This window comes from Pseudarthrobacter sp. CC4, from assembly GCF_048957775.1.
Taxonomy (GTDB): domain Bacteria; phylum Actinomycetota; class Actinomycetes; order Actinomycetales; family Micrococcaceae; genus Arthrobacter.
This window is the reverse complement of sequence record NZ_JARCCZ010000018.1, coordinates 1-115,343: the sequence shown is the minus strand read 5'-3', so window position 1 is coordinate 115,343 and position 115,343 is coordinate 1. Positions and strand designations below refer to the sequence as shown.

General features: G+C 66.0%; 97 protein-coding genes and 1 pseudogene (1 of these 98 running past the window's edge). 26 read left to right on the top strand and 72 right to left on the bottom strand.

Annotation, left to right across the window (positions count from 1 at the left end; all coding sequences use genetic code 11):
- Positions 1 to 1,360, bottom strand: partial view of a dipeptidase gene (locus tag PV768_RS13775; protein WP_421093282.1) — the 5' portion only. Its footprint begins 83 nt before the window's first position; only the first 1,360 of its 1,443 coding nucleotides appear in the window; it begins with the start codon at positions 1,358 to 1,360; its stop codon lies off the left edge, out of view.
- A gap of 92 nt (positions 1,361 to 1,452) precedes the next feature.
- Here PV768_RS13775 and PV768_RS13770 point away from each other — a divergent pair, with 92 nt between their 5' ends.
- Positions 1,453 to 2,052 (top strand): DUF3043 domain-containing protein, encoded by a 600-nt coding sequence (locus tag PV768_RS13770; protein WP_321213583.1) that lies wholly within the window; start codon positions 1,453 to 1,455, stop codon positions 2,050 to 2,052.
- Between the two features lie 77 nt (positions 2,053 to 2,129).
- Here PV768_RS13770 and PV768_RS13765 read toward each other — a convergent pair whose 3' ends face one another.
- Positions 2,130 to 3,200, bottom strand: a complete 1,071-nt coding sequence (locus PV768_RS13765; protein WP_421093281.1) for a quinone-dependent dihydroorotate dehydrogenase — start codon at positions 3,198 to 3,200, stop codon at positions 2,130 to 2,132.
- A gap of 75 nt (positions 3,201 to 3,275) precedes the next feature.
- Here PV768_RS13765 and PV768_RS13760 point away from each other — a divergent pair, with 75 nt between their 5' ends.
- Positions 3,276 to 4,271, top strand: a complete 996-nt coding sequence (locus tag PV768_RS13760; RefSeq protein ID WP_421093280.1) for an alpha/beta hydrolase — start codon at positions 3,276 to 3,278, stop codon at positions 4,269 to 4,271.
- Complete coding sequence (locus PV768_RS13755) at positions 4,268 to 5,296, top strand: alpha/beta hydrolase (RefSeq protein WP_157242286.1); 1,029 nt, start codon at positions 4,268 to 4,270, stop codon at positions 5,294 to 5,296. The genes PV768_RS13760 and PV768_RS13755 overlap by 4 nt, the downstream gene beginning before the upstream one ends.
- Before the next feature lie 48 nt (positions 5,297 to 5,344).
- Here the strand turns inward: PV768_RS13755 and PV768_RS13750 are convergent, their stop codons facing one another.
- The 3 genes from PV768_RS13750 to leuA all read right to left on the bottom strand — a co-directional run bounded on the left by PV768_RS13750 (position 5,345) and on the right by leuA (position 8,767).
- Positions 5,345 to 6,172, bottom strand: a complete 828-nt coding sequence (locus tag PV768_RS13750; RefSeq protein ID WP_321213586.1) for an isoprenyl transferase — start codon at positions 6,170 to 6,172, stop codon at positions 5,345 to 5,347.
- 2 nt (positions 6,173 to 6,174) lie between these two features.
- Positions 6,175 to 6,927 carry a DNA repair protein RecO gene (recO, locus tag PV768_RS13745; protein ID WP_321213587.1) on the bottom strand — a complete coding sequence of 251 codons (753 nt, stop codon included), beginning with the start codon at positions 6,925 to 6,927 and terminating at the stop codon, positions 6,175 to 6,177.
- 100 nt (positions 6,928 to 7,027) lie between these two features.
- Positions 7,028 to 8,767: a 2-isopropylmalate synthase gene (leuA, locus tag PV768_RS13740; RefSeq protein ID WP_321213588.1), complete on the bottom strand. Its 1,740-nt coding sequence runs from the start codon at positions 8,765 to 8,767 to the stop codon at positions 7,028 to 7,030.
- A 253-nt stretch (positions 8,768 to 9,020) separates the two neighbouring features.
- On the opposite strand from leuA, the gene PV768_RS13735 reads away from it, so the two are divergent.
- Complete coding sequence (locus tag PV768_RS13735; protein WP_421093279.1) at positions 9,021 to 10,973, top strand: M13 family metallopeptidase; 1,953 nt, start codon at positions 9,021 to 9,023, stop codon at positions 10,971 to 10,973.
- Between the two features lie 87 nt (positions 10,974 to 11,060).
- On the opposite strand, the gene PV768_RS13730 is transcribed toward PV768_RS13735, so the two are convergent.
- The 5 genes from PV768_RS13730 to PV768_RS13710 all read right to left on the bottom strand — a co-directional run bounded on the left by PV768_RS13730 (position 11,061) and on the right by PV768_RS13710 (position 16,548).
- A complete protein-coding gene (locus PV768_RS13730) occupies positions 11,061 to 12,500 on the bottom strand; it encodes an LCP family protein (protein ID WP_157243182.1) in 1,440 nt (479 codons plus the stop codon).
- Positions 12,501 to 12,718: 218 nt separating this feature from the next.
- On the bottom strand, positions 12,719 to 13,678 hold the full coding sequence (gene era / locus PV768_RS13725; protein WP_321213591.1) for a GTPase Era: 960 nt from the start codon (positions 13,676 to 13,678) through the stop codon (positions 12,719 to 12,721).
- Positions 13,662 to 14,993, bottom strand: coding sequence for a hemolysin family protein (locus PV768_RS13720; protein ID WP_321213592.1), 1,332 nt, complete (start codon positions 14,991 to 14,993; stop codon positions 13,662 to 13,664). The genes era and PV768_RS13720 overlap by 17 nt, the downstream gene beginning before the upstream one ends.
- On the bottom strand, positions 14,990 to 15,463 hold the full coding sequence (gene ybeY, locus PV768_RS13715) for an rRNA maturation RNase YbeY (RefSeq protein WP_157242282.1): 474 nt from the start codon (positions 15,461 to 15,463) through the stop codon (positions 14,990 to 14,992). The genes PV768_RS13720 and ybeY overlap by 4 nt, the downstream gene beginning before the upstream one ends.
- On the bottom strand, positions 15,460 to 16,548 hold the full coding sequence (locus tag PV768_RS13710) for a PhoH family protein (protein WP_157242281.1): 1,089 nt from the start codon (positions 16,546 to 16,548) through the stop codon (positions 15,460 to 15,462). The genes ybeY and PV768_RS13710 overlap by 4 nt, the downstream gene beginning before the upstream one ends.
- Positions 16,549 to 16,905: 357 nt before the next feature.
- Here PV768_RS13710 and PV768_RS13705 point away from each other — a divergent pair, with 357 nt between their 5' ends.
- A complete protein-coding gene (locus PV768_RS13705; protein WP_421093278.1) occupies positions 16,906 to 17,853 on the top strand; it encodes a GerMN domain-containing protein in 948 nt (315 codons plus the stop codon).
- Between the two features lie 28 nt (positions 17,854 to 17,881).
- Here the strand turns inward: PV768_RS13705 and PV768_RS13700 are convergent, their stop codons facing one another.
- The 3 genes from PV768_RS13700 to hrcA form a co-directional block, all read right to left on the bottom strand.
- Positions 17,882 to 18,676 (bottom strand): 16S rRNA (uracil(1498)-N(3))-methyltransferase, encoded by a 795-nt coding sequence (locus tag PV768_RS13700; protein ID WP_421093277.1) that lies wholly within the window; start codon positions 18,674 to 18,676, stop codon positions 17,882 to 17,884.
- Between the two features lie 2 nt (positions 18,677 to 18,678).
- Positions 18,679 to 19,806, bottom strand: a complete 1,128-nt coding sequence (dnaJ, locus tag PV768_RS13695) for a molecular chaperone DnaJ (protein ID WP_157242280.1) — start codon at positions 19,804 to 19,806, stop codon at positions 18,679 to 18,681.
- A gap of 78 nt (positions 19,807 to 19,884) precedes the next feature.
- Positions 19,885 to 20,898, bottom strand: a complete 1,014-nt coding sequence (hrcA, locus tag PV768_RS13690) for a heat-inducible transcriptional repressor HrcA (protein ID WP_321213595.1) — start codon at positions 20,896 to 20,898, stop codon at positions 19,885 to 19,887.
- A 176-nt stretch (positions 20,899 to 21,074) separates the two neighbouring features.
- Between hrcA and PV768_RS13685 the strand changes: the two genes are divergently transcribed.
- Both PV768_RS13685 and PV768_RS13680 read left to right on the top strand, forming a co-directional pair.
- A complete protein-coding gene (locus tag PV768_RS13685) occupies positions 21,075 to 21,923 on the top strand; it encodes a DUF3097 domain-containing protein (RefSeq protein WP_157242278.1) in 849 nt (282 codons plus the stop codon).
- A 149-nt stretch (positions 21,924 to 22,072) separates the two neighbouring features.
- Positions 22,073 to 22,495, top strand: a complete 423-nt coding sequence (locus PV768_RS13680) for a DUF4870 domain-containing protein (RefSeq protein WP_321213596.1) — start codon at positions 22,073 to 22,075, stop codon at positions 22,493 to 22,495.
- 65 nt (positions 22,496 to 22,560) lie between these two features.
- Here PV768_RS13680 and hemW read toward each other — a convergent pair whose 3' ends face one another.
- The gene (hemW, locus tag PV768_RS13675) at positions 22,561 to 23,790 is read right to left on the bottom strand and encodes a radical SAM family heme chaperone HemW (protein WP_421093276.1); all 1,230 of its coding nucleotides are present in this window, start codon (positions 23,788 to 23,790) and stop codon (positions 22,561 to 22,563) included.
- A 36-nt stretch (positions 23,791 to 23,826) separates the two neighbouring features.
- On the bottom strand, positions 23,827 to 25,680 hold the full coding sequence (lepA, locus tag PV768_RS13670; RefSeq protein ID WP_321213598.1) for a translation elongation factor 4: 1,854 nt from the start codon (positions 25,678 to 25,680) through the stop codon (positions 23,827 to 23,829).
- Positions 25,681 to 25,867: 187 nt separating this feature from the next.
- Between lepA and PV768_RS13665 the strand changes: the two genes are divergently transcribed.
- Together PV768_RS13665 and rpsT are read left to right on the top strand one after the other, a co-directional pair.
- Positions 25,868 to 26,443: a type II toxin-antitoxin system PemK/MazF family toxin gene (locus tag PV768_RS13665; protein ID WP_421093275.1), complete on the top strand. Its 576-nt coding sequence runs from the start codon at positions 25,868 to 25,870 to the stop codon at positions 26,441 to 26,443.
- A 169-nt stretch (positions 26,444 to 26,612) separates the two neighbouring features.
- Positions 26,613 to 26,873 (top strand): 30S ribosomal protein S20, encoded by a 261-nt coding sequence (rpsT, locus tag PV768_RS13660; RefSeq protein ID WP_011692086.1) that lies wholly within the window; start codon positions 26,613 to 26,615, stop codon positions 26,871 to 26,873.
- Positions 26,874 to 26,994: 121 nt separating this feature from the next.
- Here rpsT and holA read toward each other — a convergent pair whose 3' ends face one another.
- From holA to leuS, 5 genes are all read right to left on the bottom strand, one after another.
- On the bottom strand, positions 26,995 to 28,011 hold the full coding sequence (holA, locus tag PV768_RS13655) for a DNA polymerase III subunit delta (RefSeq protein WP_323057129.1): 1,017 nt from the start codon (positions 28,009 to 28,011) through the stop codon (positions 26,995 to 26,997).
- A complete protein-coding gene (locus PV768_RS13650) occupies positions 27,945 to 29,876 on the bottom strand; it encodes a ComEC/Rec2 family competence protein (RefSeq protein WP_421093274.1) in 1,932 nt (643 codons plus the stop codon). The genes holA and PV768_RS13650 overlap by 67 nt, the downstream gene beginning before the upstream one ends.
- Positions 29,877 to 30,191: 315 nt before the next feature.
- Positions 30,192 to 31,085: a ComEA family DNA-binding protein gene (locus tag PV768_RS13645; RefSeq protein WP_157242100.1), complete on the bottom strand. Its 894-nt coding sequence runs from the start codon at positions 31,083 to 31,085 to the stop codon at positions 30,192 to 30,194.
- Between the two features lie 49 nt (positions 31,086 to 31,134).
- Positions 31,135 to 32,148, bottom strand: a complete 1,014-nt coding sequence (locus tag PV768_RS13640) for a DegV family protein (protein WP_323057126.1) — start codon at positions 32,146 to 32,148, stop codon at positions 31,135 to 31,137.
- A gap of 56 nt (positions 32,149 to 32,204) precedes the next feature.
- Entirely contained in the window at positions 32,205 to 34,739 is a 2,535-nt protein-coding gene (gene leuS / locus PV768_RS13635; protein WP_321213602.1) for a leucine--tRNA ligase, read from the bottom strand.
- Positions 34,740 to 35,279: 540 nt separating this feature from the next.
- Here leuS and PV768_RS13630 point away from each other — a divergent pair.
- From PV768_RS13630 to PV768_RS13615, 4 genes are read left to right on the top strand one after another with little or no spacing between them, the layout of a single operon-like run.
- Entirely contained in the window at positions 35,280 to 38,453 is a 3,174-nt protein-coding gene (locus PV768_RS13630; RefSeq protein WP_421093273.1) for an efflux RND transporter permease subunit, read from the top strand.
- The gene (locus PV768_RS13625) at positions 38,450 to 38,899 is read left to right on the top strand and encodes a hypothetical protein (protein ID WP_321213604.1); all 450 of its coding nucleotides are present in this window, start codon (positions 38,450 to 38,452) and stop codon (positions 38,897 to 38,899) included. The genes PV768_RS13630 and PV768_RS13625 overlap by 4 nt, the downstream gene beginning before the upstream one ends.
- 1 nt (position 38,900) lies before the next feature.
- Complete coding sequence (locus tag PV768_RS13620) at positions 38,901 to 42,041, top strand: efflux RND transporter permease subunit (protein WP_321213605.1); 3,141 nt, start codon at positions 38,901 to 38,903, stop codon at positions 42,039 to 42,041.
- Positions 42,042 to 42,072: 31 nt separating this feature from the next.
- Positions 42,073 to 42,969: a hypothetical protein gene (locus PV768_RS13615; protein ID WP_421093272.1), complete on the top strand. Its 897-nt coding sequence runs from the start codon at positions 42,073 to 42,075 to the stop codon at positions 42,967 to 42,969.
- A gap of 99 nt (positions 42,970 to 43,068) precedes the next feature.
- On the opposite strand, the gene glpK is transcribed toward PV768_RS13615, so the two are convergent.
- The 3 genes from glpK to PV768_RS13600 all read right to left on the bottom strand — a co-directional run bounded on the left by glpK (position 43,069) and on the right by PV768_RS13600 (position 47,247).
- Positions 43,069 to 44,583 carry a glycerol kinase GlpK gene (gene glpK / locus PV768_RS13610; RefSeq protein ID WP_157242094.1) on the bottom strand — a complete coding sequence of 505 codons (1,515 nt, stop codon included), beginning with the start codon at positions 44,581 to 44,583 and terminating at the stop codon, positions 43,069 to 43,071.
- 49 nt (positions 44,584 to 44,632) lie between these two features.
- Positions 44,633 to 45,382, bottom strand: a complete 750-nt coding sequence (locus PV768_RS13605) for an MIP/aquaporin family protein (protein ID WP_157242093.1) — start codon at positions 45,380 to 45,382, stop codon at positions 44,633 to 44,635.
- Positions 45,383 to 45,474: 92 nt separating this feature from the next.
- Positions 45,475 to 47,247, bottom strand: a complete 1,773-nt coding sequence (locus PV768_RS13600; RefSeq protein ID WP_370460710.1) for a glycerol-3-phosphate dehydrogenase/oxidase — start codon at positions 47,245 to 47,247, stop codon at positions 45,475 to 45,477.
- A gap of 179 nt (positions 47,248 to 47,426) precedes the next feature.
- Between PV768_RS13600 and PV768_RS13595 the strand changes: the two genes are divergently transcribed.
- From PV768_RS13595 to PV768_RS13580, 4 genes are read left to right on the top strand one after another with little or no spacing between them, the layout of a single operon-like run.
- Complete coding sequence (locus tag PV768_RS13595; RefSeq protein WP_157242091.1) at positions 47,427 to 48,401, top strand: sugar-binding transcriptional regulator; 975 nt, start codon at positions 47,427 to 47,429, stop codon at positions 48,399 to 48,401.
- A 10-nt stretch (positions 48,402 to 48,411) separates the two neighbouring features.
- Positions 48,412 to 49,281: an aldo/keto reductase gene (locus tag PV768_RS13590; protein ID WP_421093271.1), complete on the top strand. Its 870-nt coding sequence runs from the start codon at positions 48,412 to 48,414 to the stop codon at positions 49,279 to 49,281.
- A 10-nt stretch (positions 49,282 to 49,291) separates the two neighbouring features.
- Positions 49,292 to 50,218, top strand: coding sequence for an alpha/beta fold hydrolase (locus PV768_RS13585; RefSeq protein WP_421093270.1), 927 nt, complete (start codon positions 49,292 to 49,294; stop codon positions 50,216 to 50,218).
- Complete coding sequence (locus PV768_RS13580; protein ID WP_321213608.1) at positions 50,215 to 51,303, top strand: glycosyltransferase family 1 protein; 1,089 nt, start codon at positions 50,215 to 50,217, stop codon at positions 51,301 to 51,303. The genes PV768_RS13585 and PV768_RS13580 overlap by 4 nt, the downstream gene beginning before the upstream one ends.
- Positions 51,304 to 51,312: 9 nt before the next feature.
- On the opposite strand, the gene PV768_RS13575 is transcribed toward PV768_RS13580, so the two are convergent.
- The 13 genes from PV768_RS13575 to pyrR form a co-directional block, all read right to left on the bottom strand.
- Positions 51,313 to 53,352, bottom strand: a complete 2,040-nt coding sequence (locus PV768_RS13575) for a primosomal protein N' (protein WP_421093291.1) — start codon at positions 53,350 to 53,352, stop codon at positions 51,313 to 51,315.
- Positions 53,353 to 53,581: 229 nt separating this feature from the next.
- Complete coding sequence (gene metK / locus PV768_RS13570) at positions 53,582 to 54,817, bottom strand: methionine adenosyltransferase (RefSeq protein WP_321213609.1); 1,236 nt, start codon at positions 54,815 to 54,817, stop codon at positions 53,582 to 53,584.
- Positions 54,818 to 54,903: 86 nt separating this feature from the next.
- Positions 54,904 to 56,145 (bottom strand): bifunctional phosphopantothenoylcysteine decarboxylase/phosphopantothenate--cysteine ligase CoaBC, encoded by a 1,242-nt coding sequence (gene coaBC / locus PV768_RS13565; RefSeq protein WP_421093269.1) that lies wholly within the window; start codon positions 56,143 to 56,145, stop codon positions 54,904 to 54,906.
- A gap of 34 nt (positions 56,146 to 56,179) precedes the next feature.
- A complete protein-coding gene (gene rpoZ, locus PV768_RS13560) occupies positions 56,180 to 56,440 on the bottom strand; it encodes a DNA-directed RNA polymerase subunit omega (protein WP_321213611.1) in 261 nt (86 codons plus the stop codon).
- A gap of 15 nt (positions 56,441 to 56,455) precedes the next feature.
- Positions 56,456 to 57,052 (bottom strand): guanylate kinase, encoded by a 597-nt coding sequence (gmk, locus tag PV768_RS13555; protein ID WP_321213612.1) that lies wholly within the window; start codon positions 57,050 to 57,052, stop codon positions 56,456 to 56,458.
- Between the two features lie 34 nt (positions 57,053 to 57,086).
- Entirely contained in the window at positions 57,087 to 57,416 is a 330-nt protein-coding gene (gene mihF / locus PV768_RS13550) for an integration host factor, actinobacterial type (RefSeq protein WP_157242087.1), read from the bottom strand.
- Positions 57,417 to 57,526: 110 nt separating this feature from the next.
- Positions 57,527 to 58,399 carry an orotidine-5'-phosphate decarboxylase gene (gene pyrF / locus PV768_RS13545; protein WP_323057117.1) on the bottom strand — a complete coding sequence of 291 codons (873 nt, stop codon included), beginning with the start codon at positions 58,397 to 58,399 and terminating at the stop codon, positions 57,527 to 57,529.
- On the bottom strand, positions 58,392 to 61,706 hold the full coding sequence (gene carB / locus PV768_RS13540) for a carbamoyl-phosphate synthase large subunit (protein ID WP_157242085.1): 3,315 nt from the start codon (positions 61,704 to 61,706) through the stop codon (positions 58,392 to 58,394). Before carB ends, pyrF begins: the two co-directional genes overlap by 8 nt.
- On the bottom strand, positions 61,706 to 63,025 hold the full coding sequence (gene carA, locus PV768_RS13535; protein ID WP_421093268.1) for a glutamine-hydrolyzing carbamoyl-phosphate synthase small subunit: 1,320 nt from the start codon (positions 63,023 to 63,025) through the stop codon (positions 61,706 to 61,708). Before carA ends, carB begins: the two co-directional genes overlap by 1 nt.
- Complete coding sequence (locus PV768_RS13530; protein WP_157242083.1) at positions 63,006 to 63,527, bottom strand: hypothetical protein; 522 nt, start codon at positions 63,525 to 63,527, stop codon at positions 63,006 to 63,008. Before PV768_RS13530 ends, carA begins: the two co-directional genes overlap by 20 nt.
- Positions 63,527 to 64,867: a dihydroorotase gene (locus PV768_RS13525; RefSeq protein ID WP_421093267.1), complete on the bottom strand. Its 1,341-nt coding sequence runs from the start codon at positions 64,865 to 64,867 to the stop codon at positions 63,527 to 63,529. Before PV768_RS13525 ends, PV768_RS13530 begins: the two co-directional genes overlap by 1 nt.
- A complete protein-coding gene (locus PV768_RS13520; protein WP_323057115.1) occupies positions 64,867 to 65,892 on the bottom strand; it encodes an aspartate carbamoyltransferase catalytic subunit in 1,026 nt (341 codons plus the stop codon). Before PV768_RS13520 ends, PV768_RS13525 begins: the two co-directional genes overlap by 1 nt.
- On the bottom strand, positions 65,889 to 66,476 hold the full coding sequence (gene pyrR / locus PV768_RS13515; protein ID WP_421093266.1) for a bifunctional pyr operon transcriptional regulator/uracil phosphoribosyltransferase PyrR: 588 nt from the start codon (positions 66,474 to 66,476) through the stop codon (positions 65,889 to 65,891). Before pyrR ends, PV768_RS13520 begins: the two co-directional genes overlap by 4 nt.
- Before the next feature lie 189 nt (positions 66,477 to 66,665).
- Here pyrR and PV768_RS13510 point away from each other — a divergent pair, with 189 nt between their 5' ends.
- The gene (locus tag PV768_RS13510; protein WP_421093265.1) at positions 66,666 to 67,943 is read left to right on the top strand and encodes a PrsW family intramembrane metalloprotease; all 1,278 of its coding nucleotides are present in this window, start codon (positions 66,666 to 66,668) and stop codon (positions 67,941 to 67,943) included.
- Positions 67,944 to 67,965: 22 nt separating this feature from the next.
- On the opposite strand, the gene PV768_RS13505 is transcribed toward PV768_RS13510, so the two are convergent.
- From PV768_RS13505 to PV768_RS13400, 22 genes are all read right to left on the bottom strand, one after another.
- Positions 67,966 to 68,781 carry a triose-phosphate isomerase family protein gene (locus tag PV768_RS13505; protein WP_421093264.1) on the bottom strand — a complete coding sequence of 272 codons (816 nt, stop codon included), beginning with the start codon at positions 68,779 to 68,781 and terminating at the stop codon, positions 67,966 to 67,968.
- Positions 68,782 to 68,789: 8 nt separating this feature from the next.
- A complete protein-coding gene (locus PV768_RS13500; protein ID WP_321213619.1) occupies positions 68,790 to 70,142 on the bottom strand; it encodes an MFS transporter in 1,353 nt (450 codons plus the stop codon).
- Between the two features lie 159 nt (positions 70,143 to 70,301).
- Entirely contained in the window at positions 70,302 to 71,069 is a 768-nt protein-coding gene (locus tag PV768_RS13495; protein ID WP_157242076.1) for an SDR family NAD(P)-dependent oxidoreductase, read from the bottom strand.
- Positions 71,070 to 71,097: 28 nt separating this feature from the next.
- Complete coding sequence (locus PV768_RS13490) at positions 71,098 to 72,090, bottom strand: 3-hydroxyacyl-CoA dehydrogenase family protein (RefSeq protein WP_421093263.1); 993 nt, start codon at positions 72,088 to 72,090, stop codon at positions 71,098 to 71,100.
- 2 nt (positions 72,091 to 72,092) lie between these two features.
- Complete coding sequence (locus tag PV768_RS13485; protein ID WP_157242074.1) at positions 72,093 to 72,611, bottom strand: ribose-5-phosphate isomerase; 519 nt, start codon at positions 72,609 to 72,611, stop codon at positions 72,093 to 72,095.
- A complete protein-coding gene (dhaL, locus tag PV768_RS13480; protein WP_421093262.1) occupies positions 72,608 to 74,386 on the bottom strand; it encodes a dihydroxyacetone kinase subunit DhaL in 1,779 nt (592 codons plus the stop codon). Before dhaL ends, PV768_RS13485 begins: the two co-directional genes overlap by 4 nt.
- 97 nt (positions 74,387 to 74,483) lie before the next feature.
- Entirely contained in the window at positions 74,484 to 75,485 is a 1,002-nt protein-coding gene (locus PV768_RS13475; RefSeq protein ID WP_321213623.1) for a sugar phosphate isomerase/epimerase family protein, read from the bottom strand.
- Positions 75,486 to 75,648: 163 nt separating this feature from the next.
- Positions 75,649 to 76,335, bottom strand: coding sequence for a GntR family transcriptional regulator (locus tag PV768_RS13470; RefSeq protein WP_157243165.1), 687 nt, complete (start codon positions 76,333 to 76,335; stop codon positions 75,649 to 75,651).
- A gap of 160 nt (positions 76,336 to 76,495) precedes the next feature.
- Positions 76,496 to 76,906 (bottom strand): transcription antitermination factor NusB, encoded by a 411-nt coding sequence (gene nusB, locus PV768_RS13465; protein WP_311217652.1) that lies wholly within the window; start codon positions 76,904 to 76,906, stop codon positions 76,496 to 76,498.
- The gene (gene efp / locus PV768_RS13460; protein ID WP_321213624.1) at positions 76,906 to 77,469 is read right to left on the bottom strand and encodes an elongation factor P; all 564 of its coding nucleotides are present in this window, start codon (positions 77,467 to 77,469) and stop codon (positions 76,906 to 76,908) included. The genes nusB and efp overlap by 1 nt, the downstream gene beginning before the upstream one ends.
- Positions 77,470 to 77,671: 202 nt before the next feature.
- Positions 77,672 to 78,190 carry a tetratricopeptide repeat protein gene (locus PV768_RS13455; protein ID WP_321213625.1) on the bottom strand — a complete coding sequence of 173 codons (519 nt, stop codon included), beginning with the start codon at positions 78,188 to 78,190 and terminating at the stop codon, positions 77,672 to 77,674.
- Positions 78,190 to 79,281 carry a 3-dehydroquinate synthase gene (gene aroB, locus PV768_RS13450; RefSeq protein WP_370460707.1) on the bottom strand — a complete coding sequence of 364 codons (1,092 nt, stop codon included), beginning with the start codon at positions 79,279 to 79,281 and terminating at the stop codon, positions 78,190 to 78,192. Before aroB ends, PV768_RS13455 begins: the two co-directional genes overlap by 1 nt.
- On the bottom strand, positions 79,278 to 79,844 hold the full coding sequence (locus PV768_RS13445; RefSeq protein ID WP_321213627.1) for a shikimate kinase: 567 nt from the start codon (positions 79,842 to 79,844) through the stop codon (positions 79,278 to 79,280). The genes aroB and PV768_RS13445 overlap by 4 nt, the downstream gene beginning before the upstream one ends.
- A complete protein-coding gene (gene aroC, locus PV768_RS13440) occupies positions 79,845 to 81,044 on the bottom strand; it encodes a chorismate synthase (RefSeq protein ID WP_157242070.1) in 1,200 nt (399 codons plus the stop codon).
- A gap of 26 nt (positions 81,045 to 81,070) precedes the next feature.
- A complete protein-coding gene (locus PV768_RS13435) occupies positions 81,071 to 81,931 on the bottom strand; it encodes a shikimate dehydrogenase (RefSeq protein WP_421093261.1) in 861 nt (286 codons plus the stop codon).
- On the bottom strand, positions 81,928 to 83,646 hold the full coding sequence (mltG, locus tag PV768_RS13430) for an endolytic transglycosylase MltG (RefSeq protein WP_421093260.1): 1,719 nt from the start codon (positions 83,644 to 83,646) through the stop codon (positions 81,928 to 81,930). The genes PV768_RS13435 and mltG overlap by 4 nt, the downstream gene beginning before the upstream one ends.
- A complete protein-coding gene (ruvX, locus tag PV768_RS13425; RefSeq protein ID WP_323057106.1) occupies positions 83,643 to 84,242 on the bottom strand; it encodes a Holliday junction resolvase RuvX in 600 nt (199 codons plus the stop codon). Before ruvX ends, mltG begins: the two co-directional genes overlap by 4 nt.
- A gap of 6 nt (positions 84,243 to 84,248) precedes the next feature.
- Positions 84,249 to 86,927, bottom strand: a complete 2,679-nt coding sequence (alaS, locus tag PV768_RS13420; RefSeq protein WP_157242067.1) for an alanine--tRNA ligase — start codon at positions 86,925 to 86,927, stop codon at positions 84,249 to 84,251.
- A 169-nt stretch (positions 86,928 to 87,096) separates the two neighbouring features.
- Positions 87,097 to 87,339, bottom strand: a complete 243-nt coding sequence (locus PV768_RS13415; RefSeq protein ID WP_231754896.1) for a hypothetical protein — start codon at positions 87,337 to 87,339, stop codon at positions 87,097 to 87,099.
- 17 nt (positions 87,340 to 87,356) lie between these two features.
- Entirely contained in the window at positions 87,357 to 87,731 is a 375-nt protein-coding gene (locus PV768_RS13410; RefSeq protein WP_157242066.1) for a DUF948 domain-containing protein, read from the bottom strand.
- Positions 87,732 to 87,878: 147 nt separating this feature from the next.
- Positions 87,879 to 88,505 carry a 30S ribosomal protein S4 gene (rpsD, locus tag PV768_RS13405; protein WP_066276228.1) on the bottom strand — a complete coding sequence of 209 codons (627 nt, stop codon included), beginning with the start codon at positions 88,503 to 88,505 and terminating at the stop codon, positions 87,879 to 87,881.
- A gap of 170 nt (positions 88,506 to 88,675) precedes the next feature.
- Positions 88,676 to 90,100, bottom strand: a complete 1,425-nt coding sequence (locus tag PV768_RS13400; protein WP_421093259.1) for a replication-associated recombination protein A — start codon at positions 90,098 to 90,100, stop codon at positions 88,676 to 88,678.
- Positions 90,101 to 90,170: 70 nt separating this feature from the next.
- Here PV768_RS13400 and PV768_RS13395 point away from each other — a divergent pair, with 70 nt between their 5' ends.
- Positions 90,171 to 90,839 carry an acVLRF1 family peptidyl-tRNA hydrolase gene (locus PV768_RS13395; RefSeq protein ID WP_421093258.1) on the top strand — a complete coding sequence of 223 codons (669 nt, stop codon included), beginning with the start codon at positions 90,171 to 90,173 and terminating at the stop codon, positions 90,837 to 90,839.
- On the opposite strand, the gene PV768_RS13390 is transcribed toward PV768_RS13395, so the two are convergent.
- Both PV768_RS13390 and aspS read right to left on the bottom strand, forming a co-directional pair.
- Positions 90,840 to 91,574 (bottom strand): GNAT family N-acetyltransferase, encoded by a 735-nt coding sequence (locus PV768_RS13390; RefSeq protein WP_421093290.1) that lies wholly within the window; start codon positions 91,572 to 91,574, stop codon positions 90,840 to 90,842.
- Positions 91,575 to 91,696: 122 nt separating this feature from the next.
- A complete protein-coding gene (gene aspS / locus PV768_RS13385) occupies positions 91,697 to 93,475 on the bottom strand; it encodes an aspartate--tRNA ligase (protein WP_321213631.1) in 1,779 nt (592 codons plus the stop codon).
- Positions 93,476 to 93,584: 109 nt separating this feature from the next.
- Here aspS and PV768_RS13380 point away from each other — a divergent pair, with 109 nt between their 5' ends.
- Positions 93,585 to 94,829, top strand: a complete 1,245-nt coding sequence (locus PV768_RS13380; RefSeq protein WP_421093257.1) for an APC family permease — start codon at positions 93,585 to 93,587, stop codon at positions 94,827 to 94,829.
- On the opposite strand, the gene hisS is transcribed toward PV768_RS13380, so the two are convergent.
- Positions 94,826 to 96,196: a histidine--tRNA ligase gene (gene hisS / locus PV768_RS13375; protein WP_157242063.1), complete on the bottom strand. Its 1,371-nt coding sequence runs from the start codon at positions 96,194 to 96,196 to the stop codon at positions 94,826 to 94,828. The two genes, PV768_RS13380 and hisS, sit on opposite strands and share 4 nt — an antisense overlap.
- A gap of 232 nt (positions 96,197 to 96,428) precedes the next feature.
- On the opposite strand from hisS, the gene PV768_RS13370 reads away from it, so the two are divergent.
- From PV768_RS13370 to PV768_RS13360, 3 genes are all read left to right on the top strand, one after another.
- On the top strand, positions 96,429 to 97,247 hold the full coding sequence (locus PV768_RS13370; RefSeq protein ID WP_157242062.1) for a peptidylprolyl isomerase: 819 nt from the start codon (positions 96,429 to 96,431) through the stop codon (positions 97,245 to 97,247).
- A gap of 67 nt (positions 97,248 to 97,314) precedes the next feature.
- Positions 97,315 to 98,883 (top strand): DUF349 domain-containing protein, encoded by a 1,569-nt coding sequence (locus PV768_RS13365; RefSeq protein WP_421093256.1) that lies wholly within the window; start codon positions 97,315 to 97,317, stop codon positions 98,881 to 98,883.
- A gap of 93 nt (positions 98,884 to 98,976) precedes the next feature.
- Positions 98,977 to 99,705, top strand: a complete 729-nt coding sequence (locus tag PV768_RS13360; protein ID WP_231754895.1) for a type IV toxin-antitoxin system AbiEi family antitoxin — start codon at positions 98,977 to 98,979, stop codon at positions 99,703 to 99,705.
- Here PV768_RS13360 and PV768_RS13355 read toward each other — a convergent pair.
- The 9 genes from PV768_RS13355 to pdxT form a co-directional block, all read right to left on the bottom strand.
- Positions 99,586 to 101,979, bottom strand: a complete 2,394-nt coding sequence (locus tag PV768_RS13355; RefSeq protein ID WP_157242061.1) for a RelA/SpoT family protein — start codon at positions 101,977 to 101,979, stop codon at positions 99,586 to 99,588. The genes PV768_RS13360 and PV768_RS13355 overlap by 120 nt on opposite strands.
- A gap of 133 nt (positions 101,980 to 102,112) precedes the next feature.
- Positions 102,113 to 103,126: a protein translocase subunit SecF gene (gene secF / locus PV768_RS13350; protein WP_421093255.1), complete on the bottom strand. Its 1,014-nt coding sequence runs from the start codon at positions 103,124 to 103,126 to the stop codon at positions 102,113 to 102,115.
- Positions 103,126 to 104,883: a protein translocase subunit SecD gene (gene secD / locus PV768_RS13345; protein WP_421093254.1), complete on the bottom strand. Its 1,758-nt coding sequence runs from the start codon at positions 104,881 to 104,883 to the stop codon at positions 103,126 to 103,128. Before secD ends, secF begins: the two co-directional genes overlap by 1 nt.
- Before the next feature lie 99 nt (positions 104,884 to 104,982).
- Entirely contained in the window at positions 104,983 to 105,384 is a 402-nt protein-coding gene (gene yajC, locus PV768_RS13340; protein WP_157242058.1) for a preprotein translocase subunit YajC, read from the bottom strand.
- A 211-nt stretch (positions 105,385 to 105,595) separates the two neighbouring features.
- Complete coding sequence (ruvB, locus tag PV768_RS13335) at positions 105,596 to 106,681, bottom strand: Holliday junction branch migration DNA helicase RuvB (RefSeq protein WP_421093253.1); 1,086 nt, start codon at positions 106,679 to 106,681, stop codon at positions 105,596 to 105,598.
- Positions 106,674 to 107,318: a Holliday junction branch migration protein RuvA gene (gene ruvA / locus PV768_RS13330; protein ID WP_323057101.1), complete on the bottom strand. Its 645-nt coding sequence runs from the start codon at positions 107,316 to 107,318 to the stop codon at positions 106,674 to 106,676. The genes ruvB and ruvA overlap by 8 nt, the downstream gene beginning before the upstream one ends.
- Before the next feature lie 90 nt (positions 107,319 to 107,408).
- On the bottom strand, positions 107,409 to 107,996 hold the full coding sequence (gene ruvC, locus PV768_RS13325) for a crossover junction endodeoxyribonuclease RuvC (protein WP_421093252.1): 588 nt from the start codon (positions 107,994 to 107,996) through the stop codon (positions 107,409 to 107,411).
- A gap of 31 nt (positions 107,997 to 108,027) precedes the next feature.
- Entirely contained in the window at positions 108,028 to 108,783 is a 756-nt protein-coding gene (locus PV768_RS13320; RefSeq protein ID WP_157242056.1) for a YebC/PmpR family DNA-binding transcriptional regulator, read from the bottom strand.
- A gap of 3 nt (positions 108,784 to 108,786) precedes the next feature.
- A complete protein-coding gene (gene pdxT, locus PV768_RS13315; protein ID WP_157242055.1) occupies positions 108,787 to 109,497 on the bottom strand; it encodes a pyridoxal 5'-phosphate synthase glutaminase subunit PdxT in 711 nt (236 codons plus the stop codon).
- A 90-nt stretch (positions 109,498 to 109,587) separates the two neighbouring features.
- Between pdxT and PV768_RS13310 the strand changes: the two genes are divergently transcribed.
- Positions 109,588 to 110,880 (top strand): MurT ligase domain-containing protein, encoded by a 1,293-nt coding sequence (locus tag PV768_RS13310; RefSeq protein ID WP_421093251.1) that lies wholly within the window; start codon positions 109,588 to 109,590, stop codon positions 110,878 to 110,880.
- Positions 110,877 to 111,638, top strand: a complete 762-nt coding sequence (locus PV768_RS13305) for a type 1 glutamine amidotransferase (RefSeq protein ID WP_421093250.1) — start codon at positions 110,877 to 110,879, stop codon at positions 111,636 to 111,638. The genes PV768_RS13310 and PV768_RS13305 overlap by 4 nt, the downstream gene beginning before the upstream one ends.
- A gap of 50 nt (positions 111,639 to 111,688) precedes the next feature.
- Here the strand turns inward: PV768_RS13305 and PV768_RS13300 are convergent, their stop codons facing one another.
- On the bottom strand, positions 111,689 to 112,999 hold the full coding sequence (locus PV768_RS13300; protein WP_421093249.1) for a CapA family protein: 1,311 nt from the start codon (positions 112,997 to 112,999) through the stop codon (positions 111,689 to 111,691).
- Between the two features lie 75 nt (positions 113,000 to 113,074).
- Between PV768_RS13300 and PV768_RS13295 the strand changes: the two genes are divergently transcribed.
- Entirely contained in the window at positions 113,075 to 115,087 is a 2,013-nt protein-coding gene (locus PV768_RS13295) for a M3 family metallopeptidase (protein ID WP_421093248.1), read from the top strand.
- Between the two features lie 139 nt (positions 115,088 to 115,226).
- Here the strand turns inward: PV768_RS13295 and PV768_RS13290 are convergent.
- Positions 115,227 to 115,343: pseudogene (locus PV768_RS13290) on the bottom strand (pyridoxal 5'-phosphate synthase lyase subunit PdxS); the annotation flags it as partial.

Here is a 115,343-nt window from a genome sequence, read left to right as displayed (position 1 = left end):
CATTCGCACTGTGCGCCCGGGAGTCCGGATCCTCCACACCGGTCACCAGGATCTGCACGTCCGGATACAGTTCCGTGAGGTCGGCAATAAAGGGAATGGATCCGCCGATCCCTGTTTCCACGGCTTTGACTCCCCAGGCCTCTCCCAGCGCCCACATGGCCAGTGACGCCGCAGGCGACGACGTGTCGGTCAGGAACGGGTTGCCGCTCTCCCCCGGCGTGAAGGTCACCTTCGCGCCGAAGGGTGCGTTTGCCGCAACATGCCGGCGCACAGCCTCCATGGCGTCCTCCGGGACCTGGCCAGGGGCGAGGCGCAGGCTGAACTTCGCCCGGGCGCGGGGCAACAGGGTGTTCGAAGCCGCCTCCACTGACGGAGCGTCGAACCCGATGATGGACAGGGCCGGCTTGGTCCACAACCGGGAGGCGATGCTGCCCGACCCGGCAAGCCGGACGCCGTCGAGTACTGAAGCGTCTGCCCGGTAGTCTTCCTCGGAAAGGTCAACCGTGGCTGTATCCCTTGCCACCAGCCCCTCGATGGCGACATTTCCTTCGTCGTCGTGCAGGGTGGCGATGAGGCGCGACAGGAGGGTGGGCGCATCCAGCACCGGTCCTCCGTACATACCGGAGTGCACGGCGTGGTCGAGGACCTGGACTTCGATGGTTCCGTCCACCAGGCCCCGCAGGCTGGTGGTCAGGGCCGGAACCCCCACCTTCCAGTTGCTGGAATCGGCGACGACGATGACGTCGGCGCGGAGCAGTTCCCGGTTTGCCTCCAGGAAAGAGCGGAAAGTAGGCGAGCCGGCTTCTTCCTCACCCTCAAAGAAGAACGTGACGCCGAGCCCCAGCGAGTTCCCGAGCACCTCCGTAACTGCTGCGTACGCCGCCAGGTGCGCCATGATGCCGGCTTTATCGTCCGCCGCGCCGCGGCCGTACAGGCGTCCGTCCTTCTCGACGGCGGTGAACGGTTCCGTCTCCCACAGACTCTGATCACCCGCGGGCTGGACGTCGTGGTGGGCATAGAGGAGGATCGTCGGCTTGCCGTCGGCGGCAGGCCGTTGGGCGACGACGGCGGGCCCTCCCGGGGTGCCGTCAGGCTTGTTGCAGCCAAGGATCTGGACGTTTCCGAGTCCGGTGCCGCGGAGCAGTTCCGCTACAGCTTCGGCGCTGCGTTCCAGCGGGGCCCGGTCAAAGCTTGGCCAGGCGATGCCGGGGATGGCGACCAGCTCTTTGAGCCGGGCCAAGGTCTGGTTGAAGGACCGGTCTATGGAGCTGCGAAGGTCTTCCGTCCGGTTGTTTCCGGCAAGGCCCGGTGATGGAAGGGCATTATGGTTTTGCGGCGTGCCCGTCGGCAATGAAGTCATGGCAAAACATTACCCGCGTCACATTGACTGCTTGGGACCAACGGTTGGCCTGGGCATGACTTCAGTTCCCCGCCGCAAGGTATTCTGTTCTGGTGTTCGGACGTAAAAAGGAAGCGCCCTCGGCGCAGCAAATAATAGACCAACAGGCTGCAGAGCCGGGGCGGACAGAGGGCTTGAGCGGCAAGGGTGCCCCAACTCCCACGCGTAAGGCACAGGAGGCGGCCCGCAGGCGGCCACTTGTCCCGGAAGACCGTAAAGCCTCGAAGGCTGCCGAGCGCCAGGCAATCCAGGACCAGCGGCTTAAGATGCGCCAGGCGCTGGACACCGGTGACGAACGGTTCCTGCCGCTGCGCGACAAGGGTCCGCAGAAACGGTTTGCCCGTGATTATGTTGACGCACGTTTCAGCCTCGGTGAGTACCTGATGTTCGGCGCCCTCGTATTCGTCCTGGTGTCGTTGGTGGTCCCGGCGTCCAGCGACTTGATGATCTACGTCCTCGGCGGGTTCTGGGTGATGTTCCTGGCCGTCTTCGTGGACGTGTTCATCCTGTCCCGCCAGCTTCGCAAGCGGCTGACCGCCAAATTCGGCGAGGTGGAGCGCGGAACCGTGTGGTACGGCTCCATGCGTTCCCTGCAGTTCCGCAAGCTCCGCCTCCCCAAGCCCCAGGTCAAGCGCGGCCAGTACCCGGCCTGAGCCCGCGGCGCCCTTCAACAGCCAACAAAACCCCGGCGGATATTCCGCCGGGGTTTTTGCTTTGGACCGTTCACGGCCTAGGGCCGGCGGCTCTTCGCCAGTTCGCGGTTGATCCGGGCAGCCCAGAACGGTCCTTCATAGAGGAAGGCGGTATAGCCCTGGACCAGGGTGGCCCCGGCGTCGAGCCTGTCCTGGACGTCCTGTGCCGTTTCAACGCCGCCCACGGCCACCAGCGTGAGGGCGTCACCGGTGACCTGCTTCAGGCGGCGCAGCACGTCGAGGGAGCGCTGCTTCAGCGGCGCACCCGAGAGCCCTCCGGCGCCGCACTTTTCCACCTCTTCCGCCGGCGTGGACAGGCCGCTCCTGGCGATGGTGGTGTTGGTGGCGATAATGCCGTCCAGCTTGAGGTCCAGCGCTAGGCGTGCGACGTCGTCGATATCCTCGTCGCTGAGGTCCGGGGCGATCTTTACAAGCAGGGGAACATGGCGGCCTGCCGACCTGTCCGCTTCCTGGCCCACAGCCGTCAGCAGCGGCCGGAGCGACTCCACATCCTGCAGCAGCCGCAGGCCGGGGGTATTGGGCGAACTTACGTTGACCACCAGGTAGTCCGCAGCAGGTGCAAGGCTGCGGGCACTGACGAGGTAGTCCTCCACCGCATCGGCAAGCTCCACTGTTTTGGTCTTGCCGATATTGACGCCGATGACGGGGCGCACGCCCCGGTGCTGGCGCTGGAGGGCAGCGCGCGCGGCCTTGAGCCGCGGGGCCACGGCGGTTGCGCCGTCGTTATTGAATCCCATGCGGTTGATGACCGCGCGGTCCTCCACCAGGCGGAAGAGCCGAGGTTTCTCGTTGCCCGGCTGGGCCTGCCCGGTGATGGTTCCCACCTCAACGTGGCCGAAGCCAAGCTCCGTCAGGGCCTCGATCCCATGGCCTTCCTTGTCGAAGCCGGCAGCAAGCCCGAACGGCGACGGAAAGGTGATTCCGAAGGCCGTGGTCTGGAGCGACGGTGCTGGAGCCGTCAGCGTCGCCAGCACCTTCCCCGCACCGGAGCGATGCGCCAGCCTGATGCCCTTGAATCCGATCTTGTGGGCGCGCTCGGCGTCCATCCATGAAAAGGCCAGCCTGAAGAATGTGGGATAAACGCGCATGCCTCTAGTTTTCCGCCTAGGAGGGCCCAGACCAAAATGAGGCGGGGCAAACCTGCAGCGGATTAGCATAAACGCATGGAATGGCAGCAGGACATCCTGGGCGCTGACTTCGAGTCGCACGCCTTCCGCGCCACGGGGCCGGACGGTGTGGAGCGCACCGCCACGCTGGTCCGGTTCCGCCCAGCACTGACGAAGTTGCCTCCATCCCCGGGCCGGCGCAGCGCCGTCCTGTTCCTGCATGGCTGGAGCGACTATTTCTTCAACGCGGACCTTGCCCGATTCTGGTCCATGGCGGGTTACGACTTCTACGCACTGGACATGCACAACCACGGCCGGAGCCTGCGTCCGGATTTCCCGGGCGGATACGTCGCCGACCTCATGGACTACGATGCCGAAATCGAAGCTGCATTCCAACTGATCGGCCAGGACGGCGCGGACCCCTCGCTGACCCTTATGGGCCATTCGACAGGAGGACTGGTGGCGGCGCTGTGGGCCAGCCGGCACCCCGGCCGGGTCTCCCGGCTGGTCCTGAACAGCCCGTGGCTGGAGATGCACGGCAGCTCACTGGTGCGGCGTGCGGCATCCAGGATGGTGGGACCGGTCGCGCGGTTCCGGCCCGAAGCCGTGCTTAGGCTTCCGGAACGGGGGTTCTACTGGCGGACCATCAGCAGCTCGGCCGACGGTGAGTGGACTCTGGATGACCGGTACCGTCCCCCGATGGCGTTTCCCGTGCGGGCAGGCTGGCTCAATGCCGTGCTGTCCGGGCACTCCAAGGTGGCGCGGGGCCTCAACATAGACGTTCCCATCCTTGTCCTGCTGTCCAGCGGCAGCGCCAACGGCCTCTTCTGGTCTGAAGAGATGCGGCGGACGGATGCCGTACTTGACGTCAACATCATCGCTACGCGTGCCCTCACCCTTGGCCGTACGGTGACGGTGGAACGCATAGACGGTGCACTTCATGACGTGTTCCTCTCCCGCGCCGCGGTGCGTGCCGATGCCTATGCCCGGTTGGCACGCTGGCTTAAGGCTTATGGCGACGACGAGCCATCCGAAAGTTGGAAGAGCGGATGAGCAAAGGGCACGCGGGCCGGGAAAGAGCCGCTGCCCAATGGTCTGCCGACATCCTGGGGCCGCGTTTCGAGCAGCGCGTGCTGCCCCTGGAACCCGATGATGAAGGCGAAGTATGCGCAACGCTTGTCCGTTGCACCGGCCAGGGACCCCGGCAGGGTACGGCGGAACAGCGGGCGGCTGTCAACGTGGTCCTCTACGTCCACGGCTGGGCGGACTACTTTCTCCAGGCGGAAGTCGCGGAGTACCTCACCGGGGCGGGGTTCCCTTTCTACGCCGTTGACCTGCGCAAGTTCGGCCGCAGCCTGCGCCCCTGGCAGACGCCTGGCTTCACTGACGACCTGGGAGTCTACGATGCTGACCTGGCAGCCGCCATCGCGGCGATCAGGGAGGACTTCGAGGAGGCCCTGGGACCGGGAGTCTTCCCCACGGTGCACGTCCTGGCGCACTCCCTGGGCGGGCTTATCACCGCCCTGTGGGCTGACCGGAACCCGAAGGCGGTGGGCACCCTGATCCTGAACGCACCGTGGCTGGAACTGCAGGGGAGCAGCATCATCCGCACCATTGCCATGCACCTGGTGGACCCGCTGTCCAGGGCCGATCCCCGCCGCCCATTGTGGCTTCCGGAGATGCCCGGCTACTGGCAGAGCGTCAGCAGCGAGGCCCACGGGGAGTGGCACCTCGACCCGCTGTGGCGCCCACGGACGTCCTTTCCCATTCGGGCAGGATGGGCCAAGGCAGTCCTTGCCGGCCACGCCGCGGTGGAACGCCGGCTGGACATCCGGGCCCCGGCCCTGGTCATGCTGTCGGACCGCACCCGCATCCAAATCGAGTGGTCGGCGGAATTGATGGAGGCGGACGCCGTCATCGATGTCGAGGAGACAGCCCACCGTGCGCTCCGCCTTGGACGGCGGGTGGCGGTGTTCCGCTATCCCGGTGCCATCCACGACGTTTTCCTGTCCCGCCGCGGGGTGCGGGAGGAAGCCTGCCGGGACCTCGCGGCGTGGCTCAGGGGCTACCCGGCCTGAAGGCCGCCTCCTGCCGGAACCGGGTGTACTGCCGGCGGGGCGTGGACCCTAGGATCCCGCGGGTGCGGCGGCATCCACCGCCCCGCCGTACCGGCGGTCCCGCCGGGCGTACTCCTCCACTGCCGCCCAGAGCGTCCGGCGGTCGACGTCGGGCCACAGCGTGTCCATGAAAACGAACTCGGCGTAGGCGGACTGCCAAAGCATGAAATTGGACAGCCGCTGCTCGCCCGAGCTGCGGAGGAACAGGTCCACGTCCGGCAGGTCCGGCTCGTCAAGGTACTTCTGGATGGTCCGCTCGGTGATGGCACCGGGCTTCAGCCTGCCCGCAGCAACCTCGGCGGCGATGGCCGAGACCGCGTCGGTAATTTCAGCCCGGCCGCCGTAATTAACACACATGGTCAACGTGCAAGTGCTGTTGCCCGCGGTGAACTCCTCGGCCTCTTCCAGCTCCCGGATGACTGAGCCCCACAGCCGCGGCCGGCGGCCGGACCAGCGGACGCGCACGCCCCATTCATCGAGCTGGTTTCTTTGCCGGCGCAGCACATCCTTGTTAAATCCCATCAGGAAGCGTACTTCCTCCGGAGACCGGCGCCAGTTTTCCGTGGAGAAGGCATAGACGCTGACATACTCGATGCCGAGTTCTATCGCCCCTGCCATGACGTCCAGCAGCGCCGGCTCGCCTGCCTTGTGCCCTTCAATCCGGGGCAGTCCGCGCTGGTTGGCCCAGCGCCCGTTGCCGTCCATCACGATCGCCACGTGGCGGGGAATGAACTCTGCGGGGATGGAGGGCGCCACGGCTCCGGAGGGATGAGGGTACGGTGCAACCACCGGGTGGGTGCGCTTTCGGGACGCGGGGTTCTTTTTGCCGAGGGCCACTGTCAGCTTCGCTCCACATGTTTGAGGGACTTCAGGACTCGTTCGAGATGCCATTGCAGGTACGCCGCCACCAGGCCCGCAGCTTCTTTCCGGTGTGGCGGAAGGGAGCCGTCCGCCGTGGTCCAGTCACCGGTGAGCAGTGCCGCCAGGAGGACCACGGTTTCCGGCGCAGGAGCCGGTGATCCTGGGGGCCTGCAGCCGCTGCAGACCATCCCTCCCAGCGGCGCTGAGAAAGCGGTATGCGGGCCGGGAACCCCGCAGCGGGCGCAGTCCGTAAAACTGGGGGCCCAGCCGCCGGTGGCCAAGGCGCGCAGCAGATAGGAGTCGAGGATCAGGCCGGCGGCGTGTTCATCCCTGCTCAAGGCGGCCAGGGCACCCACCAGCAGGTTGTACTGGGCAGTTCCTGCCTCCCCGTCGACGTCGGTGAGCTTCTCCGCCGTCTCGGTCATCGCGGCCGCCACCGTATACCGGCCGTAATCGGCGGCAATGCTGCCGCCGTAGGCGCCCTTGGCCACCGCCTGGGTGACGATGTCCAGCGTCTTGCCGGAAACAAGCTGCAGGTCCGCCACCATAAACGGCTCAAGGCGCGCTCCAAACCGGCTGCTGGTGCGCCGGACCCCCTTGGCCACAGCCCGCACCTGGCCGTGGTGCTTGGTCAGGAGGGTGATGATCCGGTCCGCCTCGCCCAGCTTATGGGTGCGCAGTACGACGGCGTCGTCCCGGTACGCGCGGGAGGCGAAAGAGTGTTGGGCCACGCCTTATCTTCCCATCCTTTGCAGGCACCATTCGGCCGGCCGCCACCGGGCGGGGCTCCGTTGTGCCGCCGGCGGGTCCCGGCGGCTCAACGGTGCGGCGTCAGGCCCGGGCGTCCCGGATGGCGCGGTTCACGGCGGAAATAACTGCCTTCAGCGAAGACATGCTGGTGTTGGCGTCAATGCCCACGCCCCACAGGACCCGCTCCCCCACGGCGCACTCGACGTAGGCGGCGGCCATGGCATTGCCGCCCTCGGAAAGGGCGTGTTCGCTGTAGTCGAGGACCCGGACATCCACGCCGTCTTCCCGCAGGATGCTCAGCAGGGCCGCAATGGGGCCGTTGCCGGTCCCGGTACGCTGGACCTGCACGCCGTCCACGGTGAGCGAGGCGTGAAGCGTCATGCCGCCGTCGTCATCCGTTTCTGTCTTGACAGCGCCCAGGGAGTAGCGTCCCCACTGCCCGTCTGCCTTCCCGGAGGGCAGGTACTCATCCTGGAAGACCTGCCACAGCTGGGCGCCGCTTACTTCGCCGCCAACGGTGTCCGTGCGCTTCTGGATCACGCCGGAGAATTCGATCTGGGCGCGGCGCGGCAGGTCCAGGCTGTGCTCGTTCTTCAGCAGGTAGGCCACGCCGCCCTTGCCGGACTGCGAGTTGACGCGGATAACGGCCTCGTAGCTGCGGCCCAGGTCCTTGGGGTCCACGGGCAGGTACGGCACCTGCCACGTGAAGTCTTCCACTGCCTTGCCGGCGGCCGCGGCGTCCCGCTCCAACGCCTCGAAACCCTTCTTGATGGCGTCCTGGTGGGAGCCGGAGAACGCCGTGAAGACGAGGTCGCCGCCGTAGGGTGAGCGCTCGGGGACGGGGAGCTGGTTGCAGTACTCCACGGTCCGGCGGACGTCGTCGATGTTGGAGAAGTCGATCATGGGGTCGATGCCCTGCACAAACAGGTTCAGGCCGAGGGTCACCAGGTCGACGTTGCCGGTCCGCTCACCGTTGCCGAACAGGCAGCCCTCGATGCGGTCGGCGCCCGCCATATAGCCCAGTTCCGCGGCCGCTACGCCAGTGCCGCGGTCATTGTGGGGGTGCAGGGAGAGGATGATGCCTTCGCGGGGATGCAGGTGGCGGCTCATCCACTCAATGGAGTCGGCGTAAACGTTGGGGGTGGCCATTTCCACGGTGGCAGGCAGGTTGATGATGACCTGGCGGTCCGCGGAGGCTTCAAAAACATCAGCGACGGCGTTGCAGACCCGCACAGCGTATTCCAGCTCCGTGCCGGTAAAGGACTCCGGGGAGTACTCGTAGGTCACGTGCGTGTCCGCGAGGGTCTCCTCGTACTTCCTGCACAGGCGGGCGCCCTGGAGTGCGATGTCCAGGATGCCGTCCTCGTCCTGGTTGAAGACAACCCGGCGCTGCAGGACGGAGGTGGAGTTGTACAGGTGGACGATGGCCTGCTTGGCGCCTACCAGGGATTCGTAGGTGCGCTCGATCAAGTGCTCGCGGGCCTGGGTGAGGACCTGGATGGTGACGTCGTCCGGGATGTGGTTGCCCTCAATGAGCTGGCGGACAAAGTCGAAATCCGTCTGGGAAGCAGAGGGAAAACCTACCTCAATCTCCTTGTAGCCCATCCGTACCAGCAGGTCGAACATCTTCATCTTGCGGGCAGGGCTCATGGGATCAATCAGGGCCTGGTTGCCGTCACGCAGGTCCACCGCACACCAGCGGGGGGCTTTGGTGATGATCTTGTCCGGCCACGTGCGGTCCGGCAGCTCTACCTTGATCTGGTCCTGGAACGGCGTGTAGCGGTGGGCGGGCATTCCTGAGGGCTTCTGTGCGTTTCGCATTACTATCGGGGCCTTTTCTGTGGTTCTTCGGTGAAAGGGTGGCCGGGCAACACAAACTCCGCAGCGAGGTTGGGCCTTGCGCTAGATCGCGTCTGAGGCCTCGCCGCGGCAGCTAAGAAGAAGGAGCTCTGCACGCACCTTTTGAGGGTAACACGCGTGCGTAAGATGAAAGGGCACTACCGTCCGTAAAGTCCACCATGCAGACGCCGCCGGGTATTCGACCGGGCCGCGGCCCTTCATCAAAGGAGTTTCAGTGCCCATATCGGGGATCGACCTGTCCACCATCGACCACACGGTCCGGCCGCAGGATGACCTGTACCAGCACGTCAACGGTGCCTGGCTGAAGGGCGCGGAAATCCCTGACGACCGTCCGCTTGAGGGAGCCTTCACGGCGCTCCGGGACGGTGCAGAGATCGCGGTCCGGGACATCATTGAGGAGGCGGCGGCCAAGGGTGAAGCCGCCAGCGGAATCGAGCGGAAGATCGGCGACCTCTACAACAGCTTCATGGACGAGGCCGCTGTTGAAGCCAAGGGCATGGAACCGATCCGGCAGAGGCTGGCGGCCGTGTTCGCCACAACCACCGTGGCTGAGCTCGTGTCCCTGGCAGGGCGGCTCTTCCGGGCCGATGTTGGGGGGCTCTTCTATATCTACCCGGCCCCCGATGCGGGCAACCCCGACCGGATCCTGCTGTACACCGGACAGGGCGGCCTTGGCCTGCCGGACGAGTCGTACTACCGGGAAGAAAAGTTCGCGCCGACGGTTACGGCGTACAACGCACACGTGAAGACCATGCTTGAGCTGGCCGGCGTTGCTGACGCCGGGGCCGCCGCCGGGCGGGTGGTGGAGCTGGAGACCAAGCTCGCATCCCACCACTGGGACAAAGTCACGCTCCGGGACCCGCAAAAGACCTACAACCTGAAGACGGCGGATGAAGCGTCCGCGCTGTTCCCCCTGCTCACCACATGGTTCGAAGCCGCCGGCATCGACGAGGCCAAACGCCGGGAAATCGTGGTGAGCACCCCGCCGTTCTTCGACGGGGCCGCAGCGCTCCTTGGGTCCGAGCCGCTGGCCCACTGGCAGGAATGGCTCGCCATGCGGGTGGTGAGCGCCGCGGCCCCCTACCTTTCGTCGTCGTTCGTGGATGCCAATTTCGCCTTCTACGGGACCACCCTCAGCGGCACCCCGAGGAACAAGGACCGCTGGAAGCGCGGTGTCGCCGTCGTCGAAGCGGCGCTTGGCGAAGCCGTGGGGCAGATCTACGTCGCCCGGCATTTCCCGGAGACCCACAAGGCACGCATGCAGGCGCTCGTTGCCAACCTGATAGAGGCCTACCGGCAGAGCATCACCGCCGTGGGCTGGATGGGAGACGCCACTAAGGCGGAAGCGCTCCGGAAACTTGAGGGGTTCCGGGCGAAAATCGGCTACCCGGAGGAATGGATCGATTACTCCGCCGTGGAGATCGATCCGGCTGACCTGCTGGGCAATGTGGAACGTGCACACAATGCCGACGTCGACAGGCACCTTGATGAGGTGGGCAAGCCGGTGGACCGCAACAAGTGGCTCATGACCCCGCAGACGGTCAACGCGTACTACCACCCGATGATGAACGAAATCGTGTTCCCGGCAGCGATCCTGCAGCCCCCGTTCTTCACGGCCGATGCTGACGACGCCGTGAACTATGGCGGCATCGGGGCTGTCATCGGGCACGAGATCGGCCATGGTTTTGATGATCAGGGGTCCCAGTTCGACGGCGGCGGGGCGCTGCGGAACTGGTGGACGGACGAGGACCGGGAGGCTTTCGAAGAGCTCACCGCCAAACTCGTAGCCCAATTCGATGCCCTGTCACCCTCCGCGGCGCCAGGACACAACGTCAACGGCCGGCTCACGCTTGGCGAGAACATTGGCGATCTGGCAGGCCTGGCGATCGCCTACAAGGCCTACCAGATCAGCCTTGATGGAAAGGAACCGGAGGTCCTGGACGGCCTGACCGGGGAGCAGCGCTTCTTTGCCTCGTGGGCCGCCGGCTGGCGGCAGGTCATTCGGCAGGAGGAGGCTATCCGCCGTCTCGCGACGGACCCGCACTCCCCTAACGAGTTCCGCACCAATGCCATTGCCAGGAACCTCGACGCCTTCCACGAGGCATTCGAGGTTTCCGAACAGGATGGCATGTGGATGCCTCCCGCGGAACGCGTCAGCATCTGGTAATGACAAGGCACAGCGGGACCCGCCTTCCGGCGGTCCCCGCTGTGCCTTGTCACAGACTGTTCCGTTGTGCCGCTGGGGCCCGGTCCGCTAACGCTCGATGAGCATCGGATTGGCCTGCTGGCAGGCCGCATCCTTGGCTGTCTGGTTAACGATGTCTTCGGGCAATACGGCCGCCCCGTAGGTGGTGCCGGCGGTGAAGTCGGTACCGAGGTATACCTGGACCCCTGCGATGTTCGGGGCAGGGAGCATTTGTTCAGCGGGAATACCCAGCATTGCGGCAACATCCGCTGCCACGTCCGCGAAGTCCGGGCCGTAGTAGACCACTGACTGCGCCACAGCCGTCGCCTCAAACCGGCCGGCCTGCGCGAATCCGCCGGCGACCAGGGCCTGGACTATTTCCTGGGCACGGCCCGGGACGCCGCTGCCGTTGGCCACCGTGACAGGCTGCAGGGCTTTGTCGTAGGGCGGGGGCGCAGGCGTGGTTTCCGTGGGGGTCGGGGGTGCCGACGTCTCCGTTGGCGCGGGCGACGGAGCGGTTGGATCGGTCAGGTCGACGTCCTGCCGCATTGCCGAGAAGAGCTGGGAACCTGCGGGCTCGGCAATCTGGAGCCTGTTCGGATCCAGCACCGCGGGGGTGGTGGGCACAGCCACGAACGCCACCTTGCTGACGTCGATGTCCTTGAGCCGGGACCCGATGGTGAGCAGGCTGGGCACCGAGGCCAGCCCTTCATCGACGGTCAGGTTCTGGGTTACCACGTCGGCGATCTTCAGCATCTTCCCGGGATCCGAGAGCGTACCGTCGTCCTTGATCTTGCGGGTCAGGGACGACAGGAACCCTTGCTGGGCCTTGATCCGGCCCAGGTCGCCGCCGTCGGCAAAGGCATGCCGGGTGCGCAGGAACGCGAGGGCCATCTCACCCTGGACAGCCGAGGTGCCGGCCGGCAGCCGGAGGCGTGAGTCAGGATCGTAGACGGCGTCACTGATGCACACCTCTACGCCCCCGACCGCGTTGGACAGTTCCTTCACGGCATTGAAGTCAGCCATCATGAAGTGGTCCACTTCCAGGCCGGTGAGTTTGTTGACGGTGTCCACGGCACAGCCAATGCCTGCTTCAGCCATGGCTTCATTGATCATCACACCGCTGCGGGCAGGATAGACCTGGTTGGTTTTCGGGTCCTTGCACTGCGGGATATCAACCAGCAGGTCCCGCGGGAAGCTGATGACGCTGACGCGCTTGTTGTCCTCGGAGATGTCCATCAGCATCATGACATCGGACTTGCCGTATCCGTTGGAGTCATCCGCGGTACCGTATTCAGAGTTTTTCCCGTCACGGGTATCGGAACCGAGGATGAGGATCTGCATCCGTCCGGTGGCGTCGCTCACGGATTCGTTGCTGCCGCCACCGGCGTTCAAGGGCGCCTTGGAAATGTTGCCCTGCAGGCGCAGGAACCAGAAGCCTGCGAAGGCGAGGCCGCCCACAATAGCCACTGACAGGATGGCCGTGACCACCTTCAGCCACACCGGCATTCCGCTTATGCGCCCAAGATGGCGGGCTGCACCGACGGTACCGCCGTCGGCGTGGCGGGATACGGGTCCCGCTCCGGCGGGACCATCGAGTCCGTTGTCGCGTCTGTCGCGGCCTAGCCCCACGTGGTGAACCTTCCTCTAAAAACCAAATCCGGCCCATTTTAGTGGCCCGGGCTGGGAAAATGCCGGGCGGCCTGCGCCGGCGGAGCCGAAACGGCTCAGAAACCCAGCTTGACCAGCTGTTTCGGGTCCCGCTGCCAGTCCTTCGCCACCTTCACGTGAAGGTCGAGATAGATCCGCGTGCCCAGGAGCGCCTCGATGCCCTTGCGTGCATTGGTGCCCACTTCACGCAGCCGGCTGCCGCCCTTGCCGATGATGATCGCCTTCTGCGAGGGACGCTCAACGTAGAGATTGACCCGCACGTCCAGCAGCGGGCTGTCTTCGGGCCGGTCTTCGCGGGGAACGATTTCCTCCACCACCACAGCGAGCGAGTGCGGAAGTTCATCGCGGACACCTTCCAGCGCCGCCTCGCGGATCAGTTCTGCGACCATGACGGCCTCAGGTTCGTCCGTCAGTTCACCGTCAGGGTACAGCGGGGGCGACGGCGGCATGTGGCTGATCAGGACGTCAGCAACGGTGCCCACCTGGAAGCCGTCGGTGGCAGAAACGGGAACGATGTCCTTCCAGCCGTCCTCCCCCATCACTTCCCTGCCGAGGGCTGCGACGGCCAGGAGCTGTTCCGTCAGTGCCTGGCGGTCCACGAGGTCGGCTTTGGTGACGATGGCGATCACGGGCTTGCGGCCAACCGCCGCGAGCTGGGCGGCAATGAATTTGTCTCCGGGGCCGATCTTTTCGTTGGCCGGCAGGCAGAACCCAATCGCATCAACTTCGGCCAGCGTATCCGCCACGAGGTCGTTAAGGCGCTTGCCAAGGAGCGTCCGCGGGCGATGGAGGCCCGGCGTATCCACGAGGATGAGTTGTGCGTCCTCGCGGTGAACGATGCCGCGGATGGTGTGGCGGGTGGTCTGCGGTTTGGCGGACGTAATGGCCACCTTCTTGCCCACCAGCGCGTTCGTCAAAGTGGACTTGCCCGCGTTGGGCCGTCCCACCAGGATCGCAAATCCTGCGTGGAAACCGCCGAAATCGTCCTGGCCTTCGGCCTTATTTTTCTTGCTCACGTGAAACTCCCTGCTGGGTTGCTTCCGCCTCGTCGAAGAGATCTTCAAGGTCAGTGTCTTCTTTTGCCAACGGTGCCGCAATAATGTGGCTGACGCGGTTTCGGCGGCCTTCAAGCCGGTCGGCCCGCAGGGACACACCGTGCACTTCCACGGAGCTCCCCACAATGGGAACGCGGCCCAGGGCCTTGGCGAGCAGGCCGCCGACGGTGTCCACTTCGTCGTCGTCAAGCTCAATGCCGAAGAGCTCGCCGAGGTCGTCAATGCCCATCCGCGCGCTGACCCGGTACGAACCGTCCCCGAGCTCCACGGCCTCCGCGCTTTCGGTGTCGTACTCGTCCACGATTTCGCCCACGATTTCCTCGATAAGGTCCTCGAGGGTGACCAGGCCGGCCGTTCCGCCGTATTCGTCGATCACGATGGCCACGTGCGTGGACTCTTTCTGCAGCTCCCGGAGCAGGTCGCTGACAGGTTTCGACTCCGGTACGTAGCGAACGTCGCGGGCGAGCGATTCCACCAGCGGCGGCTCCTCGTTGGGCGCCAGCTCATGGATGACGGCGGCAACATCCTTCAGGTAGATGATGCCCAGGATCTGGTCGGTACTGTCGCCGATCACCGGAATCCTGGAATAGCCGGAACGAAGGAAAAGCGACATGGCCTGGCGCAGGCTTGACCCCGCTTCGATGGTAAGGATGTCGGTCCGGGGCACCATGACGGCGCGGACAAGGGTGTCACCGAAGTCGAAGACGGACTGGATCATCTCAGCCTCGGTGTCCTCGATCATGTCCGACTCGCTGGCGCGCTCCACGAGTTCACGGAATTCCTGCTCGCTGAAGAACGCCTCGTCGCCGCCGGGGGCCCCGGGGGCCGCCGTGCTTCCAAGCCTCACCAGCCAGCCCGGGATGGGCCCCAGCACCCAGGTGAGGAAACGGATCGTCGGCGCGGTGAAGCGGACAACAGCGGCTGCGTGCAGCCGTCCGAGTTGCCGCGGGGAGACACCAACAATGACAAAGCCCAGCAGGGCCATAATCCCGGTTGCTGCAAGGCCCGCAAGCCAAACGTTGCTGAGCAGGCTGTAGAGCAGGACGGACACGGCAACGGCGGACGCCATTTCGAACCAGATGCGCCAGAACCTCAGGGCGCGGATGTGCGCCACAGGCTGGCCGAGGATGCGCCGCAGGGCGGTGCCGCGGCTCTTGACCAGGGCTTCCTCGGCATCATGGCGCGGGATGAAGTTGAACGCGGCCTCCGCCGCGGTCAGCACCGCCGCAACGGCCAGGAAAACCAGGGCCATTGCCACGAGGAGCAGGGGCGTCACTGGGTGGTCTCGGCAGGCGCTTCTTTGCCCGTGAAGCCGGACAGCAGCTCACGCTGGAGCCCGAACATCTCGGCCTTTTCCTCGGGTTCGGCGTGGTCGTATCCCAGCAGATGCAGGATGCCGTGGGTGGTCAGCAGCAACATCTCGTCCTGGAGGGGGTGGCCGGCGTTTTTGGCCTGCACCCGGGCCACCTGGGGGCAAATGGCAATGTCGCCCAGCATTCCCTGGGGCGTGGGCCGGTCAGGCGTACCCGGGGTCAGCTCGTCCATGGGCACGGACAAAACATCCGTGGAACCTGGCTCGTCCATCAGTTCGATGTGAAGCTTCTCCATTGCAGGCTCATCCACCAGGAGGATGGACAGTTCAGCCTGCGGATGGATGTAGAGCTGTTCGAAGATGTACCGGGACAAAGCAACGAGTTCAGCTTCGTCCACCTGGACACCGGACTCGTTGTTGACCTCGATGCTCATGCGTGTTCCCCCCGCTTGCCGGCGCCGGTCGAATGCTTTACCCGGCTGCGCTGTGCCTCATCCCAGATGCTGTAGGCGTTGACAATATCCCCCACCAGGCGGTGCCGGACAACGTCTGCGGCGTCCAGCACCGAGAAACTGACGCCTTCGATACCCTGCAGGATCTCCGCCACAATACGGAGCCCGGAGCGGGTGCCGAAGGGCAGGTCAACCTGGGTGACGTCGCCGGTGACCACCATCTTGGAGCCAAAGCCCAGCCGGGTCAGGAACATCTTCATCTGCTCGGGCGTGGTGTTCTGCGCCTCGTCAAGGATGATGAAGGCGTCATTGAGCGTGCGTCCGCGCATGTAGGCCAGCGGAGCCACTTCGATGGTGCCCGCCGCCATCAGCCTGGGAATGGACTCCGGGTCCATCATGTCGTGCAGCGCGTCGTAGAGGGGGCGCAGGTAGGGATCAATCTTGTCGCTCAGGGTTCCGGGCAGGAATCCCAGCCGTTCCCCGGCTTCAACTGCCGGGCGCGTCAGGATAATCCGGCTGACCTCTTTTTGCTGAAGCGCCTGCACAGCCTTTGCCATGGCCAGGTAGGTCTTCCCTGTTCCGGCCGGGCCAATGCCAAAGATCACCGTGTTGTTGTCGATGGCGTCGACGTAGGTCTTCTGGTTCAGCGTCTTGGGACGGATTGTCCTCCCGCGGCTGGAAAGGATGTCGTGGGTCAGAACATCCACGGGGTTCTGCAGCGACTGGGTACGCAGGAGGGCCACGAGCTGCTGAAGGACAGCGGGACTGATAACCGTGCCGCGGGCCACCAGGCCGCGGACCTCGTGGAGGAGCCGCATGATGCGGGGCACGTCGCTGGCAGGACCAGTGATGGAAAGTTCATTTCCGCGGACGTGGAAATTGACGTGCGGGAACTGTTCCTCAATGAAGCGCAAAGCCTCATCGTGGCTGCCCAAGGACTGGACCATCTGGTCGGAGTTGTCGAAAAGTACAACCTCGGTACGGCTGCCGGGCAGGGAATGGGGAAACTCCCCCGCAGCGCCTTCGCCTGTGTTGAGCCGGCGCTTTCCATTCGCTGATTCAGTCATGGTGACGGCCCGCAGGCCCGTGATCCCCTCAAAGTACGAAAATAATGTCCACCGCAGGGCCGGCCACCGCATCCGGCGCGCCTTGCCCAAGCGGTCCCTCCATCTTACGCCAGTACGGCGTCAACACCGGATGAGGCAACCAGCCACGGACCAGGGCAAGGCGGCCTTCAGGCGCGGAGGCTGCGTCATTAGGTATCAACTTCATATCGGCCTCATATCGTTCCCGTTGCAGTTGGCCCTGGGGACCATGGCAGGGCCGTACGGTCCAGCGCCCTGTGCCATGCTGGAAATCCAGCTTCATTGCTGGACTACCGCCGCCCGGAAGCGGCCCAGTTGCGAAAGGACAGGCAACCAAACGTGCCGGCATCAGCTGCGCCCCTGAGGGCAGGACGACGCTGGGGCCGTGCGCGCCCTGCGGTCCTCGCAGTGGTTCTGGCAGTGAGCCCGCTCCTGGCGGGGTGCCTGGCCGAGCCCAATCCTGCACCTACCGGCCTCCTGAACTCCGGGCCTGCCGCCACCGGCACCGCACCATCCACCAGCGCCCCCCTTGAAACCACGCAGTCCTCCAACAAGGCGCCGGTGTACTGGATTGGCCGCACCGGCAGCAGCGTGTTCCTTTACCGGGAGTTCCGGGACGTGCCGGAGCAGGAAAACCCCGTGACGCGTGCCCTGCGGGCGATGATGAAGGATAAGCCGCTTGATCCGGACTTCTTCACCCCGTGGCAGAATCCCAGCAAGCTCGCCACCTCGATTTCCGGCAAGGACGTTATTACGGTGGACGTGTCCGAGGACGCGTTCAACAGCAACCTCGACGCTGACATGGCGGCCCGTGCCGTCCAGCAGCTTGTTTATACGGCCACGGCCGCTGCGGCCAGCTCCGGGCTCATTGACTCCGGGCAGCAGATCCGGGTGCGGATCCTGGTGGACGGGCACACGGACTACGTTGCTTTCGACCACATCCAGCTGGGTGACCTCATGACGAGGGGCGCGGGCATGGTGGCGCCCGTCTGGATCATCGATCCGCAGGAAAATGTGGAAATTGCCGACGGAAGCGTGAAGATCACCGGCCGCAGCACCCTGGCCGGCAGCAAGCTGCGCTGGCAGATCCAGCGGGCGGAGCAGGACGGCAACAAGGTACCGTTCCTCACCGGAGAAACAACGGCCTCCGCCCAGCCCGGACAGGGAGGGATCTTCACGCTTGCCCTCACGCTGCCTTCCGGCGACTACGAGTTGCGCGTGGCCCAGGCCGGCGCCGACGGGCAGCCGGACCAGAACGAGGACTCGCGGGCTTTCAAAGTCCGCTAGCCCGCACGCTGCAGCTTCGGCGGCCTGCTCAACCGGCAGGCTCGGCAGCATGCGCCGCCCAGCGGCCCAGGACGTCGCTGGCAAGCACGACGGCGGCGGGGCCGGCGGTGGATGAGCGCAGCACATGGTGCCCCAGCAGGGCCGTGACAGCACCCTTGCCGCAGAGCCGGGTTACTTCCCGGGGACTGATGCCGCCTTCCGGCCCAACGATCAGGAAGACTTCGCGGGGTTCCGTTGGGGTTCCGCCGCGCTGCCATGCTTCCAGCACTGTCCGCAAGGGCCTAACCGCGTCCTCGTGCAGGATGACGGCAAGCCCTGCGGCCTCCACGAGGCCGGCCAGCGCGGCGGTGTCGACGGCGGGCCGCACCTCGGGAACCCAGGCGCGGCGCGCCTGCTTGGCGGCTGCCGTGACCACGGACTGCCATTTGGCGTGGGCCTTCGCGGCCCGGTCGCCTTTCCACCGGACGATGGACCGTTCGGACTGCCAGGGTATGACGGCGTCGATCCCGAGTTCGGTTGCCGTCTCAATGGCAAGTTCGTCGCGGTCGCCCTTTGCCAGCGCCTGTACCAGCACCAGCCTTGTCCCCGGCTGCGGCTCAACGGCCAGGGAGGAGCACTCAACATCCAGCCCGGAGGGGGACGCCGCAAGCACCTTTCCGCTCATGCGCGTCCCGGCGCCGTCCACGATGTCAACGGGCTCGCCCGGGGCAAGCCGCTTCACCGTGACGGCGTGCCGCGCCTCGGGCCCCTCCAGGACAAAGACTTCCCCCGCCACCAGCTGGTCAAGGGAACCGGGAGGAGTGAAAAAGACCGGGTTGCTCACCGCTACAGGTTACCGAGCCGGTCCCGGAGCTTGGCGAACATGCCCCCGCTGGCCGCAAGCTTGCCCTCGGTGATCTGTTCACCGCGCATCTTGGCAAGCTGACGCAGGAGGTCCTCCTGCGCGGCGTCCAGCTTGGCGGGAGTCTCGACCTGGAGGTGCACTTTCAGGTCGCCGCGCCCGTACCCGCGAAGGTGGGTCACGCCAAGTCCGCGAAGGGTGATGATCTCGCCGGACTGGGTGCCCGGCTTGACGTCGATCTCCTGCGGTCCGTCGAACGTTTCCAGGCTCACCTCGGTGCCCAGGGCTGCAGCGGTCATGGGAAGGTGCAGGGTTGCGTGGAGGTCGTCGTTGTCCCGGACATAGGTGGCGTCGTTGTTCACGCGGATCTCGACGTAGAGGTCGCCGGCGGGACCGCCGGCGGGACCTGCTTCGCCCTGGCCGGAAAGCTGGATGCGGGTTCCGGTGGCTACGCCGGCGGGAACCTTGATGGTCAGCGAACGGCGGCTGCGGATGCGTCCCTGGCCGCTGCACTCATTGCAGGGGTCCTTGATGACGGTGCCGAAGCCCTCGCACGTACCACACGGGGCGGCGGTCATGACCTGTCCCAGGATGGAGCGCACGGCACGCTGGACCTGGCCGCTGCCGCCGCAGATGTCGCAGCGTTCCGGATGGGTTCCCGGCCGGCAGCACGAACCTTCGCAGGTGGGGCACGTGACGGCCGTGTCCACTTCCAGCTTCTTGTTGACGCCGAAGACAGCGTCGCGGAGTTCGATGCGGACACTGATGAGTGCGTCCTGGCCGCGCCTGACGCGGGAAGCCGGGCCCGTTGTTCCGCCGGCCCCGAAGAAGGTGTCGAAGATGTCCTGGAACGCGAATCCCTGGCCGGCGTAGCTGCCTCCGCCGAAGCCGTTGTCCGTGCCGTTCTCGTTGCCGGTGGTGTCGTAGACGCGGCGCTTCTGCGGGTCCGAAAGAACCTCGTAGGCGTGGGTCACGGCCTTGAAGCGGTCCGACGCGTCCTCACCCGGGTTGACGTCCGGGTGGAGCGTGCGCGCCAGCTTGCGGTAGGCCTTCTTGATCTCTTCTCCCGTGGCCTCCGGTGAGACTCCAAGGACGTCGTAGTGGCTGCTCAAAGTTCGTATCTCTTCCTTGTTGTACTGCCTGCAGTTGGACTGCGGGAAATGATCTGCATGCCCGGGAACGGGAAAACGTCAGGGTCCCAGGATCCGCGAAAGGTAGCGGGCAACGGCCCTGACTGCGGCCATGGTGGTGGGATAGTCCATCCGGGTTGGTCCCAGGACACCAATTTTCGCAATGTGGTCCGGACCGTACCCCGTGGCAACGACGGACGCCTCGGCAAGGCCGTCGTAGGGATTCTCGCGGCCGATGCTGACAGCCACCCCGCGGTGGTCCTGCGCCATTTCGCTCAGCAGGCGGAGCATGACCACCTGTTCCTCGAGTGCTTCCAGGACCGGTCCGATGCTGAGCGGAAAGTCCACGTTGGAACGCGCAAGGTTGGCGGTGCCCGCCATGACCATGCGGTCTTCCCTGCTGCTCTGGGCCAGGCCTTCGAGGCCGACGGCGAGGGCATGGGCGGCCTGCCTTTGCCCCGGGCCGGCTGTGGCCACCACTGCCGGCAGGGACTGGGCGAGCTGGTTCAGCGGAGTGCCGGCAAGGGAGCCAAGGAACCGTGCCCGCAGGGTGGCAAGGGCGTCGTCCCCCAGGTCCTGGCCGACGTCGATAACGCGCTGTTCCACTTTGCCGCTGTTGGCGATCAGCACCACCAGCACCTTGCGCGGCGCGAGGAGGACGAACTCGATATGGCGGACCAGTGCCCGGCTCAGGTGCGGATACTGGACCACGGCAACCTGGTTGGTCAGCTGCGACAGCAGGCGGACCGTGCGGTCAAGGACGTCGTCGAGGTCGTCAGATCCTTCCAGCAGCGACTGGATGGCCCTGCGCTCGGCCTGGGACAGCGGTTTGACCGCCGAGATCTGGTCCACGAACAGCCGGTAACCCTTGTCAGTGGGGATACGTCCGGCGCTGGTGTGCGGAGCGGTGATCAGGCCCTCTTCCTCCAGGGCGGCCATATCGTTCCTGATCGTTGCGCTGGACACACCAAGATGGTGCCGCTCCACCAGGGCCTTGGACCCGACGGGTTCCCGGGAGTGGACGTAGTCCTCCACGATTGCACGCAGCACTTCAAGTTTGCGTGGCTCGCTCACACTCCACCTCCATCCAGGGTTCGGGGCGGCCGCGCCGCCCGCGCTGTGCCACCTCAAGGGTTAGCACTCGACATGCCTCAGTGCTAACAGTCTATTATGACTCCCGCCGTTGCTAGCATTGGTACCGCTCCGGGCGAAATCCGGACCTGTGACCGAACGCTAGGCGGAGTGAAACCATGCAGTACCAGAACTGGGGCCCACGCGACTTGTCCGCTCCCGCAAAGACTGAACTGCCCGAGGTTCCCGTTGAACGGGGAATGGTCCTTGAGGACGTCCAGTCCGGCTGGGTGGGCGCCGTGACCCGGGTGGAAAAATCCGGCGGCATGCACGTGGTTGCCCTGGAGGACCGGCGCGGTAAATCCCGGTCCTTCCGGCTTGGTTTCGGATTCCTCCTCGAAGGCCGGGCCATCAAGCTCCTGCCCCCGGCCCCGCGGCAGGCCGCCGGCGCCGTCGCCGGCCGGACCGCCTCCGGGTCCGTCCGCGTCGCCGGCCAGCGGGCACAGGTGGCCAAGGCCAGCCGGATCTGGGTGGAGGGAAAGCACGACGCCGAACTGGTGGAAAAGGTCTGGGGAGACGACCTGCGCGTGGAGGGCATCGTCGTCGAACCCCTGCACGGCATTGATGACCTGGCGGGGGCCGTCGCAGCGTTCAGGCCCGGACCGGGCAGGCGCCTCGGCGTACTGGTGGACCACCTGGTGCCGGATTCCAAGGAATCCCGCATTGCGGACGCCGTCATGGCCTCGCCGGGAGCTGCAGGGAACGTCCTGATTGTGGGTCACCCTTACGTGGACGTGTGGCAGGCCATCCGGCCCGCGGTCCTGGGCATTGAGCAGTGGCCGGTAGTGCCGCGCGGGCAGGATTGGAAGACCGGCATCCTCGCAGCGTTCGGCTGGCCCCATGCCACAAAGGAGGACATCGGGCTTGGCTGGCAGAAACTGCTCGGCGCCGTCCGAACGTACGCCGACCTGGAAGCCTCGCTGCTGGGGAGGGTCGAAGAAGTCATCGACTTCCTCACCGTGCCCTGAAGGACGGTTCTGCCCCGGCCCGCGCATCCCGGGGCAGGTATGGGGCCGGTACCAAGTATTCTTGGTACTGCGGATCCTGCAACATTGCAGGCCGCCGCACCCAATAAGCTTTCTTAGCCGGCACCATTGCACTTCAGAAGGAACAGACTGTGGCAGAAAACGCACGTGATCACAGGGACAGCCCGGGCGGCCAGGGCCGTTCGGAGTACCACGGCGTTCCCGCGAATGCGCTGCCCCTGACAGCCAGCGAAGACCGGCAATGGGCCACCATGGCGCACTTCGGGGGCATCCTGGGCTGCGTTCCGTCGCTGCTGATCTACCTGATCTTCCGGGACCGCGGGCCCTTCACGGCACAGGAATCCAAGGAAGCCCTGAATTTCAGCCTGCCGCCCACCATTGCTGCCCTGCTGGCGAACATCCTGGTGGTCTTCGTCCCCGTGATCGGCAACATCTTTGCCGTCATCGCCACCCTCATCTGGATTGCGCTCACCTGCTTCTCGGTGGCGGCCGGCATCCATGTCAACCGTGGCCAGCCGCACCGTTACCAGTACAACCTGCGCTGGATCAAGTAGCGGCTGCACGGGTCCACGCCCGCGGGGTTCCCTGGCGGGCGCGGGCCCACGTTGCCTTGTGCCGTTCAGTCCGGCAGGACCCGGCGGACCACCGCGTCTGCCAGCAGCCTGCCCTTGAGGGTCAGGACCAGCCTGCCCCTGAACGCGGCAGCAGGATCCACGAGGCCGTCCGCGATCAGCCCCGCAACCTCATGGCGTCCTTCTTGGCCCAGCGACGATACTTCGAGACCGGACTGGAGACGGGCCTCGAGCATCACACGTTCGACGTTCCGGGTCTCCTGGTCCAGGGTTTCCCTGCCGGCCGCCGGTGACACTCCCTGTGCGAGGCGTCCGGCGTAGGCCGTGGGGTGTTTGACGTTCCACCACCGCACGCCGCCCACATGCGAATGGGCGCCGGGGCCGATCCCCCACCAGTCGTCGCCCCGCCAGTAGGCGAGGTTGTGGCGGCAGGCCTGCTCCGGCGTGCGGGCCCAGTTGCTGACCTCGTACCAGCCCAGGCCGGCTTTGGTGATGAGGTCGTCGGCGAGTTCGTACTTGTCGGCGTGGTCGTCGTCGTCGATTCCTGGAACCTCGCCCCGGCGGATCTGGGCGGCGAGCTTGGTTCCCTCTTCGATGATCAGCGCATAGGCGCTGATGTGGTCCGGCTGGTAGGACAGTGCCGTCTCCAGGGAGTAGCGCCAGTCGTCCAGGGACTCCCCCGGCGTGCCGTAGATGAGGTCCAGGCTCACAGCCAGTCCCGCGTCCCGGGCCCATTGCACAACCTGCGGGACTCGGCTGGGCGTGTGGGTCCGGTCAAGCACTTTGAGGACATGGGGCACTGCAGACTGCATCCCGAAGGAGATGCGGGTGAAGCCGGCTTCCTTCAGGATGGCAAGGGATTCAGGCGTGACGGAGTCCGGGTTCGCCTCCGTGGTGACTTCGGCGCCGGCCTCGATTCCCCACTGTCCGATGGCGCGGCGCAGGATCAGGGCGAGGTCCTCGGCGGGAAGCAGGGTGGGTGTGCCGCCGCCGAAAAACACCGTGCTGAGCGGGCGCGCAGGAAGCCCTGATTCCGCCAGGACCCTGGCTGCCAGGGACACTTCGGAGGCGGCCGTGGCGGCATAGGCGTCCTGCGAGGCCCCGCCGCCGAGCTCCGTGGCGGTGTAGGTGTTGAAGTCGCAGTAGCCACAGCGGACGGCACAGAACGGAATGTGTACGTAAAGCCCGAACGCCCGGCCCGCCGCACCGTCAACCGCCTGGGGAGGCAGGAGACCGTCCGACGGCGCCGGGTCGCCGAGGGGAAGAGTGCTAGGCATTGCAGGGGCCTCCGGTGGCGCCGGCCGCTGTAACCACTACTTCTTGGCCTTGTCCTTGGACTCGTCCGTGGTGAGCGCAGCAATGAAGGCTTCCTGGGGGACCTCAACGCGGCCCACCATCTTCATGCGCTTCTTGCCTTCCTTCTGCTTCTCCAGCAGTTTGCGCTTACGGGAGATGTCGCCGCCGTAGCACTTGGCCAGGACGTCCTTGCGGATGGCGCGGATGCTTTCCCGGGCGATGATCCTGGAGCCGATGGCCGCCTGGATGGGCACCTCGAACTGCTGGCGGGGAATGAGTTCGCGCAGCTTGGTGGTCATCATGACGCCGTAGGCGTAGGCCTTGTCGCGGTGCGTGATGGCGGAGAAGGCATCCACCTGTTCGCCCTGGAGCATGATGTCGACCTTGACGAGGTCCGCCACCTGGTCGCCGTCGGCCTTCCAGTCGAGCGAGCCGTAGCCGCGGGTCTTGGACTTGAGGATGTCGAAGAAATCGAACACGATCTCGGCGAGCGGCAGGCGGTAGCGGATTTCCACCCGGTCCTCCGAGAGGTAATCCATTCCTCCCATGACGCCGCGGCGGCTCTGGCACAGCTCCATGATGGCGCCGACGAATTCGTTCGGCGCAAGGATGGTGGCCGACACCATGGGCTCGCGGACCTCGGAGATCTTGCCGGAGGGGTATTCGCTGGGGTTGGTCACGTGGACCACTTTCTTGTCCTCCAGCGTCACCTCGTATTCCACGTTGGGGGCCGTGGAAATCAGGTCCAGGTTGTATTCGCGTTCCAGCCGCTCGCGGGTGATTTCAAGGTGGAGCAGTCCCAGGAAGCCCACCCGGAACCCGAAGCCCAGCGCCGCGGAGGTCTCCGGCTCGTAGACCAGGGCGGCATCGTTAAGCATCAGCTTCTCCAGTGCATCGCGCAGCACCGGATAGTCCGTGCCGTCCAGCGGGTACAGGCCGGAAAAGACCATCGGCTTGGCATCGGCGTAGCCGGGCAGGGATTCAGCGGCCGGCTTGGCGAGGTTGGTGACGGTATCGCCGACCTTGGACAGGCGGACGTCCTTCACTCCGGTGATGAGGTACCCCACCTCGCCGACGCCCAGGCCCTTCGAGGGCGTCGGCTCCGGGGAGCTCACGCCAATCTCGAGGAGTTCGTGCGTGGCCCGCGTGGACATCATCTGGATGCGCTCGCGGGGGTGCAGCATGCCATCCACCACACGGACATAGGTGACCACGCCGCGGTAGGTGTCGTAGACGGAGTCGAAGATCATTGCGCGGGCCGGGGCATTGGCGTCACCCTGGGGAGCCGGGAGGTCGCGGACAATCTTGTCCAGCAGCGCTTCAACGCCCATGCCGGTTTTTCCCGATACCCGCAGCACGTCCTCCGGTTCGCCGCCGATCAGGCTGGCAAGTTCAGCCGCGTACTTCTCGGGCTGTGCCGCAGGAAGATCGATCTTGTTCAGGACCGGGATGATGGTCAGGTTGTTTTCCATTGCCAGGTACAGGTTGGCGAGGGTCTGGGCTTCGATGCCCTGTGCCGCGTCCACCAGGAGGATTGCTCCCTCGCAGGCCGCGAGGGAGCGGGAGACCTCGTAGGTGAAGTCAACGTGTCCGGGCGTGTCGATCATGTTCAGCGCGTAGCTGACGCCATCCAGCTCCCACGGCATGCGGACAGCCTGGGACTTGATGGTGATGCCGCGCTCGCGTTCGATGTCCATCCGGTCCAGGTACTGGGCCTTCATGTCGCGGGACTGGACCACTCCGGTGAACTGCAGCATCCGGTCGGCCAGGGTGGACTTACCGTGGTCAATGTGCGCGATGATGCAGAAATTCCGAATGATGGCCGGATCTGTCGCGGCGGGCACCGGGGCGGTGCGGGCCATGGGAGACACACAGGGTCCTTACTGTTGGCATTCACTGATGGCTTTGGGCAACCAGGCAGGACGCGCCGATGGCACGCTGCGGCCCGACCGCACATTTTCAACCTCCAGTGTCCCACGTCAGGGCCCGCGCCACCGCATCCTGAGCGGAGTTCCTGCCTTCACTCTCCCGTACCGGGGGCGGTTATAGGGTTGCTGGATGGTTCTCAATCTCCGCTCCCTGCAGGATGCCGTCAGGACAGGCCTCCGGGCACTGCGCAACGCAGCCAGGACGTCCCCGGCGCCTGGCCCCGACTCCTCCCCCGGCCGGGCGGCGCCTGTGCCCGGCAACGCCCGCCTGCCGGCCGCTGCCCGCGGCAACGATGTGGATGGCGATGTATATCCCGGGGACTTCCAGGGCCGGTCCAGCGTCCGCTACGCACCGAGGCCCGATGGTGAACCGGATCCGGGCGAGGTGGTGTGGGCGTGGGTGCCCTTCGAAGAGGACCACAGCCGGGGCAAAGACCGCCCCGTGCTTTTGGTGGGCCGCAGCGGCAGTTACTTGTTGGGAGTCATGCTCACGAGCAGGGACCGTGTCCCCGAATCGGCCGTGTCACAGGACTATGTGGACCTGGGCGCCGGCGCCTGGGACAGGCAGGGCCGGGCCAGCGAAGCCCGGCTGGACAGGATCGTGCAGCTTCGGCCGGACAGCATCCGGCGCGAAGGTGCTGTCCTGGACCGTGCGCGCTTCGACACCGTGGCGGCCGGACTGCGCAGCCGACACGGCTGGACGTAAACACCGAAATGGCCAGCCCTGCCGCTGACCTGCTATTCTTTATAGCTGTGTGTCCGTGCAGGTCGACGGCCACTGATGGTTGGCCGCCATAGGTATCCCCACGCCGCTCAGTCAATGGCCAATCTGAAAGCCCTCTAGACCATTTCCGCATTAAAAAGAGAGTTCACACGTGGCGAATATCAAGTCCCAGAAGAAGCGCATCCTCACCAACGAGAAGGCACGCCTGCGCAACAACGCAGTCAAGTCCGAGCTGAAGACGGCCATCCGCGCCGTCAACACCGCCGTTGAGTCCACGGACAAGGATGCAGCTGCTGCTGCCCTGGTTGCTGCCAGCCGCAAGCTGGACAAGGCTGTCAGCAAGGGTGTTCTGCACAAGAACAACGCAGCGAACCGCAAGTCGGCGATCTCCAAGAAGGTCAACGCACTGTAAGGTTTCCAGTTCAACTGAACTGATGGTTGTGGCCGGTCCCCTCGGGGGCCGGCCACACATCTTTAAGGCCCGGAATCGCGGCCCCGGATGCCAGGCTTGGGCCCGGATCCGAACGGAACTGTCAGCGGCCCTGGACCGACATGGCGATCACCGTGACCGCATGCTCCACTGCATACACAGGATCACGCGAAAGCCCCTTGACCTGCGCGTCCGCCTCGGCCGTGGCCTGGATGGACCTGACCAGGCCATCCGGGGTCCACCGGCGGACGTCGCGCTGCGCCTGCTCCACCAGCCAGGGCTGCATGCCCAGTTCCGCGGCAATCTGGGCAGAGGAGCCCGACGCACCGGCAACGCGGGCCACGGTACGGAGTTTTGCGGCCAGCGCGGCAACAAGCGGGACGGGGTCTGCTCCCGTGGCGAGGGCATGACGGAGCGTGGACAGGGCCAAAGGAGCGTTGCCAGCCATTGCCGCGTCCGCCACCTTGAACGCCGTCGCTTCAATGCGTCCACCGTAGTAGCGGTCCACAATATCTGAAGTCACGGTGGTCCCGGCATCGGCGATGAGCTGGCTGCACGCCGCCGCAAGTTCCGAAAGGTTTGCGCCGACAGCGTTGACCAGGGCCTGCACCGCGTCCTGCTCAATACGGCGGCCGCCGGCCTTGAACTCGGCCGCCACGAAGGCCACCTTGTCTGCGTCTTTCTTGAGGGGCTGGCAGTCCACCACGGGCCAGCCGTCCTTCTTGATTGCGTCCAGGAGTTTCTTCCCACGGACTCCCCCGCCGTGCCGCAGGACAAGGACGGCATCGGGTTCCGTATGTTCTACGTACCGAAGCGCGTCAGCGAGGAAGGCGTCGTTCATGGCCTCGACGGCTTCGACCTCGATGAGCTTGCTTTCGCCGAACAGCGACGGGCTGACCTGCATCAGCAGGGTGCCGGGCTCGTACGCGGCCGCATTGATGCGGCTGACCTCCACGTCCGGGGCTGTTGCCCGGACCTGGGCACGGATGTGGTCCATGGCCCTGATGCCCAGGTACTCCTCCGGGCCGCTGACCAGCACCACCGCAGCGGGCTTTACATCCCGCCAGGAGGCCGCATTCGATGCCGGGGAACGGGTTGCTCGCTTCTGCGCAGCGGCCATCGTGGGTTCCTTCCGGAAAGTCTTGTGGAGGATTCCAGCCTGCCACGTCCGGCCGTCCGGTCCAAGCCGGCAGGCGTCAGTGGCACCACGGGCCGGCTCGGCCCGGGCCCTGACCCGCGGCCAAGGCCGTCCAGGGTACCGACTTGTCCCGATTCAAGGGCTTCGATCAGGGCTACAACGCGCCGATGGGAAGCCAGGACGCAGCGGCCGAACCTGCGGGGCCGGGACGCCGCCCACAGCGTTCCTAACGTGAGGGCTGACAGGAAGAGCATGGTGAGCAGCCCGGCAACGCCTTCCGGCCACGGAAGTGATGCGCCCGGGAGCTGCGAGGTGAACCTTGCCGTGGCTGCAATGCCGGCGCTGAAGATGCCCGCTACGGCGATCAGGGCTGTGGCGGGCCAGGGAGCCGGAATTACCAGGGGCACGGCTGCGGTCCCCAGAAGTGTCACCGGAGCCACCAGGGGTGAAGCGATGACATTGGCCAGCAGCGAGTACGTTGAGAATTCGGGTTGCAGCAGCACTGTAACCGGCCCGCACATCAGTTGCGCCGACAACGGCACTGCGACCCCGGCCGCCACCCAACGCGGAATGAACACCGGCGTCCAGTCGATGATGCGGCGCCCGAGGACAATGATCCCCAGGGTGGCCAGGACGGACAGGAGGAAACCGAAGCTCGATCCCAGGCCCGGGTCGATCAGCAGCAGCGCGATGACGGCCACGCTCAGGAAGCTGAGCCCGCGTCCGGACCGCCCGCCTGCCAGTGAGATCAGTCCAACACCTCCCATCAGCGCCGCCCGAAGCACGCTCGCATCGGGACCCACAAGCACCACGAACAGGCCCAGTCCGGCCCCGGCCAGCACAGCAGCCGGCACCCGGGGCAGGCGGAGGCTGCGGCAGGCCAACAGCAATGCACCGAGGACCAGGCTGCAGTTGGCCCCGCTGACAGCTGTCAGGTGCGTCATGCCAACACCTTTCATGGCGTTCTTCAGGCCCTCATCCAGCGCGCTGGTGTCTCCCGTGACCATGCCGGGAAGCAGGCCCGCTGGATCAGGGGCGAGGAAGGAAGCTGCGGCAACAAGCCGTTCCCGCAGTTCCTTGGCCGATCCCTGCAGTAGCGGAGATTCGTTGGGCCGCCCGGGCGGGGAGGAAGCAGTGAGGGTGCCGGCCTCCTCCCTGCCCGGATCAGGAGGGCGGAGCTTTCCTGCGGTGCGGACCAGCTGGCCCGGCACAAGGGTTGCCCAGGCCGGGCCGCCCATAACCACAAGGTGGGCACGCGTCCTGAGCAGGACGCCGCCGGTGCTGATGTCCCGTGTCCAGACGGGCACCGACCAACGCTCGGGCGGTCCTGCCTGGCCGGGTGCCGCCAGTGCGCGCGGGGCTCCCGCCACTTCGACCACGGCCACCACCGACTTCCCGGACGCAATCGCCGCCGCCAGCGGACCCTCGGACCTCTGGCTGGACGCGACGGCCGAGTGCGATGCCGCGGCGGCAGCCAGGAAGAGTGCCACCGCGCTGGTGGCCAGGAAACTCCGCCGAACCGGAGTATTTTTGGCTGCCGGCGCCCCTCCTTCGCAAGCCCCGCCTCCCGATGCCCCTGTTCCCCCGGTACGGGTTCCCCCTGCCGGGTTTGCCCGTAGCCTGCGCCGGCGGAGGCCGGGCAAGGAGGGCCGGGCCGTGCGGAACAGCAGGAGCAGCCCCAAGGCCACCGCTGCGCAACATACGACCGCCAGGGCTGTAGGGGCCAGCCAGAGCCCGGCGACTGACGCAGCCCACACCGCGGCTGCCGGCAGGGTGAGGCGGACATCCGTGCGGCGGCGCGGGGCCTCACCGGGGGTGCCGGTGATTGTCCCTGCCCCGTCCTTCACTGCCCGCGCCCAGGTGTCTTTTAGGATCCGGCTCCAATATTCCAGGACACGGTGCCGGAAGGGCACTGCAAGTCCCGGCCTCCGGCGCTCGAAAGGAGCATCCCCGGAGCGGACTGCCGGATTGTAACGGGTCCCGGGAAGGCGGGCGCCTGCTTCACGGCTGCCCCCAGGACCGGGTGGAGTAGCCGGTACTTTCACAGCGGACTGCACGTAACGGCTCCAGGGACTCGTCCGGGAGGTCTTCCTGCCACTACCCATCGGGATCACGGTTCGCCCGGGCCTTCTCATACCGGGCCTCCCCATACCGCCAGAGCCTCACACCGTCACCAGTGGCAGCAATGCTTCAAGCATCTTGGGTCCCACGCCGTCCACGGCGTCCAACTCCTCGACGTTCTTGAATGCCCCGTGCTCCTTGCGCCAGTCCACGATTCGTTGGGCAAGGACAGGACCCACTTTCGGCAAGGCATCCAGCTCCTCCACGCCCGCCGTGTTGAGGTTGACTTTTCCTTCCGGCGGCATTGCACCGCTGCCGCCATCCTGGCCAGCGCCATCCGGCCCGCCTGCAGGGACCTCCTCCCCTTCCCGCGGAACATGGATCTTCTGGCCGTCCTCCACGGCCAGGGCAAGGTTCAGGCGGTTCAGGTCGGCTCCCGGCGCCCCGCCTCCTGCTGCCGCGATGGCCTCGTGCACCCGGCTTCCTGCGGGCAGCCGAACCACGCCCGGCCTTGCCACTGCCCCTGCCACATGGACCACTACCGAGCCTGGGGATTCATCGCCGCGGGCGTCCCTGGCAGCTTCAGGATCACCTCCGGTTCCCTGGTCCCCCGCGGGGGCGCCGTCCGCCACCGGACCACCGGGGCTGATGCCGCTGAGGGGCAGGATCTCCGGACGGCCTGATGCCACCTGCCACCAGAACCATGCCCCCGCCGCAACAGAGAGGATGCCCAGCAGCACAGCGAGGCGCGGCCCCAGCCGCCACCGGAGCACGGATCCCACGGGAGTGGTGGCGGAAGGATCCAGGTCCTGCCGGGAACCGGCGGGTGGGGAGTGCGGGGAGGCCCCCGGCGGGTCCCCGGCCGGTCCCCGGTACTCAAAAGGCCCGTTACCGTTCCGGAGCAGCCCCGCGGGAGCCTCCCCGAGGGCGGCCTGCAGGCGATTCCTGGCATGGCGCGCCGGACCACCTGCTTCTCCAGCGTCCCGGCGTGACATGGCTTCACGCTAGGGAAACGTCCGGGCGCGGCAACAGGGCAGGCACGCGTTATGTGGAAAGGCCTGCCGAACGGCTGCCCGTTTCCGTCAGCTCTTCCCCCACGATCACGGCCAGGACCCCCAGGCCGGCATGGGCCGCGAGGACAGCGGGAAGCGGGCTGGTCTGGGCCGGCGGGCACCCCGGCAAGGCCAAGGCCAGGCGTGCAGCCAGGTTTTTGGCTTCGTCGGGATTGCCGAAATGGTGGATGGCAAGGTGGACGGCCGATGCCGGCCGGCCGGCAGCATCGGCGGCGACGATCTCTTCCAGGCGCGCAACAGCCCTTGCAGCAGACCGCACCTTCTCAAGCAGGACAATCCTGCCGCCCTCCACCGCCAGGATCGGCTTGATGGCCAGCATCGTCCCCAGCAGCGAGGCGGCTGCACCGATCCGGCCCCCGCGGCGCAGCTGCTCCAGGCTCGGGACGTAGAAATACACCTTGGTCCGTCCTGCCTGTCCAGCCGCGGCAGCGGCAACGGCCGCAGCGCCACCGCCGTCGGCCGCTGCCCCCACTGCCGCCTGGACGGCCATGCCCAAAGCCATGCCAACGGTGCGGGAGTCCACGACCTCCACCGGGATGTCCACCCTCGCCGCAGCCAGCCGGGCCGCGTCCGCCGTCCCGGACAGGTCCCCGGAAATATGGATGGAGACTACCGCCTCGAAGCCCTTTTGCCGGGCAGCGCGGTAGGCCTGCTCGAATTGGCCGGGCGAGGGCCGGGAGGTCTTAACGGAGGTCCCGGCGGCCAACGCCAGGGCGATGGTTTCGGAGATGTCGTCTTCGCCCTCGCCATAGATCTCCGACCCAACCATCACAGGCATCGGAATGACCGTCAGGACGCCGTCGCCCGTGAGCGCGGACACCCACTCCGGCGGCAAGGCAGCTGCGGAATCAGTGACCACGGCAGTACGCACGACGGCGCCCGGCCGTGTTCCGGAATCGTCCCGCCTGGCAGCCTCCTGCCTGGCGCGCATGGCCGCCAGGCGTGCGCGGAGCCAGGGCCAGGCGGCGGTGTCGCGGTCGGGCAAGGGGGCCTCCTGGTGTCACTGCAGGCCGCCGGAGCTGTTCCGGCGGCCCGGTCCGGCTAGGCCGGGACGATGTTGACCAGTTTAGGTGCGCGGACAATCACCGTGCGGATGCCGCGGCCGTCCAGTGCCCGCTGGACATTCTCCGACGCAAGCGCCAGTTCGCGCAGCTGGTCCTCGGAGACGTTCGGGGACACTTCCAGCCTGTCCCGGACCTTGCCCTGGACCTGGACCACTGCCGTGACGGTGTCCTGGACCAGCAGGGAGGCGTCATGGGCCGGCCATCCCGCATTCGCGACGGAGGCCGGGTGGCCCAGGACGTTCCACATGTCCTCAGCCGTATACGGCGCGAACAGGCTCAGGATCACCGCGACGGCCTCAGCGGCCTCGCGCACAGCGGGGTCGGCGCCGCCGGCACCGGAGGCTGCGTCTATGGTCTTGCGGGTGGCGTTGACCAGCTCCATCAGTTTGGCCACCACCACGTTGAACTTGTTGGCGTCCAGCAGCGCGGCGGCGTCGGCGATGGTCCGGTGCGTAACGGAGCGCAGTGCGCGGTCGCCGCTGGTGACGTCGATGCCGGGTTCGCTCGCCACATCCTGGGCCAGGCGCCACGCCCGCGCCAGGAACTTGGCGGAACCGGAGGGCGAAACGTCAGCCCAGTCCACGTCGTCCTCGGGCGGGGAGGCGAAGATCATGGTCAGGCGGACGGCATCCACGCCGTATTTGTCCAGCTGCTCGCCGAGGTCCACACCGTTGCCGAGGGACTTGCTCATGGCTTTGCCGCCGTTGAGCACCTGCCCCTGGTTGAGCAGGGCGCTGAACGGCTCGTCGGCGTCGATCATGCCGAGGTCGTGGATGACCTTGGTGAAGAACCGGGCGTACAGCAGGTGCAGGATCGCGTGCTCAACGCCGCCAACGTACTGGCCCACCGGCATCCAGTCGTTGATTTTCTCCGGGTCGAAGGGCCCCTCCGTGTAGTGCGGCGAAACGAAGCGCAGGAAGTACCACGACGAGTCCACGAAGGTGTCCATGGTGTCGGTATCCCGCTTGGCCGGGCCGTGGCAGGAAGGGCAATCCACGTTGACCCACGCTTCGGCAGCAGCCAGCGGAGAGGTGCCCTTGGGCGACAGGTCTTCACCGCGCAAATCGGACGGCAGCGTGACGGGCAGCTGCTCGTCGGGGACAGGAACCTCGCCGCAGGACGGGCAGTGGATGATCGGGATCGGGGTGCCCCAGAACCGCTGGCGGCTGAGCAGCCAGTCCCGCAGGCGGAAGTTCACGAACTTCTCACCGGTGCCCTGGCGTTCCAGCATGGCGATCGCGGCCGGGATGGCCTCCGCCTTGGGCAGGCCATCCAGCCCGCCCGAGTTGATCAGGGTGCCCTCGCCCGTGGTGGCCGTGCCGGAAACGGCAGGATCCTCCTCGCCCGTGTCCAGGACTGCCCGGACAGGCAGGTCGAAGGTGCGGGCGAAATCCAGGTCGCGCTGGTCGTGGGCCGGCACGGCCATGATCGCGCCGGTGCCGTAGTCGGCCAGGACGTAGTCAGCGGCCCAGACGGGAAGCTTCTCCCCGTTGAGCGGGTTGACGGCGTACCGGCCGGTGAAGACGCCGGTCTTCTCCCGCTCAGTGGACTGGCGTTCAATCTCGGAGAGTGCCTTGACCTGCTCGCGGTATTCGTCCAGGGCCGCGGCGTGCTCCCCGGTGACGAGTTCGACGGCGAGCGGCGCGTCCGCGGCCACCACAAAGAACGTCGCGCCGTACAGGGTATCGGGGCGGGTGGTGAAGACAGTCACCTCCTTGGCGGGCTTGCCGCCGTCGGCCTCGATCACGAAGTTGACGTGGGCGCCCTCGGAGCGGCCAATCCAGTTCTTCTGCATGGCCAGGACGCGCTCGGGCCAGTGGCCGCGGAGCTGCTCCATGTCGTCAAGCAGCCTGTCGGCGTATTCGGTGATCTTGAAGTACCACTGGTTGAGGGACTTCTTGGTGACGGTGGTGCCGCAGCGCTCGCAGGCACCGTTGACTACCTGTTCGTTGGCCAGCACCGTTTGGTCCTTGGGGCACCAGTTGACCGGGGAGTCCTTGCGGTATGCCAGCCCGCGCTCGTAGAAACGCTTGAACAGCCACTGGGTCCAGCGGTAGTACTCGGGATCCGAGGTATGCAGCCGGCGCGACCAGTCGGCCGAGATGGCGTACCGCTTAAAGGACGCGGCCTGGGTGTCGATGTTGGCGTAGGTCCACTCGCTGGGGTGGGCGTTGCGCTTGATGGCAGCGTTTTCCGCCGGAAGGCCAAAGGAGTCCCAGCCGATCGGGTGGAGGACGTCGAATCCTTTCTGGCGCAGATAGCGGGCCACCACGTCACCCATGGCGAACGCCTCCGCATGGCCCATGTGGAGGTCGCCCGAAGGGTACGGGAACATATCCAGCACGTAGCGCCGCTCCCGGGACCCGTCGTCGACAGGGGTGAAGACCTTGAGGTCTTCCCACACCTGCGGCCATTTGGCCTCCATCGCCGTGAAGCTGTAGGTGCCCTCCTCGGGCACCTCCGCTGACACTGTTGCTGCTGTTCCGGTCTCTGTCTCCGGCTGAACGCCCACTGCTGCCCTCTTCTGTTCTGTTACGGCATCTGTGCTGCCATAACGGCCTGATCCTCCTGCTGTCACCGGACGCTCCCGGACACACAAAAGCCCCTCACCATGGAGGGGCTGCCGCACGCTATCCGTTGGTCCGGATACCGGGCGGCTGGCTAAGCAGAAGGATCGCACGCATGAAACCACTTTAGCGCACCCGGGAAGGAACACCGCCGGGGGCCTGCCGGGAATGACGGCCTCCGTCAGGACCCCGAGGGTACGAGTCCCCCTACTGGAACGGCCCGCAGGATTACGTGTCCCCCTACTGCCGCAACCCGCAAAACCACGTGCCCTCCCCTACCCCCTACAGCTGCGAACTTGTGTGCTTTCCCCCCTTGCCAACAGTGGCAGGGCAGGTGCATTGTAATGACCAAGTCTGAGGGGGAAACTGACTGGTCTCCGGCGTAGGAGCCTGAAATGTATTCATGCCAGTTACACCCGCAGCAAAGTAGCCGCGGGTCTTACCCTTCGTCTAACCCCGGCCGAGAATCCAACGGGTGACGAACCATGTTTGGCTGGGTTACCCGGTTCAGCATGCAGTTTCGGATTCTGGTTCTCGCGATCGCAGCGGGCCTTATTACTTTTGGCGTAGTAAACATTCCACATATGGCTGTGGACACCATGCCGGAGTTCGCCCCCGCACAAGTCGAGATCCAGACCGAAGCCCTCGGGCTTTCCGCCGCTGAGGTCGAACAGCTCATCACCGCCCCCATGGAGGCGGACCTTCTTAATGGCGTGGCCTGGCTGGACGAGATACGCTCCAAGTCCGTTCCCGGCCTGTCGTCCATCGAACTCGTCTTCGAGCCCGGTACGGACGTCCTGCGTGCACGCCAGCTGGTGGCGGAAAGGATGACCCAGGCCCACGCGCTGCCCAACGTCTCCTCGCCGCCCCTGATCATGCAGCCGATGTCGTCCACGAGCCGCGTGATGATGATCAAGATGAACTCCACCGAGCTCTCGGGCATCGACATGTCCGTCCTGGCCCGGTGGAAGATCAAGCCGCGCCTGATAGGCATCCCGGGCGTCGCAAACGTGTCTATCTGGGGCCAGCGCGAACAGCAGCTGCAAGTTGAAGTCACTCCCACGCAGCTCCGCGACAAGGGCATAACCCTTGAGCAGCTGGTCAAGACCACGGGCAACGCCGTCTGGGTTTCGCCGCTGAGCTTCCTGGAGGCATCCACGCCGGGTACCGGCGGCTTCGTGGAGTCACCCAACCAGCGCCTTGGCATCCAGCACGTCCTCCCTATCCGCACCCCGGCCGACCTGGCAAAGGTCAGCGTGGAGGAAGCGGACCCGCCGGTGCTCCTGGGCGACATCGCCCAGGTCAAGGAAGGCCACCAGCCGCTGATCGGGGACGCCGTGGCCGGCTCAGGTGCAGGCCTGATGCTGGTCGTCGAAAAGTTCCCGGGCACCAACACACTGGAAGTCACCCGCAACGTTGAAGCCGCGCTGAAGGACATGGAGCCGGGCCTCACCGGGATCCAGATCGACACGTCCGTCTTCCGGCCGGCAACCGGCGTCCAGGAATCCGTCGACAGCCTGGGCCTCTCCCTGCTCATCAGCCTGCTGATTGCCGTAGCCCTGTTCTGGCTGCTTTTCCGCTCCTGGCGTGCGGCTGTGATTGCGCTCGTGGCCATCGCCACGACGGTCACGACGGCCGCAGTTGTGCTGTTCGCCCAGAATGCAACACTCAACATCGCCATCCTGCTCGGGGTTCTGCTCGGCACATCGGTAATCGTGGGCGACATTGTGGAAGACATCCAGGCCCACCGGCGGCTGGCCTCGGACCAGGATGTGGCGAAGCCGGGAACTTCCCCAAGGTCGAGGATCAGCCTCATCGCGAAGGGAATCCGCACTCCGCTGTTCCACGCATCGCTCATCATGGTGGTTGTCCTCGTTCCCACGCTCTTCCTGACCGGGGTCGGCGGCTCGTTCTTCACCCCGCTGTTCTGGTCACTTGCGCTGACCCTCGCCGCCGCACTGATAGTTGGCCTCTCCGTGACGCCCGTGCTGGCGTACTTCCTGCTTCCGCCGAAGACTGCTCCGGCCAGGGAACTTCCCGCTGTAGGACGCGCGAAGGCCTACTACGGCCGCGCGCTGGACGGAATCGGTCCCCGGAAAGGCCTTGCCGTCGCGGTGGTGGTGGTTGTGGGAATGCTGGGGATCGTAGCCGGTTCCCAGCTGACGCAAAACAGGCAACTTGTTCCCACGATGCCTGACCGCACGCTTTTGGTTCAGTGGGACACCATGGCCGGGACCTCCAACGATGAAGTCCAGCGGGTTGCCGCCAAGGCCGCCGAGGAACTTCGGGCCCTTCCGGGGGTCTCCGGAGTCGGCGGGCACCTGGGACGCGCCATTTCAGCAGACCAGGTGGTAGGCAACAGCTCCGCTGAGCTGTGGGTGTCGATCGACCGGGGCGCCAACTTCGGCGAAACCGAGCGTGCCGTGCGGGAGGTGGTCCAGGGTTACCCTGGCATCGCGCACAACGTGATGAACTACTCGCAGCAAACCATCGGAGATGTACGCTCCAGCATGGAACCGGACTTTGCGGTCCGGGTCTTTGGAACGGAAATGCCGGTGCTGCGTAAAAAGGCAGAAGAGGTCCGCCAGGCCCTCCAAAAGATCAACGGGGTGAACAACCCGACCATCGACGCACCGGCCGTGACCCCGATAGTGGAGGTCCAGGTCAACCTCGAAGCCGCCCAAAAGGCAGGTATCAAGCCCGGTGACGCAAGGCGCGCCGCTGCGACCCTGATGCAGGGCATCGTGGTTGGGAACCTCTTTGAACAGCAGAAGGTTTTCGAAGTGGTTATCCGGGGGGCCGTTGGCGTCCGGGATGACCTGACAAGCATCCGTGAGCTGCTCCTTGACACCCCCAACGGCGGCCACATCCAACTGGGGCAGATCGCCGACGTGCGGATGGTCCCGAGTGAAGTCGTGGTCCAGCACGATGCTACGTCGCGGCGCATCGACATTGTCGCCGACATCAGCGGACGCCCATTGGAAGATATTCAGCGGGACATCCAGGCAGCCGTCCAGCAAATCGAGTTCCCGCTCGAGTACCACGCCGAGATCCCAACGAAATATGGTGAACTCCAGGCCGCGGATACCTTGGTGCACGGACTCGGAGTTGCTGCCGCCCTGGCTGTGCTGCTCCTGCTCCAGACAGCGGTGAGGAGCTGGAAACTGGCTGTCGCCACCTTCCTGGCCCTTCCCGCCGCGATGTCCGGAGCAGCGGTGGCGGCCTGGTTCGGATCGGCGTCGCTGTCCTGGCTGTCACTGACAGCGTTTGCTGCCGTCCTTGCCATCGCCGCGCGCAACGCAGCCCTGTTGTCCGCACGCGTCGACGAGATCTGGCGGGAGACTGCCGGAGCTTCGCGCACAGACGTGGTCATGCAGGCAGCCCGGGACCGCGTGTCGCCAGTCCTGAAGTCGGCCATCATCACGCTGCTTGTGCTGATACCGCCCGCCTTCATGGGCGGCACGGTCGGCCAAGCCTTGATAGGGCCGATGCTGCTGATCCTGGCCGGTGGCCTGGTGACCACAACGCTCGTGGGGCTCTTCATCCTCCCGCTGCTCACCCTGTGGTTCGGTCCCCGCACCGAGCCCGAAGAGTGGTCGGAAGTCTACGAATCAGAACATCCAGTCATGTCGATGCCGGAAAAGGTGAAAGTATCATGACCAGCAAAAGCCTCCTTCGGCGCCTGCCAGTCGCAGCTGCCGTCTGCGCCGCCCTGCTGTCTTCACTGCCGGCCTGCGCCCAGTCCACAGCGCAGGCGGAGTCTGCAGCCGAAGCGCCTGCCAAGGTGGAGAAGAACGCCACCACGGGGATTGCACGCATAACGCTCAGCCAGCGGGCCATTGAACGGCTTGAACTGCTCACGGAGACCGTCAAGCCGGCGGATGGAGGCATCCTCCTCCCCTACGCTGCCCTGCTTTACGACGCCGAGGGGAAGACCTGGGTTTACGGGAACCCCGAACCACGGGTGTTTGAACGCCAGGCCGTCACCGTGACCAAAGTGGAGGCTGGTGTTGTCACCGCCAGCGCAGGTCCCGCAGTGGGTTCCCAAGTGGTGACCGTGGCCGCCGCTGAGTTGTTCGGCGCAGAGTTCGTCACGGGCAAATGACATGCGCCGGATAGTCGCCGCCAGCCTGCGCTTCAGATCCATCGTCATCGCGTTGGCGGCGGCTCTGATGATGGTTGGCGGCGCCCAGCTCAGCAACGCCTCAGTGGATGTCTTCCCTGAATTCGCGCCGCCAAAAGTCGAGGTCCAGACAGCATGCCTTGGCCTAACGGCCGCGGAGGTTGAAGAACTGGTATCGGTTCCCATGGAGGAGGCCTTCAACGGCATAGACGGCCTCGACCACATGCGCTCCAAATCAGTCCCGCAGTTGTCCTCGATCGTCATGGAATTCGAGAACGGCACGGATCTGCTGACTGCACGCCAGCTGGTATCCGAACGGATGGCGACAGTCATTCCCACCCTGCCCACCTGGGCAGCCCCGCCGGTGATGCTGCAACCGCTGTCCTCCACCAGCCGGGTGATGAAGATCGGCCTGTCCTCCGACACGCGGTCCCTGATCGAGATGTCCATGATCTCCTACTGGAACATCAGGGCCCATCTGCTCCGCGTTCCGGGTGTGGCGAACGTGGCAATCTGGGGCGAACGCCTCCAGATGCTGCAGGTCCAGGCGGATCCCGCCAGGCTGGCGACCCACAAGGTCAGCCTGGAAACAGTGATGAATTCTACGGCCAATGCGCTGGATGCCGGGCTCCTCCATTACTCCTCGGGTGCCATGATCGGCACCGGCGGATCCCTGGACACGCCCAGCCAATCCATCGGAATCCGCCACGTCCAGCCCATCACCACCCCGGAAGACCTCGCCCAGGTGGCGCTGGAGGACCGGGAGGGGCAGCCACCACTGAAGCTGGGCGACGTGGCAAATGTCGTGGAGGACCACCAGCAGCTTATTGGTGACGCAGTGATCAACGGCGGCCCGGGCCTGATGCTGATCGTGGAGAAACTGCCGTGGGGAAACACCCTTGAAGTCACCCGGGGCGTTGAAGAGGCAATGAAGCAACTCGAACCCGGCCTGACCGGAATTGCCGTGGACACCACGATTTTCCGGCCGGCAACATTCATCGAGGAATCCCTCAATAACCTGGGCGTCGCCCTTCTCCTTGGCTGCCTGCTTGTCATCATGGTGTTGAGTGTCTTCCTCTTCCAGTGGCGGACGGCGCTGGTCAGCGTGCTGGCCATCCCCTTGTCGCTGGTGGCGGCTGCCCTTGTGCTCTATTGGACCGGCGGCACAGTCAACACCATGGTGCTTGCGGGGCTGGTGATTGCGGTCGGGGTGGTGGTGGACGATGCCATCATCGACGTCGAAAACATCGTCAGGCGCCTTCGGCACCACCGGGCAACCGGGGGCACGGGAAGCACCGCGAGGGTTGTGGTCAACGCGTCCCTGGAGGTCCGGGGACCCATCGTTTATGCCACACTGATCATCGTCGCGGCCACGGTTCCGATCTTCTTCCTGGACGGGCTGACGGGGGCCTTCTTCCGGCCGCTGGCCACGGCCTACACGTTGGCAGTGTTCGCGTCGATGCTCGTGGCCCTTACGGTGACCCCCGCGTTGGCATACATCTTCCTCCGGAACGCCAAGCTGGAGGACAGGGATCCGCCCGTGGTCAGGGTCCTCAAGCGCTGGTACAGCAAGGCCCTCCGGCCCATCGTCCGGCGGCCAATTCCCGGTTACCTCGCCTTGGCCGCCTTCGGCATGGTGGGCATAGTGGCGGCACCGTTGCTGGGCCAATCCCTGCTCCCTTCCTTCAAGGAACGCGATTTCCTCATGCACTGGCTTACCAAACCAGGTACGTCCAACGCCGAAGAAGTCCGGGTCAGCCAGCTGGCCTGCAAGGAACTCATGACCATCCAGGGCGTGAACAACTGCGGATCCCACACCGGCCAGGCCTTCAACGCTGATGAAGTGGTGGGTGTCTACTTTGGTGAGAACTGGATCAGCGTAGACCCGGGCGTGGACTACGATTCCACGCTGAAGTCGGTCGAGTCTGTAGTGGCCGGCTACCCCGGTATCCAAAGGGACGTGCAGACCTACCTCAAGGAACGCATCCGTGAGGTGCTGACGGGGACCGGCTATGCCGTCGTCGTCCGCGTCTACGGCGACGACCTTTCGATACTTCGCCAGGAAGCCGACAAGATCAAGGAGATCCTCGGCGGCATTGACGGGGCCATCGGTGCCAAGGTCGCGCTCCAGTCCAACATTCCGCAGATTGATGTGGAGGTGAACCTGGACGCAGCGAACCGCTACGGACTGAAGCCGGGCGATGTGCGCCGGGCGGCGGCCACCATGGTGGCCGGCGAAGAGGTCGGCGACATCTACCGTGACGGCAAAGCCTACGACGTCCAGGTCTGGAGCCCGCCGGAGGTCCGGACGAGCGTCACAAGCATAGAGAACCTCGTGCTGGATACGCCGTCCGGGCAGAAGATCCGGTTGGCTGACGTGGCGGCCGTTTCGGTCAAGCCGACACCCAACGTCGTTGAACGTTCCGAAGGGTCAAGGCGCATCGATGTCAGCGCCAACGTCAAGGAAGGCGACCTGGCCAAGGTGGTGGAGAAGCTGCAGGACGGCATGAAATCAGTCCAGTTCCCGGTCGGCTACAGCGCCGTTGTCCTCGGGGAATACGCGGAACGGCAGGCCGCATCGCAGCGCCTGATGCTCTACTCCATCGTCGCGCTCATCGTTGTCTACCTTCTCCTGCAGGCTGCTTTCAGGAGCTGGCGGCTTGCCACCCTGGCCATCCTGACCCTCCCGGTGGCGCTTGTGGGCGGGGTGATCGCTGCGCACCTCAGCGGCGGAATCCTGTCCCTGGGTTCCCTGGTCGGCTTCCTGACGCTGATGGGGATCGCTGCACGCAACGGCATCCTGCTCATCAACCACTGCCAGCACCTTGAACAGTTCGAAGGCGTCCCCTTCGGGCCGGAGCTGGTGCTTCGGGGGGCTGCAGAGCGGTTGTCGCCGATCCTGATGACCACGCTGGCCACCGCGCTGGCCCTGGTGCCACTCGTTGTCATGGGCAACATCCCGGGCCACGAGATCGAGCATCCGATGGCGGTGGTGATCCTGGGCGGGCTCGTCACGTCGACGTTGGTCAACCTGTTCATCGTCCCCTCGCTGTACCTCCGCTTCGCCAAGGGCGGCCGCGGTCGGCGCAGCACCCCCGAACTGCAGCCGGCCCCTGCGGTGTAGTCCTCTTCCAACCAGTATGAAAGGCACTGAGATGACGCTTTTGGCACGCCGCCTCACAGCATACGGGTCCGCGCTGCTGCTGGCCTTCGGGTCGCTGACGGTGGTCTCGGCACCAACGGCGGCCGCGCCGGCAGCCGAAGAACTCTGCGGCGAAGGGTCCGCGATTAATTTCGACCGGTCCGCCTTCCCGGAATATCCGCGGATCGACAACAAGTGGTTCCCGCTCAAGCCGGGCATGCAGTTCACCACGGTGGGCACCGTGACATCGGCTGACGGCGTACAGGCGCACAAGGTGGTCCATACGGTCACCGGCCTGACGAAGGTAATCGACGGCGTGACCACCCGTGTGATGTGGGACCGTGACTACTCTGACGGTGAACTGGTGGAGTCCGAACTGGCCTTCTTTGCCCAGACCCGTGCCGGGGATGTGTGGCTGTTTGGCGAATACCCTGAGGAATACGAAAACGGCGAGTTCGTGGGCGCCCCAAGCACCTTCATCAGCGGGCTCGCCAAGGCACAGGCGGGCATCGCCATGCAGGCTAAGCCCAAGACCGGCACGGCCTCCTACGTCCAGGCCTACGCACCCAGGGTTGATTTCCTTGACTGCGGGACAGTGTTCAAGACAAACCAGGAAGTCTGCGTTCCCACCGGGTGCTACTACGACGTCCTGGTGATCGACGAATACAACCCCCTGGAACCGCCCGAGGCCGGACACCAGCGGAAGTTCTACTCACCCGGAACCGGGCTGATAAAGGTCACTGCCGTTGGCGGTGAAGACCAGGAATTCATGGATCTGGTGAAAGTGCGGAAATTGAACGCCGAGAAGTTCGCTGCCGTCAACGCGCAGGCCCTGGAACTGGACGAAAGGGGATACGAGGTCAGCCGGAGCGTCTATGCCAAGACGCCGCGGGCCGAACTCAACTACTGAGAGGCAGAGGAAGTTCCTGGCCGGCATGAAGCCGGCGCAAGAAGGAGGGCGGCACCCGTGCCGCCCTCCTTCTTCGCCATCCGCTGCCGGCAGGGGCGCCTAGCGCACGTCCTCGTCAACCCAGTCCATGGACTTGGTGACGGCCTTCTTCCAAAGCCGCATCTGCCGGTCCTGCTCCGCCTGGTCCAGCTGCGGTTCCCAGCGCTTGTCCTCGGACCAGTTGGCCGAGCACTCCCCCAGGTCCTTCCAGAACCCGACGGCAAGGCCGGCGGCGTAGGCGGCACCCAGCGCGGTTGTCTCCACTACCTTTGGCCGGATGACGGGGACGCCCAGGATGTCCGCCTGGAACTGCATCAGCGCATCATTGGCCACCATGCCGCCGTCGACCTTCAGCTCGGTCAGCGGAACGCCGGAGTCCGCGTTCACAGCGTCCAGGACCTCCCGCGTCTGGAAGGCGGTGGCCTCCAGCGCGGCACGCGCGATGTGGTTCCTGTTGACGAACCTGGTCAGTCCCACGATGGCGCCGCGCGCATCGGACCGCCAGTAGGGTGCGAAGAGACCCGAGAAGGCCGGCACGATGTACACGCCGCCGTTGTCCTTCACGGACGCAGCCAGGGTTTCCACCTCGGGTGCGCTGCTGATCAGGCCCAGGTTGTCACGCAGCCACTGGATGAGCGAGCCGGTGACGGCGATGGAACCTTCCAGGGCGTAGTGCGGCGCAGCGTCACCGAGTTTGTAGCCCACCGTCGTCAGCAGCCCGTTCTTGGAGTGGACGATCTCCTCGCCGGTGTTGAAGATCAGGAAGCAGCCCGTGCCGTACGTGTTCTTGGCCTCGCCTGCCTCGAAGGCCGCCTGGCCGAACGTGGCGGCCTGCTGGTCCCCGAGGATCCCGGCAACGGGAACCTCCCGCAGGAGTTGGGAGGTGTGCACGGTGCCGTACACCTCCGAGGAGGACTTGATCTCGGGCATCATCGTCCGGGGAACACCGAAGATGCCAAGGATCTCCTCATCCCACTGCAGGGTATCCAGGTCCATGAACAGCGTGCGGGAGGCGTTGGTGACGTCCGTGACGTGAACCCCGCCGTCCACTCCGCCGGTCAGGTTCCACAGGACCCAAGAGTCGGTGTTGCCAAAGACCAGGTCGCCGGCCTCAGCCCTGGCGCGGGCGCCCTCCACGTTGTCCAGGATCCACTTGATCTTTGTTCCGGAGAAGTACGTGGCCAGCGGGAGGCCCACTTTTTGCTTGAAGCGGTCCGGCCCGCCATCCTTGGCCAGCTCGTCCACGATGTCCTGGGTGCGGGTATCCTGCCAGACGATGGCGTTGTAGACGGCCTCACCGGTGGTCTTGTCCCACACCACCGCAGTTTCACGCTGGTTGGTGATGCCGACGGCGGCAATATCGTGCCGTGTCAGGTTCGCCTTCGACAGCGCTGAGGCAATGACCTCCCGGGTGTTGTTCCAGATTTCGGCCGGGTTGTGCTCCACCCAGCCGGCCTGCGGGAAGATCTGTTCGTGCTCCATCTGCCCGGAGGACACGATGCTCCCGCTGTGGTCGAAGACGATGGCACGGGTGCTGGTGGTTCCCTGGTCGATGGCGATTACGTACTGGTTCATGGTTGACGTCCTTGTCTGTAATGGAGTTGAGCAGTGGTTGGGTAGGGGGTCAGGAGGCGGCCGTGACGATGATGGGGGCAATCCTGGCGACGATGCCGCCAAGGGCGCCGCCAACCAGCGGGCCTACCACCGGAATCCAGGAATAGCCCCAGTCGCTCGAGCCCTTGCCCTTGATGGGGAGCAGGGCATGGGCAATGCGTGGACCGAGGTCGCGGGCAGGGTTGATGGCGTAGCCGGTGGGGCCGCCCAGGGAGACGCCGATGCCGACGACGAGGAGTGCGACAGCCAGCGGGCCCAGGCCGGAGGGGGTCCCGCCGAACGTCAGGATGACAAACACCAGGACGAAGGTGCCGATGATTTCGGTCACCAGGTTCCAGGAACTGGAGCGGATGGCCGGTCCGGTGGAGAAGACGGCAAGCTTGCTGGCAACCTCCTCTTCAGCGTCAAAGTGCTGTTTGTAGGCGAGCCAGCACACCACGGCGCCGAGGAAGGCGCCGAGCATCTCGCCGCCGAAGTACGTCAGGGTGGAAGCGAAATCCACCGGTACATCCGGCGCGTATTCGGCCTTTCCGTTAATCAGCAGCCCCAAGGTCACGGCAGGATTCAGGTGCGCCCCGGACTTTGCGGCCACGAAGACGCCCGCGAAGACAGCGATGCCCCATCCCCAGGTGACCATCAGGAACCCGCCGCTGTTGCCCTTTGTCCCCCTCAGGGCAACGTTGGCGACGACGCCGCAACCCAGAAGGGTCAGCATCGCCGTTCCGAATACTTCGGAAAGGAAAACTATTCCAAGAGACATCTTTGACTCCTTTTATTTTCAGATGGAGGTCCTTCGCGGGTTGAAGGACCGTGTGGCCGGGGCGGGTTGCCGCCCCGGCCGACAGCCGGGCCTCAGGCGACCAGGCTGTGGGTTTCTACACGGTGGAACTTCTGCAGCACTTCCTGGGCATGCTTGATTTCCGCTGCCCGGGCTGCGGCGTTCCAACCCAAGGGAACGGACAGCACTTCGGCCATTTCGTTGAGCAACTCGCCCGTCACCAGCCCCCGGAACGCCAGGGAGGTCCGGCGGATGAGGACGTCCACCAGGTGCCCCACCTGCTCATGGGCCGCCATGAACTCAAGTTCACGGACGCTCAGTTCGCGGGTGGAGTGCAGCAGCCTGTCAGGTCCGGCGTCAAGGTATTCCATGACCGCTTCCGCACGTGTCCCGTACCTGGTCAGGAGCCCTGCTGTACGGTCCGCGTCACGGTTGTCGGCCATATGGGCCTTGATCCACTTCTGGACACCGGCCTCATCGGCAGGGAACCCGGCGCCGCCGCCGATAGGCAACTGCGCGGTGGAGACTTTGCGCTCCATCCCGATCTCAGCCAGGACGTCGTTCGTCATGTGTTCGGCGAGGGCACGGAAGGTTGTCCATTTGCCGCCTACCAGGCTCAAGACCACGGCGCCCTTTCCATTCCGGTCCAGTCCCGTTTCCCGGCGCTCGATGCGGTAGTCGCGGGAAACGAAGCCGGGCTGGGTGGCATCGTGGCGCGGCAGCGGCCGCACTCCGGAGAAGGTGTAGACGATCTGCTCACGGGTAACGGCGATGTCCGGGAACACGTGGCCTATCAGGTCGAAGAAGTACTCGATTTCCTCATCTGTGCAGACGGCGTCCTCCGCCATGTCCGCATCCACATCCGTGGTACCCACAAGGACCCGGTCACCCATGGGGTAGATCAGGACGATCCGCCCGTCCGTGTGCTCGAAGAAGATCTCCCTGCCGCGGCAGGCTTCAAGGAGCGCAGGGTGGTCCAGGACGATGTGGGAGCCCTTGGTGCCGCCCATGAACGTGGAGGCAGAGCCCATGGCGGCGTTGGTGAGGTCCACCCAGGCGCCCGTGGTGTTCACAATGACGTCTGCAGTGAAGTCGAATTCCTCCCCCGTCAGTTCGTCCCGCAGCCGCACGGTGCTTCCCCGGCCGGTGCCCGGATTGGGCTGTCCGGTGACGGACTGCAGCGAAACGTAGTTGCTGGCACGGGCCGTGCTGCCCTGTCCGTTGCCTGCACCGGTTGCCGCCAGCCCGGCTTTCTCCCCGTCCTGGAGGACATCGAGCGTAAGCCGCTCCGGGTTGTGCACGGAAGCGTCGAAGTAGGTCGCCGTGTATTTCACGTCGGGGCGGAGGCTGGGCAGCTCGGCAAGGGCACGCTGGCCGCTGCGGAACTGGTGACGCGGGACGGCGCCGCCATCCCGGGAAAAGGAGTCGTACAGGCTCAGGCCGAGCTTGATGAGGAAGGCACCCCGTTCCTTCGGCTTGCCGTGCTGCTTGTGCGTCAGGAAGCGAAGCGGTGCCGCAAGGACGCCGGAGAAGGTGCTGAAGATCGGGATGGTGGTCTGCAGCGGCTTAACGTAGTGCGGGGCGATGCGAAGCAACCGGTTACGTTCCACCACTGATTCCCGGACCAGGCGGAACTCGCCGTTTTCCAGGTAGCGGATGCCGCCATGGATCATGTGGGAGGAGGCGCCGCTGGCCCCCTGGCAGTAGTCGCCGCGTTCCACGAGGGCGACGTCCACGCCCTGCAGCGCAAGGTCACGGAAAGTTCCCACGCCGTTGATGCCTCCTCCCACCACGAGGACCTTGGCATGTGGACGGCGCCGGAGGTGGTGCACTGCGCTGCGCTCCACTCCTGGCTTCGCCGCTGAAGCAATAGGTTGGACGTGAAAATCCTTGGGTCCCAAAACAACTCCCTTGGGGCTTTGTGTGACGCGGTACCGGATGGGTTTACCGCCGTTTCACCACTATTCTTTGGAGTAATGGAAAATGGAGTCAAGCACTATGCACAAACGTGCAGTCTGGAGGACTGATGGACCCCTCACGCCACTCTGACGCACTGCGGGCTGCACAAATGTATTACCTGCAGGACCTCACCATGGACGCCATAGCCCGGGAGCTGGGGACGTCCCGGTCCACGGTTTCCCGCCTCCTGTCCTCCGCCCGCGAATCCGGCCTGGTGCAAATCCAGATCCGCAATCCGCTGGATACGGGCCCCGAACTGGAGGGCAGGATCCGCCGGCGGTACGGCGTGGATGTCCACGTGGTTCCGGTCATGGAAATACTCAATGAGGCGGAAACACTGGACCGGGTGGCGATGCAGGCAGCGCGAACCATCGGACCGCTGGTGGATTCCAACGCGATCATCGGAGTGGCCTGGGGATCCACCCTGAGCGCCGTCAGCCGCCACCTCACCCGCAAGATCACCCATGACAGCGTCATCGTGCAGTTGAACGGCGCCGGCAACATGCACACCACCGGTATCACGTATGCCAGCGACATCATGCGGCGGTTTGGAAGCGCCTACGGGGCCAGGGTTGAACAGTTCCCGGTGCCTGCCTTCTTTGACCACGCAGCCACCAAGGTTGCCATGTGGAATGAACGCAGCGTGCAACGGATCCTCGAACTCCAGGCGAAGATGAGCATCGCAATTTTCGGCGTGGGCTCCGTGGACGCCGACTATCCCAGCCACGTGTATGCCGGTGGATACCTGGACGAGGCTGACCTCAACATCCTGGCAACCTCGGATGTTGTGGGCGACGTAGCCACCGTCTTCTTCCGCAGCGACGGCTCCTCCGACGGGATCGTCCTCAACGAACGATCCACCGGACCCGCACTCGCGCAGTTGCGGCAAGTCCGACGGAGGATCTGTGTAGTGTCCGGGGTGTCCAAGATCAACGGGCTCCGCGGAGCCCTGGCGGCGGGCCTGGCCACGGACCTGATCCTGGACGAGGCCACCGCGCGCCGCCTGGTGGATTTTGAAGGTCTCGCCACCGCTGGTGGGTAGAGTCGTGGCTATGAGAACTTCACCGCGGCTCAGCCTGAACAATGGCGTGCTGATCCACCAACTCGGATACGGGCTCTACAAGGTCCCGGCCGCCGACGCGGAAGGCCTCGTCGCCACTGCGCTCGCAGCCGGATACCGCCACTTCGACACGGCGGCGATGTACGGCAACGAAACCGGTGTGGCTCGGGGCATCAGTTCGCAACTGGGCGGTGACGCGGGCAGCGGCGGCTCGGGCGAGCTGTTCCCGGCGCTGTCCCGGGAAGACATTTTCGTCACCACGAAGGTGTGGAACAGCGACCACGGCTATGACGCCACGCTGCGTGCCTTTGATGAGTCCATGGTCAATCTCGGCCTTGACTACGTTGACATGTACCTCATCCACTGGCCTTGTGCCGCCCGCGGCCTATTTCCGGACACGTACCGTGCTCTGGAAACCCTGTACCGGGAAGGAAAAGTCCGTGCCATCGGCGTCAGCAATTTCCAGCCCGCCCACCTTGACCGGCTGCTGCAGACCGCGGAAGTGGTCCCCGCCGTCAACCAGATAGAACTGCATCCGTGGCTGCAGCAGGCAGAACTCCGGACACAGCATGATGGACTGGGTATCCGGACCGAAGCGTGGAGCCCCCTGGGGCGGGGCCAGGTCCTCGCCGACCCCGTTGTCCGCGCCTGCGCCTCCGAACACGGCAAAACCCCCGCCCAGGTGATCCTCCGCTGGCATATCCAGCTGGGAAATATTGCCATCCCCAAGGCGAGCTCGGAGGTGCGGATCCGGGAAAACATGGACATCTTCGACTTCGACCTCTCCGCCCGGGACATGACGGCGCTGGCCGGGCTGGACCGGGGTTACCGCACCGGGTCCCACCCGGACACCGTTAACTGAGGCAGGACACATGACTACAGCACAGCCCGGATCCGCCGCGCCCGCCTACTTCAGCGCCGACCTGGCCGCACGCACGTCCGCCTCCACCCTGGAGCTCGACGGCGGCAAGGTTGCCTATTGGACCTACGAACCGCTGGTGGCCAGCCCCGAAACACGCACCATCCTGGTCATCCATGGCTTCCGCGGAGACCACCACGGACTGCTGAGGGTGGCAGACCAGCTTCCCGAGATGCGGATCATCATGCCGGACCTGCCCGCATTTGGTGAGTCCGCGGCATTCCGGTCGGGCGAGCATTCCGTGGAGCGCTACGGCCTGTTCATCACGCAATTCATGGCAGCCCTGGGCCTCGGCCCGGACACGGTCCTGCTGGGACACTCGTTCGGCTCCATCATTGCGGCGCACTTCGTGGCCGATCGTCCCGGCACCGTGGATCCGCTCATCCTCATCAACCCCATTGCGGCACCGGCACTGGAAGGGCCAAAGGGTGTGATGACCAGGCTGGCGATCCTGTACTACCGCCTTTCAGCCCGGCTCCCCCGGACGGTGGGACTGGCCCTGCTGCGGAATCCGCTGATTGTCCGGGTCATGAGTGAAACCATGGCCAAGACGGGCGATAAAGACCTCCGCCGGTTCATCCACGGCCAGCACCACGCCTACTTCAGCGCTTTCGCCAGCCGGGAGAGCCTCCTTGAATCGTTTACGGCATCAGTCAGCAGCCATGTGGCGGAAGTAGCCGGCCGGCTGACCCTGCCAGTCCTGCTGATCGCGGGGGAAAAGGACGAGATCGCCGCCCTGGCCGACCAACACCGCCTGGCTGCGCTGCTGCCGGATGGAGAGCTCCAGGTGATTCCCGGCGTCGGGCATCTGATCCACTACGAAACACCTGAACCGGCAGCCACTTTCATCCGCAGCTTCCTTAAGGACCATCCCGCGTGAAGATTGTCATTGACGCACGGTTTACCCGGACAGACCACCACGACGGCATCAGCCGCTACGGCGCCAGCCTGATTGCCGCCACGGCTAAAATCGCCGACGTCTCCATGCTGGTCTCCGACGTCCGGCAACTCGCCCTGCTCCCGGACGTTCCGTACACCCTGATCGGCAGCCCGCTGTCGCCGTCGGAATTGTTCGTGGCGCGGACCATCAACAAGCTGGGCGCCGACGTGGTGGTGTGCCCCATGCAGACGATGGGAACATGGGGCCGCAAGTACGGCCTGGTCCTGACCCTCCACGACCTTATCTACTACGAACACCCGGCCCCGCCCGGCTTCCTCCCCGCGCCCGTGCGCCTGCTGTGGCGGCTGTACCACAAGGCATACTGGCCGCAGCGGCTCCTCCTCAACCGCGCCGACACTGTGGCCACCATCAGCGCAACCACGGAAGCGCTGATCGCAAAGTACCGCCTGACGCGCCGCCCGGTGCGGATCATCAGCAATGCCCCCCAGCCGGAGCAGGAACACGGACCGCGGCCCGCTGGCGCCGGTGCAGACCGCGCGCTCGTCTACATGGGCTCTTTCATGCCGTACAAGAACGTGGAAACCATGGTGGCGGGGATGGCGGGCCTGCCCGGGTACACCCTCCACCTGCTCAGCCGCATCACGCCCCAACGCCGCGCCGAATTGGAACGCCTGGTTCCGCCAGGGGCGCACGTGGTATTCCACAACGGCGTCACGGACGAGCAGTATCACGAATTCCTGCGCTCTGCTGCGGCGCTGGTCAGCCTGTCCCGGGCTGAAGGCTACGGGCTTCCCCTGGTGGAGGCCATGGCGCTCGGCACCCCTGTTGTTGCCAGCGACATCCCCATCTTCCGGGAGGTCGGCGGGGACGCCGCGCTCTACGTGGATCCGGAGTCCCCGGAACAGTTTGCCGATGCCGTGCGCACGCTCCAGGACAACGGGCACTGGGAGGAACTTTCGCGGCGCTGCGTTGCGCGTGCACGGGAGTTCACCTGGGACGAGTCGGCCCGCCAGCTAGTGGATGTGGCACACGAAATCATGGCCCGGCGCCGGGGCCGGCGTTAGAGGACGCCCCTAGAGGACGTCGATGCCGTCCAGCCGGAGCTGGAAAGGCTCGCTGGAGCGTTTCGCAGCGGCCGCGGCCCTGGTGACCCGCAGGACACGGGTGACGGCCGCAGCCTGTCCGTAGGGGAAGAAGAGCAGGGTGCGCACATCCTCCGCTGAACGGCGGGGCGACGGCGGACCGCTGAGCACCACGGGTGCGGGCCCGGCGGTCCGTAAGGTGATCCCGCTGGAGGCAAGTTCCGCTGACACGGCACCGGTGTAATGTTCGACGGCGGCGCGCGGCCCGGTGACGGAGGCGAGGCGGACCGCGGGGGGAAGCTGCAGCTCCATGCGCAGGGAAAGTTCCCGTTCCGCATAACCGGCGGGGTCCCAGCGAAGCAGTGCACCCACGGCAGCTGTATCCGCGGCCGTGACCACTACCAGCCCGCCGTCCGCCGCCGGACGCACCAGAGCGGCTGCATTGAACCACCGACGCACCGTATCCTCGCCGGCGCGCAGCGTCTCCCGGCGCAGGAGTGAATCACCGTCCAGGAGCAGTGCAGCCGCGTATCCCCCGTCCGCTACCGGTTCGGCACCCACCGTGGCCACCACCAGCGCCTTGCCCGGACCCACCTCAGCCTTTACCTGGTCTCCCGAGGAAGTAACGACGGTCTTCCCGGGAAAGGCACGGCCGAGTTCCTCAGCTGTCCTGATCACTCCGGTGGCACCCTTGCGCAGGCGCCTGCCGCCGCAGTGCACGCAGTGCCAGTCCGGCGCCGGGGTGGAGCACCAGCGGCATTGGGGCATGGCGGACGTGCCGCTGGCGCCTGCCACGGCCAGCGGTCCCTGGCAGCTGCCGCAGCGCGCCGGCTCCCGGCACATCTCACAGGCCAGTGACGGCGCATAACCGGCGCGGGCCACCTGGACCAGGACCGGTCCGCGCTCCAGCCCCTCCTTGGCGGCCCGCCACGCGGCGCCGGGCAGGCGGGCAATCCTGGCCAGCGGATCCCGCTCCTGCTCGAAGCTGTCAGCAGTGTTGACGATGCGCGGAGCTGTCCTCCGGACGTCAGGGCGGCCGGCTTCGACCGCACGTGCCCAGCCCGCTTCTACCAGCCGCTGGGCTTCCGTGCTTCGGGAGTGGCCTGCAAGGAGGCACGCGGCATCCTCCTGCCCAGCCCGCAGGAGCAGCACCTCGCGGGCGTGCGCATACGGGGCGCGCTGCTCGATGTGGAGGTCGTCGCCGTCGTCCCAACAGGCCACCAGGCCCAGGTCCTTGACGGGTGCAAAAGCTGCCGACCTGGTGCCGATGGCAACGCGGGCAGTCCCTGCCAGGAGCCGCAGGAAGTTCCGGTACCGCGGGGTGGGACCGTCGTCGGCAGTCAGCCGGGCAACTGCGTCTTCGGGCAGCAGGCAGTGGAGCGCCTCTTCAAGGCGGTCAAGGTCGCGGTAATCGGGCACAACCACCACGGCGCCGCGCCCTGATGCGTACGCGGCGGCCACGGCCTCCGCCAGCAGCTGGGGCCACCCACCCGGACCGAATCCCTGCAGCGGGTTCAGCACGGCCCTGGGCGAACCGCCACCGGCCAGGTGCTGCAGGAAGGCCTGGCCGTTATGGTAGGCCGCCCAGGCACTCGGCAGGGCGTCCTGCGCGGGACCGGCCTGCAGGGCCGTGGCCTCGCGGGGTTCTGCCTGGTCCGGGACTGCCGGCCCCGCCGGCTCCGCTGACGCGAACTCCTTTTCCAGCCTGGCCACCCTGGGCGGGACGGCGACGCGGAGGACATCGCTGACCGTCCCGGCGTAGCGTGCGGCGACGGAGGAAACAAGCTCCCGGACGGCGGGCGTCAGCACCGGCACCGGGGACACAACCTTCGCCAACGGCACCAGGGTGTGCCCGGCGTCGGACTCTGCCACCCGCTCCATGATGAACCCGTTGAGGTCCTGGCCGTTGAACTTGACTTTGACCCGGACTCCCGGCTTGGCGGACTCGTCAAGGGCCTCCGGAACCCCGTAGTCGAAAAGCCGGTCCAGGTGCGGAAGGGAGGATTCCACCAGCACCCTGGCCACGGGCATATTCTTTGACAACTGCGGTCCCGGCGGCCGGGACGCGGAAGGAAACCCCTGCAGCAGGGTAGGCTGCACGGCGTCCGGGATGTCCAGGAATGGCTTGAGGGTCCTGTCAGCAGCGATGGCCGTTACCTCCGTTCAGCTCCCGTGTGGACATGTCCAGCCAACCACAGGGCGGTGACATTCCGCCGAAGGCAATGATTCCCAAGGCAGGCTCAGGGCGGCCCACCGGGGCTTAGGCGTTGAAGAACGCCTTCAGGTCATCAACGCGGTCCAGCCGCTCCCAGGTAAAGTCCGGCTCGTCGCGGCCAAAGTGGCCGTGGGCTGCCGTCTTGGCATAGATGGGGCGCTTCAGGTCCAGTGCATCGATGATGGCACGGGGGCGCAAGTCGAAAATTTCCGCGATGGCGGCGCTGATCCGGGCCGGATCAACGGTTTCAGTCCCGAAGGTTTCCACGTAGGTACCTACGGGACGGGCCTGGCCAATGGCGTACGCAATCTGGATCTCCGCACGCTTGGCGAGTCCTGCCGCCACCACGTTCTTGGCAACCCACCGCATGGCGTAGGCAGCCGAGCGGTCCACCTTGGACGGGTCCTTGCCGGAGAAGGCCCCGCCGCCGTGCCTGGCCATGCCGCCGTACGTGTCCACGATGATCTTGCGGCCGGTGAGGCCGGCGTCGCCCACGGGCCCGCCAATCACGAACTCACCGGCAGGGTTGAGGATGTTGCGCACCCGGGACAGGTCCAGGTTGGCACCTGCGAGCACCGGTTCGATGACGATCGACGCGAGGTCGGCGCGGAGCTGGTCAAGACTTGCACCTTCGGCGTGCTGGCTTGAGATAACCACCGTTTCCACCGAGACCGGAACGTCTTTGTCGTATCCGACCGTCACCTGGGTCTTGCCGTCCGGACGCAGGTAGGCCAACTGGCCCGACTTGCGCACTTCGGTGAGGCGCTCGGACAACCGGTGTGCCAGCCAGATGGGCACGGGCATGTAGGAGGGGGTTTCATCGCTGGCGTACCCGAACATGAGGCCTTGGTCGCCGGCGCCCTGAAGGTCGTAATCGTCTTCCTGGCGCCCCTCACGGGCCTCCAGGGAGTTGAACACGCCCCCGGCGATGTCGTTGGACTGCTGGCCGATGGATACGGACACTCCGCAGCGGGCGCCGTCGAATCCATTGGCTGAAGAGTCGTAGCCGATGCCCAGGATGGTTTCGCGCACGATCTGCGGAATCTCCACGTAGGCATCGGTGGTGACTTCGCCTGCAACGTGGACCAGGCCGGTAGTGGCCATTGTCTCCACCGCGACCCGGGATTCGGGGTCGGCGGCCAGCAGCGCGTCCAGGATGGCGTCACTGATCTGGTCGCAGATCTTGTCCGGGTGGCCCTCGGTGACCGACTCGGAAGTGAAGAGCCGAAGCGCGGGAGGCGTGGCCCCGGAAGTGTGGGGAAGGTGCAGCGGTAAAGTCACTTAACTACCTTACTGGTTGGAATACGCCCGCCCCGCAGGAGACGCCGGGAGATGTCTCCGTGCTAAGCAAACGTGGCCTGAAACACTCAGGCGCGGGGCGAAACGGCATTCAGTTCAAAGGCGATCCGGCTGATGATGGCCGCTGACACCTCGGTCTTGGTTCCGGACGCCTCCTGTGGTTCGGACCCGGAGCGGGCAAGGATGACAACCGAAGTGGTGTCCTGGCCAAACACTTTGTCCGTACCCACGTGGTTGACCACCAGCAGGTCGCAGCCCTTGCGTTGCAGCTTCGCTTCGGCGTGGGCCAGGACATCGCCGTCGCTGTCTCCGGTCTCCGCCGCGAAGCCGACAATCAGCTGGTGCCCCTCCCCCCGGACGGTACTGTTGCGCAGTTCCACCAGTTCAAGCAGGATGTCCGGGTTGCGGACCAAGGTGATCACGGGATCGGTCCGGTCATCACGTTTCTTGATCTTGGTGTCCGAGACCTCCGCGGGGCGGAAGTCCGCCACTGCCGCGGACATGATGACGACATCGGAATCAGCTGCCGCCGCCAGCGCCGCCTCCCGCAATTGCAGGGCGGTCTCCACTTGGACAACCTCGACGCCAGCCGGCGGCGGAACTTCCATGTGCGCTGCGAGGAGCCGGACGTTTGCCCCTGCATTCCGGGCGGCTACGGCCAGGGCGACACCCTGCTTGCCCGAGGACCTGTTGCCGAGGAACCGCACCGGGTCCAGGGGCTCGCGGGTGCCACCGGCGCTGATGGTGATTGTGCGGCCGGCCAGCGGAAGCTGAAAGTCCTGCCGGCCCTCCACCAGGGCCATGGCGGCGGCGAAAATGGCTTCCGGCTCGGGAAGCCTGCCGGGGCCCGAATCTGCACCCGTGAGCCGCCCGGTGGCCGGCTCCAGGACCGCAGCCCCGCGCCCGCGGAGGGTCTCGACATTGGCGCGGGTGGCCGCGTGCTGCCACATTTCGGTGTGCATGGCGGGGGCAAACAGCACCGGCCCGTGAGCCATCAGCAGCGTGTTCGTCAGGAGGTCCCCGGCCTGTCCGGTTGCAGCCTTCGCCAGGAGGTCCGCCGTGGCCGGAGCGACGACCACGAGGTCTGCCTCGTGGCCGAGACGCACGTGGTTGACCTGGTGGACGTCGTCAAAGACGCTGTTGCTGACCGGATTCCCGGATAGCGCCTCCCAGGTGGCGGTGCCCACAAAACGTGTGGACGCCTCCGTGGGAATCACGGTCACGTTGTGCCCGGCTTCAGTAAAAAGCCGGAGGAGCGACGCCACCTTGTAGGCGGCAATCCCTCCCCCGACTCCGAGGACTATGCGCACGTGGCCTCCGTCACCAGTACGTCAGGCGGCAGTTTTACTCTGCCGGCTGGATCGGCGTGGAGACCAGCTTGCCTTCGTTGATCTCGCGAAGGGCGATCGAGAGGGACTTCTCGTTCAGCTTGGTGTCAACCAGCGGGCCGACGTATTCGAAAAGGCCCTCGTGCAGCTGGGCGTAGTAGGCGTTGATCTGACGAGCACGCTTGGCACCGAAGATCACCAGGCCGTACTTGGAATCTGCCGCTTTAAGCAGCGAGTCGATCGGCGGGTTGATGATGCCTTCAAGGTTCGTGGACACGAATTCTCCAAAGTTCTAGCGGGTTGACGGTTCCGGCAAACCGTGCGGATGCGGGGTCAGCCCCATGAGTGAAACAAGCTCGTCCGCTGCCCGGCGAACGTCGTCGTTGATGACGGTATGGTCGAACTCCGGTTCAGCAGCAAGTTCCAGTTTAGCGGTTTCCAGGCGTCGCTGCTGTTCCTCGGGGGATTCCGTGCCGCGGCCCACCAGGCGGCGCACCATTTCGTCCCAGCTGGGCGGGGCCAGGAACACAAACTGGGCGTCCGGGACAGCGGCCTTGACCTGCCGGGCACCCTGCAGGTCGATTTCCAGGAGCACGGACCGGCCCTCGGCGATGGCATGGTCCACCGTGCTCTTCAAGGTCCCATAGGTGTTCTGGCCGTGGACCACTGCCCATTCGAGGAGTTCACCGTCAGCCACGAGTTTTTCGAACTCTTCCTTGGACTTGAAAAAGTAGTGGACCCCGTCCTGCTCTCCGGGGCGGGGTGCGCGGGTGGTGGCGGATACGGACAGCCAGACCTCGGGATAGTTGTCCCGGATGTAGGTGGACACGGTGCCTTTGCCAACAGCCGTCGGGCCAGCGAGGACTGTCAATCCAGGTTTCTTGCTCACGTATTCCTTTGCCGGGGTTTGGGTTAAGGCGGGTTTAGGGCCCGCCCTGGTTATCGTCTATAAAATCTACCAGCGCCCGGCGCTGGTGAACGCCCAGGCCGCGGACCCTGCGGGAAGCGGCGATTCCCAACTGGCCCATGATGATCGCGGCCCGGACCTTTCCGATGCCCGGAAGGGCCTCGAGCAGCTCCGAAACCTTCATCCGCGCAAGGGCGTCGTCCTGCTGCGCGGAGTCGATGATGTCCGCCGCGGACCTCTCACCGTTCTTCAGGCTTTCCTTGGCCGCCGCGCGGGTGGCCCTGGCTGCTGCCGCCTTGTTCAGCGCGTCAGCCCGTTCCGACGCGGATAACGGTCGCAGGACCATGTGGACACCCCCGGATTCGGCGGACTGTGTCCAAAGGCGGCCGCCCTTGGACCTGTCCTGAAACTACCCTTTGGTGCTGCCCGAATCAATGCATCCGGTGAAACCCGCCGCTATTCGCTGCGGAGGCCGTGCAGGGTCCGCTGCGCGGCGTCCCGCAGGCCGCGCAGGTCCGGCCCGGCGGACAGGATGTCCCGGCTGGATGTTCCGAGGACCTGCGGGTAGGCCGTACCGAACGTGGCGCGGAGGTCGGCGGGCGTGGCGCCCTGGGCCCCGAGGCCCGGCGCCAGGAGCGGGCCGCGGACCGCGGCAAGGTCCAGTTCCAGTTCAGCGAGGGCCGAGCCCACGGTTGCACCCACCACCAGGCCCACGGAGCCCAGGTTCCCCGGGTAGCGCCGGTTTTCCGCCGCGGCGGCTTCGGTAATCCTCCGGGCCACCGAATCGGTTCCGCCGACGTGCTGGACCGAGGCGCCCTCCGGATTGGACGTCAGGGCAAGGACGAAGACGCCGCGGCCGGTCGCGGCAGCGAGGTCCAGGGCTGGCCGCAGGGACTCAAAACCCAGGTACGGGCTGAGTGTCACCGAATCCGCTGCCAGCGGGGAATCGTCACGGAGCCAGGCGTCTGCGTAGGCGGCCATGGTGGATCCGATGTCGCCGCGCTTGGCATCGGCGATGGTGAGCACCGACTCATCGCGCGCTTCGGCAAGAAGCTCCTCCAGGACAGCCATGCCGGCGGACCCGTGGCGCTCATACAGCGCCACCTGCGGCTTGATGGCGGCAGCGAGCGAACCCACGGCCTCCAAAACTGTCAGCGAAAACCGCCTCAGCCCGCCGGCGTCGTCCGCCAGCCCCCAGGCCTTCAACAGGGCAGGGTGCGGATCGATCCCGACGCAGAGCGGACCCCGGGCGGCCATGGCCGCGCCAAGCCGGGAGCCGAAGGGCTCCCGGCCCTGCACTGCGGGGGACGCTGGTGCCTGCTCAGGCACGCTGCAGCGCCGCCTTCTGGGACTCGGCCAGGGCAGCGGCATGCTCCTGCAGGCTGGTGACCGACCATTCGTAGGTCCGCATGGCCTCGATGGCCTGCACTGCGGCGTTGAACTCGGCCACCGTGGTGATGCAGGGGATGCCGATGGACGTGGCCGCGGCCCGGAGTTCGTAGCCGTCGCTGCGGGCCTCGCCGCCGGAAGGCGTGTTGAAGACCATGTCGATCTCACCCGCGATCACGAGGTCGGCGATGGTGCCTTCGCCTTCGGCGCTGCTGCCTTCTGCCACCTTGCGGACCGGCGTTGCCTGGATGCCGTTGCGGCGCAGGACGTCGGCGGTGCCGCCGGTGGACACGATCTCGAAACCGAGGTCGGAGAGCCGCTTGACGCCCATGATCACCGAGCGCTTGTCCCGGTTGGCCACGGAGACAAAGATCTTGCCTTCGGTGGGCAGTGCGTTGTTGGCGGCGGCCTGGCTCTTCGCGAAGGCGGTGTCGAAGTGCTTGTCGATGCCCATCACCTCGCCGGTGGAGCGCATTTCCGGGCCGAGCAGGGAATCCACAACCTTGCCTTCCAGCGTACGGAAGCGGCTGAACGGCAGGACTGCCTCCTTGACGGAGACGGGGGCGTCCAGGGGCAGGGTGGATCCGTCACCGGTCTCCGGCAGCATCTTGTAGGCGCTGCGGAGCTGGTTGATGGTCACGCCGGTGCCGATCAGGGCGGCGGCCTTGGCCATCTGCACGCCGGTGGCCTTGGAGACGAACGGCACCGTGCGCGATGCGCGGGGGTTGGCTTCCAGGACGTACAGCACATCCGAGGCGAGGGCGAACTGGATGTTGATCAGGCCGCGGACGCCCACGCCTTCGGCGATGGCGCGGGTTGCCGTGCGGACCCGTTCCAGGACATTGGTGCCGAGGGTGATGGGCGGCAGGACGCAGGCCGAGTCGCCGGAGTGGATGCCGGCTTCCTCGATGTGCTCCATGATGCCGCCCAGGTACATGTCCGTCCCGTCGAAGAGCGCGTCGACGTCGATTTCGACGGCGTCCTCCAGGAAGCGGTCGATCAGCACCGGATGGTCCGGGGTGATTTCCGTGGCGTTGGCAATGTAGCGGGACAGGTTGGGCTCGTCGTAGACGATCTCCATGCCGCGGCCGCCCAGCACGTAGGACGGGCGGACCAGGACCGGGTAGCCGATCTCGTCGGCGATCTTCTTGGCGTCCTCGAAGGACACGGCGGTGCCGTTCTTCGGGGAGATGAGGCCGGCCTTGTCCAGGACCCGGGAGAAGGCGCCGCGGTGCTCGGCGAGGTCGATCGCCTCCGGGGAGGTGCCAAGGATGGGGACGCCGGCGTCGGCCAGCTGCTGGGCCAGCTTGAGGGGGGTCTGGCCGCCGAGCTGGACGAACACGCCCATCACGCCGCCGGTGCGTTCCTCGGCGGCGATGACCTCCAGCACGTCCTCGAGCGTGAGCGGCTCGAAGTACAGGCGGGTGGAGATGTCGTAGTCGGTGGAGACGGTTTCCGGGTTGCAGTTGACCATGACGGTCTCGTAGCCGGCCTTGCGCAGCGCCATGGAGGCATGGACGCAGGAGTAATCGAACTCGATGCCCTGGCCGATGCGGTTGGGGCCGGAGCCGAGGATCAGGATGGACGGCTTGGAGTGCAGCGCAACCTCGTCCTCCTCGTCGTAGGCCGAGTAGTGGTAGGGCGTGTACGCGGCGAACTCGGCGGCGCAGGTGTCCACGGTCTTGTAGACGGGGCGGATGCCCAGGGCCTGGCGCACTCCGCGGACCACGGCCTCGGAGTTGTGGGTGAGGGAGCCGATCTGCTCGTCGGAGAAGCCGTGGCGCTTGGCCCGCTTGAGCATGTCAGCCGTCAGCGCGCCGGCCTGGCGGATTTCCCGGGAGATCTCGTTGAGGAGCTGGAGCTGGTCGAGGAACCAGGGATCGATCTTGGTGGCTTCGAAGAGCTGTTCAACGGTGGCGCCGCCCAGGAGGGCGCGCTGCACCTGGTGGAGCCGTTCCGTCGTCGGGCGCTTTGCCTTCTCGATGAGGTCCGGCACTTCCCATTCCGGGACGGAGCTGAAGTCCAGCTGCGAACCCTTCTGCTCCAGGGAGCGCAGCGCCTTCTGCAGGGCTTCGGTGAAGTTGCGGCCCATGGCCATGGCCTCGCCCACGGACTTCATGGTGGTGGTGAGGGTGTTGTCCGCCGCCGGGAACTTCTCGAACGCGAACCGCGGAACCTTGACCACAACGTAGTCGAGCGTGGGCTCGAAGGACGCCGGGGTCTTCTGGGTGATGTCGTTGGGGATCTCGTCCAGCGTGTAGCCGAGGGAAAGCTTGGTGGCGATCTTGGCGATCGCAAACCCCGTGGCCTTGGACGCCAGCGCTGAGGACCGGGACACCCGGGGGTTCATCTCGATGACCACGACGCGGCCGGTGGCGGGGTCGATGGCGAACTGGATGTTGCAGCCGCCGGTGTCCACGCCAACTTCACGGATGACGGCGATGGAGATGTCGCGCAGCCGCTGGTATTCCCGGTCGGTGAGGGTGAGGGCCGGCGCCACCGTGATGGAGTCGCCGGTGTGGACGCCTACGGGGTCGAAGTTTTCAATGGAGCAGACCACCACGACGTTGTCGTTCTTGTCGCGCATCATCTCTAGCTCGTATTCCTTCCAGCCGAGGATGCTCTCTTCGAGCAGCACCTCGCTGGTGGGGCTGTACTGCAGGCCCTGGCCGACGATGCGGCGGAGGTCGTCCTCGTTGTAGGCGAGGCCGGAGCCCAGGCCGCCCATGGTGAAGGAGGGCCGGACCACCATGGGGTAGCCGAGGTCCTCGGCGGCTTTCAATGCCTCGTCCATGGTGTGGATGATGTGGCTGCGGGCGGACTCGGCGCCGCAGCGCTCCACGACGCCCTTGAACTTCTCGCGGTCCTCGCCAAGCTCGATGGCGGCGATGTTGGCGCCGATCAGCTCCACGTTGTACTTCTCCAGCACGCCGTTCTTGTCCAGCGCGATGGCCGTGTTCAGCGCGGTCTGCCCGCCCAGTGTGGGCAGTACGGCGTCGGGGCGTTCCTTGGCGATGATCTTCTCCACCACCTCGGGGGTGATGGGCTCGATGTAGGTGGCATCGGCGAACTCGGGGTCCGTCATGATGGTGGCCGGGTTGGAGTTGACCAGGATGACCCGCAGGCCCTCCTCCTTCAGGACGCGCAGCGCCTGCGTGCCGGAGTAGTCGAACTCGGCGGCCTGGCCGATGACGATCGGGCCGGAACCAATGACGAGGACGCTTTTGAGATCTGTACGTTTCGGCATTACTTCTTGTCCTCAGTCTTGTTGTCGTTGTTGTGGCCGGCACCAGCAGCGGTACCGGCAGCGGGATGGGCGGAGTCCACCGGTTCCTTGGACAGGTTGGCGGTCCTGCCGTCCCGGGTGCCCTCCATCAGGTCAATGAAGCGGTCGAAGAGGTACGCGGCGTCGTGCGGTCCCGCGGCTGCTTCCGGGTGGTACTGGACGGAGAAGGCGGGGATGTCCAGGCAGGCGAGGCCTTCCACCACATCGTCGTTCAGGCTGACGTGGCTGACTTCGACGCGGCCGTAACGTGCCTCCGGTGCCTGCGTGGCGCCGTCGAGCGGTGCATCCACGGCAAAGCCGTGGTTCTGGGAGGTGATCTCCACCTTGCCGGTGCGCCGGTCCATGACTGGCTGGTTGATGCCGCGGTGGCCGTACTTCAGCTTGTAGGTGCCGAAGCCGAGCGCACGGCCCAGGATCTGGTTGCCGAAGCAGATGCCGAAGTAGGGCAGCTTTTCGTCCAGGACGGAGCGGAGGAGCTTGACCTGGACGTCGGCTGTGGCGGGGTCCCCGGGGCCGTTGGACATAAAGAAGCCGTCCGGGTTGACGGCTTTGACGTCCGCCAGGGTTGCGGTGGCCGGAAGCACGTGCACGCGGACGCCGCGCTCGGCGAACCGGACCGGGGTCATGGCCTTGATGCCAAGGTCGATGGCGGCGATGCTGAAGCGGGGTTCGCCGTCCCAGCCGTGGTCCTTGGGTTCCACCACGTAGGCTTCGTCGATACTGACTTCCTCGGCCAGCCGGGCGCCTTCCATCGGGGCGCTGGCCAGCACGGCGTCGAGCAGTTCCTTGTCCGTGGCCTGGGCGGCCTCGCCGGAGAAGATGCCGGCGCGCATGGTCTTGTGCTCGCGCAGGTGGCGGGTGATGGCGCGGGTGTCCACGCCCTGGATGCCGACGATGCCCTGTGCCACCAGCTCCTCGTCCAGCGAACGCTCGGAGCGCCAGTTGGACGGGCGGCGGGCGGCATCGCGGACGATGTAGCCGGCGACCCAGATGCGGCGGGACTCGGCGTCCTCATTGTTCACGCCGGTGTTGCCGATGTGCGGAGCGGTCTGCACTACGAGCTGGCGGGCGTAGGAGGGGTCCGTGATGGTTTCCTGGTAGCCGGTCATGCCGGTGGCGAAGACTGCTTCGCCCAGCGCGGTTCCGGTGGCGCCGTAGCTGCTTCCGCGGAAGATGCGGCCGTCTTCGAGCACCAGCGCAGCTGGAGCGGACACGGGAGCGGAAACTGGGGCGGTTACTGCGGTGTTTGTTGTCACTGTCTTACTTTCCACTATTGGCATCAGCCGCGGGGGCCGAAGAAATCAATTCCTGAAGTGCTGCGATGAGCACGTCCCTGTCCTCTGCGCGCCTGGTCCGGAAGCCGGTGTCCAGCACATGGCTGCCGTGCGCCCAGGCAAGGACCAGGAGGCCGTCCTTCTCCACGAACTTTCCGGCCATCCCGCTGTCCAGCCGCACGCCGGCCAGGGACGCCGCCGGGATATAGAGCGCCGGAGCCCCGGAACGGTCAAAGAGGACGCCGTGCGGGTAGACCTCCAGCGTGGCATTGGTGCGGATGCCCAGCGCATGCACGGCGATCCGGTCCAGCCAGTCACCGGCGGTGGTGGACGCTACGTACTGGCCCTCGGCTGCGGCGAGCGGCTCCCCCGGCGCCTCCGGCACCACGGGCAACCGTTCGACGTCGGACTGGCGTCGGAGGCGGTTCCGCCAGCCCATCCAGATAAGGGCAAATGCTATGGCGATGAGGCCCAGCGTGATGACCAGCGAAAGCAGCTTGGTGTCCATCAGGCTGCGCCTGCGGTTGTGGCCGACCCGTACGGGTACGGGGTGTTGAGCTCGCCGTTGAGGACGGTGGGGTGGCCCTTGAAGAACGTGGCCACCACCTTGCCGGGCAGTTCCATGCCCTTGAACGGGGAGTTCCGTCCCATCGTGGCCATCTTTGCGGGCTCCACGGTCCAGCGCGCGGCCGGGTCCACCAAGGTGATGTTGGCGGGCTCCCCTGCTTCCAGCGGCCGGCCCTGGTCCTCGAGGCGGCCGATCGCCGCAGCCGCCGTGGAGGTCACCCTGGCAAAATCCGCCCAGGTGATCAGGCCGGTTTCGATCATGGTGTGCTGGACCACGGACAGGGCAGTTTCCAGTCCGGTCATTCCCATGGCCGCCTGCGCCCACTCGCATTCCTTGTGCTCACTGGGGTGCGGCGCGTGGTCCGTGCCTACGACGTCGATGGTGCCGTCCGCGAGGCCGGCGCGCAGGGCCTGGACATCGGCGTCGGTCCGCAAAGGCGGGTTCACCTTGTAGACGGGGTCGTAGCTGCGGACCAGGTCGTCGGTCAGGAGCAGGTGGTGCGGGGTGACCTCGCCGGTGACGTTGATGCCGCGCTCCTTGGCCCAGCGGATGATTTCCACCGAACCGGCGGTGGAGACGTGGCACACGTGGAGCCGGGACCCGACATGCCGGGCCAGCAGGACGTCGCGGGCAATGATGCTTTCCTCGGCCACCGCGGGCCACCCTGCCAGCCCCAGCACGGCGGACACTTCGCCCTCGTTCATCTGGGCGCCGGCTGTCAGTCGGGGTTCCTGCGCGTGCTGGGCCACCACGCCGTCGAACGCCTTGACGTATTCCAGCGCACGGCGCATGAGGACGGGATCGTGGACGCAGATGCCGTCGTCGGAGAACATCCGGACCCTGGCGCGGGAATCGGCCATGGCGCCCAACTCGGCGAGCTGTTCCCCGGCCAGGCCCACGGTGACGGCGCCGACGGGCCGGACGTCCACCCAGCCGGCCGTTTGGCCGAGGGTGTAGACCTGTTCCACCACGCCGGCGGTGTCTGCCACGGGAGTGCTGTTGGCCATCGCATGGACAGCGGTGTAACCGCCCAGCGCGGCGGCCCGGGTTCCGGTCTCCACGGTTTCGGCGTCTTCGCGGCCGGGTTCGCGGAGGTGGGTATGGACGTCCACCATGCCCGGCAGTGCCACCAGGCCGGCGGCGTCGACCACTGTGGCTCCGTCGGCTGAAAGAGCCGTCCCACGCTCAGCGATCAGCCCGTCGCGGATCAGCAGGTCCGCCGGTTCGCCGCCCAGGATCGAGGCGCCGCGGATCAGGTAGGTTCCGGTGTTGGCTGCCATCAGTTGCTCTCCTTGGTGGGATGGGTGCCGGCGTACGCCAGGGCGGGGGTGGCGGCTGGTCCGCGGGTGTCCCCGGAGAGCAGCAGGTAGAGTGCGGCCATGCGCACCGAGACGCCGTTGCGGACCTGGGCCAGCACGGTGGAACGCGGTGAATCAGCGGCTGCCGCCGAAATTTCCAGGCCGCGGTTCATCGGGCCGGGGTGCATGATGATGGTGTCCTTCATGCCCAGGGTGTCCAGCGCCCGCAGGCGGTTGTCATCAAAGCCCCAGCGGCGGGAGTACTCACGGGTACTGGGGAAGAAGGATGCATTCATGCGTTCACCCTGGACGCGGAGCATCATGACGGCATCAACGCCCTGTTCGAGGGTCTCGTCCAGGTTGTAGCTGACCTTGCAGGGCCACTTTTCGACGCCGATGGGCAGCAGGGTGGGCGGCGCCACGAGGGTGACGTCAGCACCGAGGGTACGCAGGAGCCAGACGTTGGAGCGCGCCACCCGCGAGTGCAGGACGTCCCCGGCAATGGCCACCCGCATGCCCTTGAGGTCTGCGCCTTCGGAACCGGTGCCGGCCAGGCGGGCCCAGTGCCGGCGCATGGTGAACGCATCGAGCAGTGCCTGGGTCGGGTGTTCGTGGGTGCCGTCCCCGGCGTTGATGACGGCGGCGTCGATCCAGTCGGTTGCGGCCAGGCGGTGCGGCGCACCGGAGGCCCAGTGGCGGATCACGACGGCGTCCGCGCCCATGGCGGACAGCGTCTGGGCGGTGTCCTTCAGGGACTCCCCCTTGGACACCGAGGATCCCTTGGCGGCGAAGTTGATGACATCCGCCGAGAGCCGCTTGGCGGCGGCCTCGAAGGAGATGCGGGTGCGGGTGGAATCTTCGAAGAAGAGGTTCACCACGGTACGGCCGCGAAGGGCCGGGAGCTTCTTGACCTCGCGGTCGCCCACGGCAGCCATCTCCTCGGCGGTGTCGAGGATACGGATGGCGCTGGCAAGGCTGAGGTCCTCGGTGGAGAGCAGGTGCTTCATGAGCGGCCCTCGATGACTACTTCGTTGACGGGTGCGCCGCCGGGGGCGCTATCGGTTTCCTCCAGCCGGACCCTGACCTTTTCCGCGGATGACGTCGGCAGGTTCTTGCCGACGTGGTCGGCCCGGATGGGAAGCTCCCGGTGGCCCCGGTCGATCAGGACGGCGAGCCGGACGATGCGGGGGCGGCCGAGGTCCACGAGGGCGTCCAGGGCGGCGCGGATGGTGCGGCCGGAGTAGAGGACGTCGTCGATCAGGACCACCACCTTGTTGTCGATGCCCGTGCGCGGCAGCTTGGTGGGGTACGGCGGCCGGGTGCCCTGGTGGGAGAGGTCGTCGCGGAACATGGTGACGTCCAGCTGGCCGACGATGGCCGCTGCGTCAACGGTGGGATCCGCGGCGGCGATTTTTTCGGCGAGCCGGACAGCCAGCGGGAAACCGCGGCGCGGGATGCCCAGCAGGACGAGGTCCTGCGATCCCTTGTTGGCCTCAAGGATCTCATGGGCGATACGAGTGAGGGCCCGGTCAATGTCCGCCTGGCTGAGGACAACCCTGGCTGGAACCGGTGCGCTGGTGACAGAAGTCAACGCTCGTCTCCCCTTTCCCCGCCTCACGGGACGGAATTAAAAAAGGATCATGTGCGACTCAAAATTACCACAGCGGCCTCCCTGGACATGCGTCGGGAGGACGCGGTGATGGTCACACCCAGGCGGCTTAGTAGAACCGGCAAGGCGTGGTCTTAGGCGTCCGGGCGACTCACACCTAGGCTTTTCGGTATGTCGATGCATCCGAGCAACCCTGCGTCCGGCCGGCCGGAAGACCCCTGGGGGCTGGGAACGGCGCCGCTGCCCGCCCAGGCCAGCCCCAGCTGGATGGGGCACGTGCAGCCCGGGAACTACCGTCCGGCGCCCGGGCATGAGGGGGCACCGGTTGGAACTGTGGTGCCGCCGCAGGACCAGGGAACCATGGTGAAGGCGGCCAGGTCCCGCAGCGGCCTGCTGGGTTTGACCGTCGGCGTCAGTGTCCTGGCCCTCCTGAGCCTTTTCCTGGTGGTGCCGTTCCTGCTGTCCAGCACGGGGGCGGCCGGGTTCGTTGTGGGGTTCCTCGCATCATTGATCCCCCTGTCCGTGGTGCTCCTGGCCGTGCACATCATCGACAAGTGGGAGCCCGAGCCAAAGCGGCTGCTGTACTTCGCCTTCACGTGGGGCGCCGCCGTATCCATTGCGGTGACCCTGCTCATCCAGCCGTTTTTCGTCCTGGCGTTCCAGTTTTCTGACGAGGCGGACCTCCGGACCTACATGGCCACGGTGCAGGCGCCCGTCGTGGAGGAGTTCGCCAAATCCCTGGGGCTGCTGATGCTGCTCCTGCTGGCGAGGAAACACTTTGACGGGCCGGTGGACGGCGTGGTCTTCGCGTTCACCATCGCCGGGGGTTTCGCTTTCACCGAGAACATCCTGTACTTCGGCAGGGCCATCGCGGAGTCGGCAGATCCCGCAGGCGACTTCGCCCAGGTCTTTTTCCTCCGCGGGGTCATGTCGCCCTTTGCGCATGCGATCTTCACGGGCACCACCGGGCTGGTCATGGGGTTCGCCGCCCGGCGCTGGCATACCGGCGCCTCGGTGGCCGCTTTCCTGGTGGGGCTGCTGCCTGCCATGTTCCTGCACAACCGCTGGAACAGCATGGGGCAGGGCTTCCTGGCGGACTACATCCTGGTCCAGGTGCCCATCTTCCTCCTCGCTGTAGGCGGCATCATCCTGCTGCGCGTCGCGGAGAAGAGGCTGACCCGGCAGCGGCTGCTCGAGTACTCGGCGGCAGGCTGGTTCACTCCCGCTGAGGTGGAGCTCCTGGCCACCGTGGGCGGACGGCGGACGGCGTTGAACTGGGCCGGCAGCTATGGCAGGAAAAGGCAGATGAGGGAGTTCCTGAAGGCCGCCACGCATCTGGCGAATACCCGGCAGCGCATCCTGAGCGGCCGCGATGTCCAGCTGCACCAGGCTGAGGAGCGCCAGCAGCTGCAGCGCATCCTGGCCCTGCGGGCCGCCGTCGCCAGCTGATGTCCCGCCTGTCCCGCCGCCCTTACCCGGCAGAGGACGCAGTGGCCTTTGAAGTCAGTGCCAGCGCCTCGTCCAGTACCTTCCCGAAGTTGGCGGGATCGTGGGCAAAGCGGCCCAGGAACAGCCCGGAAACGCCGCTGAGCCTGGGCAGCACGCCGGGCTTGGCTGACCCGCCGTAGATGACCGGGAGCCCCACTAGCCCATGCCCGGCGAGCAGCGCGCGGAGGTGGCTGACGACGTCGGACACGTACCCGGCGTCCGCCGGCTCTGCTGCCCCGATGGCCCAGACAGGTTCGTAGGCCACGATGACCCGGGCGGCCAGCGCCCAGTCGCCGCCAACGGCCGCCCGGATCTGCCTGTACACAACGACGGCGGCGTCACGGGGGGAGCCTTCCCCCAAGGAGTCTTCTCCCACGCAGAGCAGCGGCGTCAGCCCGGCGTCGTCCGCTGCCCGGACCTTGAGCGCCACAATGCCGTCAGTTTCGCCGAAGTGGGCGCGGCGTTCGGCGTGGCCGATCTCCACCAGGAGGACGCCCAGATCAGCCAGCATGGACGGAGCCACTTCCCCCGTCCAGGGCCCGTCCGCCCAGCCGCAGTTCTGCGCGCCGAGGCGGACCGGCGACCCTTCGAGGATCCGGCCGGCGGCCGGCAGCACCGGAAAACTGGGGACGACGAACGGGACCACCCGCCCGGCCGCAAGGGCCGGACGGGTGTCCACTTCGTGCCTGATGCCGGTGAGCCACTCAAGGGAGTCGGCGTAGCCCAGGTACATTTTGGTGCTGACGCCGACGTACACCGTTTCGGTGCCCTGGCGGTCCGTTGTGCTGCAGTCGGGCATGGGTTCGATCACTTGTGGTCGAGCAGGTCGTCCGCCTTGTTGCGGAACCGCTTGGTGGCGTACATCATGATGGCGGCCACGAACGGCAGGACGCCCAGCGCGTAGACCCCCATGGTGCCGGTGTCCGACGCCGTAACCTGGTTGACCGTTGTGCGCAGGATCGGGGCCACGAAGCCGCCCAGGTTGCCCAGCGAGTTGATCAGGCCAATGCCCGCGGCGGCTGCCGTTCCGGTGAGGAAGGCCGTGGGGTAGGACCAGGCGATGGGGCCGATGGACAGGAAGCTGCACACCGCCAGGGTGATGAAGAGGATGCCCAGGGCCGGGATATGGTTTGCTCCCGCCCAGGCAGAGCCGAAGATGCACAGGCCGGTGGAGAGGAACAGGCCGGTGCCCCAGACACGGCGGCGGACTATGGTGTTGGCGGCCCGGCCGATGAAGTAGCAGGCGAAGATGCCAAAGAACCACGGGATCGCTGCCAGCAGGCCCACCATCAGTCCGACCTTTTGGCCGGTCAGCTGGGACACCTGCTGCGGCAGGTAGAACGTCACGCCATACACAGCCACCTGGAGGCAGAAGTAGATGGCCGTGAAGTACCAGACCTTGCGGTTCTTCATGGCGGCAACGACGCCTCGGGGGCCGGTTTCTTCCTTGACGGTGTCCTCCAGCGCCATGACATCCAGCAGGGCCTGTTTTTCCCCGGGGTCCAGGAATTTGGCATCCTGGGGGCTGTTGATCAGGAAGAAGTACGCGGCGATGCCGGCCACAACGGCGAGCATGCCTTCCACGAAGAACATGACCTGCCAGCCGGCCACGCCGGGAACCTGGTCGCCGATGTTTATCAGCCAGCCGGACAGCGGGGCACCCATCATCTGCGAGAACGGCTGCGCGAGGTAGAAGATGGCGAACATTTTCACGCGCACCTTGTTGGGGAACCAGGCAGCGAGGAACATGATGACGCCGGGGAACAGGCCTGCTTCGGTTACACCCAGCAGGAAACGCAGGATGATGAAGGAAGTCTCGCCCTGGACGAAGGCGAAGCAGGCGGACACGATGCCCCAGGTGATGGCGATGCGGGCCAGCCACACCTTTGCGCCGAACTTGGTCAGGAGCAGGTTGCTGGGAATTTCGAACAGTGCGTAGCCGATGAAGAAGATACCGGCGCCAAGGGCGTAGGCCCCCGCGGTGACCCCCCGGTCCACCCCGAGCGCCGCCTCCGCGAAGCCCACGTTGGTACGGTCCAGGAACGCAACGATGTACAGGATGACGAGCATCGGCATGAGCCGGAAGGAGGCCTTGGAGATCGCCGATTTAAGGACCGGCGAGTCCAGGAGCTCCTTGGTGGATGCTGCTGTTAGGGACATCTAAACTCCTCTTTGAGTATGTAAGCGTGGAAATCGGTGCACGTTGATGCCCGGTTACAGCGGGAAGGCGATGAGAACCACGCCCGCCAGGCAGGCGAGCACGCCGATTGCCAGGTAGATCCGTCGTTCCTTGGTCCAGGCGCCCATGGGGGTCCTTTCCTAGTGCATGTAGAGGCCGCCGTCCACATTCAGCGTCTGGCCGGAGATGTAGCCGGCGTCCTCGCTGATGAGGAAGGCGATGGCGGCAGCGATGTCGCGGGGGGATCCCACCCGGTTGACCACCAGGTCCCGGGTGAGTTCTTCCTTGCGTTCCTCGCTGAGGGTGCCGCCCATGATGTCGGTATCGATCGGGCCCGGGGAGATGGCGTTCACGGTGATGTCGTACTCCCCCAGTTCGCGGGCGGTGGAGCGGGTCAGCCCGATCACGCCGGCCTTCGCCACCGAGTAGGGCGTTTTGGAGAACGTTCCGCCGCCCCGCTGGGCGGACACCGAAGAGATATTGACGATCCGCCCGATCCGGTTCTTAACCATTGACTCCGCGACCCGGCGGGTGGCGTAGTGGACGCCGTTCAGGTTGATGTTCAGCACGCGGTCCCACTCGGCCGCGTCAAGGTCCAGGTACGGAACCGGGGAGCTGACGCCGGCAATATTGGCCAGGGCCACCACCTGCGGCAGCTCGGCTTCGATTGAGTCGACCGCGGCGCGGACGGAGCCTTCGTCAGCCACATCGGCACCGGCGCCATGGGCCTGCACGCCATAGCGGGATGCCAGTTCCTTGGCCGTGGCCTTGCACAGTGCGTCGTCGAGGTCGATGATGCCGATGTTCCAGCCCTGGGCCGCAAGGTAGTTGGCGGTGGCCCGGCCGATGCCGCGCTCAGAGACCGCCCCGGTGACGATGGCGGTGCGTCGTGCAGGGAAAACACTCATGGTTGCTCCTGGGAGTAGGAAGGGATGGTCAGCCGATGGGTGCCGGGCCGAGGTCTTCAAGCAGTTTCTGCATGGCCACGTAGGCCTTGTTGCGGTAGGCGATGAGCTCGGGGGTGCGTTCGGCCGGGACATTGAGGAAGCCGGCGCCGGTCTTCGTGCCGAGCTTCCCGGCCTCCACCAGGTCGCTGAGGATCCTGGGCGTGGCAAACCTCTCCGGGAAGTCGGTCTGCAGGGACTTGTAGCAGAAGTTGTAGACATCCAGCCCGGCCATGTCCGCGATGGCGAAGGGCCCAAAGAACGGCAGCCGGAAACCAAAGGTGGTGCGGACCAGTGTGTCGACGTCGTCCGCCGTCGCAATCCCCTGCTCCACCAGCTGGGCAGCTTCGTGGAACAGCGCATACTGCAGGCGGTTGAGCACGAAGCCTGTGACGTCCTTGACCACTGCTGTCTGCTTGCCGGCGGCGTGGACCAGGTCGCGGGCTGTCCCCACTGTTGATGCGGACGTGCCGGCGTGGGGAATGATTTCCACACCGGGGATGAACGGCGACGGGTTGGAGAAGTGGACGCCCAGGAAGCGCTCCGGGTTGATGACCGGCCCGGACAGTTCGGCGATGGAAATGGTGGAGGTGTTGGAGCCGATGATGGCATCCGGCCGCGCCGCTGCGCTGATGCGGGCCAGCGTCTGATGCTTGATGGCGATGACCTCGGGGACGGCTTCTTCGATGAAGTCAGCGTCCGCCACCGCTTCCTCGATGTCCTTGGCGGCCCAGAGGTTCTGCTTCAGGATCTCTGTGGAACCGGCGGGGAAAAGGCCGTCGGCCACGAACTGGTCCGATTCGGCCAGAAGGCGGTCGTAGTTGCCCCGGGCCACCTCGGCGGACACGTCCGCCAGTGCCACGCGCGCTCCGCCGAGCGCCAGGACCTGGGCGATGCCGCCGCCCATGTAGCCGGAGCCGACGACGGCGATCTTCCGCGCGCTGGTGGCCTCCGTTGGAGTCGGGGTGCTTGCTGTTTCGGTCATGGTCAGACTGCCTTCGTGTAGTCGGGCTCATAGGAGCAGATGGCGTCCACCTTGGCGGCGGAGGCTGAAGTCTCATCGAAGCGGTAGTCGAGCCATTCGCCCACCAGCTTCTTGGCCAGTTCGAGGCCGATGACGCGCTGGCCCATGGTGAGGACCTGGGCGTTGTTGCTCAGGACCGAACGTTCCACGGAATAGCCGTCGTGGGCCGTAACCGCACGGACGCCCGGGACCTTGTTGGCCGCGATGGCCACCCCCAGGCCGGTACCGCAGATCAGCAGGGCGCGGTCTGCCTCACCGTCTGCCACCTTGCGGGCGGCGTCCACGGCCACGTGCGGGTACGCGGTCGAGTCGTTCGCCCCTACGCCGATGTCGACGACGGACGCCACGCGGCTGTCTGCCTCGAGCAGCGCCCTCAGGGCATTCTTGTACTCGACCCCGGCTTCATCGTTGCCAATGACGATGCGCCACCCTGCTGCCGCGCCCTGTCCGGGATTCTGTCCTGTGTTCTGTCCTGCGCTCATTCTTGTGCTCCATTTCCGGCCGCGGAAGCGGCCAGCCGGGAATCAGTCAGTGGGTTGTCGGCTGTGCCGGATTCGGCATAGCGTGCTATGCGGGAGGCGATGAGGCCGAAGGATACGGCGCCGGGGTCGGGATGCCCCAGGCTCTTCTCCGCCAGGGGCCGGGCGCGGCCCTTGAGCGGACGGAGGGAAGCCGTGGCCTCGGCCGCCTCCCGGGCAGCAGCGGCCGCCGCCGCCAGTGCCCCCTTGACCTGCGTGCCGCCGTCGAACGCTGCCCGGAAAGCCTCCTGGTAGGGAAGCAGCGCGTCCACCATGGTTTTGTCGCCAGGTTCAGCCCCGCCCAGTCCGGTGATGGCATCCACGAACGCGGTCACGGCAGCGGCCGCGTCGCCGCCGCGGTACGAGTCCTTGTTGCCGAGCGCGAGCCCGGCCGCAATCACGGCTGATCCCCACAACGCACCGGAGGTGCCGCCGGCACGTTCACTCCAGGCCTCCCCGGCCGACGTCAGCACGCGCTCCACGGAAACTCCGGCAGCCGCTGCTTCAGCCGCGGCCGCCGCTGCCGCGTCCACGCCGCGGCGCATGCCGATGCCGTGGTCGCCGTCGCCCGCGATGGCGTCCAGGTTCCCCAGTTCCTCTTCATGCTCGACGACGACGCCCTGCACCTGGGCGAGCACGGCGGCGGCCAGCCGGCCCAGCTCGGCTGCTGCCGCCGTCGTGTTCTCCGCTTCACCGGCCACGGCGTCTTCCGGTCCGGCCAGCTCACGGCGGGCCCGCGGAGCCAGGTTGCCCTTGCGGAAGGCGGGGGTGTCGGCAGGTGCGGCCCAGTACCGCTCCAGCTCGTCGTCCAGCCAGAGCAGGGTGAGGGAGAGTCCGGACATGTCCAGGCTGGTGACCAGCTCGCCGCACTCGGGCTCCACAACGGTGAGGCCGGCGGCGGTGAGGAGCTTTTCGATCTTCCCGAAAAGCAGGAACAGCTCGTCGTACTTGACCGTGCCCAGGCCGTTGACGATGGCCACCACACGGTTCCCGGCGTCGTCGGGCTTGTCCGCCAGGAGCCTGGAGACCAGCAGTTCGGCGAGTTCGGAGGCGGTGGGCATGGGGTGTTCGGAGATGCCCGGCTCGCCGTGGATGCCGAGGCCCAGCGACATCTGCCCGGCGGGCACGTGGAACAGCGGCGCGTCCGCTCCCGGCAGCGTGCAGCCGTCAAAGGCCACGCCCAGGGAACGGGTGCGGTAGTTGGTCCGGATGGCCAGGCGTTCGACGGCGCCGAGGTCCAGTCCTGCTTCGGCCGCGGCGCCGGCAATCTTGAAGACCGTCAGGTCCCCGGCAATGCCGCGGCGCTTCTCGATCTGGTCCAGCGGAGCGCTGGCGATGTCGTCCGTGACCAGGACGGTGCGGGTTTCGATGCCTTCGGCGTTGAGCCGCAGCTGGGCCTGGCCGAAGTGGAGCACGTCGCCGGCGTAGTTGCCGTAACTCAGCAGCACGCCCCCGCCCGCGTTGGCGGCCTTGGCCACCCGGTAGACCTGGCCGGCTGCCGGGGAAGCGAACATGTTGCCGCAGGCGGAGCCCGTGGCGAGGCCCGGTCCCACGAGGCCTGCGAAGGCCGGGTAGTGGCCGGATCCGCCGCCCACCACCAGGGCCACTTGGCCGGCGGGCACCTCGGTGGAGCGGACCACGCCGCCGTCCACCCGGGCGACGTACCCGCGGTTGGCTGCCACAAAGCCGTCCAGTGCCTCATCCGCGAAATCAGCGGGGTTGTCGAAGATCTGGGTCATGGTTTCCTCATTGAATCCGAGTTGGAGAAGTAAAGCCGGGAGTCTGAATTGGTGCGGCCGCCACCGAATGCATGCCGGCCGCACCAGGCGCCATGGATCAGACGCTGCTGAGTTCCGGGGCGGGCAGCTGCCTCCCCTGCGCCACCCGGCTCTGCCCGAGTGCGTAGCCGTCGGTCTTGGGGAGGACGTGGCGGCGGAGGTAGTCCTGGTTGCTGGCGGTGACGCTCAGTCCGTCGCCGCCGTAGTGCTCGGTGCAAAGGATGCCCTGGAAGCCCACGGACAAGGCGACCTTGAAGGCCTCGCGGTAGTTGATGAGGCCGCTCTCCATGGGTGCCGGCATGGCGACATACATGTCGCGGGCCGTGTCCTCGTCCCGGATGTAGTTCTTCATGTGCCAGTAGTTGGAGTACGGCAGGGTCTTGGCCACCATCTCGCGCCAGTCCTCGATGGGCCGGTGCAGCCGGATGAGGTTGCCGAGGTCCGGGTTGAGGCCGACGTTGGCGAGGCCGATGTCCTGGACCATCTTCACGGAGGAGTCGGCGGTGCCCAGGTACGTGTCCTCGTACATTTCCAGGGACAGCAGGACGCCCACCTCGGCCGCGTGCCGGCCCAGTTCACGGAGGCGCGTCACGGCGTTGTTCCACGCTTCCCTGTTGCCTTCGGGGTCCTTGTAGCCTTCCACCGTCCAGAACCACAGCTGCTTCTGCTGCTCCGCCGTGATGGCCTGGTGGAGTCCAAAGGAGACAACCTCGCAGCCCAGCGCTGCTGCGGCGTCAATGGTGCGGTGGCTGTAAGCCAGGTTTTCTTCCCACCTGCCTTCTTCGATGACGCTGCGGCGGATGGCCGAGATGACCGGTACACCGATCCCAACAGCGTCCGCGGCCTCCTTGAACTCGGCCAGGCGCCCCTGGCTCAGATCGCCCGGCCGGACCCAGCTGTCCGTGAGGTCGGCATTGGCGAAGCCGGCCTCCTTCACCTCGGACAGGACACCGGCCCAGACGGAGGCTTCGGCATCGTTCACGTGGACACCCCGGGCGTCTGTTGCCGGAAACTGCAGCAGTGCTGCAGTGATGGGCCAGTTGTCGGCTGTGTACGCCATGGTGTAGCTCCCTTGCTCGATCCTCTTTCCTATAGGATTTATTATTAAAGGGGTGTTGTCAAGGTCACACAGAGGCGGGGGCAACTCAACTAAGTAGCGCCAAGTGTCGTTTTGGGGGTTCAAAACGACACTTGGCGCTACCTAGTTGGGCGGGAGGGCTGGTTCAGCCTGGCGGGGCATCAGCCATGGCACGCGCACGGACCTGCCGGATATGCTCGGCCATCGCGGCCTCCGCCGTGCCGGGGTTGCCCGATGCAAGGGCCTTCAGGACAGCCTGGTGTTCGGCGATTGCACTGTCGGCGTCGGTAATTCCCACTCCCCCGAAGAGCCTGAACCGCTGGATCTGGCCGCCGAGGGACGCATAGGCGGCTTCCATGAACTGGTTGCCGGTGTGCCGGGCGATGAGCTGGTGAAAACGCTCGTCCGCTTCCAGGTAGTCCTTGAACTCGGCGAAGGACGGGCCCCGTGGAGCGGCCTTCAGGTCCTCCACCGCCGTTTCCAGTTCGGCCAGGCCCTTCTGGCCGATCCGTTCACAGGCCAGCTTGGCGTTCACGGGTTCGATAGCCAGCCGCGCCTCCATGAGCTCGGCGAAGTCCTCCCTTGTGAAGACCGGAGCCACCCGGTACCCCTTGAGGGCCACCCTCCGGACCATGCCCGTGTGCTCCAGCCTCGCCAGCGCCTCGCGGACAGGCGTGGGCGAAACGTCGAGGTCCCGGGCGGTGCCGTCAATGCTGACCACGGCTCCCGGCGCCAGGCGGCCGTCCATAAGGGACGCCAGGAGTTCCGCGTAGACGTGGTCGGCGAGCACCTGGCGGTTGACAGCGCGGCCGGGCCGGCGGGCCGTCGCCATGTCCTCCGGCCGGGGCCCGTTGTCCTGGGGGGCTTTCTGCATGTTCAGATCCTATAGGGTTCCAACGATCCGGGACCTGCCACCCGGCCGCGGCCCCGCGGGCAGGCTAGGCACCGAAAAGCCCCGTCCAGGCTTGCCGGGACGGGGCTTGTCAGTTTGGCTATGCGAGCAGGGAAGGCTTCAGCTGCTGAAGCCGGCCCAGGAGGCCGTTGATGAATTGGGGCGACTCGTCAGTGGAAAGCGTCTTGGCCAACGCCACCGCTTCGCTCACCGCCACGCCGTCCGGAATATCGTCGTTGTACAGGAGTTCCCAAGTGCCGATGCGCAAAATGATGCGGTCCACCGACGGCATCCGCTCAAGGCTCCAGCCCTGGGAGTACGTCTCCAGGAACTCGTCGATGGCGGTTTGCTGGGACAGCACGCCCTCAACGATTTCGATGGTGTACGGGTTGATTACCTGGTCGGTCTTTTCCCGCCGGGAGCGGATCACGTCAAAGGCCGAAACCGAGCGCTGCTCAGCTTCGAAAAGAACGTCCAGTGCCCTGTTACGGGCTTTACCGCGTGCGCTCACTACTCAGTGACCCGGCCCAGGTAGCTGCCGTCGCGGGTGTCTACCTTGACCTTGGTGTTGTTTTCAATGAACAGCGGAACCTGGATCTCGTACCCGGTTTCCAGGGTTGCGGGCTTGGTGCCTGCGGAGGAGCGGTCGCCCTGCAGGCCCGGCTCGGTGTAGGTGATTTCCAGCACGACGCTGGGCGGGAGTTCGATGTACAGCGGGGTGCCCTCGTGAATGGCGATGTTGACCATCTGGTTCTCGAGCATGAAGTTGGTGGCATCGCCTACCGTTGCGCCGGAGACAGTGATCTGGTCGAAGTCCGAGGTGTCCATGAACACGAAGTCGGCGCCGTCCTGGTACAGGTACTGGTAGTCACGGCGGTCAACCGTTGCGGTCTCGATCTTGAGCCCGGCGTTGAACGTCTTGTCCACGACCTTGCCGGACATCACGTTGCGCATCTTGGTGCGCACGAACGCACCGCCCTTGCCTGGCTTGACGTGCTGGAATTCGATGATGTTCCAGAGCTGGCCCTCGAGCTTCAGGACCGTTCCGTTCTTGATGTCGTTAGTGGTTGCCACTGTTTCCTCTGGTTTCTCTGTCTGGTCGCGTTGTCAGACGTTGTATGCCGGGCAGGCAACCCAAACGGACTGCCGGCGCGTGTTTGTCAAAAATCGGGTGGTTAAAAATTCAAGAACCATTCTACCGGGTTAATCCGGTGCGCTTCCCGGCTGCGGCTTCAGGCGGCTGCCGGAGGGCAGCTGCACCGATCCGCTGCCGGTATCAGCAGGCCAGGTCCAGGACATCCCGGGCACGCTGCAACGCCACGGTGGACGAGTAGATCTGGGCCGCATCGGCGGACTGCGCCACGCGCAGGTCGAGTGCGCGCGCGAACGATTCAACAGCTGCTGACATCTGGCCGGCACTGTACTGGGTCTTTCCCAGGAACTGCCACACGAGGGCCTCCCGCGGCGTCCCCTGCACTTCGGCCAGGAGCTGGCGGAACAGCTCCACGGCACGGTCAAGGCGGTTTGAAACCCGCAGCACCTCAGCCTCGAAGGTCCGCAGCCGGAAGGATTCGGGGTCCTTGAACCGGGCTTCGGCCAGCAGTTCGGCGGCTTCGGAGGCGTGCCCCTCCACCAGGAGAACGAAAATATGGTCTGCCGGATCGCTGGATACCGCCAGCGCCTCCCGGCAGGCGTCCTCGTTCACAATCTCCGGCAGCAGCGATTCCGGGTTGATCCGGATACCCGGAAAACCGGCCTCGGGCCAGTCTGCTGTTCCTTGCATGTCCCCCTGCATCAGGAAGCAATTTCCTGATATGCGGCGAACAGCAGGGAGGTGTCCGGGACGTCAAGGATTCCGGGCTTTGCCACGCCGTCCAAAACAACAAAGCGCAGCAGGTCACCGCGTGACTTCTTGTCGCGCCGCATTCCGTCAAGGAGGGCTTGCCAACGGTCCCGCCGGTAAGTAACCGGGAGGCCGAGGCTCTCAAGGACGGTCCGGTGCCGGTCGGCGTCGGCATCGCTGAGGCGGCCCACGCTGCGGGCAAGCTCGGCAGCGAACATCATGCCAACCGAGACAGCGGCGCCGTGACGCCACGAGTAGCGTTCGACGAGTTCGATGGCATGCCCGAGGGTGTGCCCGTAGTTCAGGATTTCCCGCAAACCGGATTCCTTGAGGTCCTCGGAAACCACCTTGGCCTTAACGGCGATGGCCCGCTCGATCAACTCCCGGAGGACGTCAGACTGCGGATCCACCACAGCGGCCGGGTCCTTTTCCACGAGGTCGAGGATGGCGGGATCGGCGATGAAACCGCACTTGATGACCTCCGCCATGCCGGAAACCATCTCGTTGCGGGGCAGCGTGTTGAGGGTGTCCAGATCGGCCAGCACGCCCGCGGGAGGATGGAATGCGCCCACCAGGTTCTTGCCTTCGGCGGTGTTGATCCCCGTCTTCCCGCCCACGGAGGCGTCCACCATGGCGAGCAGGCTGGTGGGCATGTGGATGACCTTGACGCCGCGCAGCCAGGTGGCTGCAACGAAGCCGGCGACATCCGTGACCGCGCCTCCGCCGACGGCAACGATGGCGTCGGACCGGGTGAAGTCGTTCTGCCCCAGGACCTGCCAGCAGAAGGCGGCCACCTGGATGTGCTTGCCTTCTTCGGCGTCCGGGATTTCCGCGGTCAGGGAGGTGAAACCGGCGGCGGCCAGCTCGTCGCGGACGGTGTCGCCGGTAAGCCGCAAGGCGCGCGGATGGATGACCAGCACGCGCCGTACCCGCTCCCCCAGCAGCCCCGGAAGGTCACCCAGCAGCCCCCGCCCCACGACGACGTCGTAATTCTCAGCGGCGGAACTGCCTGTGACACTGATGACTGTTGATTCGGTGGTCACTTTTCAACTTCCTGTTTGGCAGCTGCGTAGTCCCGCAGTGCTGCTTCGAGCCGCGCGCCCAGCTCGGAAACCGAGCCGTGGCGCACGTCCAGGGTGAGGTCAGCCAGCCGCTCATAGACTGGCTTGCGGGTGGCGAACATTGCGGTCCAGCGGCCCATCGCGTCCCCGGCCAGCAGCGGGCGCCCGGAGTTCCGGGCGATGCGGCCGGCCACTGTTTGCGCGTCGCATTCGAGGTACACCACGGTACAGCGGCTGATCAGCTGCTGAGTGCCGGAGTCCAGTACCGCGCCGCCGCCGAGGGAGATCACCGCGACGGTCTGGTCCGCCGCTTCGACGACGTCGGCTACCGTCCGTGCTTCGATCTCACGGAACGCATGTTCACCGCGCCCGGCAAATATATCCGAAATCGATCCATGGCCGGCCACGATCACGGCGTCGGTGTCCACGAACGGGACGCCGAGCTGATGGGCAAGCTGCTGCCCGATGGCCGACTTGCCCACCGCCATGGGCCCGATCAGGACAATGGGCCGGCCTGAGGGTCCGGTTTTGCTGCGGTGGGGCACTTACTGGCCGATCGAGTCCAGGGACGCCGGAATGTTGTCCAGGTAACCCTTGATGTTGCGTGCGGTCTCCGCGACGGAGTCGCCGCCGAACTTTTCGGTGACGGCCTCGGCGAGGACCAGCGCCACCATTGCCTCTGCCACCACACCGGCGGCCGGAACCGCACAGACGTCCGAACGCTGGTGGTGCGCCTTTGCAGGCTCCCCGGTGCTGACGTCGATGGTCTTGAGGGCGCGCGGCACCGTGGCGATGGGCTTCATGGCGGCCCGGACGCGCAGGACGTCTCCGATGCTCATGCCGCCCTCGATGCCGCCGGCACGGTTGCTGGTGCGGACAATGCGGCCGTCAGCATCCCGGACGATTTCGTCATGGGCGGCGGAGCCGCGGCGCGCGGCCGTCAGGAAGCCGTCGCCGACCTCCACGCCCTTGATGGCCTGGATGCCCATCAGTGCGGCGGCAAGGCGGGAATCCAGGCGCCGGTCCCAGTGCACGTAGCTGCCCAGTCCTGGCGGGAGTCCGTAGGCGAGGACTTCCACCACGCCGCCCAGGGTTTCGCCTTCCTTGTGGGCGGCGTCCACCTCGGCGACCATCGCATCGGAGGTTTCGCGGTCGAAGCAGCGGAGCGGGTCGGCGTCCAGCGCAATGACATCCGCGGGCACCGGAAGAGGACGTCCTTCCGGGACTGCGACAGTGGCAATGCTGACTGTGTGGCTGACCAGCTCGATGCCGAGGTGCTTGAGGAATTGTGCCGCAACGGTGCCCATGGCAACGCGGGTGGCGGTCTCGCGCGCGCTTGCCCGCTCCAGGACAGGACGTGCCTCAGCGAAGCCGTACTTCTGCATCCCGGTGAAATCGGCGTGGCCGGGCCGGGGGCGGGTCAGCGGCGCGTTGCGTGCCTGGTCCGCGAGCAGGTCCGGATCCACAGGATCCGCCGACATGATCTGTTCCCACTTGGGCCACTCTGTATTGCCCACCTGGATGGCCACCGGGCCGCCCTGGGTGAGGCCGTGGCGGACGCCGCCGAGGATGGTGACAACGTCCTGCTCGAACTTCATGCGCGCGCCACGGCCATAGCCCAGCCGGCGGCGTGCCAAGGAGTCTGCGATGTGCCCGCTGGTGATTTCCACACCGGCGGGGACGCCTTCAATAATTCCCATCAGAGCCGGACCATGGGATTCACCGGCAGTCAACCAACGCAACATATCTTCCATCCTGCCACGGGGGGCGGTTACAAAGCCCGTCGGGGAAGGCCGACTGAGGCGCACATCACATCTATGACGGCGGCATTGACGTCATCGCCGCGACGGGTAAAAAGGCGTACCTGTTCCACTGCCTGGTACAGCAGCATCTCCAGGCCGGGCACCACGGTGCCGCCGCCTGCCTGCCACACCGAGGCGACCAGGCTGGGCCAGGGATCGTAGGCAACATCCAGCAGCACGCCGGTAGTGGCGGTTTTCAACTCCGCTATTTCGGCCGCCAGCCCGTCCGCGGCCCGCGGTGGCAGGGTGGAGATGACGACGTCGGCGGCGGCCGTTGGGTGCACCGCGTCAGCCAGGCGGCGGATGTCCAGGTCCATGCCCAGGCTTGCGGCGGCGGAGCGGACCTCCCCGGTCCTGGAGGTGTCCCGGACGAAAACCTGGACGTGGCCGGTCCCAAGCTCCTTCAGCGCCGCGATGGCAGAGGCCGCTGTTCCCCCGCCGCCGAGGATGACGGCGGCGGGGGCTGGCCCCGCCCCGGCATGCCGCAGGGCGTTGACGATCCCGGCAACATCGGTGTTCGATCCAACGATCTTCCGGCCGCCGTCGTGGTCCTCGAAGGACACCGTGTTGACCACGCCCAGGATCCCGGCAACGCCGCGGACCTCATCCACCTGCCCGAGCATCGCCGTCTTCAAGGGCATCGTGACGGACAGGCCGCGCCAGCCCGGCTGGTCGCGGATCTGCCGCATCAGCGTCGGCAGCAACTGCTCGGTGACGTCAATCGCCGTGTAGCTGATGCCGACGCCCAGCCGGCCGTAGGCAGCAAGATGCAGTGCCGGCGACTTCGAGTGGCTGATCGGGTGGCCCAGGACGGCAGCCCGAAGGCTCATGTGCAGCGTCCGGCGTTCGCCGCGCACCAGGCGTTGTACTGCTCGACGTACCCGTTGTGCTCGGCCAGCGTCCTGGAGAACTTGGTCTCTTTGGTGTCCAGGTTGATGGTGACCCAGTACAGGTAGTCGTTCGTCTTCGGCCTGGCGGCAGCATCAATGGCCGTCTTTCCCGGAGAGCCGATGGGTCCCGGGGGCAGTCCGGGATTCGCATAGGTGTTGTACGGGTTGGACTTGTCCTGGCGCTGTTCGTCCGTGAAGTTGTAGCTCTTGGTGCCCAGGCCGTACGTCACCGCCGAGTCCACCTGCAGGAAACCTCCGGTCTGGTCGTTGGGCTTGAGCCGGTTGTAGATGGCACCTGCCACGTCCCCGTACTCCGCCTGGCCGCCTTCGGCCTGGACAATGCTGGCCACGATCACGGCCTCGTACTGCTTGGCCGGGTCCGTGATGCCCTGCGACACAAGTTCGTCGGTTGTGATCTTGACCAGGGCCTGGAGGATGTCCTTTGCCGGGGTACCAAGGGGGAAACGGTGTTCACCCGGAGCCAGGTAGCCCTCAAGGTTTTTTGCGGTGGCCGGCAGCCCGAACTGGGCCGGCTGGTTGCTGAGCGCCTGCAGGTCCTGGATGGATATTCCGGAACCTTGCGAAATTGCCTGCAGGGACTCGCCCACGCGCAGGCCGGCACTGAGGGCGAAGTAGATGACCTTGGTTTGGTCCTTGCCCAGCAGGACGTTTACGGCGTCGGAATTCTTCATCTCGTTCTTGAACGTGTAGTCCCCCGGAGCCAGTGTTCCCCCGGATGCGCTGAAGCTCTGGAGGAAGGTGTCCGCATTCGCCACCACGCGTTCGTTTTCCAGCTTCGCAGCGACGGACCGGGTGCCTTCGCCGTTCTCGACGGTCACCACGACTTCGCCCGTCCCCGGGCCCGGGAAGTCGGCGGGCTTGTCGTTGCCAAGCAACGGCTTCAGGAACTGCGCGCCGACTGCCACGGCCGTGACGAAGACAGCAAGGGTAACGAACAGTGCCAGCATCCGCCTGCGGCGGCGCACCTTCTTGGACGGTTTGGCCACTACCGCTGCCGTCGACGGGGCGGGAAGGAATTCGTGGTGGTGCGCGCCGTCGTCGTGCCCCTCGGCGTAGTGGGCGTCACCGTAGTGCTCCTGGTCGTAGTGGCCATCGTGATAGTGATCCGCGTGGTGCGCTGCAGGGTAGGCGGCCCCGTCCGGGAAGTGCGGCTCGTCGTCGTAATGCGTTCCAGTTCCGTGCTGGTGGGCTCCGAAGGCGGGCGCTCCTGAAAAAACGGGTGCCTCGTGGGCATGAAGCCCGTCATGCCGGCCGGCTTCTTCATAGTTGGCGTCCCCACGGAAGTCTTCGTTGTGATGTGCCTCTTCCCGGGGGATGTCCTGGATGGACGGCGGAGTGAGGGGAGCAGCAGGAACGGGCTGTTCTACCGGTGTTTCCTGCGGTGCCGCTTCCTGGGGTCCAGCTTCGTTCCGCAATGCTTCGTCCTTAGGCAGGGGGTGCGGCTCGGGTGCCACGGGAGGTTCCGAAGGCTGCGGCGGAATGTCGTGGCCGGTCTCGTAGGCCTGCTCGGGCACCGCGTCCTGGCCTCCGGTGTTGAAGGTTTTTTCCCTTGCACGGAGTTCCTTGCGGGTCAGCGGTCGTGCTGCTCCGGCGTCCAGTGGGCTGGAAGCGTCGTCAATGTTGGCAGGGCTCACTGTTGCCTTCCATTATCTGAAGATTGGGCCGTTTCGCCGGGGGCGGCGCGCACAGTGTCATTCTGCCCGCTGCCTCCCAGGTCCACGGAAGGGGGCGGCGGAGTCACGCGTGAGCCGACGTCCGCTCCCCTGGCTTTCTGCATGTCGATGGCGTGCTGAAGGATACCCGCCGCCGCGACCTGATCAACTACTTTACGGTGATTCCTGCTGCTCATGCCAGCTTCATGCAGGTTGCGGTGCGCGGTCACGCTGCTCAACCGTTCGTCCACAAGGTTAACCGGGACGTCCACAGCACGGGCAGCCAGTTCGCCGGCAAGCAGCCGGGCGTAGTCCACGGCCATCTTGGCGGACGCCCTTTCCTCACCCTTGAGGGTGCGGGGCAGCCCCACGATCACCTGCACGGCGCCGAGCTCCTCGACCAGGTTTGCGATGACCCTGACGTCGGAGTTTTTCCTGGCGTTGCGGTCCAGTGTTTTGTAGGGCGTTGCCAGGATCGAGTCGCGGTCGCAGATGGCAACCCCCACCCGGACCGTGCCGACGTCCACCCCCAGTTTGATGCCCTGGGGGTAGGCGCCGGCAGCTGCAGGACTGGTCATGGGTGGTTAGCGCCGCGTAATGGCGTCAACAACCGCCGCCAGTGCCGGGCCGACCTTGCCGGCGTCGGTGCCGCCGCCCTGGGCGACGTCGTCCTTGCCGCCGCCTCCGCCGCCGAGGACACCCGCGGCGAGGCGGACAAGCGCGCCGGCCTTGACCCCGGCCTCCCTGGCGGCTTCATTGGTGGCCACCAGGATCATGGGACGGTCGTTCGCAACGCCGGCAACGGCCACAGTCGCCGCTGCCGAGCCGAGACGGTTGCGCAGGTCCAGCGCCAGGCCGCGAAGATCGTCCGCGCCACTGACCTGGCCGGCATCATGGGCGATGACGCTCACGCCGGCCGCGTCCTTGGCGCTGCTGACCAGCTGTGCGGCCGAGGCGGCCAACTGCTCCTTGCGGAGGCGGTCCAGCTCCTTCTCCGTGGCCTTGAGTTTGGCGAGGGTGGCGGAAATCCGGTCGGCCAGCTGGCCCGAGGGCACTTTGAGGAGCTCGGTCAGCTCGGTCACCAGGGCGCGTTCGGCGGCCAGGTGGCGGAACGCATCCATGCCCACGAAGGCCTCCACGCGGCGGTTTCCCGACCCCACGGACTGCTCGCCCAGCAGCGAAAGGCTGCCGATCAGGGAAGTGTTGGGCACGTGGGTGCCGCCGCACAGCTCGCGGGACCAGGCGCCGTCGATCTCCACCACGCGTACTTCGCTGCCATAGTTTTCACCGAACAGTGCCATGGCGCCCAGGGCCTTGGCCTCCGCCAGTCCCATCACCTTGGTCTCCACCCGGAAATTGTTCCGGATGGCCAGGTTGGAGACTTCCTCGATCTCGGACCGGGTGGCCGTGCTCAGGCCTTCGCCCCAGGCGAAGTCGAAGCGCAGGTAGCCGGCCTTGTTGTATGAACCGCGCTGCGTGGCTTCGGGGCCGAGGATCTGGTGGAGCGCCGCGTGCACGATGTGCGTGCCGGTGTGGGCCTGCTCGGCGGCGTGCCGGCGTTCACGGTCGACGGCGGCGCGGACCAGCGAGTCGGACCCGATTTCGCCTTCGCGCACGATCGCCTTGTGCACGCTCAGGCCCTTCAGGGGCCGCTGCACGTCAAGGACCTCGACGACGAATCCGTCACCGGTGATGAGGCCCGTGTCTGCGGCCTGGCCGCCTGCTTCCGCGTAGAACGGGGTCTCGGAGAGCACCAGCTCGATCTCGTCGCCCGTGGAGGCCTGCTGGACCGGGCGGCCGCCCGTAAGGATGCCGCGGACCCGGGATTCGCCGTCGAGCTCCGTGTAGCCGGTGAAGACCGTCTCGCCCTGGGCCAGGATGTCCTGGAAGGCGCTGAGGTCGGCGTGGCCGCCCTTCTTGCCCTTGGCATCCGCCTGGGCGCGCTGGCGCTGTTCCTGCATGAGGCTGCGGAACGCTGCCTCATCCACCTTGAGCCCGGCTTCTTCGGCCATTTCCAGGGTCAGGTCGATGGGGAACCCGTAGGTGTCGTGCAGGGTGAAGGCGTCCTCGCCGGACAGCGGCTTGTTGGCCGCTTTGGACACCTTGACGGCGTCCTCAAGCCGGGCAGTGCCGGAAGCGATGGTGCGCAGGAAGGCCTTCTCCTCCGCGTAGGCGATGCGGCTGATCCGGGCGAAGTCGGTGTCAACCACGGGGTAGACGCCCTTCATGGCGTCGCGGGAGGCCGGCAGGAGCTCAGGCAGGCATGCCTGTTCCACGCCGAGGAGGCGCATGGAGCGGACGGCACGGCGGATGAGCCGGCGCAGGACGTAGCCGCGGCCCTCGTTGGAGGGGGTCACGCCGTCGGAGATGAGCATCAGCGCCGAGCGGACGTGGTCGGCGACCACGCGCATGCGCACGTCGTCCGTGTGGTGCGGGTCGTCGTCGGACTCGGCGGAGGTGTACTCCCTGCCGGAGAGTTCGGCGGCCTTGTCGATGACGGGGCGGACCTGGTCCGTCTCGTACATGTTCTCGACGCCCTGCAGGATCATGGCCAGGCGCTCCATGCCCAGGCCGGTGTCGATGTTGCGCTTGGGCAGCTCGCCCACGACGTCGAAGTCTTCCTTCGAACGCACGTTTTCGATCTGGTACTGCATGAACACGAGGTTCCAGATCTCGATGTAGCGGGTTTCGTCCGCCAGCGGGCCGCCCTCGACGCCGTATGCGGGGCCGCGGTCATAGTAGATTTCGGAGCAGGGGCCGGCAGGGCCGGGCTGCCCGGTGTGCCAGTAGTTGTCCGCCTTGCCCATTTTCTGGATGCGCTCCGCGGGGACGCCGGTGTTCTTCAGCCACAGTTCCCTGGCTTCGTCGTCCTCTTCGTAGACGGTCACCCAGAGGCGTTCCGGCGCAAGCCCGTAGCCGCCGTCGTCAACGCTCGTGGTGAGCAGTTCCCAGGCGAATTTGATGGCATCTTCCTTGAAGTAATCTCCGAAGGAGAAGTTGCCGCACATTTGGAAGAAGGTTCCGTGGCGGGCAGTCTTGCCCACTTCCTCGATATCGCCGGTGCGGATGCATTTCTGCACGCTGACGGCACGTGAGTAGGGTGGTTCCTCCCTGGCCGTCAGGTAGGGAATGAACGGCACCATGCCGGCAACCGTGAACAGCAGCGAGGGGTCGCTGGAAACCAACGATGCGGAGGGAACCGCGGTGTGGCCCTTGCTGACAAAAAAGTCCACCCAGCGCTTTGTGATCTCCTGCGACTTCATGAGCTGTTACGTACCCTTCTTGCTCCGCGCACTGACCGGCGCGGAGGTTCTTTCGCGTGCGGTTCCCGTAGCTGTACGGTTCCCGCCGGTGTTGTTATAACGTTTGGTGCCGCCGCATCGTGCGGTCGGCAGGGTGCGGGCCGGCGTGGTGCCGGCCTGCGGGGCCTGGTCAGCGGCGGACCAGGTCTTCCGATTCGACGCCGAGGGCGGCCCGAAGATCGGTCTCGCGCTCACGCATCCCTGCGCGGACGGCATCGGCGAAGTCGTAGACGCCGTCAGCGAGCCGGTTCACCGCGCGGTTGAGGCCCTCCGGGCCAAGCGCGGACTGCATGCCGGCCTGCGCTTCGGTCACCTTGCGGAAGGCGATCACTCCGATCGCCACGCCGATTCCCATCCAGACAAGTCGTTTCATTTTATGTTCTCCGGAATTCAGCGGCTGCGGCGGCCGGCAGCGGGTTTCTTGCGGTTGGCAAACGCGGTGCGGACACCGTAGCTGAAGGCGGCCACCTTGATGAGCGGGGATCCGACAGTGGCGGCCACCAGCGAGGACAGCGCCGACAGGTTGGCCGAGGCGTCCGAAACGTTGGACGAGATACCGTCCACTTTCTTCAGCTGCTGGTTGGTGGTGGACACGGTGGCCGTGACCTCGTCCATCAGGGGCGTGGCGCCGTCGCTCAGGGACCGGATGGCCGTGCGCACCTCGTCAAACACCTTGCCCAGCTTCACGATGGGCACCGCGAGCAGCAGCACCAGGAGCGCAAACACCCCGGCAGCGATCAGGCCGGCAATATCGCCACCAGACATAGACGTTTCATCTCCTCGAAATTCTGTGGTTCGTGTCATCAGCGGATGCGTCAGCAAAACGCGTTTCCGCAGATGTCCCCCAAGTACCTTACATACAAAGAAGCCCGCGGCGCTTGCCACGGGCTTCTTTGGATACGCTGCCGGAATTTAGCGTGCGTAGAATTCGACGACGAGCTGCTCTTCGCAGGTCACGGGGACCTCGGAGCGCTTGGGGCGGCGGACCAGGCGTGCCTGCAGGGCCTCCAGCTTGACGTCCAGGTAGGCCGGAACGGCGGGCAGGACGTCGCGGTGGGCGCCGGCTGCTGCAACCTGGAGCGGGACCATGGTTTCGCTGCGGCTGTGGACGTGGACCAGCTGGCCCTCGCCGACGCGGAACGACGGACGGTCAACGCGGACGCCGTCAACCATGATGTGGCGGTGCACAACCAGCTGGCGGGCCTGGGCGATGGTGCGGGCGAAACCGGCACGCAGGACCAGGGCGTCAAGGCGCATTTCGAGCAGTTCGATGAGGTTTTCACCGGTCAGGCCCTTGGTGCGGCGGGCCTCTTCGAAGGCACGGGTCATCTGTGCTTCGCGGATGCCGTACTGGGCGCGCAGGCGCTGCTTTTCGCGGAGGCGTACGGCGTAGTCGGAGTCCTGCTTCTTGCGGGCACGGCCATGCTCACCGGGGCCGTACGGGCGGCGCTCCATGTACTTGGCGGCCTTGGGGGTCAGAGCGATGCCGAGGGACCGCGAGAGGCGGGCCTGACGGCGAGCACGAGTGTTGTTAGCCACTTGTGTCCTTCCAATATCTGCGGTGTGTCAGTGTTACTGGCCTCCACGATGGAGAGCATCGGCCAACCGCTGCCTTTTGCTACTGGGCACAGGGCATAACCTTCTCAACGTAAATTGGGGAGATTGTGCGTCCGTGCCTTGCCAGACAAACATCTATCCTACCACGGCGGCTACTTGCCCCGGACAATCTTCCGCAGCCGCTCCAGGCGCACCGCAATGTCCCGCTCCGCGCCGTTGGCCGTGGGCTGGTAGTAGTCCCTCCCCACGAGGTCGTCCGGGGGATACTGCTGGGCGGCTACTCCGTGCGGCGCATCGTGGGCGTATTTGTACCCCACGCCGTGGCCCAGCTGTTTGGAACCCGGATAGTGCGCGTCCCGCAGGTGCGCGGGGATGCCGTTCCCCAGGCCTGCCCGGACGTCGGCGATGGCCTTGTTGATGCCCATGTAGGCGGCGTTGGACTTCGGAGCGGTGGCCAGGTGCACCACGGCCTCGGCAAGGATGATGCGGCCCTCCGGCATCCCGATCAGCTGCACGGCCTGGGCCGCTGCCACTGCCGTCTGCAGCGCAGTGGGATCGGCCATCCCCACGTCCTCGGCCGCAGAGATCACGATCCTTCGGGCCACGAAGCGGGGGTCCTCCCCCGCTTCCAGCATCCGCGCCAGGTAGTGGAGGGCTGCGTCCACGTCAGACCCGCGGATCGATTTGATGAAGGCACTGATGACGTCGTAGTGCTGGTCCCCGGCACGGTCGTAACGGACGGCGGCAACATCGAGGGCACGCTCGGTGTGCTTGAGTTCGACGACGACAGGCCCTTCCCCTGCATCGTCCGCATCCCCGAACGCAACCCCGGCTGCCGCTTCCAGGGCCGTCAAGGCACGGCGGGCATCACCCCCGGAAAGCCTTACGAGGTGGTCCAGTGCTTCCTCATTGAGGTCCACTTTCCCGTTCAGTCCGCGAGGATCTGCAACGGCGCGCTGGATCAGTCCCTCGATGTCCGCATCGGTCAGTGGCTTGAGGGTCAGCAGCAGGGAACGGGACAAAAGCGGCGAGACGACCGAAAACGAGGGGTTCTCGGTGGTGGCAGCCACCAGGACCACCCACCGGTTTTCGACGCCGGGCAGCAGGGCATCCTGCTGGGCTTTGTTGAAGCGGTGGATCTCGTCGAGGAACAGGACGGTGGTGGTCTTGTAGAGGTCCCTCGCGGTGAGGGCGTCGTCCATCACCCTCCGCACGTCCTTGACGCCGGCAGTGATGGCAGAGAGTTCCACGAACTTCCGGCCCGGTCCCCTGGCGATCACGTGCGCCAGGGTGGTCTTGCCGGTCCCGGGAGGACCCCAGAGGATGAGCGACGTGGGTCCTGCCGGGCCGGTTGTGTCCGCTCCCGCCCCTGCAGCGAGCTGGCGCAAGGGTGACCCCTGACCCAGCAGGTGTTGCTGGCCCACCACCTCATCGAGGGTGCGGGGACGCATCCGGACGGCGAGCGGGCCGCGGGGGGAAGCGCTGCCTCCTCTCCCGGCAGGCCGCCCGGCGGCAGGTGCAGCACTGTCGCCGTCGTCGTCATCATTGCCGGGCCCGTGCCCGAAGAGATCTTCCACATAGATAGGCTACTTCCAGTTCACCTTCCGGTTTCGCCGGAAGCCACGCGCGTCAGCGAAGGGTTGACCCATGTCCGTGCATGCCACCGGCGGAGCCAGGCCGCCGTCCGTACGGACCGCTTTCGTCCCCGGCGCCCGGCTGGCCGGATGGGCAGGGCGGTTCGGTGCTGCGCACGGCGGGTACCGGATGACGGATGACGACGACGGACTGCGGCTGATTGCCGCGGACGGCACCGAAGCATTGCTGCAGCCGCCGTGGCCGGTTGACGGACGGCCGGGCCGTGGGGCGGATGCCCTTGAACGGCTCGCGTCCCTCGCGTCCCAGCCGCGCAGGCTCGGCCTCCTGCTGGTCCGGCGCGGAGGATACGGCGTAGCGGTAGTAAGTGAGGGCGTGGTCCTGGCCTCCAAGGTGGGCTCCACCTATGTGCAGTCCCGGACCGCCGCGGGCGGCCAGTCGCAGCAGCGCTTCGCACGCCGGCGGCGCAACCAGGCAGACGCGCTGGTGGGGGCAGTCGCCGAACATGCCGGCCGCGTGTTCAGCAGTGCATCTTTTGAATACGTGGTTCCCGGGGGCGACAGGACCCTGGCCGGCCTTGTCCTCGAGCACCCGGCCCTGAAGGGCTATACCGCCTTGCCCCGGCTGGCCTGTCTCGACGTCCCGGATCCCAATGCCTCGGTGCTGAGGAAAACCGCCGCCGATGCGTGTTCGGTGCGGATCCAGGTCTCAGACCCGTCCTAGTCAACAGCCCGTGAGAGCCCTGCGCGGCCGCTGCTGGCGGTAAATGTACCGTCCCGACTCTGTAAAACCCGCCTTGCTGTACAACTGCCGGGCAGCTTGGTTCGCGGCTGTAACCAGCAGCCAGAACCTGTCCACTCCGTGCGCGCCTCCCTCGGCAAGGAGGGCCTGGAGCACCGCCGTCGCATATCCCCGGCGGCGGCCCGACGCGGATGTGGCCATGCAATAGATTCCTCCCGTGCCGTGCACCATGGCGAGGCGCCCTACCGCGGCGGGGACACCGTCGTCGCCCCTTACGAGGGCATACAGCGACGGGCATCCGGTCAGGATGGCGCGCGCCGTGTCACGCTCCCCCTCTCCGCCTCGGCCGTCCACGCTCCACCAGAGGTGCAGCCACTCCTCGTCCGGCGCGTCCTGAACCTCCACCCGTCCGCTTCCGGAACCTGGGAAGCCGTTCCCCGAAGGCCGGGACATGATCAGCGTTTCCGACTGCCGGGTGAAGCCTTGGGCGTCCAGGACCTGGTTCAGCCCGTCGTTGGCGGGAGTGTCCGTCATCTGGAAAATGAGCGGCAACCGCCGCTCCCGGTACCACTGCATCGCCTCGCGCAATGCTGCCAGGGGCTCCCCGGCAGTGTTCCGGGGCCACACCGAGTTCGCCCTCTGGGTGACCTCGGCCGCAGCACGGAGCACCCACTCCCCCGTGTCCCGGCGCTCAACGGCAGGCCAGGCGGCATCCATGAGTATCTCGAAGGCGCCGGTCTGGTGACCCGGGAGGCTGTGGACCACTGGGGTTCCTGTCTGCGGATAAGCCTGAAGGCCCTCCCATCCGGGAGGGCCTTCAGGCCAAACGGGGTAATGCCCTACTTGCCCTCTGCCGGCTTGGACTCCGGCTTGAAGTCGACACCGGCTTCCTTGCGCTGCTGGGGCGTGATCGGGGCGGGGGCGGCGGTCAGGGGATCGTACCCGTTGCCGGTCTTGGGGAAGGCAATAACGTCGCGGATGGACTCAACCCCAGCCAGCAGTGCCACCACGCGGTCCCAGCCAAAGGCGATGCCGCCGTGCGGAGGGGCACCGTACTTGAAGCCCTCCAGCAGGAACCCAAACTTGGTCTGGGCATCTTCCCGGTCGAGGCCCATCAGTTCGAACACCCGTTCCTGGACGTCGCGCTCGTGGATACGGATGGATCCGCCGCCGATTTCGTGGCCGTTGCAGACGATGTCGTAGGCGTACGACAGCGCTGATTCCGGGTCCTTGTCAAAGGTCTCCAGGAACTCGGGCTTGGGCGAGGTGAAGGCGTGGTGGACGGCGGTCCACTTGCCTGCACCCACCGCCACGTCACCTGAAGCAACGGCCGCGGCCGCAGGTTCGAACATCGGCGCGTCGACCACCCAGCAGAAGGCCCAGGCGGCGGGATCGATCAGGCCGGTGCGATGTCCGATTTCCACCCGGGCAGCGCCGAGCAGTGCCCGTGCCGCAGGCTTCTCGCCGGCAGCGAAGAAGATGCAGTCACCGGGCTTGGCGCCGACCGCGTCTGCCAGGCCTGCGCGCTCCGTGTCGGTCAGGTTCTTGGCCACCGGACCGGCAAGTTCGCCATCTTCCTTGAACAGGACATAGGCAAGTCCCTTGTGGCCGCGCTGCTTGGCGAATTCCTGCCAGCCATCCAAGGTCCGGCGCGGCTGGGAGGCGCCGCCGGGCATCACCACGGCACCGACGTAAGGCGCCTTGAACACACCGAAGTTGGTGTCCTTGAAGAACCCGGTCAGTTCGGTGAGCTCCACGCCGAAACGGAGGTCGGGCTTATCCGAGCCGTACCGGGCCATGGCGTCGGCGTAGGTGATCCGCTGGATGGGAGTGGGGATCTCGACGTCGATCAGCTTCCACAGGGCCTTGAGGATGTTTTCGCCGAGGGCAATGATGTCGTCCTGGTCCACGAAGCTTGCTTCGATGTCCAGCTGGGTGAACTCCGGCTGCCGGTCGGCGCGGAAGTCCTCATCGCGGTAGCAGCGGGCAATCTGGTAATACTTCTCAAAGCCGCCCACCTGCAGGAGCTGCTTGAACAACTGCGGGGACTGCGGAAGGGCATACCAGGAACCCGGTGCCAGGCGTGCCGGGACCACGAAGTCGCGGGCGCCTTCGGGCGTGGACCGGGTGAGGGTGGGGGTTTCAACCTCCACGAAGCCGTCCTTGTGCAGCAGGTCGCGGGCCACACGGTTTGCCTCGGAACGCAGCCGGAGGTTTCGAGCGGGACCGGGCCGGCGCAGGTCCAGGTAACGGTGCTTCAGGCGTGCTTCCTCGCCCACTTCAACATGCTCGTCGATCTGGAACGGGAGCGGCTCGGAGGTGTTGAGGATAACCACCTTGTCCGCCATGACCTCGATCCCGCCGGTGGCCAGGGCAGGGTTCTCGTTGCCCTCGGGCCGCTTGGAGACAGTGCCGGTGACCTGCAGGACATACTCGTTGCGCAGGCCGTGGAAGACTTCTTCCTCGCGGACCACAACCTGGGCCACGCCGGAAGCATCGCGCAGGTCCACGAAGGCCACACCACCGTGATCACGACGGCGGCCCACCCAGCCAGCCAGGGTTACGGTTTGTCCAATGTGCTCGGAACGAAGGGATCCGAGGTCATGTGTGCGCAGCACAGCACGCCTTTCTGCGGGGTTACAGCGGGAAGTCGATCGGGAAGTTCAATAGGATCGTTGCAGGAACGATTCCGTTCGAGTTTACCCGCTGCCAAGGGACTGTCACCGCATGAGCGCACACCAGCAACTTCAACGCAGGCTCGGCACGTTCGACGCCACCGCCATCGGGCTGGGCTCAATGCTGGGAGCAGGGGTGTTCGTGGTGTTCGCCCCCGCGGCGGCGCTGGCCGGCCAGCTGCTGGCCCTGTCGGTGGTCATCGCCGGGGCGGTGGCCTACTGCAACGCCGTGGCTTCAGCCGCCCTTGCCGCGAAGTACCCCACCAGCGGGGGGACGTACGTCTATGGGCGCGAACAGCTGGGTAAGTGGCCGGGATTCCTTGCCGGCTGGGGCTTTGTGACCGGCAAGACGGCGTCCTGCGCTGCCATGGCCCTGACATTCGGCAGCTACATCTCGCCGCAGTACGCCGTGCCGGTGGCCGTGGCTGCCGTGGTGGCCCTGACCGGCGTGAACCTGCTGGGCATCACGCGGACGGCGCTGCTCACCAGGGTCCTGCTGTGCGTCGTCCTGGCCACCCTCAGCTTCGTGGCTGTTGCCGCAGCGGTCGGGCCGCACCCCGACGCGGGACCTGCCGGATCCGCGGACATGGCCTCCCCGGGGGGCGTGTTGCCCGCGGCAGGCCTGATGTTTTTCGCCTTTGCCGGCTACGCCCGGATTGCCACCCTCGGCGAGGAGGTCAAGGATCCTGCCCGCGCCATACCGCGTGCCATCCTTGCGGCCCTTGCGGGTGCCTTCGCCATCTACCTCACCCTGTCGCTGCTCCTGCTGAACCACCTTCCCGGCGGGCAGCTCGCTGCCACCAGGACGCCGCTGCTTGACGCCGTGCTGCAGTCCGGGCTGGCGGCGGGGGCTCCCGCCGTCCAGGCAGGAGCCGCGGCGGCCTGCCTGGGCGCGCTCCTGGCACTCATCACCGGCGTCGGTCGCACCACCCTCGCCATGGCCAGGGAACGCGACCTGCCTGTACTTCTTGCGCGGGTCGGGGGAAAGCACACCGTGCCGTACGCCGCAGAACTCGCCGTGGCCGCCGTCGTCATCCTGCTGCTTGCCACCACGGACGTTATGACGGTGGTGGGCTTCTCCAGCTTTGGCGTACTGATCTACTACGCTGTGGCGAACGCATCGGCGTACACGTTGCCGACGCACCCGGCATATGCGCCCAAGTGGGTCAACGCCGTCGGCTTCGTGGCCTGCCTGTTGCTGGCCTTCACCCTGCCGCCGGTCCCGGTAGTGGCCATGGCCGGGGTCCTGGCCGCCGGCGTGGCGGGGCGGTGGCTGATGCTTCGGCTGCGCCGCTAAACGGACGCGGCGGCCTCTGCCGCCGTCAACACCTGTACTGCCAGGTCTTCCGACGGCGGCGTCCAGGTCTCCGGGGCTGCCACCACCTGTTCGCCGGTGCGGATGTCCTTGACCTGGTGTGTTCCGTCGTCGTCCGTGAACCAGACAAAGGGGATGCCGCGGCGGTCGGCGAACTTGATCTGCTTGCCGAACTTTTCCGCTTTCGCTGCCACTTCGGTAGGAATGCCCCGGCTGCGCAGCTGGGCGGCCACGTCCTGGGCGGCATCCCAGCTGTCATCGTGGGTGAGGGCCACTAGCACCGCGGTGGGAACCGACCGTGACGCCCTCGCCAGGTCCTGGCTCAAAATGCGGGACACCAGGCGGGTGACCCCGATCGAAAGACCCACGCCCGGGAACTTCCGGTTTCCCTTCGACGCCAGTGCGTCATAGCGGCCGCCGGAGCAGATGGAACCGAGCTGTTCGTGGCCAACCAGGACGGTTTCCACCACTGTTCCGGTGTAATAGTCGAGGCCGCGGGCAATGCTGAGGTCAGCCACCACCTTGCCGGGGGCACGCTGGACAGCCGCCTCGATCACCTGTTCGAGCTCGCTCAGCCCTTCGTCGAGGAGTTCATTGCTGACCCCCAAGGCCTGGACCTGTGCCACGAACGAGGTGTCCTCGGTGCGGATTCCAGCCAACTGCAGGGCCTTCCGGGCCTGCTCGTCGGTGGCGCCCAGTTCCGTCTTCAGCAGTTCGGCAACCTTCGCCGCCCCGATCTTTTCGAGTTTGTCGATGCTCCGCAGCACCCCTGCGGTGTCGTCCAGCCCGATTCCACGGTAAAAGCCTTCGGCGAGCTTCCTGTTGTTGATGCGCAGCCGGAAGTCAGGGATGGGGAGGGCGCTGAGCGCCTCGGCGATCACCAGCGCGATCTCTACGTCGTAGCGGAACGGCAGGTCGCCGTCACCCACCACGTCAATGTCCGCCTGGGTGAATTCGCGGGCGCGTCCCTCCTGGGGACGCTCGCCGCGCCAGACCTTCTGGATCTGGTACCGCCGGAAGGGGAACGCCAGGTAGCCGGCGTTTTCGACGACGTAGCGGGCAAACGGAACGGTGAGGTCGAAGTGCAGGGCAAGTGCGTGCGGATCGGCCTTGCCCTCCTTAACGGGGCTGGCGCCCTCATCATCCTGCAGCCGGCTGAGCCCGTAGACTTCCTTGTCGATTTCGCCCTTGCGCAGCAACTGGCCCACCGTCTCCACAGCGCGGGTCTCAATGGAGGAAAACCCGTGCAGTTCAAAAACGCGGCGCAGCGTATCCAGCACATGGAGCTCCACCAGCCGCTCCTCGGGAAGCCACTCGGGGAATCCGGACAGGGAGGCGGTGCGTGCCATGGTGGAGTTTCTCCTCTTGGTGAACGGTTGCCGGAACCTGCGTGGCAATCGGCCCGAAACGGGCTTGCGACGGCGGCAGTCCAGCCAGTCATGCATAAACTATGTGCGGCAGTCAGTTTATGCGTCATCCGCCGGCATCTCTAATGCAGCGGAGCGGCAGGGCTTGGCCGCCAACAACTGCTGACGCGGCCCCAAAGCCGCGCCTGCAGCAGCCCGACTATAAGGAGGACCCTTGGCGGCCAGTTCACGCAGTGCCCGCGAAACCAAACGGCGCATTCAGCAGATGGAAGCCAAGCGTGCCCTGCGGCGGGACCAGGAGGGCCGGCGCAAGCGTGACAACCTGATCGCCGCCGGTGCCGGGGCAACCGCAGTGGCCCTCGCCGTCGTACTCCAGCTCACTGCCTTCGCCGGCAACCCGACCGAGGATGAATTCGCTGCGGCGCAAGCCGGGTTGTCCAGCCCGCCCGCCACCGCCAGCCCTTCGGCGACGCCGTCGGCCCAGGCAACGAACGGTCCCAACATTCCTGCGGCCGGCATCGCCGCCGGCAAGACCTTCACGGGCGAACTCGTCCTCAACGGCAGCCCGCTCGGTGTGGAGCTGGATGGGACCAGCGCGCCGCAGGCCGCCGCGGTCTTCAAGTCCCTCAGCGATGAGGGCTTCTACAACGGAAAGAACTGCCACCGGTTGACCACCGGTGAGGCATTCGGCGTCCTGCAATGCGGCTCGGCCACGGGCGACGGGCAGGGAGACCCGAACTACACGTGGGGGCCGCTCGAAAACACGCCGGCGGACAACAGCTATCCGGCGGGAACCATCGCTGTAGCCCGGACGGGCAACAACGCCTACGGGAACGGCACCCAGTTCTTCATCGTCTACAAGGACACCGTGATCCCGGCAGACAGCGCCGGAGGCTACACGGTGGTCGGAAAGGTGACGTCGGGGCTGGACCTGGTGTCGAAAGTGGCCGCTGCAGGGGTCACCCCGGGCAGCAGTGTCACAGACGGCGCGCCCGTTGAACCAGTCACGATAGACTCGTTTTCTCTGAAGTAGGAAGCCCGGCCGGCGCGGCCGCGGTGCAGTACGTGCGTATTTCCCTCCAAGCGAAAGACTTTTAGCGGTGACAGACAGTCAGAAATCCGACGAAACAGCAACAGACCTGGCCGAAGCGGCGGCACCCGCAGCCGGCGGTGAGGCCACCGAAGCGGCCGGCACCCCCGCTGCGGAGGCAACCGAAACCGGGGCCGCTGCAGAAGAAACAGCCGCCGGCGAGGCTCCAGCGGCCGAAACGCCGGCTGACGCTGCACCCGCATCTGCACCTGCACCTGCGCCATCTCCAAGGTCAGTAGCGCCGTCTCCGGCCGCGTTCGCTTCCCGCCCCAAGCCTGCTGCCGCAGCCCCGGCCGCAGCAGCAGTACCGGCAGCCCCAACCACCTCCCTTGCGGAAGCCTCGAAGTGGGGTCGGGTTGAAGGCGACGGGTACGTCTTCCTGACCATCGATGGCAGCGAGCACGCCGTCGGGCAGTACCCGGGCGTGAGCGACGACGAAGCCCTCGCGTACTTCGCACGGAAATACGACGACGTCGTGGCCCAGATTGTGCTGCTCGAACAGCGCGTCAGCTCAAAGGCGCCCAGCACTGATATGCAGAAGACCGTGACGCACCTGCGGGAGCAGCTTGCAGAGCGCAACATGGTGGGCGACCTGCGTTCTGCGGAGGCCCGGCTGGACAAGCTCTCCGAACAGATAGTTGATCTGGAGAAAGCCGAGAAGGCAGAACACGACGCCGTCCGCGCCTCTGAACTGGCGGCCCGCGAGGCTATCGTGGCGGAGGCCGAGCAAATCTCCGGCCAGGACCCGGCACAGACTCAGTGGAAGACCTCCAGCGCCAGGATGAACGAACTCTTTGAGAGCTGGAAAACAGCCCAGAAGAGCGGCGTACGCCTGGGCAGGAGCAACGAGGACGCCCTGTGGAAGAGGTTCCGCGCCGCCCGCACGGTTTTCGACCGCCACCGCCGCGCCTACTTCTCCCAGCTGGACAGCAACAATTCCGCTGCCAAGTCGGCCAAGGAAAAGCTGATCGCTGAAGCCGAAGCGCTGTCCAGCTCCACCGACTGGGGTTTCGCCGCCGGCGAGTACCGCAGGCTGATGGATCAGTGGAAGGCGTCACCGCGCGCCAGCCGCAAGGACGATGACGCGCTGTGGGCCCGTTTCCGTGCGGCGCAGGATGTGTTCTTCACGAACCGCCAGGCCGCCAACGACGAAATCGACCAGGAATACGCCGCCAACCTCACCGTCAAGGAAGCGCTCCTGGCAGAGGCCAACGCCATCCTTCCGGTGAAGGACCTCGCGGCGGCAAAGAAGGCACTGCAGTCCGTCCGCGACCGGTGGGAAGAAGCGGGCAAGGTTCCGCGGGCCGACATGGGACGCATCGAGGCTGGCCTGCGCAAGGTCGAAGACGCCGTCCGTAGCGCCGAGGACGAACAGTGGCAGCGCTCCAACCCGGAGCGGAAGGCGCGGACCAACAGCGCCCTCTCCCAGCTGGAATCCGCGATCGCCGGCCTGCAGGATGATCTCGCCAAGGCGGAGAAGAGCGGCGACCAGCGCAGGATCAAGACGGCCCGGGAGGCCCTCGAAGCACGCCAGGCATGGCTGGACCAGATCCAGCGCTCGGCCAGCGAGCTTTCCTGATACACCTGCCCTGACCAGCGGGCCCGGTTCCGGTTATCCACATAACCTGAACCGGGCCTGTGCCAGTTAACGGTCCCGGTGCAGGATGGACGAATGGTGATTCCACCGGCTCCTCCGGGCCCCGATCATGCAGCTGCGGCAGACGCTTTGGCGCCCCGCTTTCCCGAACTCTATTCCCCGGACATGCCCTTCGCCTGGCCCGAGCTGCAGTCCCTCGCGGCGGACGGGCTGCTGGACAGGATCCACCACCGCGGCTATACACTGCCAGGGCTCCCGGCCTCTCCGCAGCTGCGGGCACGGGCGGCGGCGGGGGCGGTGCCCGCTTCGGTCCGCCAAAGGGTGGTTGCCGGCCGGATGACGGCCGCCTGGATCTACGGCTGTGCCAGTGAGCCGGACAGGCTGGCCCTCCTTGTGGATGCGACGCGGAGGGTCTCCAGCCTCCGGACCACGAGGGGATGCACCCTCCATGAGGTAAGGCTCGGGCCGTTCGATGTTGTCAGCCTCGGTGGCCTGATGGTCTCAAGCCCGTTGCGGACCGCCCTGGACATCGCCTTGCACGTGGACGCCGAGCGCGCCATCCCCACCCTGGAAAGACTGCTGGCGCGGCCCCAGAACGACGTCCGCCTGCGCCTGCTGGTCCTGGCAATAGAAGCCACGCCGCGGGTGCCCCACAAAAAGGCTGCCCTGGAAAAACTCGCTGCACTAGCTCCGGCGCTTGTTGCCGGTGGTCCGGTAGACGTCAAACACCCCGTCGATCCTGCGGACTGCACTGAGGACGTGGCTCAGGTACTTGGGGTCCCCCATCTCGAAGGCAAACTTTGAGATGGCCACCCTGTCCGTGGAGGTGTGCACACTGGCTGCCAGGATGTTCACGTGGTTCTCGGACAGGACCCGGGTGACGTCGGACAGCAGGGACTTGCGGTCCAGTGCCTCCACCTGGATCTCCACCAGGAAGACGCTGGACTGCGTCGGGGCCCAGTCCACGTCAACAATCCTGTCCGGCTGGTCCTTCAGGTCGGAGATGTTGGTGCAGTCGGTCCTGTGCACGGAGACTCCCGAGCCCCGGGTGACGAAACCGAGGATGGGATCCGGCGGGACCGGCGTGCAGCAGCGGGCCAGCTTCACCCAGACGTCGCCCACGCCACGGACCACCACGCCCGAGTCGGAGAAGCGGGCCTTGGTGACCTGGGTGGGAATGCTGACTTCGGCAATATCGTCGTCGGTGCTTTCATTGCCGCCGAGGCTCTCGACCAGCTTCTCCATGACCGACTGCGCGGACGTGTGGCCGTCACCGACGCCGGCGTACAGGCCGGAGATGTCGACGTACTTGAATTCCTCCGCCACCGCTGCGAGGGCCTCGTGGGTCATGAGCCGCTGCAGGGGAAGGTTCTGCTTCCGCATTGCACGGGTCAGCAGTTCCTTGCCGCGATCAATGGCTTCTTCGCGGCGTTCCTTGCTGAACCACTGGCGGATCTTGTTCCGGGCCCTGGCGCTCTTGACGAAGTGCTGCCAGTCCTGGCTCGGCCCTGCCCCCTCAGCCTTCGAGGTGAAGATCTCCACCCAGTCACCGTGGTTCAGTTCACTATTGAGCGGAACCAGCTTGCCGTTGACCCTGGCGCCGATGGTGCGGTGGCCCACCTCGGTGTGCACGGCGTAGGCAAAGTCCACGGGGGTGGATCCCGCCGGCAGTGCCATGACCTCGCCCTTGGGGGTGAAGACAAAGACCTCCCGGGCGTTGATTTCGAAGCGGAGCGAATCAAGGAACTCGCCGGGATCGGAGGTTTCCTGCTGCCAGTCCACCAGGGAACGCAGCCAGCCCATGTCCCCGTCGCGGGGGCTGCCCGGGCCGACGGCCGTGCGGTTGGGCTGGTCCTTGTACTTCCAGTGTGCAGCGACGCCGTATTCAGCCCGGCGGTGCATTTCATGGGTGCGGATCTGGATTTCCACGGGTTTGCCGCCGGGCCCGATCACCGTGGTGTGCAGCGACTGGTACATGTTGAACTTGGGCATCGCGATGTAGTCCTTGAACCTGCCGGGCAGCGGGTTCCAGCGCGAATGCATGGTGCCCAGCGCGGCGTAACAGTCCCTGACCGAGTCCACCAGCACCCGGACACCCATGAGGTCGTTGATGTCGTCGAAGTCCTTATCGCGGACGATCATCTTCTGGTAGATGGAATAGTAGTGCTTCGGACGGCCAGTGATGGTCGCCTTGATCTTCGCGGCGCGCAGGTCTTCGGTGATCTGGTCCCGGATGACGCTCAGGCTCTTCTCCCGCTCGGGGGTCCGGTCCCCCACCATGCGGACAATTTCTTCGTACACCTTGGGATACAGCGCGGCGAAGGAAAGATCCTCCAGTTCCCACTTAATGGTGTTCATGCCCAGCCGGTGCGCCAGCGGGGCGAAAATTTCGAGGGTTTCGCGGGCCTTGCGGGCTGAGGATTCGGCCGACACGAAGCGCCAGGTCCGCGCGTTGTGCAGCCGGTCGGCCAGTTTGATCATCAGCACGCGGATGTCCTTGGCCATCGCCACAACCATCTTGCGGACGGTTTCGGACTGCGCCGCCTCGCCGAAGCTGACTTTGTCCAGCTTGGTCACGCCGTCCACCAGCATGGCAACTTCGGGCCCGAAGTCCCGCTTGAGGTCGGCGAGGGTGTAGGGGGTGTCCTCCACCGTGTCATGGAGCAGGGCGGCGGCAAGCGTTGTGCCGCTCAGGCCCAGTTCGGCGAGGATGGTGGCCACGGCCACCGGATGCGTGATGTAAGGATCGCCGCTTTTGCGCTTCTGCCCGCGGTGGCTCTGCTCAGCGACGTCGAACGCCCGCTGGATAAGGTCGAAGTCCTCTTTGGGATTGTTGGCCCGGACGGTCCTCAACAGTGGTTCAAGAATGGGTGAGTACGTGGCCGTGCTGCGCCCCGTCAGCCGGGCGAGCCTGGAGCGGGTGCGCTCCCTGCGGCCGGGGAATGTGGGACGGGACCCGGAGTTGTCGACCGGAACGAGCGGCCCGGGGCGCGCGGAGGCGGCCACCCCGGTCTGCATGCCGGGGGCAGGACTTTTGTCTCCTTGTGCCGTTGGCGCCGACGCCGAACGTTCTTCCAATGAAGTACCCCTCACCACCGTTTTAATTACTTCAGTCTATTCCCCGCGGCGGTGACTTTTATAACCGGCCCCTTAAACGCCGACGGGCCGGACAACGCCAGGTTCCTGGCGCCGTCCGGCCCCTGCTGAAAAGTCAGGCCTGGGCGGGCTCCGCAGCCGCGTTCCGCCCGGCGGTGGCACGCCTCTGCTCAACGCGCTTGGCCTGCCTGACGAGGTCAGGCTCATTCTGCCGCAGCCAGGCGTACATCGGGGCCGCCACGAAGATCGTGGCCGCCGTTCCGATGAGGATTCCGACGAACAGCGCAAGGGAAAGGTCGCGCAGGGTACCGGCGCCCAGGAGTCCGGCGCCGATGAAGAGGATGGCCCCCACGGGGAGGATTGCCACCATCATGGTGTTGATCGAGCGGACCAGGGTCTGGTTGACGGCGAGGTTGACCTCCTCGGCGAACGTCCGGCGGGTCGAGGCGTCCAGGTCCGCGGTATTCTCGCGGATCTTGTCGAACACCACCACCGTGTCGTAGAGGGAGTAGCTGAGGACGGTCAGGAAACCGATGATGGCCGAAGGGGTAACCTCGAAGTCGCTGAGGGCGTAGACGCCGGCAGTGATGAACATCGTCACCGCCATGCCGGCAATTGCCGAGAGCGACATCTTCCACGTGCGGAAGTACAGGGCCATCAGCACGGCCGCGAGGAGCACGAAGACCACCAGGCCGATCAGCGCCTGCTTGGTGACATCGGCGCCCCAGGTGGGACCGACGAAGGTGGACGTCACCTCGTTCTCGGTGACACCGTACGCGCCGGTGAGTCCCTCCTTGATGCGAAGCGTCTCATCATCGGTGAGTTTGTCCGTTTGGATCCGCATGGTGGTGCCGGCGACGTTCGCCACGCGGGGGACACTGCCGGGCACCACATCGGTGACGGCCTTCTCCCCCACGGCTGCATCCGTGGTCTGCACGTTGGAGACCGTGAACTCCGATCCGCCGCGGAACTCGATGCCAAGGTTGAAGCCGCCCTTGGCCACCGGGATGAGAATGGACAGCGCAACAGCCACCGCCGCAATGATGAACCAGAGTTTCTTGGCGCCGACAAAGTTGTAGGAGCGTTTTCCGGTGTAGAGCTCGTTGCCGAAGTTGGCGAAGCCTGACATTACTTGTTCTCCTTCGCTGCGGACTTCGAGGAGCCCGCAAGCTGCTCCTGCTTCTCCGCCAGTCGGCGTTCCGCAATGGTCATCCTGCGTTCGGCTTCCGCTGCCGCGCCGGCGTTCTTGGTGCGGACCACGGCCGGCTTGGCGTCCGGGGTACGGACACGCCCGGCACCGCGGTAAAGCGGGACGGCACCGAGGCGCTTGGGATCGAGGCCGGACAGCGGGTGGCCCTCGCCGAAGAATCTGGTGCGGGCCAGGAGCTGCAGCGTGGGGTGGGTGAACATGAACACCACGATGAGGTCGGCGATGGCCGTCAGGCCGAGGGTGAAGGCGAACCCGCGCACGTTGCCCACGGCCACGAAGTACAGGACCAGGGCTGCCAGCAGGTTGACGGCCTTGGAGGCCAGGACGGTCCGCTTGGCCCGCTTCCAGCCGTTTTCGACGGCGGAAACCAGGCCGCGGCCTTCACGGAGCTCATCCCTGATCCGCTCGAAGTAGACGATGAACGAGTCGGCCGTCTGGCCGATGGCCACGATGATGCCCGCCACGCCGGCCAGGGACAGGCGGTAGTTCTCCGTCCAGCCCAGGATGGCGATGGCGAGATACGTGAGGATGCCGGCCACCACCAGCGACGCGATGGTCACGAAGCCAAGCGCCCGGTACTGGAACAGCGAGTAGACCACCACGAGCAGGAGTCCGATAAGGCCCGCGAGGAGGCCCATCCGCAGCTGTTCCCCGCCCAGGGTGGCGGAAATCTGCTGTTCGCTTTGGATTTCGAAACTGATGGGGAGGGCGCCGAACCGGAGTTGGTCGGACAGGGCCTTGGCACTTTGTTCGGTGAACCCGCCGGTGATCTGCGGGCGTCCGTCGGTGATGACCGCAAGGGACCGGGGCGCGGAAATGACCTGGTCATCAAGAACAATGGCGAACTGGGCCTTGGGGTCGTTGCCTGCGTCACCGCCGGCGGCCACGTAGAACTGGTTCAGGCGTTCCGTGACCTCCTTGAACTTGGCTGTTCCCTCGTCGTCGAACTGGATGTTGACCGCCCAGTCGTTCGTGACGGCACCCTGCGCACCCTGCTGGAGCTGGAAGGAGGACGTGACGATGTTGCTGCCCTTGACCTCCACCGGGCCGAGGATGTACTTGATGGCAGGGGTAGAGTCGGTGGCAGGCTCGCAAGTCACCAGCGGCTTGGCCGGGTCCGAGCGTTCCTGCTTGTCCTGGGCAGGGTTGTCGCAGTCCAGCGTCTCGAACTGGCGGTAGACCTCAGGGGTGATCCAGTTCGTGTCGCTGCTGTTGGCAGGTTCCGCCGTCGGCTTTGGCAGCTGGTCCTCGGGCGCCCGCTGCTCCTCCGGCACCGGTGCACCTGCTCCGGCGAGCAGGACGGGGCGGAAGTTCATGTCCGCCGAGGCCTGGATCAGGTCTCGGGTCTGGCTCGAGGGGGTGCCGGGAAGGCTGACCACCACGTTGCGCCCGGACTGGGTGCTGATCTCAGCCTCGGCAACACCTGAACCGTCAACACGCTGGCGGATGATCGCCACGGCCTGGTTGAGCTGTTCCTCATTGATGTCCGAGCCGCCCTCGACCTTCGGCGCCAGGATCATCTGGGTGCCGCCTTCGAGGTCCAGGGCCAGTTTGGGTGCCCAGTTTGCCTGTCCGGCAAGGGTGCCTCCGGCCAGGACGGCAGTTAGTGCGGCGAGGATTACACCGAGCCAGACCAGGACCCGGAGGCCTGGTTTTTTGGGGCCAGTTCGTGCCATTGTCGATCTTTCTCTTATTCACGGAGGAACCGCCGGTGCCTGCCGTGCTTGCACCGGCGGCGGTCCGCAGCGGTAGAGGTTGTTGGGAAGCAGCGGGGACTAGCTGTCCTTCTTGCCCTCGTCATTGAGGCGCTGCGGGGTTTCGTCCGGTGTCTCCGCCGTCGCAGCGGTGCTGCCGCCTTCGGACGCCGTCAGGGAGGAAGCATCGTCCGGCACGGCCGGGGAAACAACCTCGGGCTCGGCTGCCACCGCGGGTTCCACAATTTTGGTGACGGCCTGACGGTGCACGGTGGCGAGGTTGCCCGGCGACAGTTCCAGGGTGACCTTGTTTTCCTCCTCGTCGATGGCCACGATGCGGCCGAACAGGCCGAAGCTGGTCATTACCTCCACGCCCGGGCCGAACTTCGACTGGAGCTCCGCCTGCTGCTGCTGCGTCTTCTTGTTGCGGCGGAACATCATGAAGATGAAGACGCCGAGCATGACGAACAGGAGAATTGACATTGGATCCAAGGGGAATTCCGTCCTTTATTTACATAGCTGATTTTCCAGCAACTTCGGCTTCGCTCCGGCCGGGGCAGGACAGTAAGGCAGGCAAAAGCCTGTCGGGTTCCCTTCCCCAGCGACGCAGGAGGCCGGTGGCCGCCCACGAAACAAAGACCCGAACGTGCCGAGCGTCATACCAGTCTAAAGGGAAAAGCTGAACGCAGCCTGCCTATGGGCCCTCCGGGGCCCAGCCGCCCGCGGGTTCGGCGTCCCCGGCCGGTTCGAACAGGTCCAGCTGCTCCTTCGCGAAGACTCCTGACGGAATGGCATAGCCGAGGTGCGTCCAGGCGGGAGCCATGGCTATCCTGCCCCGGGGGGTGCGGCCCAGGAGTCCTTCCCGTACCAGGAAGGGCTCCGCGACCGTTTCCACTGTTTCGGTTTCTTCGCCGACGGCGATCGCGAGCGTGGACAGCCCCACGGGCCCGCCGCCGAATTTGGTGATGAGTGCTTCAAGGACGGCGCGGTCAAGCCGGTCCAGGCCCTTCTTGTCCACCTCGTACATGTCCAGGGCAGCGGACGCCGCCCGCGCGTCAATCTGCTCAATTCCGTGGACCAGGGCCCAGTCCCGCACTCGCCGCAGCAACCTGTTGGCAATACGGGGGGTGCCCCGGGATCGTCCCGCTATTTCGCTGAAACCGGCGGAATTGACTTTGAGGTCCAGCAGGCCGGCAGAGCGGCGCAGCACGAGTTCGAGCTCGGGGACGGAGTAGAACTCCAGGTGGCCGGTGAATCCGAACCGGTCGCGCAAGGGCCCGGGCAGCAGGCCGGCGCGGGTGGTGGCGCCCACCAGGGTGAAAGGCGGCAGCTCGAGCGGGATTGCGGTGGCACCTGCGCCCTTGCCCACCACGATGTCCACCCGGAAATCCTCCATGGCCATATACAGCATCTCTTCCGCCGGCCGGGACATGCGGTGGATCTCGTCCAGGAACAAGACCTCGCCCTCGGAAAGGGAGGACAGTATGGCGGCGAGGTCTCCAGCGTGCTGGATAGCGGGACCGCTGCTGATCCGCAGCGGGGCGCTCATTTCGGACGCAACGATCATGGCGAGAGTCGTTTTACCCAGGCCTGGCGGGCCCGAGAACAGCACGTGGTCCGCGCTGCGGCCGCGCATCCGTGACGCCTTCAGCACCAGGGACAGCTGTTTCCGCACCCGGTGCTGGCCCACGAAGTCGTCGAGGTTCTTGGGCCTGAGCGCTGCCTCAATGGCCCGCTCCTCAGGTTCCTCGCCCGCGGCCACGAGGGACGGTTCAGCCACGGCTGCCTACCCGGTTGCCGGCGCGCGCGCCGTCCTGGCCCAGCCACCGGAGGGTAGTGCGCAGGATCTCCGGCACGTTGCCGCGGAAGGAAACCTCGGGCTCGTCCGCCAGGGCTTTGTCGATGCTTGCCGAGGCGTCCTTCTCGGACCAGCCCAGGCTCGTCATCGCGGCTACCACCTGCGGTTTCCAGGCGGCCTCGGCTGCCGTGGACGCCGCTGCGGCACCCGCGGTGCCGTGCGGCACAAGTTTTCCGGCCAGCTCCAGCACGATCCGCCCGGCCACCTTGGGACCGATGCCCGGCACCTTGGTGAACGTCTTGCTGTCCCCGGTGTGCGCGGCCACCCGGATGGCCTCCGGTTCGTGCACGGCCAGGACAGCCAGCGCCAGCCGGGGGCCAACCCCGCTCACGCTGAGCAGGACATCGAAAACCTCACGCTCGTCGTCGGACGCGAAACCGAAAAGGGTGAGCGAATCCTCCCGCACAATCAACGAGGTGAAGAGCTGGCCCTCTTCCCCGGCGCGAAGCCGGCTCAGGGTTTGCGGGGTGGCGTTGACGCTCATGCCCGCACCGTTGAGGTCAATGACAGCCGTGGAAAGACCCACGTGCGCTACCGTCCCGCGTAGGAAACTGATCAAGGCCGGGCTCCTGGTGTATTGCCGGGCTCCAGGGAGCAGGACCGGCTATCCGAACATATCTACGAATACCCTAGCAAGCCGCCGGGACAATCAGCGTGCGCGGCGCGCCTTTGCTTCCGCCTCGGCCCAGGCCCGCTGGGCGGAAGTGAGCGATGGACTGCCGGGTCCGGTGGTGACTGCACCCTTGTTGGAGGTGCCGCTGCCTGACCGCCAGGCGTGGGTGATGGCCAGCGCCAGGGCGTCGGCCGCATCCGCAGGCCGTGGCGGCGCATCGAGGCGAAGGATCTTGGTGACCAGCTTCGTCACGGCATCCTTGTTGGCGGAACCGCTGCCGGTGACGGCCGCCTTGACCTCCGACGGCGTATGCAGGGCCACCGGGATCCCCCGCCGGGCAGCGGCGGCGATCACCACGCCCGACGCCTGGGCCACGCCCATCACCGTGCTGACGTTCAGTTGGGAAAAGACGCGCTCGACGGCGAGGACCTGCGGTTCATAACGGTCCAGCCATTCATCGATCGAGGTGGCTATGACCAGGAGCCGCTGGTCGAGGCTTTCGTCGGGCGAGGTGCCCACGACGCCCACCGCAACCATGGTGGCCCGCCGGTTCCGTTCCACGTCCACCACGCCGATCCCGCATCGGGTCAGGCCCGGGTCCACCCCGAGGACGCGCAGCGTCACGGTTGGGCGGGTGCGGCGGGCGGGCGGTACGTCACTCAGATTCCAGGGCGGCCTGGACGTCGTCGCTGAGGTCGGCGTTGCTGTAGACGTTCTGGACGTCGTCGAGGTCTTCCAGCGCGTCAACGAGCTTCATGAACTTCCTGGCTGCTTCCAGATCCAGGGGAACTTCCATGGACGGAACGAACTCAGCCTCATCAGTGTCGTACTCGATGCCGGCCTCCTTCAGGGCGTCGCGGACGGCCTGAAGGTCCTTGGGGTCTGAGTGGATCTCGAAGGTTTCGCCGTTGTCCTTGACTTCCTCGGCTCCGGCGTCCAGGACAGCCATCAGGACGTCGTCCTCGGTCAGGTCCTTCTTGGGCAGCGTCACCACGCCCTTGCGGCTGAACAGGTAGCTCACCGAGCCGGGATCGGCAATGGTGCCGCCGTTGCGGGAGATCGCGAGGCGGACCTCGGAGGCGGCGCGGTTCTTGTTGTCCGTGAGGCATTCGATCAGCAGGGCGGAACCCTGCGGGCCGCGGCATTCGTACATGATCTCGGTGTAATCGACCACTTCACCGGTGAGCCCGGCTCCGCGCTTGATGGCACGGTCGATGTTGTCGGCCGGGACAGACGTCTTCTTCGCTTTGGTGACGGCGAGTTCCAGGCCCGGGTTGCCTTGCAGGTCAGGGCCGCCCATGCGCGCGGCAACTTCAATATTCTTGATCAGCTTGGCAAACGACTTGGCGCGCCGGCTATCGAGGATGGCCTTCTTGTGCTTGGTCGTTGCCCATTTGGAGTGGCCTGACATGCTCTACGCTTCTCCTCTGATCATGCGGATAAAAAGTTCGTGTACGCGTTTCTCCCCAGTCACTTCCGGGTGGAAGGAGGTGGCCAGCAACTGGCCGGAACGCACTGCAACAATTCTAGCCGTCCCGGGCAGCGGGACCGCGTGGGACGCGTGTTCCGGGTCGGCCGGCTCAACCTGGGCAAGGATTTCGACGCCGGGACCCACCCTCTCCACCCAGGGCCCCCGGATGAACACGGCATGGACGGGCGGGACGCCGTCTTCCGTTGCGCTGAATTCAAGGCCTTTGAACTCCAGGTCCGTCTCGAAGGACTCGCGCTGCCGGCCGAAGGCGTTGCGGCGGACGGTGATGTCCAGGCCGCCGAAGGTCTGCTGCGGTGCCCCGGACAGGTCAGTCGCGGGATCGGCAATGTCGTCGGCAAGCAGGATCATCCCCGCACATGAGCCATAGACGGGCAGGCCTTCGGCGATGCGTTCCCGCAGCGGTTCGGCCAGATCAAAGGCGCGCGCCAGCTTGTCGATTGCAGTGGACTCGCCGCCCGGAATCACCAGCCCGTCCAACCCGTCCAGTTCCTTCGGGCGGCGGACGCCCACAGCCTGGGCACCCGTCCGTTCGATCGCACGGAGGTGCTCGCGGAAGTCGCCCTGGAGCGCCAGCACACCGATCCGAAGGCCGGCGCCCGGGCGCGCAGAATCAGCTGAAGGGGAATTTGCCATCCAACCAGCATAAGCGCCCAAACCATCCTGCCTGGCTCCTAGCAGGCGCCTGGCGGAGGTTGCATGCCGTTGCTGGGATATATTCAAAACATGCTCTACTTCAGTGTTCCGCTCGGCAAGCTGGTCCGCCGCGTCTCCCGGCTCAGGGGTGGCGGGTCCGCCCTGCCGGGGCTGGTGGTTGAAAAAATCGACCCCGGCTTCATGCGGCGGACGCTCACCACGCTCCCCCACGGCGTCGCTGTTGTCAGCGGCACCAACGGCAAAACCACGACCACCAAAATGGTGGTGGAGCTGCTGGAAAGCCAGGGCCTCAAGGTCTTCACCAACCGCACGGGGAGCAACTTCACCCGCGGTGTGGCCGCAGCCCTGCTGGGCGAGGTGGATTGGCGCGGCCGGCTCGACGCCGACGTCGCGGTCCTGGAACTCGACGAAGCCCACGCCGTGCACTTCGTCAACAGCGTGCCGCCGCGCTACTGCCTGCTGCTGAACGTCCTCCGCGACCAGCTGGACCGCTTTGGTGAAATCGACAAGACGGCCCAACTGCTCCAGCACATCGCTGCCAAGACCACCGGGACGGTGGTGCTGAACCGTGAGGATCCCAGGGTGGCCCGGATCGCCGAAACGCTGACCGGCCAGGACGTCAAATACTTCGGCCTGGACGATTCGCTCCTGGGCACCTTCCCCAACGACGATGATATGCGGGCCGCTCCCGGCAGTCCCGCCCCGGCGGGCCTGCCGGAGAAGCCCGCTGCCGACGTCGTCCTTCGCATGGTGGGCGCGGACACGGCCGAGTTCGAGTACGACGGCGTCACGGTCAGCACAGGCATGAAGCTTCGGGGTGTCTACAACATCTTCAATGCGGCCGCGGCGCTGACGCTCGCGCGGAGCATCTGCGGCAGCGGCGCCGCCACGGCCAACCATGAGACCCTGTTGGATGCGCTGTCCCACGTGGCACCGGCATTCGGACGCGGGGAAAGCCTTACCGTGGACGGCCAGCCCCTGGACCTGGTCCTGGTCAAGAACCCGAGCGGCTTCCGGCTCGGCCTGAAGTCCTTCCCGGCCCGAGGCTACGCCACCATGATCGCCATCAATGACAACTATGCGGACGGCCGGGATATGTCGTGGCTGTGGGATGTTGAGTTCGATTCCCTGCGGGAAGGCGGGGTGGACCAGCTGACCGGGTCCCGCGCCTATGACATGGCCCTCCGGCTGCAATACGACGACGTCCCCGTCGGCAGTGTGCAGACGGACATTGCGCCGGCCCTTGCAGCCTTCATCCGGGAAGCCCGGGGAAAGCCGAAGCGCATCTTCTGCACCTACACCGCCATGCTGGCCATCCGCCGTGAACTGTCCAAAATCACCACCGTGGAGGTTGTCTCTTGAGCCAGGCAGGTGCGGACCGCGCACGGGAGAACTCTGAGAGCAAGGGCACCCTCCGCGTGGTGCAGCTCTACCCGCGGGACATGAACATCTACGGCGACTGGGGCAATGCCCTGGTCCTGCAGCAGCGGATCAGGTGGCACGGCTACACTCCGGAGCTGGTCGAGTACAACGTGGGGGATCCGTTCCCCGACGGCGTGGACATTATCGTGGGCGGCGGCGGCCAGGACAGCGGCCAGCTGGTGATCCAGGACGACCTGCAGTCGCGGGCCGGAGTACTTAAGGACCTGGCTGAGGACGGTGCGCCGATGCTTGTCATCTGTGGGCTGTACCAGCTCTTCGGACACTTCTTCAAGACCCGCACAGGCGCCGTGATCCCGGGCATCGGCATCCTGGACGTGGAAACCCACGGGACGGACGAACGCCTGATCGGCAACGTCAAGGTCTCCACCCCGGAGTTCGGCGAAGTCCTGGGTTATGAGAACCACAGCGGCCAGACCACCCTTGGCAGCGGCGTGCGGCCTTTGGGCTCCACCCCGAAGGGTATGGGCAACAACAGCAGTGACGGCCACGAGGGTGCCCGCTACCGCAATATAGTGGCCAGCTACCTGCACGGCTCCCTCCTGCCCAAGAATCCGGCCATCGCGGACTTCCTGATCCGCACGGCAGCGGAGCGCAAGTACGGCAGCTTTGTTCCGGGCCATCCGGATGACCACTACGCGGAACTGGCCAGGGAACACGCGGCGCGGCGCCCTCGCTAAGCACGCACGGCGTTAAAGGACGACGGCGGCACTCCCCTTGGGGAACCGCCTCACGGCTCCCGGGTGACCAGGAATTCGTGGGCGCCGGCGGACGGGGCGTCCATGGACTCGACCACCCCCAGAGTACGCTCCCTGGTCGCGGCGTCGGCTTCCGGCCCGGCACAGGGCCCCTGCGGCGCGTCGGAGGCCACCGAACACCAGCGGTAGGGATCCCGGACAATAACCGAAGGAGCCCAGGCCAGGTCCGTGGCTGACCATCTGCCCGACGTGTCCTGGCCGAACTGTACCCTGACCAGCAGGCCCTCATTATTGACCACATACCACGGGGAAAGTTCCGTGATGGCGTTGCCCAGCCCGTACACGATCCAGGTGCCCTTGTAGTTTTCAATGGGCTGCACGGCGTGCGCGTGGTGTCCGTAGACCAGGTTGAACTGGCCGCTGTCCGCCAGGGCACGCGCCACCTCCTGCTGCTGGACGTTGGGTTCACTGGCGTATTCGTCCCCCGCATGCATGGCCGCCAGCACGATGTCCGCCCCCTGCGCCCGCGCTTTCTCCGCCTTGGCGATCATGGTGGGGGCATCGAGCATGTCCACCTGCCAGGGATGGTCCGGAACCAGCCCGTTCAGCCCGTAGGTTCCCTGGACAACAGCGATCTTTGCCGCCGCCGTCTGCATAATGAGGATCTTTTGGGACTCGGTTTCGGTCCGGTAGGAGCCTGTGTGTTTGAGGTCGGCGGCGTCCAGGGTATCCAGGGTTCGCAGCAGTCCGTCCGTCCCGCGGTCGATGGTGTGGTTGCTGCCCGTTGTGCAGGCCTGGTAGCCGACCTCTTTTGAGGCGGTAATGATCTGCGGCGGAACGTTGAAGGAGGGATAGGCCGAGAACGGGCCGTCCGGACCGGATACGGGAGTTTCCAGGTGGCAGATGGCGAGGTCGCTGTTGTTGATGTACCTGCGCTGGCCTTCCAGGAGCGGCACGAAGTCCATTCCCGGCTTGCCTGCGGCCGCCGCGTCGTGCTGTCCCTGCTGCCACAGCTGCGCGTGCACCAGCATGTCTCCGGTGACCAGCACCGAAGTGCAGCGGAGCACGGGGCAGGCAGGCCCTTTGCCGGGGGTCGGGGTTGGTGTCGGTGTGGACGGCGGAGCAGGGGTTGTGGCCGTCACGGGACCAGAACTGCCGGAACCGCCCGCTGCCGGAACCGCCCCGGCGGAAGCGGAGTTTCCCGCCCGGGCCGTGGACCCGTCCTGCTCCGCCAACAGGCCGCAGCCTGCCAAGGCCCCTGCCAGGAGCACCGAAACGGCCAAGGCCGACGCGGAAGCATGGGCGCGGATATGCACCGGCCCCCTGCCGGATATGGTCCCCATAGCTGCCATTGTAGGGACGGCGGCGTGGCGTGGCGCACATTGAGAAGCGTGGCCTGCTGTGAAAGGTTTTAGTTCATGACCAACCCCCTTCTGGCGCCCAGTCCCCTGCCGTACGGACTTCCTCCCTTCGCCGGGATCGAACCCGCCCACTACGAGGAAGCCATCGAAGCGGGCCTCGCCGAACACCTGGCCGAGATCCAGGGAATCGTGGACACCCCGGCACCGGCCACCTTCGACAACACGGCGCTGGCGATGGAGCGCTCCGGCCGCCTGCTGGACCGGGCCGCCGCGTCCTTCTTCACATTGGTGTCAGCGGACGCGTCAGACCGGATCCGGGACCTCGAAACGAAACTTTCCCCCCTCTTCTCAGCCCACCAGGACGAGATCTTCCTGAACCGTGGACTTTTCGAGCGCTTTGCAGCCATCGATACGGCCCAATGTGATGCCGAGTCCACCCGGCTGGTGGAGGAATACCTCAGGGAATTCCGGCAGTCCGGCATCCAGCTTGACGGCCCGGGCCAGGAGAGGCTCCGCGCCATCAACGCCGAACTCTCACAGCTGGGCACGGAGTTCGGACAGCGGGTCAAGGACGGAATGAAGTCGGCCGCCATCCTGCTTGACCATGCCGGGGATCTGGCCGGCCTGCCGGCGGATGACATTGCCAGCGCTGCCGAGGCCGCCCGCGCGGCCGGCCATGACGGGAAGTTCCTGCTGACGCTGATCCAGCCCAGCAACCAGCCCGCCCTGGCCGCCCTCGAAAACCGCGACGTCCGCCGTCGGCTCTTCGAAGCCTCCGTAGCCCGCGGCAGCAGCGGCGGCAGCCTCGACGTGCTGGACCTGGCAACATCAATGGCGCGGCTCCGCGCCGAGAAGGCATCGCTGCTCGGCTTTGCCAACTACGCCGAGCTGGTGGTGGACCGCCAAACTGCTCCGGACTTCGAATCGGTCCAGGCCATGCTTAGCCGCATGGCCCCGGCAGCGGTGCGGAACGCGGACGCCGAAGCGGCGGCGCTGGCCGAGGCTGCGGGCCATCCGCTGGAGGCCTGGGACTGGGCCTTCTACTCCGCCAGGGTCCGCCGCGGGAAGTATGCGGTGGACGAACAGGCGCTGCGTCCCTATTTCGAACTTGACCGGGTCCTGGCCGACGGGGTTTTCTTCGCCGCCACATCCCTGTACGGCATCACGTTCCACGAGCGGGACGACCTCTCCGGCTACCACCCTGATGTACGCATTTGGGAGGTCCGGGACGAGGACGGTGAGGGACTGGGCCTGTTCCTGGGCGACTACTACACCCGCGAGTCAAAGCGTGGCGGGGCCTGGATGAATTCCCTGGTTGAACAGTCGGCGCTGCTGGGAACCAAGCCTGTTGTCATCAACAACCTGAACATCTCCAAGCCGCCGGCCGGCGAGCCAACCCTGCTGACCCTGGACGAGCTGCGGACCACGTTCCACGAATTCGGCCACGCCCTGCACGGGCTCTTCTCCAACGTTACGTACCCGCGGTTTTCCGGCACGTCAGTTCCCCGCGACTTCGTTGAGTACCCGTCCCAGGTCAATGAAATGTGGATCATGTGGCCCGAAGTCCTGGAACATTATGCGCGCCACCACGCCACCGGTGAGCCGCTGCCGGCCGCCGTCGTGGAAAAGCTCAACGAATCCCGGCTGTGGGGCGAGGGTTTTGCCACCACCGAGTACCTGGGCGCGGCCTTGCTGGACCTTGCCTGGCATGTCCTCGGGGCCGGCGATGTTCCGGAAGACGCCCTGGCTTTCGAAGACAAGGCCCTCGCTGCCGCGGGAATCGCCCACGCCCTGATTCCGCCGCGCTACCGCACCGGCTACTTCCAGCACGTCTTCGCAGGCGCAGGGTACGCAGCAGGCTACTACTCCTACATCTGGAGCGAGGTCCTGGACGCGGAAACGGTGGACTGGTTCACCGAAAACGGCGGCCTGACACGCGCGAACGGCCAGCGCTTCCGCCAGGAGCTGCTGTCACGAGGTAACAGCCGGGACCCCCTGGAATCCTTCCGCAGCCTCCGCGGCCGCGACGCCCGCCTGGAACCGCTGCTGAAGCGCCGCGGCCTGGAGTAAGGGTTTCCAAGTAGGTAGCGCTAAGTGTCGTTTTGAACCTCCAAAACGACACTTAGCGCTACCTACTTGGGATAAACGAACGACGGCGGCGGGTCACCTTCCCGGGTGACCCCCCGCCGTCGTACTGCTTTTGAAGCTGTTACCAGCCGCGCTCGGCGAGGCGGTGGGGCTGGGGGATTTCGTCGACGTTGATGCCCACCATGGCTTCGCCGAGGCCGCGGGAGGCCTTGGCGATGACGTCGGGGTCATCGAAGAA

What these genes read in the sequence shown, in the direction of transcription:
- PV768_RS13760 (WP_421093280.1), top strand. Translation starts at nt 3,276, where the DNA reads ATGGAATGGCAGCAGGACATCCTGGGCGCTGACTTCGAGTCGCACGCC.
- PV768_RS13395 (WP_421093258.1), top strand. Translation starts at nt 90,171, where the DNA reads ATGTCCGTGCATGCCACCGGCGGAGCCAGGCCGCCGTCCGTACGGACC.
- PV768_RS13765 (WP_421093281.1), bottom strand. Translation starts at nt 3,200, where the DNA reads ATGCGCGTTTATCCCACATTCTTCAGGCTGGCCTTTTCATGGATGGAC.
- mihF (WP_157242087.1), bottom strand. Translation starts at nt 57,416, where the DNA reads ATGGTCCTGCGACCGTTATCCGCGTCGGAACGGGCTGACGCGCTGAAC.
- PV768_RS13630 (WP_421093273.1), top strand. Translation starts at nt 35,280, where the DNA reads ATGTTTGGCTGGGTTACCCGGTTCAGCATGCAGTTTCGGATTCTGGTT.
- PV768_RS13410 (WP_157242066.1), bottom strand. Translation starts at nt 87,731, where the DNA reads ATGTCTGGTGGCGATATTGCCGGCCTGATCGCTGCCGGGGTGTTTGCG.
- PV768_RS13665 (WP_421093275.1), top strand. Translation starts at nt 25,868, where the DNA reads ATGGTTCTCAATCTCCGCTCCCTGCAGGATGCCGTCAGGACAGGCCTC.
- PV768_RS13510 (WP_421093265.1), top strand. Translation starts at nt 66,666, where the DNA reads ATGTCGATGCATCCGAGCAACCCTGCGTCCGGCCGGCCGGAAGACCCC.
- PV768_RS13585 (WP_421093270.1), top strand. Translation starts at nt 49,292, where the DNA reads ATGACTACAGCACAGCCCGGATCCGCCGCGCCCGCCTACTTCAGCGCC.
- hemW (WP_421093276.1), bottom strand. Translation starts at nt 23,790, where the DNA reads ATGCCTAGCACTCTTCCCCTCGGCGACCCGGCGCCGTCGGACGGTCTC.
- PV768_RS13485 (WP_157242074.1), bottom strand. Translation starts at nt 72,611, where the DNA reads ATGAGCGCAGGACAGAACACAGGACAGAATCCCGGACAGGGCGCGGCA.
- PV768_RS13520 (WP_323057115.1), bottom strand. Translation starts at nt 65,892, where the DNA reads ATGAAGCACCTGCTCTCCACCGAGGACCTCAGCCTTGCCAGCGCCATC.
- PV768_RS13505 (WP_421093264.1), bottom strand. Translation starts at nt 68,781, where the DNA reads ATGCCCGACTGCAGCACAACGGACCGCCAGGGCACCGAAACGGTGTAC.
- dhaL (WP_421093262.1), bottom strand. Translation starts at nt 74,386, where the DNA reads ATGACCCAGATCTTCGACAACCCCGCTGATTTCGCGGATGAGGCACTG.
- aroC (WP_157242070.1), bottom strand. Translation starts at nt 81,044, where the DNA reads ATGTTGCGTTGGTTGACTGCCGGTGAATCCCATGGTCCGGCTCTGATG.
- carA (WP_421093268.1), bottom strand. Translation starts at nt 63,025, where the DNA reads ATGCCAATAGTGGAAAGTAAGACAGTGACAACAAACACCGCAGTAACC.
- PV768_RS13615 (WP_421093272.1), top strand. Translation starts at nt 42,073, where the DNA reads ATGACGCTTTTGGCACGCCGCCTCACAGCATACGGGTCCGCGCTGCTG.
- PV768_RS13755 (WP_157242286.1), top strand. Translation starts at nt 4,268, where the DNA reads ATGAGCAAAGGGCACGCGGGCCGGGAAAGAGCCGCTGCCCAATGGTCT.
- PV768_RS13320 (WP_157242056.1), bottom strand. Translation starts at nt 108,783, where the DNA reads ATGTCAGGCCACTCCAAATGGGCAACGACCAAGCACAAGAAGGCCATC.
- PV768_RS13685 (WP_157242278.1), top strand. Translation starts at nt 21,075, where the DNA reads ATGCAGTACCAGAACTGGGGCCCACGCGACTTGTCCGCTCCCGCAAAG.
- PV768_RS13710 (WP_157242281.1), bottom strand. Translation starts at nt 16,548, where the DNA reads ATGACTGAATCAGCGAATGGAAAGCGCCGGCTCAACACAGGCGAAGGC.
- PV768_RS13455 (WP_321213625.1), bottom strand. Translation starts at nt 78,190, where the DNA reads ATGCAGGGGGACATGCAAGGAACAGCAGACTGGCCCGAGGCCGGTTTT.
- PV768_RS13645 (WP_157242100.1), bottom strand. Translation starts at nt 31,085, where the DNA reads ATGTCACGCCGGGACGCTGGAGAAGCAGGTGGTCCGGCGCGCCATGCC.
- PV768_RS13500 (WP_321213619.1), bottom strand. Translation starts at nt 70,142, where the DNA reads ATGTCCCTAACAGCAGCATCCACCAAGGAGCTCCTGGACTCGCCGGTC.
- PV768_RS13470 (WP_157243165.1), bottom strand. Translation starts at nt 76,335, where the DNA reads ATGGCGACGGCCCGCCGGCCCGGCCGCGCTGTCAACCGCCAGGTGCTC.
- PV768_RS13490 (WP_421093263.1), bottom strand. Translation starts at nt 72,090, where the DNA reads ATGACCGAAACAGCAAGCACCCCGACTCCAACGGAGGCCACCAGCGCG.
- PV768_RS13300 (WP_421093249.1), bottom strand. Translation starts at nt 112,999, where the DNA reads ATGGGGACCATATCCGGCAGGGGGCCGGTGCATATCCGCGCCCATGCT.
- ruvX (WP_323057106.1), bottom strand. Translation starts at nt 84,242, where the DNA reads ATGACCAGTCCTGCAGCTGCCGGCGCCTACCCCCAGGGCATCAAACTG.
- carB (WP_157242085.1), bottom strand. Translation starts at nt 61,706, where the DNA reads ATGCCGAAACGTACAGATCTCAAAAGCGTCCTCGTCATTGGTTCCGGC.
- PV768_RS13435 (WP_421093261.1), bottom strand. Translation starts at nt 81,931, where the DNA reads ATGAGCCTTCGGGCTGCCGTCCTGGGCCACCCGATCAGCCACTCGAAG.
- PV768_RS13595 (WP_157242091.1), top strand. Translation starts at nt 47,427, where the DNA reads ATGGACCCCTCACGCCACTCTGACGCACTGCGGGCTGCACAAATGTAT.
- PV768_RS13310 (WP_421093251.1), top strand. Translation starts at nt 109,588, where the DNA reads ATGCTCTACTTCAGTGTTCCGCTCGGCAAGCTGGTCCGCCGCGTCTCC.
- PV768_RS13620 (WP_321213605.1), top strand. Translation starts at nt 38,901, where the DNA reads ATGCGCCGGATAGTCGCCGCCAGCCTGCGCTTCAGATCCATCGTCATC.
- PV768_RS13475 (WP_321213623.1), bottom strand. Translation starts at nt 75,485, where the DNA reads ATGGCGTACACAGCCGACAACTGGCCCATCACTGCAGCACTGCTGCAG.
- PV768_RS13525 (WP_421093267.1), bottom strand. Translation starts at nt 64,867, where the DNA reads ATGGCAGCCAACACCGGAACCTACCTGATCCGCGGCGCCTCGATCCTG.
- secF (WP_421093255.1), bottom strand. Translation starts at nt 103,126, where the DNA reads ATGTCAGGCTTCGCCAACTTCGGCAACGAGCTCTACACCGGAAAACGC.
- glpK (WP_157242094.1), bottom strand. Translation starts at nt 44,583, where the DNA reads ATGAACCAGTACGTAATCGCCATCGACCAGGGAACCACCAGCACCCGT.
- PV768_RS13390 (WP_421093290.1), bottom strand. Translation starts at nt 91,574, where the DNA reads ATGGATGCCGCCTGGCCTGCCGTTGAGCGCCGGGACACGGGGGAGTGG.
- PV768_RS13605 (WP_157242093.1), bottom strand. Translation starts at nt 45,382, where the DNA reads ATGTCTCTTGGAATAGTTTTCCTTTCCGAAGTATTCGGAACGGCGATG.
- PV768_RS13530 (WP_157242083.1), bottom strand. Translation starts at nt 63,527, where the DNA reads ATGGACACCAAGCTGCTTTCGCTGGTCATCACGCTGGGCCTCATCGCC.
- hisS (WP_157242063.1), bottom strand. Translation starts at nt 96,196, where the DNA reads ATGGCACGCACCGCCTCCCTGTCCGGATTCCCCGAGTGGCTTCCCGAG.
- PV768_RS13295 (WP_421093248.1), top strand. Translation starts at nt 113,075, where the DNA reads ATGACCAACCCCCTTCTGGCGCCCAGTCCCCTGCCGTACGGACTTCCT.
- leuA (WP_321213588.1), bottom strand. Translation starts at nt 8,767, where the DNA reads ATGCGAAACGCACAGAAGCCCTCAGGAATGCCCGCCCACCGCTACACG.
- holA (WP_323057129.1), bottom strand. Translation starts at nt 28,011, where the DNA reads ATGGCCGCTGCGCAGAAGCGAGCAACCCGTTCCCCGGCATCGAATGCG.
- PV768_RS13380 (WP_421093257.1), top strand. Translation starts at nt 93,585, where the DNA reads ATGAGCGCACACCAGCAACTTCAACGCAGGCTCGGCACGTTCGACGCC.
- PV768_RS13625 (WP_321213604.1), top strand. Translation starts at nt 38,450, where the DNA reads ATGACCAGCAAAAGCCTCCTTCGGCGCCTGCCAGTCGCAGCTGCCGTC.
- secD (WP_421093254.1), bottom strand. Translation starts at nt 104,883, where the DNA reads ATGGCACGAACTGGCCCCAAAAAACCAGGCCTCCGGGTCCTGGTCTGG.
- PV768_RS13575 (WP_421093291.1), bottom strand. Translation starts at nt 53,352, where the DNA reads ATGCCCGTGGCCAGGGTGCTGGTGGAATCCTCCCTTCCGCACCTGGAC.
- PV768_RS13730 (WP_157243182.1), bottom strand. Translation starts at nt 12,500, where the DNA reads ATGCCGGTGTGGCTGAAGGTGGTCACGGCCATCCTGTCAGTGGCTATT.
- pdxT (WP_157242055.1), bottom strand. Translation starts at nt 109,497, where the DNA reads ATGGCAAATTCCCCTTCAGCTGATTCTGCGCGCCCGGGCGCCGGCCTT.
- PV768_RS13590 (WP_421093271.1), top strand. Translation starts at nt 48,412, where the DNA reads ATGAGAACTTCACCGCGGCTCAGCCTGAACAATGGCGTGCTGATCCAC.
- ybeY (WP_157242282.1), bottom strand. Translation starts at nt 15,463, where the DNA reads ATGAGCATCGAGGTCAACAACGAGTCCGGTGTCCAGGTGGACGAAGCT.
- alaS (WP_157242067.1), bottom strand. Translation starts at nt 86,927, where the DNA reads ATGAAGTCGCAGGAGATCACAAAGCGCTGGGTGGACTTTTTTGTCAGC.
- yajC (WP_157242058.1), bottom strand. Translation starts at nt 105,384, where the DNA reads ATGTCAATTCTCCTGTTCGTCATGCTCGGCGTCTTCATCTTCATGATG.
- PV768_RS13360 (WP_231754895.1), top strand. Translation starts at nt 98,977, where the DNA reads ATGGTGATTCCACCGGCTCCTCCGGGCCCCGATCATGCAGCTGCGGCA.
- PV768_RS13495 (WP_157242076.1), bottom strand. Translation starts at nt 71,069, where the DNA reads ATGAGTGTTTTCCCTGCACGACGCACCGCCATCGTCACCGGGGCGGTC.
- PV768_RS13415 (WP_231754896.1), bottom strand. Translation starts at nt 87,339, where the DNA reads ATGAAACGACTTGTCTGGATGGGAATCGGCGTGGCGATCGGAGTGATC.